Below are 113,729 nucleotides of genomic sequence, written 5' to 3' on the forward strand. Positions count from 1 at the left end.
CGCCCACGCCGCTGAAGAAAAGGCCCCTTCCGCCCAGCAGAACAAAATGAAGACCTGCAACGCCGATGCCAAGACCAAAGCGCTTGCAGGGGATGAGCGCAAAGCCTTTATGAAAGACTGCCTGAGCGCCAAACCCGCAGGGGCCGCTGCTGACGCAGGCACCACGCAGCAAAACAAGATGAAAACCTGCAATGCCGACGCCAAGACCAAGGCGCTTGCAGGCGATGCACGCAAGAAATTCATGAGCGAGTGCCTGAGCGCCAAATAGGCGCCTCGCACCGCTGCCAGGCCCGCCACCGTGCGGGCCTTTTTTATGCCCCGTCGGCCGGCACCAGACGTCGCCCAAACGCTTCGGCCGGCTCGGGCCGGGCAAACCAGTAGCCCTGCCCCTGCTCACAGCCCAGGGCGCGCAAGGCATCGCGGATGCGCTCTTCCTCAATCCCCTCGGCATGGGAGACCAGGTGCAGGCCCTTGGCCATTTGCACAATGGCGGCCACCATCGCATGCTGCGGCTCGCTGTCCAACATGCCTTTGACAAACGACTGGTCGATCTTGAGCTTGTGCACCGCAAAACGTTGCAGGTAGCCAAGGTTGGAGTAGCCGGTGCCAAAGTCGTCAATCGCAATCGACACCCCCAGCGCCTTGAGCCGCTGCAAAGACACCACAAACCGCTCGGTGTCCTCGATCAGCGTGGACTCGGTGATCTCCAGCTCCAGGCAACTGCCGGGCAGACCCGAGCGCTGCAGGGCGTCTTCCACAACCTGCTCCACATTGCCACGGCGAAACTGCACCGGCGACAAATTGACCGCCAGCACCAACGGCGCACCCGCCCGTTGCCACAGCGCCGCCTGCTGGCAGGCCTGGGCCAGCACCCACTCGCCCATTTCCACAATCACACCGGCTTTTTCGGCCGCTGCAATGAAGTGGCCGGGCATCAGCAGGCCCTGCTCCGGGTGCTGCCAGCGGATCAAGGCCTCGGCCCCTACCAACACGCCTGAGTGCAGGTCAAACACCGGCTGGTAATGCAGCACAAACTCCGCACGCGCCAGCGCAATACGCAGGTTGGCCACCAGTTGCAGGTTGTGTTGCAGGTCGGCCTGCATGGCGGCATCAAAAAAGCGAAAGGCATTGCGGCCTGACTCCTTGGCCCGGTACATGGCCACATCGGCCTGGCGCATCAGGGTCTCGTAGTCGCCACCGTCGTCGGGAAACAGCGCAATGCCAATCGAGCACGAGGTGGACACCTCGGTGTCCTTGAGCATGAAGGCCTCTTCCATGCGCAACAACACACTGGTGGCCACGCCCGACGCATCCTCGGCGCTGTTCACATCGCTCAAGCCGATCACAAACTCGTCGCCCCCATGGCGCGCCACGATGTCGGCCTTGCGCAGCGTCTGGTTCAGGCGCGTCGCCACCTGTTTGAGAAAGTCATCGCCCGCCGCGTGGCCCAACGAGTCGTTGATCACCTTGAAGTTGTCCAGGTCCACAAACAGCACCGCCACGCGGCGATGCTGGCGGCGCGCCACCGCAATGGCGCGCTCCAGCCGCTCACGGCCCAGGCTGCGGTTGGCCAGGCCGGTCAGACTGTCGTGTTGCGAGAGGTAGGTGAGTTGCGCCTGCGATTCGCGGTAACGCGTGATTTGCAATTGCAGGCTGGCCAGCGCTTTTTGCAGGTCGCTCAAGATCAGCCAAATGGCCAGCCCACTGACGACCAAAATCGTCAGCACATCCCGCAGCTGCTCGTAGGGCGGGCTCACATACCCCGTGCGGCGCCAGTGCAAGACTTCGGTCGCCAGCGTCAGAAACACCAGGTAGGCCACCATGCTCCCCAACAGCACAAAAAAGGCACGTGTGGATACCAGCAGGCCCGCCATGATGAGCAGCGCCGGGAAGGACAGCAGCGCCACGTCCTTGATGCCCTCGCTGACCCAGGTGAGCGCGCAGACCACGGAGGTCAAGGAGAAAAGGAAAAGCAGGTTTGCGGCATCGGTGCGGCCACGCTGGCTCAACCACAGGCACAGCAACATCAGGCCCATGCCGGGGAGCAACAGCCACACGATGGACCAATTGCGCTCCAACACATAACCCGTCGTGGCCACCAGCAGGCCTGCAAACACCAAGCCGGAGATTTGCCGCAAACGCCGGGCGCGTACACGCGCAATGGAGTCGGGGTCTTGTCCGGCGAGCTCTTTCATGGAAGCGGGGCTCCAAGCGTTGGCGTGGATTCATGCTAACGCAAAGCCCACCCCCCGTCACGCCTAAACGCCCAGCAGCACCCCGCCCAACACGGCCAGGCCGATCCAGTGGTTCTGGCGAAAGGCCTTGAAGCAGCCTTCGCGCCCGCGGTCGGCAATCAGCGTGCCGTGCCACACCACCTGGGCCCCGGCCACCGCCACGCCCAGCCACCAGGCCCAGGGCCGCGTGAGCGTGGACAGCACCAGCCAGGACCACAGGGCCAAGTAGACGACATAGAAACTGAGCACCGCCGGCACATCCCAACGCCCCAGCGTGATGGCCGAGGTTTTCATGCCGATCTTGAGGTCATCATCACGGTCCACCATGGCGTATTCGGTGTCGTAGGCCAGCACCCAAAACAAGTTCCCCACCAGCAACGCCCAGGCCAGCAGGGGCACTTCACCGGTAACGGCGGCAAAAGCCATGGGAATGCCAAAACTGAAGGCCACCCCCAGCACCGCCTGCGGCATAGAGACATAACGCTTGGCATAGGGATAGACCAGGGCCACGGCCAGCGCGGCAAACGACCAGGCAATCGTGGCGGCATTGGTGGTCAGCACCAGGGCAAACGCCGCCAGCGCCAGCGCGGCGCCAACCAGCAGCGCCTCGCGCGTGCCAATGCGTCCGCTGGTCACCGGGCGCTGCGCCGTGCGCTTGACGTGTTTGTCGAACTCCCGGTCGGCCACGTCGTTGACACAACAGCCCGCGCTGCGCATGAGGATGGTGCCCAGCGTGAACACCACGATGAGGTGCCAACCCGGGAAACCACCTGCCGCTAGCCACAGCGCGCTGAGCGTGGGCCACAGCAGCAGCAGCCAGCCCGCGGGGCGATTCCAGCGGATCAGATCTAGGTAAAGCGAGAGCTTGGCAGAGAACAGGGATGACACGATTTGCTATGAATCAAGGAGCTGCTTGCGCAATATCCATAAGGGCTAGAGGCCGATTTTGCTTAAAAATCAGGACAAGCGCGTGACGCCGGGCAGCTCGCAACCATAGACCGCATTGCGCAGCGCGGCGATGGCCTCGTACCGCGTGAAGCTGCGCCGCCACACCAGCACCACCCGGCGTGTGGGCGGAGGCAGGCTGCTGCCATCGGGTTTGTTGTCCTGCACCGGCAGGTACTTCACAAAGGGCTCTTCGCCCTTGCGTTTTTTGGGTTCCATGGCCTCTTTGGGCACACTCAGGCGCGGCACCAGGGTGATGCCCATGCCCGCGGCCACCATGTGTTTGATGGTCTCCAGCGACGAGCCTTCAAAACTCTTGCGAATGCCCTCAGCATCGCTGGAGAAACGCGCGAACTCGGGGCACACCTCCAGCACATGGTCGCGAAAGCAGTGGCCATTGCCCAGCAGCAGCATGGTTTCCTTTTTGAGTTCTGCCGTGGTCACATGGTCTTGGCCCGCCAGCGCATGGCTGGTCGGCACGGCGGCAAAAAACGGCTCGTCGTACAGCGGCGCCAGTGCCAGCCCGGTGTCGGGAAAAGGCTCGGCGAGGATGGCGCAGTCGATCTCGCCGGTGCGCAGCATTTCCAGCAGCTTGACGGTGAAGTTCTCCTGCAGCATCAGTGGCATCTGCGGGCTGTGGGTGATGACCTGGCGCACCAGGTCGGGCAACAGATACGGGGCGATGGTGTAAATCACGCCCAACTTGAGCGGCCCGGCCAGCGGGTCCTTGCCGCGTTTGGCAATGTCCTTGATGTTGGCGGCCTGCTCCAGCACGCTTTGCGCCTGGCGCACGATTTCTTCGCCCAGCGGCGTCACCGTCACCTCGTTGGCACTGCGCTCAAACAGTTTCACGTCCAGCTCTTCTTCGAGCTTCTTCACCGCCACCGACAGCGTGGGCTGCGAGACGTAGCAGGCATCCGCCGCCTTGCCAAAGTGCCGCTCGCGCGCCACGGCCACGATGTATTTGAGTTCGGTCAGGGTCATGCCGCTATTGTCCTCTCACCCGGCCCGTGGGTTCCACAATCACCAGCGCAATGCCACACACCAAAAGGCCGGCGCCCAGCCAGAAGGCCAGCTCGGGGGTTTCGGCAAACACCAGCCAGCCCAGCGTGGGGCTGAACAGCAGCAGCGAAAAGCTGCCCGCCTCCACCGCCGAGGCATCACCTGCGCGGTAGGCAAAAAAGTAGCTCAGGTAAATGCCGGCGGCGGCCACACCCACGACCGGCAGCAGCCACCACAGCGCCGGTGGCACGCTGGGCAGGCTGAAACCGGAAAACACGCCAAAGGTGAGCCAGCAGGCCACCTGGCTCCAGGTCAACACGGCGATGGGATGCTCCTGGCCCGAATACTTCTTGAGCACCACGCCCAGCATGGACTCCATCAGCGCACCGAACAGCGCCACCAGCGCCGCAGGGTGAAAGGCCTCCGCCCCGGGCTGCAGGATCACCAACACGCCGCCAAAGCCCACCGCAACCCCACTCCAGCGCAGCCAGTGGGGCTGCTCACCCAGCAGCCACACGCCCAGCGGCAGCATGAAGAGTGAACCCGTCATCAAGTAGGCACTGGCCTCGGCCAGCGGCAGATGCGACACCGCATAGGCCGCGCACCAGGCGGAGGTGACGATGAACCCCGCACGCAGCAGGTGGATGCGCGGCTGGCGTGTGACCACAATGCGCCCGCGCGTCCACGCCACCACCGGCGCCAGCATGGCCAGCACCACGGTGGCCTGCAGAAACAATACTTGTTTGGGAGGGATGCCCGTTGCCATCAGCCGCTTGTTGCAGGCGTCCAGCACGGCCCAGCAGGCCATGGCCAGCACCACCAGCAACACGCCACGCGTATTGCCGGCCAGCGCACGCCAGCGTGTTTGTAAATGTGACAGCATCCGCACCCTGAGAGAAAAGCGGGCCACTATACCCGCCCCTGGCCGCCGCCTCAGCGCGGCGAAATCTCGCCACTGCGCAGCTTGTCGCAGAGGATTTCCAGGCGCTCCTTCCAGGCACGGCGCACATCCGAGTGCGCACCTTTGAAGAGGCGAAAACTCTTGAGCTCCGGCTCGGCCTCAGACCAGTAGTCGTCACGCACCCCCACCTCCAGCTCGCCCGCCAGTGTGGAGACGGTGGCGCCCAGCAAGGTGGTGTGGATGGTGCGCCGGTCAGCGTGCAGGGTGATGTTCCCACGCGGGTCCAGGTCAATGAACCAGTCGATCTTGCCGTTTTCTGCGTAGCCCACCTCGCTGGTGCCGCTGAAGCCGGCCACCTGCCGCCAATGGGCAATCTGGGCTGCAGGCTCCAGGTCTTGCGCCACCGGCTGCTCGGCCGCTTTCTTGGCGCGGGCTTCCGCACGGGCCAGGGCCGCGGCCTCAGCCTCCACGCGCTGCTGGCGCAGCTGCACTTGCTGGGCCAGGTTGTGGTCCAGCTTGTCCACCCACATGCGGATCTGCCCGGCAAACTGGTGAAAGTTGGCCGCCACCGGCTCGGGCACCTGCTCCAGGCGCAGCAGGTGACGCTCGCCCCCCGGTTTCTCGGCCGCGGCAAACGCAGTCTCGTCCGACGCCCGGAACACCACGCTGCACTGCCCCGTGGGCTTGGCGGGTTGGCCGGGCTGGGCCTGCACGCTGCGTGTCACCTCGATCTGCAGGCCCGCGGCGGGCAGCGTGGCGGTGAGCGGCCCCTGCTGCTCCTGTGCGCCACCGCCCGCCAACGGCTCGCGGGTGTAATGGCCCTGCCGGGTCTGCACCTTCAGCTGCTGCGCGCTGCGCTGCACCTCCACGCTCCAGCCATGGGCCTCAAAACGCAGGCCGCCGGGGATGGGGCCGGAGCGGGTTTTCAGCACACGGGCCTGGTACTCCACATAGGCATAAAAGCCCAGTATCGCCAGCACCACCGGGGTCAGCAGACCCACAATCCACAGCCAGGGTTCGCTCATGGGTGGGGCTCAGGCAGGGCGCCGCAGCGCAGTGGAACAAGGGGTGATGGGCATGCCGGGGCTTTCTTCACAACGATATTTTGCTATTAATTCAGGAGCTGCTTGCGCATATTCCACGAGGGCCAGACCCCATTTTGACCACAAAACAGCCACTGCAACAGGCCCGTGGCCCCGGTCAGCGCAACAAGCCCTGGGCGTGGGCCTCGTAAATCGCCTCGGCCTTGGAGCTGACATTGAGCTTTTTGTAGATGCGGCGCACAAACGTGAGCACCGTGTAACGCGAGATGTGCATCAGCTGCGCGATCTCGTCGGCCGTGAAACCCTTGGTGATCAGCTCCAGCACCTGCTGCTCGCGCGCCGACAGGCTGGTCTTGCCCTCGCTGTCCTCGCTGCGCTCCTCGGGCACCGCAGGCTTGGCCTTCCAGAAGCGGGTCAACACATGGCGCGCAATCAGCGGGCTGATGGGGCTGCCACCACTGTGCAGGCTGCGAATTTCGGCCGCTAGGCGCGCCGGCTCCCGGTGTTTGAGCAGGTAGCCCGCGGCACCGGCCTCGATGGAGCGAATCACATGGGCCTCGTCGCCAAAGGTGGTGCTGACCATGGTGCCGCAGTCGGGCCACTGCGTGGCCGCCGCGCGAATCACGTCAATGCCCGAGCCATCGGGCAGGCCCAGGTCGACGATGAGGATGTCGGCCGCCGGGCCCTGCAGCAGCGCCAGCCCGGCCGCCTGCGTGCTGGCCGTGCCAGCCAGTTGCAGGTCCGGCTCTTCCTGCACGGTCTGCATCAGCGCCTGCAGGAAGTCCATATCGTCTTCCACAATCGCCACCCGGATCGGTTGGAGGGCGGCGCTCATAGCGGTGCGGGCCTCGAATCGGCAAACGGCGACTGCAGCGGCAGCCACAGCGTGGTCACCGCACCCTGGGGCGTGCTGCTCCAGCGCACCTGCGCGCCAATGGCATCCGCACGGCGGCGCTGGTTGGCCAGGCCCTTACCGCCGCTGCGCAGGGCCTGTTCGGGGTCAAAACCGGGGCCGTTGTCGGCAATGCGCACAAACACACCGCCCGCCTCCTGCCCGGTGGACACATGCACCTCGGTGGCATCGGTGTGTTTGAAGGTGTTGGTCAGCGTCTCTTGCAAGATGCGCAGCACATGCAGCGCCCGCCGCGGGTCCAGCCAGCCCAGCGGTGGCAGGTCCACCACGCCCCACTGCAGGGCAATGCCCGCCGTCTGCAGGCGTGGCCCCAGGCGGTAACGCAGCGTGGCCAGCAAGAGCAGCAGGTCGGCATCCACCGGCTCCATGGAGTCGATGGTGAGGTGCAGGTCGTCAATACAACCGCGCAGGATGTCGGCCACCGTTTCCTCGGTGACCTGGCCGCGCTCAATCGCCCGCAGCGCGCTGTGCAGCGAGGAGCCCAGCCCGTCGTGCATGTCCTGCATCAGGCGCTGGCGCTCGTGCGCCACGGTCTGCTTGTGCTCCACCTGGCGCAGGCGGCCATAACTCTCGGCCAGCTCGTCCTCACGCGCGCGCAGCTTCACCGCCAGCTCCTGGTTGGAGCGCTCCACCTGCAGCAGTGCATTCATGTAGTGGCGGTGCATCAGGTAACAAAAGACCACGAAGTTCAGCAAATTGGCGTAGGGCCCCAGGTACCAGCTCTCGGGGTCCAGAAAGTTGCTCTGGATGGCCCAGTCGTTGAGGCCAAACAGCGTGCTCACCGCCACGCCCAGCGACAGCAGCATGCCGTCCAGCGAGCGCCGCCACGACAGGCGGATGCCCACGCCCGACACCACCAGCCCCGCCAGCATGGCAAAGGGGTAGATCAGCGGTGTGATGAGGGGCGAGTTGGGCAACTGCCCCACACCCGGCAGCGTGGCGAAGGCCACGACCGCGCTGAACAGCAGCAGGGTGCGTGTGAGCCAGGCCTGGCGCTGGCCATGCAGCAGCATCTGCAAAAAGTGCACGGCGGTGATGAGCCAGAACAGCGCGTTGACCGTGAGCCAGGCAAACCAGTCGTCGGCCACCTGCACATCCACATAAAAGTGCAGGGCCCGCACAAACGACAGCGCGGCCAGCAGCGCAAACAGGCCGTAGCCCGAGACCCGCTTGCCCCGCACCCAAATGAAGAAGGCAAAAAACCCCACCGCCAGAAACGCGCCGCCGCTCATGGCCGGGGTGTGCAGCTGCAGCCATTGACGCGCCTCAAACCGCCACTTCAGCGCCGCACTCGGGCCCAGCCACACCGAGGCCAGCGCCGTGTAGCTGCCCGCGTCGTGCTGCATGCGCACCAGCACCTCGCGCGGCTGCGCGAGGCGCGGGCCCGCGTCCACCGCAATCAGCTGCGGCGCCCAGTACCACAGGGCCCCGTCCAGCTGCCACTGGTGCAAGCGCACACCATCCACATACACCGCCATGGGCCCATAGGCCTTGGTGCGCGCGGTGTAGAGCATGAGGGGTGCAGTGCCGGGCGCAAAGTCGGCCACCGGCAGACGGTACCAAGTGGTGCGCGTGGCATGGGTCTGGGCCAGGCCGGCCTGGCGCAGCAGGTCCGAGGTCTGGCCAAACGGCAGCGTGACAGGCTGCCAGCGGCCCGGCAGGGTGCGGCTATCCACCATCACAGGCGCAGGGGTGTCGTCGGACAGCTGCAGCACCTCGGCCGCGGTGAGCTGGATGGCACCGGCGTCCCGTGTCGCGTCGCGCTCCAGGCCCCAAACCAGCCAAACCAGGGCCAGCGCAGCGACGGCCCACCCCACCCGGGCCAGACCAGGAGGGCGTGCGAGCGAGCGGAACAGTGCGGGCATGCGGGGGTTGTACCAAAGCAAAAAGGCAGAAGGACGCGAGTATGTAGCACATACAGGGGACATACACCACCGCCCGGTCTTCCGACAATCCTGCACGTATCCCTTTCAAGGAGAAGATTGTGTTGTGGACCTGTAACCTGACCGCGCTGCTACGGCGCCAAACCCTGCTCAAGCCCCTGCTCGCACTGGCCGCCCTGGCCGTGTGTACCAGCGCGGTGCAGGCCCAAAACCAGCCCAGCATCTGGAGCCCGCAGACGCCCGAAACCGCACGGGCCGCCTTGCAGGACCAGCGCCTCATGGTGCTGGACCCCGCGTTCTACCTGAACAAGTACCCCGACCTGCTGAAGGCCTTTGGCGCCAACAACCTGGAAGCCGCCAAGCAACACTGGCTGAGCTACGGCATCAAGGAAGGCCGCCAGAGCAGTTTTGTCTTCAGCCTGCCGGCCTACCAGGCCCGCAACCCCGACATCCTGTGGGACCGCAACATCCGCAGCTACGAGGCGGTGCTGAACTACTACATCACCCAGGGCTACAAAGAGACCCGCGACACCACGCCGCTGGGCACACCCTTTGACATGCCTGTCGGTTTTGACCCCGATTTCTACCGCCAGTACTACCCCGACCTCGCCAAAGCCTTCGGCACCAACTTCGGTGCCCTGACACGGCATTGGCGGGAATACGGCAGCAAAGAAGGCCGACTGCCCAGCCGCAAGGCTTACGGCGAAGCCCTGGCCTTGGGCGTGGACCCGGAGTTCTACGCCAATCGCTACTCCGACTTGCGCAATGCGTTTCGCCTGAACGCGCTGGCGCTGGTGCAGCACTACCAAACGACCGGCCGCGGTGAAGGCCGCTTTGCCATGGCCGGGGTAGAAAACGCGTTTGAAGCAGGGCCCCCCAGCTCGGGCCACGGCCGCCAGTATTTGCGCAAGGGAGACTGGCTTTCCACCGATCAGTACCTGAAATCCGCCTCGCGGGCCTACATCGCCGTCCAGCAGGGCGACGCAAACTTCTGTGTCTACAAGGTGGGAAGTCCGCAGGACCCGACCTACCCCGGCCTGAACTGGTGCAGCCGCAACGCCCCTGCCCCCGCCGGCCAGTTCTTCACCATCTTTCAGGGTGACGGCAACCTCTGCACCTATGCCGGCACCGGCCCCGCCGACAACAAGGGCGGCGTCGTCTGCCCTTCAGGCCCGCGCAACGGCGACTTCTACCTGATCCTGCAGGACGACGGCAACCTCGTCATGTACCCCGGCAAGAACCCGGCCACCCGCAAGGGCGACGCCAACTGGAATGTGGGCTACTACAAAAACCCCCGCCAATCCCCCGGCCAGTGGATCACCAATGCCGCCAACACCGTGGCCAACGGTACCGTGATGGCGGCCAACACGGTGGCCAATGCGGCGGTCATTGCAGCCAACGCCACCGCCGGCGGCGTCACCAGCGCAGCCAATACGGTCGCAGGCGGAACCACCCAACTGGCCAACACCATTGCCAGCGGCACCGTGATGGCGGCCAACACCGTGGCCAGCACCACGGTGGATGTGGCCAACCAGACCGCCGCATTCGCCACGATGGTGATTGACATGATGCGTAACAACTGCAGCTCGTACGCCAAGTTCTTCCCCGATCCGCTCTCGATGGGCCTGTCCGAAATGGCGAAGGTCATCAATGACAGCCAAACCAGCGCCATCACCGGCCAGGTCAACGCCTGTGCCACGGAGTTCCGATCCGGCTTCTACTGCCAGATTCCCGAAGAGATGGTGAGTCTGGTGTCGGACGTCAAAGGCATGGGCCAAGTGCTCAAGCGTTCATCCGAGCAAGCGATCACCAAGGAATGCGCCGCCAGCTTTGTCCTCACAGCGCCCCCGATGTTCATGGTGCAAGCGCCCCTGGCCTGCGGTGCCATCAAGAGCATGGTGGAAGACAGCATCAAGATGACCACCTGCCTGATTGCGGCAGAAAAAGACGGTGTGCTGGGACAGTTGGTATCGAACTCCGGCGGCGGCGTCAGCACCGCCCAGGTCTGCCAGATGGCGGGCAAGGTCACCCTCAAACTCGCCAAGCGGGAGCTCACCAAGACGACCGGCACCGGCGACAACATGGCGGCCAAGGTTTGGAGCTTTTTCAACAAAAGTGCAACGGCCAACCAAGCGTCCGACCTCAGCTACAAACGGTTGATGGCCCTGGACGCCTGCAAGGGCCTCTAAGCCTGCACACCGCGCAGGGCGGGTGCCTCAGGCCACTTCAGGCCTTGAGGTACTCCGCCTTGCCGCCCAACCAGCGCGCCACATGTTTGTGGGCCAGGTGCGGGTAGCGGTCCAGCAGCATGGGTGCCTCGGCCCGCGCCCATTCCAGCAGCGCGGTATCGGTGGCCAGGTCGGCAAAACGCAGCATGGCCTCGCCGCTCTGGCGGGCGCCCAAAAATTCTCCAGGTCCCCGAATCTCCAGGTCGCGCCGCGCGATCTCAAAGCCGTCGTTGGTCTCGGCCATGGCGCGCAGCCGCTCACGCGCAGCCTCGCCCAACCTTGGCGCATCGCCAGTGGAATACAGCAGCACGCAGGCTGAGGCCGCTGCGCCGCGCCCCACGCGGCCACGCAGCTGGTGCAGCTGGCTGAGGCCAAAGCGCTCGGCATGTTCGATGACCATCAACGAGGCATTGGGCACGTCCACCCCCACCTCGATCACCGTGGTGCTGACCAGCACCGACATCAGCCCGGCGGTGAAGGCACCCATGACGGCCTTTTTGTCGTCCACATGCATACGCGAATGCAGCAGGCCGATGAGCACGGGCTGACCATCGGCGCGCGTGGCGCCCTGCAGCGCCTCGGCCAGGTCGGCATGGGTTTGCGTGGCGTTGGTCAGGTCCAGCGCCTCGCTCTCTTCGATGAGCGGGCACACCCAGTACACCTGCCGCCCCTCGGCAATCTGGCCGCGGATGCGCTCGACCACTTCGTCGCGCCGGTGGTCGTTCACCACCTTGGTGACGATGGGCGTGCGCCCGGGGGGCAACTCGTCCAGCGTAGACACATCCAGGTCCGCGTAGTAGCTCATGGCCAATGTTCTAGGAATCGGCGTCGCCGTCATCATGAGCATGTGCGGCTCCATGGTGTCGTGCTGCAGCTTGTTGCGCAGCGCCAGGCGTTGCGCCACGCCAAAGCGGTGCTGCTCGTCGATGATGGCCAGCGCCAAATTCTTGAACTTGACCTTGTCCTGGATGATGGCGTGCGTGCCCACCACCAGTTGGGCCTCGCCGCTCTCGATGAGCGCCAACATGGCGCGGCGCTCCTTGGTCTTTTGGGTGCCGGTGAGCCAGGCGGTGGTGATGCCCAGCGGCTCCAGCCAGCCCAGCAGCTTGCGAAAGTGCTGCTCGGCCAAAATTTCAGTGGGTGCCATCAGTGCGCACTGCCAGCCCGCATCCATGCAAATGGCGGCGGCCAGCGCGGCCACCACGGTTTTGCCAGCCCCCACATCGCCCTGCAGCAGGCGGTGCATGGGGATGGGGCGCGCCATGTCCTTGGCAATCTCGGCGCCCACACGCGCTTGGGCATTCGTCAGGCCAAACGGCAAGGCGGCCAGCAGCCGCGCATGCAGGGTGCCGCCTTCCACCGCCTGGAGCTGCGGCGCCTTGAGCGCAGCCCGCTCGCGCCGGCTTTGCAGCTGGCTGATCTGCTGGGCCAGCAGCTCCTCGGCCTTCAGGCGCTGCCAGGCCGGGTGGCTGTGGTCCATCAGCGTGTCCAGCGACACATCGGGCGTGGGGTGGTGCAAAAACGATAGCGCGTCGCGCAGTGTCCATAAGGGCTGGTGGCCAATTCCGTGCCTCAACACCTCCAGATCGCCGGGCGCAAAGGTGTCGGACAAATCGGAGCGCGCCAGGCCCGAGAGCACCGCCTTGCGCAGGTAGGGCTGGGGCAGGCCCGCCACTGTGGGGTAGATGGGCGTGAGCGCCGTGGGCAGGCTGCCTCCGGCGGCACGGAAGCTGGGGTGCAGCATGGTGCGGCCCAAAAAGCCGCCCTTGACCTCGCCGCGTACCCGGATGCGATTGCCCACGGCCAGCGCCTTTTGCTGCGAGCCATAGAAGCTGAAAAACCGCAGCGTGCAGGTGTCTGAGCCATCGTCCACCGTCACCACCAGTTGGCGGCGCGGGCGAAACGTCACCTCCTGGTGCGTCACCACGGCCTCAATCTGCGCCTGCTGGCCCTCGCGCACCTCGGTCAGTTGGACGATACGGGTCTCGTCCTCATAGCGCAGCGGCAGGTGCAGTGCCAGGTCGATATCCCGTTTCAGGCCCAATTTCTCCAGCGCTTTTTGCGCGGGGGATTTGGTGTCCCCTGCGCTGCCCGCCACGCCTTCCTTGGCGGCGTCATCGGTGCGGGGGGCAGGTTTCTTGGGCATGGGACAATTCTGCCCTGTCTTTTTCCCTTGGAACGGGCCCGTCCGGCCCTCAAGCACCATGCAAGCTCCCACTCCCGTCACGTTTCCCGGTACGGACCGTGCCTTCGCCCTGAGCGACTTTGATTTCGAACTCCCAGACGCCCTGATTGCCCAGCACCCCGCCGCCGAGCGTTCGGGTTCCCGCCTGCTGGACGGCACGGGCGCCACCTCGGTAGACCGCAGCTTCAAAGACCTGCCCAGCCTGCTGCGTGCGGGCGACCTCATGGTCTTCAATGACACCAAGGTCATCAACGCCCGCCTGTTTGGTGAGAAGGCCACCGGCGGCAAGGTGGAGCTGCTGATTGAGCGCGTGCTGGGCGGCAACCAGGTGGCAGCCCACATGCGCGTGAGCAAAAAGCCCGAGGTGGGCGCCACCATCCAGATGACCTGCGCCCCCGGCCGGGAAGACGGCCTCAGCGCCACGCTGCTGGGCCGCTGGCCCAACGTGGATGGCCCGATCTACCGCTTTGTGCTGAGCAACGACAAGGGCGACGACCCCTACACGCTGATGGAACGCCACGGCCATGTACCGCTGCCCCCCTACATCACCCACAGCGATTCGCCCGAAGACGTGCAGCGTTACCAGACCGTGTTTGCCAAACACCCCGGCGCCGTGGCGGCCCCCACCGCCGCCCTGCACTTTGACGACGGTGTGTTTGCGCAGCTGGACGCCATGGGCGTACAGCGGGCGAATGTGACGCTGCATGTGGGTGCGGGCACCTTCCAGCCGGTCAAGACCGAGAACCTGGCCGAGCACCAGATGCACAGCGAGTGGTACAACGTGCCGCCCGAAACCCAGGCCGCCATTGCCGCCTGCAAAGCGCGCGGCGGCCGCGTGGTGGCGGTGGGCACGACCAGCGTGCGCACGCTGGAGAGCTGGGCCCAAACCGGAATCGCCAGCGGCGACACCACCATCTTCATCACGCCGGGCTTTGACTTCAAACTGGTGGATGTGCTGGTGACCAACTTCCACCTGCCCAAGAGCAGCCTGATGATGTTGGTGAGTGCCTTCACCGGCTACGACCACGTGATGGGCCTGTACCGCGAGGCCATCTCCCGCGGCTACCGCTTCTTCAGTTATGGCGATGCCATGCTGCTGCAGCGGCAGACCGACTGATTACTTCAGGCCAGACAACACACCGAGGCGCAGCAACTGCGTTTCGCCGTTGGAGCCATCCACACCGTCGTTGTCGGTAATCGCAAAGGCCTGGCCGGCACTGTCCACGGCAAAACTCTCCACCTTGTCCAGCACATAACCGCGGGGCTTTTGCAGGTCGGGCACCAGGTTGCGCAACAGGCGCTTGGCCACCACAGGCACTTTGGCGTCGCCAGGGGCGGCAGGGGTCAGGCCTGCCACGGAGAAGGTGTGCAGCGTCTTGAGCGCCTGGTCGCCAAACTGGTTGTCGCGCTCGACCACGACAAAACGGTCCGGGCCCACCGCGGTAATTTCCGACAGGCCCACCCAGCCGCCCTCGGCTTTGGTGGCCTCCAGCGGGTAATGGAACACGCCCCAGGTTTTGGTGGCCGGGGTGTAGCGCAAGATCTTGGTGAAACCCTTGGGGTCATCTTTCCACTCGCGCTGCACGGCCAGCCACACCACTTCTTGGTCGCCGGTGCCGGTGCTGGTCACCCCCTCAAAGCCAAAACGGGTGGCGTGGCGTGCCAGTGCCTCGGGCAACTCAATTTCCTCTTGCACCTCGGCCTTGGCGTTCAGGCGCAGCAGCAGGTTGCGCAGGGGCGCTGGTTTTTTGTCTGGGTCGCCTTCAGAAGCCAGCCAGAAGCCACCATCGGCGCGCTGGCTTATGCCTTCACCGTCATAGCCCACGGGTTTTCCGTCTTTGCTCACCGCCATCGCGTTTGTGATCAAGGCGGGCGTGAAATTGGTATCAATCTGCAGGATGCGTGTGGTGGCGTACACGCTGTCGGTCACGGCAAACAGACGCCCGGCCTGTGTGCGGTCGGCCGTGGTGCCCGAGATGGCACCCCAGGGAATGGGCGGGCCAGCGGGTGAGTCGCTGGACATCAGCGTGGGGTAGGCGGGCGCCGCAGCACCTCGCTGGTAAATCATGACGCTGGAGCGGGCGGCGCCATCGTTTTCGCTGGCCACCACCAACAAGCCGCGCTGGGGTATGGCGGTCAGCCCTTCGGGGCCGCTGCCGGCGGGCAGCGATTGCAGGTGCTCAGGCGCCTGGCCCGCGCCCCGGTCGCGCCAGACGGTGACCAGCGAGGAGCGTTCTGAACCGACGAAGATCAAGGTGTCTTTGCCAAACACGCCGACCTCCACACCCTCGGGTTCGTTGCCCTTGGCGGCCGAGCGGCCTTCCGGGTAGTGGCCCAGGCGCATGGCCTCGTGGTCCAGAAAATTGCCGCTGTCCCACTCCACGTTGCCATCGGTGTTGAAGATAGAGATGCTGCGCGAGCCGCCCTTGTAGTCGCCCTCGTTGGCGGTCACAAAACGGGCGTTGTCCAGCCATGCCACGGCGTCGGGTTCGCGCAGCAGGCCTTGGGCCGATTCACTGGGGTTGATGATGCCGTCACGCTTGCGGTCAATGTCTTTCAGGTCCACGGTGCCGGCCGAGAAATGCTTGATCACCTGGCGCTTGGCCACGTCGATCAGCACGATGTGGTTGTTCTCCTGCAGGGTCACCACGGCAATGCCCTTGGCATTGACCTTGACCAACTCGGGTTCTGCGTCGTCCGGGGCGATGTCGGCCAAGCCGTTCAAGGCCACGGGGTAGGAACGGGTGCAATCGGGCATGCCGGCTGCACTCAAGGGGATGATGGTCAGATTGCCACCGGGCAGCTGCGGGATGGCACCTTTGTTGAGCTTTTCGTCGCGCTCGTTTTCCATCACGATGACAGCGTGGCGCGCGCCTTTGTCCAGCGCAATCGAATCCGGCTGGCCGAACAGCGGGCAGGTGCCCAGCGCCTTACGGCTGGCCAGGTCAAACACCGCAAGGTGCCCGGTGGGCTGCGCAAAGTCTTTGGTCGAATTGACCACCGCCAGCACCTTGCCCTGGGCGATGGCGACCGAGGTAGGTTCGCCTTCGACGGGCAAGAATCCGGCAGGCTTGGGCTGGGCCGGGTTGCGGATGTCAATCAGGCCAATGCCCATTTGTTCGCCGTCGGTATAGGCCAGCAGCATGCCGTCGGCGCTGACCGCCACAATTTCAGCCACCGATTTTTTACTGACATTGCGCCCAGCGGGCACATTGCGATGCGCCTCAAAGGTGGCCACACGGTTGAAGTAGGGGCCAGCGGCCGGGGCTTGCGCGGCAACGCCCGCACAGGCCAGCAAGGCCAAGGCGGACACGATCGGGGAGAAAGACGGCATGGAAGCTCTCATTCAAGGAAAAACAACGAAGTCAAACGGGGTGGCTGTGGTTTGCGCCAGCGGCGACGGTAGTGCCCGGGTATGACAAGGTTGTGACACGCCCATGACCAGGCGAGACTGCCCCGGCCGTGCAAGCATGGGTTTCTACCGAGGGATTGCCGCCCGAAAACGCTGCGTTTTCCGCTAAGGTGGTGGCATGGCGGAACTCCAAGACCTCATGCAACAGGCGCTCCCCACCCTGGCGCAATACCGCCGCCAACGCGCTGCCGCAGACCTGTACCAGCGCGCGCTGCCGGGCACCATTTTTTACGGCATCGCCCTGGCCATCACGGTCTGGGTGGGCGGCTACCTCCCACAACACGGCGGGGCCATGGCCCTGGCCTTTGCGCTGTACGGCGGGCTCTGGTACCTGCGCCGGGTGCACACCCCGCCGCCAGACCTGCAGGACACGCGGGCCGCCGACCGCTGGTGGTGGCGCCACTGGGTGCTGGTGGACGCAGGTTGCCTGGTGTGGTGCCTGTTCTTCCTGGCCGTGGGCCACCTGGAACAGGGTCCGAGCACCGCCTTTCTGGTGGCCGCCGTGTCCACCATTGCCTTCAGCTCGGCCGCCTGTGAAACCTATGCCCTGAACCGGCGCCAGGCCCTGTGGGTGGTGGTGGTGCTGCAGGTACCGGCGCTGCTGTACTTTGCGCTGGCCATCCCCGCCCTGTGGCCGGTGTGTACCGTACTGGCGGGGTACTTTGTGTACCAGCTCACCCACATCCGGCGCCGTGCGGGGGAGTACGACACCCAAATGGCCATGGAACACGCCCTGCTTACCAGCCGCAGCGAGGTGGAGCGCCTCTCGCGCCTGGACGCACTCACGGGCCTGGCCAACCGGCGCGAGTACGACAGCACCTTTCGCGCGCACTGGCGGCTGGCGGCGCGCCAGCAAGGCAAGCTGGCCCTGATGGTGGTGGACCTGGACCACTTCAAACGCATCAACGACACCTATGGCCACCTGGCCGGCGACACCGCCCTGCGGCATGTGGCGCAACTGATGGGTGAGCGTTTCAAACGCTCCAGCGACATGGTGGCCCGCATCGGGGGCGAAGAGTTTGCCGTGTTACTGCCCGACACCAGCGCCGAAGAGGCCATGCAACTGGCACAAACCTTGTGCCGCACCCTGGCGGGTACTCCGGTGCAGTGGGACGCACACCACATCCCGGTGACGGCCAGCATTGGGGTGGACTGCATGCGCTGGGATCTGGATCTGACGCCGCAGGCCAGCTTCAGCCGCATTGATTCGGCTTGCTACACCGCCAAGGCCAAGGGCCGCAACCGCGTAGTGCAGGCCTGACTAGGCGGCGGCATCGCCCTAGTCGGTTTAAGCCACCTGCCTATCCCCGCCTTGCTGGCGCAGCGCGTACAGCTTTTGCTCCAGCCGCTGCAGCGCGCTGGACCAACCGATGGCCGTACCCGAACGGGTTTCCAGCACCGCGCTGCAATGGAAGGACTGGGCATCGCCCTCCACCACAAAAGGCTGGCACAGCGCCGTCGCCCGCGCATAGGTGTCCGCCTGCCTCGTGGCCACGGCCAGCAGAAAGCGCCCGCGCCCCCAGGGCAGCACCAGTTCACCGTTCTCGGTGCCTCCGGCCAAGCGCTCCAGCAGGGTGGTTTGCACCTGCTCCATACGCTCCAGGTCGCCCTCGGCATCCAGCGCAGTCCACTGGTCCACTTCGAGCAGCACCAGGGTGTGCAGACGCTCGCCGCCCATGTCTTGCGCCAGGGCGGAGCGGCGCTGCAAAACCTGCCCGCCCGAATGCAGCAGAGCCGCCCGGCTGCGGTCCCAGTGCGCCAGCGCCTGGGTCAGGACGCGCACCAACCGCCCCACCTCGTCACCGGAACCAGGCGCCAAACGCAAAGCCTCACCCTTGGCCATAAACCCTTCCAGGCCATCGGCGGCGGCACGCAAGGGCGCAAACATGCGCCACAAGACGTAAATCACCAGCGCAGTGGCCAACAAGGTAGCCACCAGGGCCGCCAGCAACACGCCCAGGGGCGTCAACCAGTCTGGTCGCAGCGTGACCACAGCCACCAGGGTCAGCAGGGGAATGTGGGTGGCCACAAAAGCCACGGCAAAACTTTTGACGGCGATTGATTGGGTCCAACGCATGGTGTTTTCCTTTGTTTGCCATTATTCACGCCCTTGGCTTGGGCCCAGGGCTTCACGGACAATAGGACCCATGCTGAAATTTGAACTTTTGAACAACGACCCCGCCACGGACGATGGCGCCTACCTGGGCAGCCACGCGCGCCGCGGCCGCCTGACCTTGAACCACGGCGTGGTGGAAACCCCCATTTTTATGCCCGTGGGCACCTACGGCACCGTCAAGGGCGTGATGCCGCAGAGCCTGAAAGACATGAACGCCCAGATCATTCTGGGCAACACCTTCCACCTGTGGATGCGCCCCGGGCTGGACGTGGTGGAGAAGTTTGGCGGCCTGCACCAGTTTGAGAAGTGGGACAAACCCATCCTGACCGACTCCGGTGGCTTTCAGGTCTGGAGCCTGGGCGAGATGCGCAAGATTTCGGAAGAAGGCGTGAAGTTCGCGTCGCCCGTGAACGGCGACAAGCTGTTTCTGACACCCGAGATCAGCATGCAGATCCAGACCACGCTGAACTCCGACATCGTGATGCAGTTTGATGAGTGCACACCGTATTTGTCGGTAGAGACCAAAACCAAGGGCCAGATCACCACCGAGCGCGAAGCGCGCAGCTCCATGGAGCTGAGCCTGCGCTGGGCCAAGCGTTGTCAAGACGAGTTTGCCCGCCTGAACAACCCCAACGCGCTGTTTGGCATCGTGCAGGGTGGCATGTTCGAACACCTGCGTGACGAATCGTTGGCCGGACTGGAAGCGCTGGACTTTCCCGGCATCGCCGTGGGTGGCCTGAGCGTGGGTGAACCCAAGGAAGACATGATGCGCGTGCTCAAGCACATCGGCCCCAAGCTACCCAAGCACAAGCCGCACTACTTGATGGGGGTGGGCACGCCCGAAGACCTGATTGCCGGTGTGCAAAACGGCATCGACATGTTTGACTGCGTGATGCCCACGCGCAATGCGCGCAACGGCACGCTGTTCAGCCGCTACGGTGATTTGAAAATTCGCAACGCCCGCCACAAGAGCGACGAGCAGCCGCTGGACGTGACCTGCACCTGCTACGCCTGTGCGGGCACTGGCGGCGTGGCTTGGGCCGACGGCGGGCGTGAAGGCTTTAGCCGCGCCTACTTGCACCACCTGGACCGCTGCGGCGAGATGTTGGGCCCCATGCTGGCCAGCGTGCACAACCTGCATTACTACCTGAACCTGATGCAAGAGGTGCGCGACGCGCTGGACGTGGGCCGCTTTGGCGCCTTCATCCAGCAGTTCCACACCGACCGCGCGCGCGGCGTTTAACCGGCCGGGGCCGAAAATGCTCCTAATTCAGGAGCTATTCGCGCAGCATCCATAAGGGCTAGAGCCACATTTGGCTTAAAAAGTCTCCCAATCCTCATCGCCCCCGGCGGGCGTGACCTTGGTGCTGACCTTGGGGGCAGCCACGGCCAGAACAGGCGGTTTGGCCGCAGGCTTGGGTGAGGGCTTGGGTGCACTGGTGAGTTTGGCAGCACTGCGTACAGGCGCTGGCTTAAAAGCCAGCGCCGATGGAGCGCCCGGCGAGGAGGGTTTTCTGGCAGGTGCCTGTGGTGCATGGCTGGTGCCGTGGTCGGCCGCAGACAGCTTGAACACGGCCACCGTTTGCACCAGATCGCCCGCCTGGCTTTTGAGGCTGCTGGCCGCCGCCGCCATTTCCTCCACCAGCGCCGCGTTTTGCTGCGTGACCTGGTCCATCTGGGTGATGGCCTCACCCACCTGCGAAACACCGGCACTCTGCTCGCTGCTGGCGGCGCTGATCTCGCCCATGATGTCCGTCACGCGGCGGATGCTGTTCACCACTTCGGTCATGGTGACTCCGGCTTTGTCGACCAGCGCCGTACCTTGCTCCACACGCTCCACGCTGGCGCTGATGAGGGTCTTGATTTCCTTGGCCGCTTCGGCACTGCGCCCAGCCAGGCTGCGCACTTCGCTGGCCACCACCGCAAACCCCCGGCCTTGTTCACCCGCGCGGGCGGCCTCTACCGCCGCATTCAGCGCCAGGATGTTGGTCTGGAAGGCAATGCCGTCGATGACGCTGATGATGTCGCTGATCTTGCGGCTGGAGTCGTTGATCTCTTTCATGGTTTCGACCACTTGGCCCACCACTTCGCCCCCTTGTACTGCCACGGTGGACGCATTCACAGCCAGCTGATTAGCCTCGCGCGCGTTGTCGGCGTTCTGTTTCACGGCTGCGTTCAGCTCTTCCATGCTGGCTGCGGTTTCTTCCAGCGCGCTGGCCTGTTGTTCGGTGCGGGCCGAGAGGTCGTTATTGCCCTGCGCAATCTCCGAACTCGCATTGGCCACCGACTCGGAGCCACGCCGCACGGTCGACACCACCTTCACCAGGCTGTCACGCATGTGCATCAGCTGGGCCATCATGCTGTTGGTGTCGCCGGGCTTCAGGTCAATATGAACACTCAAGTCTCCATGGGCCACACTCTCTGCCAACTTGGCGGCCACATTGGGCTCGGTGCCCAACTGCGACGTGATGGAGTGGGTCACCCGCCAGCCAAGGAACACGGCCAGCAACACACACACCACGTTGACAGCAATCAGGGTGTTGCGCGCGGCCGTGTAATTGGCTTGGGCCTCTTCAAACTGGCTGCGGTTGTTCGCTTGCTGCAGCGCCATGTTTTCTTCCAGCGCCACTTGCCATTGGGTGTTGGCCGGGTTGACCGTCTTGAACAGCAGCTCAATCGCCTCGGCGGTTTTGCCTTCGTCGGACAGCGTCAGCACCTGCACATTCAGTGGCCTGGCTTTTTGCGCAGCATCGGCAATCGCGGCACGCAAGCGCTTACCTTCATCACTCGCCGGCATCTTCTGCAAATCGTCCCACGCCTTGTCGTATTGCTCGCGCGCGCTCTTGATCTTGGCGGTCTCGGCACTCTTGGCTGCGGGGTCCGAGAGCAGCATCACGCTGCGCACCACACGCGACACCACATGGACCGAGTTGGACATCTCGGTCGCCAGCCGAATCTTCACGTTGTTGTCCAGCTGCATGTCTTCCAGCTCGCCCTGGATAGCGGACAACCGATTGAGCGTAAATACAGCGGACAACAACATGGCCACTAGCACAAGGCCGAAGGCCCACGCCAGGCGCACGGCCACTGGCATCTGACTAAACTTCATGAACGTCTCCCAAGGAGGAAATAAGCAAGCGATATAGCGACCTTCATACTAGCCCAGCCAGTTCACAGCAAACTGACTAAAAGATAGGCTTTTGTCGCCTGGTCGGGCGCACCCGGCCCATCACGCCCTAGGCGTGCCCCACCAGCTTGAAGACAGCCACCGTGTCGACCAGGTCATCCGACTGCGCCTTCAGGCTGCTGGCCGATGCCGCCATCTGCTCCACCAGCGCGGCGTTTTGTTGCGTGGTTTGGTCCATCTGGGCAATGGCCTCACCCATCTGGGCCACACCTTCACTCTGCTCGCTGCTGGCCGCGCTGATCTCGCCCATGATGTCGGTCACCCGCCGGATGCTGCCCACCACTTCGGTCATGGTGGCACCCGCCTTGTCCACCAGGGCGGTGCCCTGCTCCACCCGCGTCACGCTGTCGTTGATAAGGGTTTTGATTTCTTTGGCGGCCTCGGCGCTGCGGCCGGCCAAAGAGCGTACTTCGCTGGCAACCACGGCAAAGCCGCGACCTTGCTCACCGGCACGGGCCGCCTCCACCGCCGCATTCAGCGCCAGGATGTTGGTCTGGAAGGCGATGCCATCAATCACGCTGATGATGTCGCCGATCTTGCGGGAGGCCTCGTTGATCCCCTTCATGGTTTCCACCACCTGACCCACCACTTCGCCACCTTGCACCGCCACGGTAGACGCGCTCATGGCCAGCTGGTTGGCCTGGCGGGCGTTTTCGGCGTTTTGTTTGACCGCCGAGTTGAGCTCCTCCATGCTGGCTGCGGTTTCTTCCAGCGCACTGGCCTGTTGCTCTGTGCGCGCACTCAGGTCGTGGTTGCCTTGGGCAATCTCGGCACTGGCGTTGGCCACGGCTTCGGAGCCATTGCGCACGCTGCCCACCACCTTGACCAGCCCCTCCTGCATGCTGCGCAGGGCACGGAACAGCTGGCCGGTTTCGTCACTGCTGTGGGTGTCAATACGCGACGTCAAATCGCCCGACGCGACGGTCTGCGCAATGCCCACCGCATTGGCAATCGGTCGGGTGATCTTTCGGGTCATGACGGCGGCCAGCCCTCCAGCGGCCAGCAGGGCCACCCCAATCGCCACCAGCATTTGCAGGCGCTGCTGTTGGCCTTGCGCCAAGGAGCTGGCCACCTCGCGTTCACTCATGCCGTGGATCTCCCGCTTGGCTTTTTCTACCGCGGCCACCAGGGCCACCAGCAGAGGGCGGCAGTCGGTCACGATTTGGCGAGACGCGGCATCCCGGTTGCCCGCCAACGCGTTTTTCACAATCTCGGTGGCCACCACAGCGTACTTCGCTTCGATCTTGTCGATCTCCTCTACTTCCTTCAGCAGAACAGCCGCGGGTGGCCCATCTGCCGCAAGCATGGTCTTGAGGGTCTTCATCGACCCGTTGATGCGCTCAAACGACACGTCAATGCTTTTCTTCTCGGTGGCAATGTCGCTGGCATCGTCCATCAGCACAATGTTGCGGGCCGCCACTGCCCGGGCATTGACCGCATCAAACAGGGTGACCAACAGCGCGTCCTCCTTGGCAATCACCGTCACCTGGTGTTCAAAGTTGCGCTGCGATACCGCCAGGTTGCCAATGCCCATGACAGACACCAGGACCACCAGCAAAGCCAGGATCAGGTAACTGACGATGAGCCGCGCCTTGATGGTTCCGAAAATGGATCCCCCAGCCATTGAATGCTCCATGGATGACTCCTTATGTCATGTTGTGCTGCTACTCCCACCCTCTATGGGGTTTTTCACTGTCGCCCAACGCGTCCTGGAACACGGAGAAAAAACAAATCGCTACGCTTCGAGCTTGAACGCAGCCACCGCCTGCACCAGCTCGCCGGCCTGGCTCTTGAGGCTGCTGGCCGCGGCCGCCATTTCCTCCACCAGTGCCGCGTTTTGCTGGGTGCTCTGGTCCATCTGGCCCACCGCTTCGCCCACCTGGGCAACACCCGCGCTTTGTTCGATGCTAGAGGCGCTGATCTCACCCATGATGTCAGTCACCCGCCGGATGCTGCCCACCACTTCGGTCATGGTGCTGCCGGCTTTGTCCACCAGGGCCGTACCCTGCTCCACACGGGTCACACTGTCGTTGATCAGGGTTTTGATTTCCTTGGCGGCCTCGGCGCTGCGGCCGGCCAGGCTGCGCACTTCAGACGCGACCACCGCAAAACCGCGGCCCTGCTCGCCCGCACGGGCGGCCTCCACCGCCGCATTCAGCGCCAGGATGTTGGTCTGGAAGGCAATGCCATCAATCACGCTGATGATGTCGCCGATCTTGCGGGAGGCCTCGTTGATCCCCTTCATGGTTTCCACCACCTGACCCACCACTTCGCCACCTTGCACCGCCACGGTAGACGCGCTCATGGCCAGCTGGTTGGCCTGGCGGGCGTTTTCGGCGTTTTGTTGCACCGTGGAGTTGAGTTCTTCCATGCTGGCTGCGGTTTCTTCCAGGGCGCTGGCCTGCTGCTCGGTACGTGCGCTGAGGTCGTTATTGCCCTGGGCAATTTCGGCACTGGCGGACGACACGCTTTGTGCGCCCTGCTGTACCAGGCGCACAATGCCGGCAAGATGGGTTTGCATGCGGCCCAGCGCTGCCATCAGGCGCTGCGTTTCCTCGTTACCCGCGGGGCGCACCGTGGCGGTCAGGTCCCCATCGGCCAAGCGGTCGGCCATGTCCACCGCCTGCACCAGGGGCGCCGAGAGCAGGCGCGCCAACCACAAGGAGATAACCACCAGCAGCGCCGCCGCAATGGCCAGGCCGGTGCCCACAATGATCTTGGCATTCACCGCCAGCCGGTGCACCTCGATGCTGAAGTGCTCCACACTTTGGGCCACCCCATCACTCTGCGCCTCCAGGGCCACCTCCAGGTCTTCAAACGCTTTCTGGAACTTGGGGATCTCCAGTTCGGCGGCCGCAAGGTCCTTGCGTGCCAGTGTCTGGATGGTGGCCGCCGATTCGGCATAGGCCTTGACCAGCGGGGCCGCCTTGGCGACCAGATCACGCACCTCGGGTGAAATAGGCAAGGCCTGTATGGCGGCAATGTTGGCGGTAAAGTTGTCGGCGTGCTCCTTGAGCCCCTTCTCGGCTTCGGCCATGCCCGCTGCGTTGTTCTTCTGCGCATTGAATAGCGTGAGCAGCACATCGCCGCGGATGGCGTCATGCATCATGTCCGCCTCCTGGCTCTTGCTGAGCGCCAGGCTGACGTTGATGGAAGCGTCAAAGGCATCGGACAGGCGGTTCGCGTTAAGCAAACCCGCACCGCCCACCAGCGCGGTCATGACCACACCCAACAAACCCAACCCCAAAACCTGATTTCTCAGCTTCATACGCACCTCCGTGCAGTGGCTCGCCTGTTGGAAATCCTGGTGCAGCTTACGCCAACTTGAAGGTTGCCACCACCCCCACCAAGTCTTGCGCCTGGCTCTTCAGGCTGCTGGCCGCCGCGGCCATTTCTTCCACCAGCGCGGCGTTTTGCTGCGTGGCTTGATCCATCTGCGTCACCGCTTCGCCTACCTGCGCCACACCGGCACTCTGCTCGCTGCTGGCCGCCGAGATTTCTCCCATGATGTCGGTCACCCGACGGATACTGCTCACCACTTCGGTCATGGTGGCACCGGCCTTGTCGACCAAGGCCGTACCTTGCTCCACGCGCTCCACGCTGGTGCTGATCAGGCTTTTGATTTCCTTGGCGGCTTCTGCGCTGCGTCCAGCCAGGCTACGCACCTCGGAGGCCACCACCGCAAAACCGCGGCCCTGCTCCCCGGCACGCGCGGCCTCTACCGCCGCGTTCAGTGCCAGGATGTTGGTCTGAAAAGCAATACCGTCGATGACGCTGATGATGTCGCTGATCTTGCGCGAAGCGTCATTGATGCCTTTCATGGTCTCGACCACCTGGCCCACCACCTCGCCCCCCTGCACGGCCACGGTGGACGCCGTCATGGCGAGCTGGTTGGCTTGGCGGGCGTTATCGGCATTCTGGCGGACGGTGGAGCCTAGCTCTTCCATGCTGGCGGCGGTTTCTTCCAGCGCACTGGCCTGTTGTTCGGTGCGCGCACTCAGGTCGTTATTGCCCTGGGCGATTTCAGCACTGGCGGTGGCTACCGATTCAGAACCACTGCGCACGTTGGACACCACCTGCACCAGGCTGTCCTGCATGGCCTTCAAGGACACCAGAAGCTGGCCGACCTCGTCTGTTCCGTGCGCAGGAATCGGCGCACTCAAATCCCCCGAGGACACGCGCCTGGCCACATCCGAGGCTTGTGCCAAGGGCCTGGTAATGGAGCCTGACAAGATCCAGGAAAAGAGAATACCCAAACCCACGCCGAGCACGCCCAGCGCGATGAGCAACTGGCGGCTGGTATTGCGCTGGGACTGGATGTTCTGGGCCACTGAATCCACCTCATCCCGCTGCTGCTTCTGCAGCGCTTCCATCTTGGCCATGTAGCCGGCCGCAGCGGGCACAAACTCTTTGTCCAACATGGCATTGGCTTCGTCCACCCGGCCGTCTTTCTTGAGCACCATGATGGCATCGCGCGATGACAAATAGAGTTTGCGCTGCTCGCCAATCTCCTTGAACAGTGCCTTCTCGGCATCCGTGTCCATCAGCCCCTCCAGCGCTTTTTGCAACTCACCGGACTGGCTGGTGGAGGCCTTGGCATCGGCCGCAAAAAACTCCACCAGCGAGGCGTCACTGCTACGCGCAATGGCCGTGGTCCGCGTCACACCAGCACGGATGTTGCGGTACCAATCGCCCACCATGCGCTCGGTTTTGATCGGGCTTTGGACCATCTCCTGGGTCGCGTCGGCCACGGCATTCAGCCGGGAAATACTCATGGCGATCACGGCAATCGACAGCAACAGAACCACGGCAAAGCCCAACCCAAGCCGCTTGGCCACGGAGAGATTCGATAGTGAACGCATACAACACCTCTTTTTGCACACGCTGCACGTCGCAGCGAAAACCAGTTCTCAAAACGTTTGCAATCAGTGTGGGTGCAAGCGCTGTACACACGTGCAAAACGCACCATCCAAGATCCTGCAAGTGATACGCCATGCGCAGAATTACTATTAATTCAATAGCATCTTACGCAATATCCATAAGTGCTAGAGGCCAATTTGGCTTAAAAAGTCTCCCAATCATCGTCCCCGCCCGCCGGTGTGACCCGGGTGCTGGTCTTGGGTGCCACTGCAGTTAACACGGGCGCGGCGGGTTTTGCCGCAGCAGGCCGGCTGGCCAGGGGTTTGGCGGCAGGCGCCTTGGCCACCGGGGCGGCATCGGCCCGGCGCTCTGGCCCCTTGAAGGCCAACGAAGGCTTGCTGCTGCGCACAGCCGTCTTGGCGGGAGCGGCCATAGGGGGAGCAGGCCGGCCGCTGCCTTGTTCGGCCGATAGCTTGAACACGGCCACGGTCTGCACCAGCTCGCCCGCCTGGCTCTTGAGGCTGCTGGCCGCCGCGGCCATTTCTTCTACCAGCGCCGCGTTCTGCTGGGTCACCTGGTCCATCTGCGTGATGGCCTCGCCCACCTGGTTGACACCGGCGCTCTGCTCGTGGCTGGCCGCACTGATCTCGGCCATGATGTCCGTCACGCGGCGGATGCTGGTTACCACCTCGGTCATGGTGCTGCCAGCCCGGTCCACCAGGGCCGTGCCCTGCTCCACCCGGCTGACGCTGTCGCCAATCAGGGTCTTGATCTCTTTGGCCGCCTCGGCGCTGCGCCCGGCCAGGCTGCGCACCTCGCTGGCCACCACCGCAAAACCGCGGCCCTGCTCGCCGGCCCGTGCGGCTTCCACCGCGGCGTTCAGCGCCAAGATGTTGGTCTGGAAGGCAATGCCGTCGATGACGCTGATGATGTCGGCAATCTTGCGCGAGCTGTCGTTGATGCCCTTCATGGTCTGAACCACCTGGCCCACCACTTCGCCGCCCTGCACCGCCACGGTGGATGCGTTCATGGCCAGCTGGTTGGCCTGGGAGGCGTTGTCGGCGTTCTGCTTCACGGCGGAGTTGAGTTCTTCCATGCTGGCGGCGGTTTCTTCCAGCGCGCTGGCCTGCTGCTCGGTACGGGCGCTCAGGTCGTTATTGCCCTGGGCAATCTCGGCACTGGCGTTGGCCACGGACTCGGAACCACTGCGCACCTTGGAGACCACGGCCACCAAGCTGTCCTGCATGGCTTTCATGGCCTGCAGCAGCTGGCCAATTTCATCGCGGCTGCTGCTGTGCACCTGCACCGTCAGGTTGCCCGTGGCCACATTGGCCGCCACATCCAGCGCCTCGGACAAAGGCTTGGTGATAGACCGCGTGATGTAGGTCGCAGCGATCAGCGCCAGGAGCACTGCCACCACCATCGCCACCGCCATCATGTTGCGACCGGCCACATACGCCTCGGCCGACGTCTTTGCCGCGGCCACAGAGCCGTCATGGTTCATCAGCACCAGCTTGTCCAAAATGTCGGAGGACCGCTCAAAGTTCTTTTTGGACTCGCCTTCCAGCAACTGGCGGGCGCCTTCGGCGTCATTGCGGCGGGAGAACTCCATCACTTCTTTGTGAATCTTCAAATAGGCCTCGCGTGCCGCGGCGAACTCGTCGTAGAGGCCTTGCTCCTCCTTGGTGCTAATCAGTTTTTCGTACTTGCTACGGCTTGTTTTGATACGCGCCTGAATGCTCTCCAAGTCCTTCTCGATGGTGGTCTTGGCCACGTCATCCGTGTTCAGGATGTGCTGCATCTCCGTCGCACGGTAGTCAGAAATCGCAGTGTTGAGCAAATTGACCTCTTCAACGCTGGGCAACCAGTTGTTGTCCACATCTGCGGCACTCGCGCGCATGGTCGCCATTTGCACCAGCGCGGCAGACACCACCAGCACCATGATGGCCACCAACAAGCCAAACCCGGCATACAGCCGGGTTGCAATTTTCAAGTTACCCATAAAAACACTCCTCTTTCATTGTCCATCTCAAACCTCTGCAGCCCCCGGATGGGGGGCTAAGCACTGGTAAACACCGTGAGCACCCCGGTGTAACCAAACAGCTGGTTGCGTGCAATTTCGCCCCCCGCAAAAAACCCCACCAGCGGCACATCGCCCAGCGCACGGCGCACGATCTGCAGCTCGGCACTGGGCCCGCCAAAGTGCGGGCCACCCCGGCCCGAGCAGCTCACATACACCGCGCCCGCAATCCGGCGCGCCGGGTGGGGCGCCGCCTCGGCCTCGCTTTGCTGCAGGGCAAAGGCGGTTTCCACCGTCAGCTCCTGCGGCTCCAGTTCTTCTCGCACCTCGGCGCAGATACGCACCAGGTCGGCCTGCGCGGCTTCGCGGTTGCGCTGGCAAAAGGCCAGATGGGCACCGGTCTGCACCTGGGCTGCAATGGCAATGCCGCGCCGGCCCGGGTCCAGGCCAATGATGTGGCGCACCGTCACGTCGCTGCCCAGGTTGCCGGTCTGACGCACCAGCGCGCTGTCGCCCGCCGCCCCCACGGTGGGGCTCTGCACCAGCCCCACCAGCGTGGCACGCACCACCTCCAGCGCTTCCTGCGGGTGCTCCAGGCTGATGCCCAGGTCGCGCAACATCACGTCCAGCGCGGGCTCGCCATCCAGCGTGATGACCACGTTGTGGTCGGCCTCGGTGACCACGCGCGCTTTGGACACCGGCTTGCAGCCCTGCGTGACACGCGACACCATGCCCACCCCTTCGCCAAAAGCCACGCCGCTCAGACCACCGTGCAACACACCACTGGCCGCGCCAAAGCCGCTCAGGTTGCCATCGGCCGCCACCGCAAACTGCACACTCTGCGTGCGGCTGCTGCAGAGGCCGCCAAACAGGTACCCGGTGTCGGTGCGGGCCGCCATTTCGTCAATCAGCTCCACCAGGTCGGGCGTCTCGCCATCGGCGTGCACCAGTGCCGTGTGGGCCTCAAACCCCAGGCCCAGCGGCGCAATGCCGGAGAACACGCGGTACTCGTGGCTGGGCAGCTCCAGCAGCATCACGGCCAGGGCGGGCTCGTCAAAATACTCCACGTTGTTGGCCGCAATGCCCACACCCACGGTGCCCGACCAGTCAGTGACCAGCGGCAGCTCGCCGCTAAGCATCTCCAGAATGTCTTTGGCGTGGGGCGCGTAGTGGTCGGTGATGTAGAGCAGCGCCAGCGTGGGCGCAGAGGCATACCCGTGCAAAGCCATCTGGGCGCGCAGCTGCGCCAGCACCAGGCCAGCCGCCATGGGCCACTGCGGGTGTGTGGCGTGCGCGTACGGAAACAGCTTCATGCGCCCAGCCCCGGTGGATGTGCCTGGCGCCTAACGGCCGGTGGATTTTTTGGTGGCGGTTTTGCGCGCGGCGGGGCGCTTGGCCACGGCTTTTTTGCCAGCAGCAGTAGCCGACTTGAGGGCTTCTTTGGCCAGGCCGGTGGCCATGTTTTTGGTCATGTCCACCGCGGTTTTGGTGGTGGCCTCTTTCATGGCGGTGGCCGCAATATTTTGGAACTGCTGGGTGAGCGAGCCCCACAGCTGCAGCGGATCCACCAGCCCCGGCACACCCGCTGCCTTGGCTGCAGCTTTGGTGTCACCTTTGCTGGCGCTGCTGGCCACGTCCGACAGTGTTTTGGCGGTGCTGGCGGCTTTTTCGGTCACGCTTTGCACGCCCGAGGCAATGGAGTCAGCCGCCTTGAGCTTGAGTGCATTGGTCACATCGCCCAGGTTGAAGTTCATGCCCTTGAGCGTGGCCAGGGTCATCTTCTGCACCTCCAGCGCCTGGATCGTGGCGCCCAAGGCGCGGGAGTTTTGCTCCAACCAGAAGTGCACGTTTTTGAGCTCTTCGATGCGCTTGTCCAGCTCCTCCACATTGAGCGTGGGGGCGACCCAGTTGGCCAGGTTGGGCATTTGCGGGATGTTCTGGCTGGCGCCTTTGGCCAGGTTTTGCAGAAAGTCAAAACCCGGCACGAACTTGCCAAAACCCGAGGTGTCTGAATCGCTCATGTGTGCTCCAAAGGCCTGGTGGTCAGGCGCTGGCGCACAGCTTACTCCAACGCGCGGGGGCTGACGAGGTGTTGCTCAGGACAAGGCGGCTTTCAGCCCCGGCAGGCGGGACAGGACCAGCCAGTCCAGCAGCAACACGGCCAGCAGCACACCACCCGCCAGCGGAAAGGCCAAGGCGGTGAGCAGCATGACCAGGGCACCGCCCTTCCACAGCGGGGCCTGCGCCGGCACACTGGGCGCCGCCAGGCGGCCGCTTCCTTCCGGGCGGCGCAGCCACCACATGACCACGCCACTCACACACAACAGCACAATGGCCAGGCAAAAGATGACGTTGGCCACGGCGCTCAGCCAGCCCAGGTCGCCCTGGTGCAGCGCAATACCCACAGCCATGGCTTTGGCCACCAGCGAGTAGTCGGCAAACGCCGCCTCGGCCAACACACGGCCGGTGTAGCGGTCTACGTGCACCGTGCGGTCCTGCGTGGGGTTGCGCAGGTCGCCGCTCATGGAGTCGGCCGACAGGGTGTAGACACCCTTGGCGTCTTGCGGCAGCTGGATGTGAAACTGACCGGTGTAGCCCAGGCGCAAGGCCAGGGCATTCAGACCATCCAGGTTCACCGGTTCACCCACCGCCACGCCGGGGGTGCCGGCTTGCGAGCCAGACTCCGGCAGCGGCGTTTGCTCCAGCCCCCAGGGCACCTCGTGCAGGCCCGCGGTGTTGAGCGCGGCGTGGGTCTGGGTGGAAGTGGGCACAGCGTCCCACTTGGCAGCCGGGAAGGTGCCCCAGGGTTGCACAAACTTGGCGCCCCAGAAGCCGGTCCAGGACATGCCGGTCAGCAAAAACAGCAACAGCACCACGCTCATCCAGAAGCCCACACTGCGGTGCACAGACTTCCACCACTTGCGCCCAGTCGCGCGCCAGTCGGGCACGATGGCATCCACCCAGCGCTCGGCATTGCGGGGCCAGAACAAATACAGGCCCGTGACCACCAACACGATGGCCAAACCGGCTGCCACTTCAATAAACCGCTCGCCGCCCTCGCCGAGCAGCAGGGTGCCGTGGATTTTTTCGGCCCAGGCGAACACGGTGTTCTCCTTGTCCACCTGCTTTACCACTTCGGCCGTGTACGGGTTCACCGCGACCGCCTGTGTGCTGTCCGCATGGTTCAGCACAAACCAGCTCGCCACATCGGGCGTCTTGGGGGCGATGTATTCCTTGAGCTGGGCGCCAGGCAGGTGCGCCAGCGCCGCCTGGGCCTGGGCCGTAACCGGCTGCACCTGGGCCTGCGGCGCCACATGCACGGTCATGCCCAAGCGCGACTGGAAGCCGGTAAAAAACACCATCACCAGGCCGGTGAGCGCCAACATCACCAGGAAGGGCACCACATACAGGCCCGCATAAAAGTGCCAGCGCCAGGCCATGGCATAAAAACGGGATGCACCGGGTTGGCGCGCGGGCGCAGGAGGGGTCATGGAAGTCATAACAATCTTTTAAAAATGGACACGCAGCGGCTCCGACAGTCGGGTCGGAGTCAGCCACAGACACCACCGCCAGCGGTGGAGAGAGATTCAGACAGGCTTAGGCGCGTGCAGGCGGGCCGCGGGGCGCGGCCGCCACAAAGAACGGCGTGGGGAAGACAAGCGCCTGCCAGACCGCCGGGGCTTGGTTCCCAGGCGGCACCCGCAAGAGCGGCGGCGTGTGGGGTGGCGGGGCGGCCCCGCTGTCGCTGGGTTGCAGGCACCATGGGCAATGCGAAAACCCTACGGTCGGGACAGGACTGGCTGGCGCATCCGCAGGGGCTGTGTCCGGGGCCAGGGTCAGCCATTGGGCGCCGTTGCTGGTGCAGACCTCCAGCCGGATGGGCCCCTCAATAGACCCGGCCGCCAGCGCATGGGAGGCGACAGGCGCCAGCGCCGCCAGCAGCCACACGCACAGCACCCACCACGCGGCCCAGGGGCGGCGGGGTGGACGCAGATGCGTGACGTGGTGCATGGCGCGCCGCTAAAAATTCAGTGTTTGTGGACGACCGGTGCGTCCTTTTTGTCCATGGCCATGCCCGCCGGGGCGGCTTGGGACACGGGCAGCTTCAGCTCGGTTTGACTCTGCTGGCCCTTGGCGTCCTTGAACACCAGCGTCAGCGCGATGGTGCTGTCTTTCTGCAGCGGCTGCTTCAGGTCCATCAGCATCACGTGGTAACCACCGGGTTTGAGCTCCACCGCCTTGCCCGCGGGCAAATCCAGTTGGGGCACGGCGCGCATTTTCATCACGTCGCCCTCCATCTTCATCTCGTGCACTTCGGTCACCCCGGCCACGGGGGAGGAGACCGAGACCAGCTTGGCACCGTCTTTGGCCGTCAGGGTCATGAAGGCGCCGCTGGCCTTCTGGCCCGGCACCGTGGCGCGGGCCCAGGCGTTTTTCACATCCACCGACTGCGCCCACACAGGAGCAGACAAGGCGGCCAGCAAGGCCAAAGCAGCAAAGGGCGTGGTTTTCATGGTCAGGTTCCTTTTTAGGGTCAAAAGTGGCATTAGCCCCCCTTAGATATTGCGCAAGCAGCTATGAATTAAATAGCAAACTACAGGGAGCAACGCGGCCACACGGTGGCCAGCGTGCACACCGGGCGCGCCTGCAGCAGGCGCACCTGGTGGCGGTATCAGGCGGTGTGGGGTGGGCCGCGTGCGGACGCGGGGGCCGCGGTGCGCCAGGTAACGGCCTGGGGCGCCAGGGCACGCAGCACCTCGCCCAAGGTCTGCAACGGCAAAGCAGCGGCCGTGCTGGCCGGCGGGGCACCGGCGGGCAGGCACATCACGCAGTCCAGCGTGTGGGCCAGCGCCATGGGTGCACTGCCACCCGCGTCGTCTTGCACGACGAGTTTGACGCTGCCGCCCGCGCTGCACACCAGCGACAGGGCCTGGGGATTCACCACCGGCGCGGCCACGGCGACGCCCATGGCCAAGACAAAACACGCCAACATCCAGCGGATGAGGGCGTGCGCTTGGCGCAGGGTTTGCAGGGGGGACATGCTGGCAATTATCGCGCACCGGCGAGCGCGATCCGCAGGTCCGAACTGCTATTCTCCGCAGCACCCTGAACCCAAGCGGCCCACAAGGCCGCCCCGCTGCCATGATGAATTACACCTTTGTCTCCGCCACCATCCTGCTGATCCTGATCACCGATCCGATTGGCAACATCCCCATCTTTGCCAACGCGCTCAAACACGTGGCGCCCGAGCGGCGCGCCAAGGTCATCCTGCGCGAGATCCTGATTGCGTTTGCACTGCTGCTCACCTTTATGTTTGTGGGCGAAAGCTTTTTGCGCGTGATGAACCTGAGTGAGTTGTCGCTGCAGATTGGCGGCGGTGTGATCCTGTTTTTGATTGCGCTGCGCATGGTGTTTCCGCCTGCAGCCACCACCGAAAGCGAAATCATGACCGAACCACTGATCGTGCCGCTGGCCGTGCCCGCGGTGGCCGGCCCCTCGGCGCTGGCCACGGTGTTGCTGCTGGTATCGCAGCAGCCGGACAAGCGCCTGGAGTGGATTGGTGCGCTGTGTGTGACCATGCTGGTCAGCGCCGTGGTGCTGGTGTCGGCCGAGCGCATCCAGCGCATCATTGGCGACCGCCTGGTGGTGGCCGCCGAGCGCCTGATGGGCCTGGTGCTGGTGTCGGTGGCGATTGAGATGATGCTGCGCGGGGTCAAAACCTTTGCCGTGCAGCTCTCAGCGGCCACTTAAGGCAGCAAGCCCAACCCCTGCGCATGGTGGCGCAGGTGGTCTTCCATGAAGGTGCTGATGAAGTAGTAGCCATGGTCGTAACCCGCGCGGCAGCGCAGCGTGAGCGGCTGGCCGGCCGCGGCGCAGGCTGCGGCAAAGAGATGCGGGTGCAGTTGCACTTCCAGAAACTTGTCCGCCAAGCCCTGGTCCACCAGAATGCCCTGCGCAAACAGCGGTGTGCTGCGCTGGCCCATCAGGGCCGAGGCGTCGTGCGCGGCCCAGGCCTCGCGGTCCTCGCCCAGGTAACCCGCAAACGCTTTATGGCCCCAAGGACATTGCGTAGGTGCGCAAATGGGCGCAAAGGCCGAGAGGCTCTTAAACCGCAGCGGGTGGCGCAGCGCCAGCGTCAGCGCGCCGTGGCCGCCCATGGAGTGGCCAAACAGGCCCAGGCGCTGCACGTCCACCGGCAGGCTCACGCCCACCAGCGGCAGCAGCTCGCGCAGCAGGTAGCTCTCCATGCGGTAGTGCGGGGCCCAGGCGGCTTGGGTCGCGTCCAGGTAAAAGCCTGCACCCACCCCAAAGTCCCAGGACTCGGCCTCACCTGCCACACCGGCGCCCCTCGGGCTGGTGTCCGGTGTTATCAGCGCCAGGCCCAGCTCTGCGGCCACGCGCTGCGCGCCGCCCTTGGCCATGAAGGTTTCCTCATTGCAGGTCAGGCCTGCCAGGTACATGACCGCCGGCACCGCACCCTGTAGGGCCTGCGGCGGCAGGAACACCGAGAAACGCATGGGCAAGCCGATAACGCTGGACGCGTGCTGGTAATAACGCTGCACGCCACCAAAACAGGCGTGTTCGCTGACGAGTTCAAGGGCGGAGGAGGACATCGGTTGCTACAAAAAGAGAAGCTGTTGGCGCACTAGCCATTTGGGCTAGAGGCCTTTTTTATCAAAAAATGACAACGCCGCGAATGGATTCGCCGCGCTTCATCAGGTCAAAGCCCTTGTTGATGTCTTCCAGCGGCATGGTGTGGGTGATCAGGCTGTCGATGTTGATCTTGCCTTCCATGTACCAGTCCACGATCTTGGGCACATCGGTGCGGCCGCGTGCGCCGCCAAAGGCCGAGCCTTCCCATTTGCGGCCGGTGACCAGCTGGAACGGGCGTGTGGAGATTTCGGCGCCGGCTTCCGCCACGCCAATGATGATGCTGCGGCCCCAACCCTTGTGTGTGCACTCCAGTGCCTGGCGCATGACCTTGGTGTTGCCGATGCACTCGAAGCTGTAGTCAGCGCCGCCATCGGTGAGCTGAACAATCGCATCGACGATGTTGCCACCCGCGGCCTCGATGTCCTTGGGGTTCAGAAAGTGCGTCATGCCGAATTGGCGTGCCATCGCTTCGCGTTCGGGGTTCAGGTCCACGCCGATGATCTTGTCGGCGCCCACCATCTTCAGGCCCTGGATCACGTTCAGGCCAATGCCGCCCAGGCCAAACACCACGGCGTTGGCACCGGCCTCCACCTTGGCGGTGAAGATCACGGCGCCAATGCCGGTGGTCACGCCGCAGCCGATGTAGCAAACCTTGTCGAATGGGGCATCTTCACGAATCTTGGCCAGGCTGATTTCGGGCGCCACGGTGTAGTTACTGAAAGTGCTGGTCCCCATGTAATGAAAGATGGGATCGCCGTTGAGGCTGAAGCGCGAGGTGGCATCGGGCATCAGGCCCTTGCCCTGCGTGCCGCGGATGAGCTGGCACAGGTTGGTCTTGCGCGAAAGGCAGAACTTGCAAGTGCGGCATTCGGGTGTGTAGAGGGGAATGACGTGGTCGCCCTTCTTGAGCGTGGTCACGCCGGGGCCCACGTCCACCACAATGCCTGCGCCTTCGTGGCCCAGGATGGCGGGGAAGATGCCTTCGGGGTCGGCGCCGCTGAGGGTGTAGTAGTCGGTGTGGCAGATGCCGGTGGCTTTGATTTCGACGAGCACTTCACCGAACTTGGGGCCTTGCAGGTCCACGGTTTCGATGGTCAGGGGTTGGCCTGCTTTCCAGGCGACGGCGGCACGTGTTTTCATTCGGAGGTCTCGGTAGAAGAATCGGGGGCACTCTCGGCAGAGGGCGCGAGGGCGGGGTCGGCAGCAACCGGTGCGGCAGTATCGCCAGAAACGGATGCCGCAGCAGCGCTGGGGGCTGTTCGGCCGCGGCTCTCGGGCGGCACCACTTCTTGCAGGATGGCGCCAAACACGCTCTGCCCGTCGCGGCCTTTCACCTCGATGCGGATGGTGTCGCCGTACTGCATGTACTCGGTGCTGGGCTGGCCGTCCTGGATGGTTTCCATCGCGCGCTTCTCGGCAATGCAGCTGTAGCCATTGGGCCAGTCGGTGCGGTTTTTGCGCGCCACACCCTTGTTGCTGATGGTGCCCGAGCCAATGATGGAGCCAGCCCGCACGCGACGGGTCTTGGCCAAGTGGGCAATCAGCTGGCCAAAGTGGAAGCTCATGTCGTTGCCGGCTTCGCACATGCCGACCTTGCGGCCATTCCAGGTGCACTGCACCGGGAGGTGCACGCGGCCGCGCGCCCAGGCATCGCCCAGCTCATCCGGCGTCACCGCCACCGGGCCAAAGGCGGTGGCCGGCTTGCTCTGCACAAAGCCAAAGCCCTTGGCCAGCTCGTCGGGAATCAGGTTGCGCAGCGTCACGTCGTTGGCCAGCACCAGCAGGCGCACGGCGTCGATGGCGCGGTCGCTGGGGCAGCCCAGGGGCACATCGCCCGTGATCACCGCCAGCTCCGCCTCAAAGTCCACGCCCCAGGCCAGGTTGGCGCACACGATGTCGGCCTGCGGGCCGGCCAGGTCGTCGCTGCCGCCCTGGTACATCAGCGGGTCGGTGGCAAAACTCTCGGGCACCTCGGCGCCACGGGCCTGGCGCACCAGCTCCACATGGTTCAGGTAGGCCGAGCCGTCGGCCCACTGGTAGGCGCGCGGCAGCGGCGCCAAACACTGGGCCGGGTCAAAGGGGAAGGCATGGCGCGCTCGGCCTTGGTTCAGCGTGACGTAGATATCTTCGAGCTGGGGCGCGAGGTAGTTCCAGTCGTCCAGCACCTGCTGCAGGCGGTTGGCAATGTGGGTGGCGTAGTGCGCCTGGCTCAGGTCGCGCGAGACGACCACCAGTTGCCCGTCGCGGGAGCCGTCTTGGTAGGTAGCGAGTTTCATGCGGGCATTTTCGCCGGGATTGGGCCGTACCCGGCCGTGCATTAAACTGAAACGACCCCAGCCCACGCGTTTGCCCCGCCCCATGCTTTTGACCATGCCCGCGCCCCTCTTCTCCCTCCCCCTGCCCAGCGTGGCACGGCACGGGCGAACACTGGTCGCGGTGGTGGGCACGGTGCTGCTGGCGCACTGGCTGGTGCTGGGCCAACCCCTCACGTGGACGGTGGACTGGGCACCGACCAGCCCCACGGCCCACAGTGCCGAAGAGGGCACCGCCCCCCCCGCACTGCAAACCCGCACCATCACCCCTAACCCGCCCGCACCCGCGGTGCTCGCGCCCCAGGCGGCGCCTACGCCTATGCCCGCGCAGGCTTTGCCGCCTGCACCCCGGCCAGCCCCAGGCCATGCACCCCGCTTGGCCCCGCTGCCTCCCTCCGAGCCCCCTGCCGCGGCCACCTTGCCCGACGCCCTGGCTTTGGCATCAAAACTGGCACCAGCCGTCGTGGATACTGCGCAAGCAGCTCCTAATACCGTAGCAATTGAGCCCCCTCCACCGCCCCCCAACGGGCCGCAAGGCAGCAAGAGCGGTGCGGTGGCCGTCACGACGCTGGCCGCCGGCACGGCCCAGGCCAGTGATGCCCCGCTGCGCCTGGCCTACCCCGAACCGGCCCGGCTGAAATACGAAGTGCGCGCCGAGGTAAAAGGCATCTCGCTGAGCCTGAACGGCGAATTGCTGTGGCAACACGATGGCAAGACCTACAACAGCCGGCTGGAGTTCAGCCACTTTTTGCTGGGCTCACGCATGCAGACCAGCAAGGGCGCACTGGGCCCGCATGGGCTGGAGCCGCTGCGTTTTGGTGACAAGGTGCGCAGCGAGGTGGCGGCCCACTTCGACCGCAGCGCCAACAAGGTCACCTTCAGCGCCAACACCCCCGATGTACCGCTGACCCCGGGCATGCAGGACCAACTCAGCGCAGTGTTGCAGCTCAGTGCCATGTTCGGCGGCGAACCGCAACGTTACCCGGCCGGCACCCAGATCCCGTTCGAGGCCATCGGGCCACGTTCGGTCGAATCCTGGACCATGGCGGTGGGCGGTACCGAGAAGCTGACGCTGCCTGGCGGCGAAGTGAGCGCTATCAAGCTGTCGCGCGGCGCAGCCGGGCCCCACAGCAACCGCGCCGAAATCTGGCTGGCGCCCAGCATGGGCTACCTGCCGGTGCGCATCCGCCTGACCGAAGCCAATGGGGATGTGGCGGATAAATTGTGGCGAAGCACGCAGGCGCCATAAACCCTGTTACTCTTGAAACTGCGAAGATGGTGTCCAAATACGGTCTATCTCTAGTTGGTAAACACAATGCACACCTTGTACGACTCTGAATCCTTCTCCGTCACCCACATGCTGGCCAACGGCGAGCCAGATGGTGTGCACCCCGAAAAAACCGAGCGTTACCCCCAGGGCGTGCCTATGCTGGCGCGCCACGGTTTCGAAATCGTGGACAAACGCTCGGGCAAAGAGGTCTACCTCGACGGCTCTTGGGCCGAGCTGTTCCAGCAGCACATCCAGGCCTGGCAGGTGAACACCCCGACCCAGGAAGAAGTGGAAGACACGCTGGACCAATACGCCGTGTTGGCACAAAACCCGGTCGTAGTGCACTAAACCCTTCCCGCGCAACGCGATCAGGGGCTCTTCGCAGCCCCTTGGTCTTTCCAGCACCCAGACACCGGCCCTGGCCGGGGAACTGCGACAATCTCGCCCCATGAGCCAGACTTACATCCTCACGTTTTCCTGCCCCGACCGCCTGGGTCTGGTGCACGCCGTTTCGGGCTTTTTGCTGGAACGCGGCGGCAACATCGAAGAAGCCGCCCAGTACAACGACCCAGACACCGGCCTGTTCTTCATGCGCGTGCAGTTCAGCTGCAGCCAGCTCAGCCATGCCGAGCTGCGCGCCCAGTTGGGCAGCTTTGCCGAGCCACTGCAGCTGCAGTGGAGCCTGCACGCCACGGCCCAGGCCATGCGCACCGTCATCATGGTCAGCAAGGAAGGCCATTGCCTCAACGACTTGTTGTTCCGCTGGAAAAGTGGCCTGCTGCCGCTGGACATCCGCGCCATCGTCTCCAACCACCGCGAGTTTTACCAGCTGGCGGCCAGCTACAACGTGCCGTTCCACCACATTCCGGTGACCGCAGCCACAAAAGCGCAGGCCGAAGCCAAGGCCTACGAGGTGATCGAGTCCGAAGGGGCCGAGCTGGTGGTGCTGGCGCGCTACATGCAGATCCTGAGCGATGACCTGTGCCGCAAGTTGTCAGGTCGCGCCATCAACATCCACCACAGCTTCTTGCCTAGCTTCAAGGGTGCCAAGCCCTACTACCAGGCGCATGACCGCGGCGTGAAGCTGATTGGCGCCACCGCCCACTACGTGACAGCCGACCTGGACGAAGGCCCGATCATCGAGCAGGACGTGGCCCGCGTGGACCACAGCAAAACCGTGGAAGACCTGACCACCCAGGGGCGTGACACCGAGAGCCAGGTGCTGGCCCGCGCGGTCAAGTGGCACAGCGAGCACCGGGTGCTGCTGAACGGCCACAAGACCGTGATCTTCAAGTAATTTTGATTCGCCGCCGGGCCGCGATGCAGCGCGGGGGCTACAGGTTAAAGCGGCCCACCAGCTGGTCCAGCGACTGGGCTTGCTCGTCCAGTGACTGCGCGGCTGCGGCAGCCTCTTCCACCAGCGCCGCGTTCTGCTGGGTGCTGTCGTCGAGCTGGGCTACGGCGCGGTTGATCTCTTCAATGCCGGCACTTTGCTGCAGCGAGGCACCCGAGATTTCCTCCATCACGGTGCTGACCTGCTGCACGCTCTGCGACATCTCGGCAATCGTCTGCCCCGCTTGTTGTGCCAGCTGCGCACCGTCCTTCACCTGCGAGGTCGAGGCCTCGATAAGTGCATTGATTTCACGCGCCGCCTTGGCACTGCGCTCGGCCAGCGAACGCACCTCGGAGGCGACCACCGCAAAGCCACGGCCCTGCTCGCCCGCGTGGGCCGCCTCGACTGCAGCGTTTAGCGCCAATATGTTGGTCTGGAAGGCAATGCCCTCGATCACACCAATATTGGCATGGATGGCCTGGGTGCTCTTGCTGATCTTGTCCATGGTGGCGACCACGCTGGCCACCACCTCACCGCCCTGCTGGGCAGAGCGTGTGGCCAAGCCGGAGAGCTGGGCGGCCTGGGTGGCGCTGTCGGCATAACGTTTCGCAATGGCGGCCATCTGCTCCACGTTGGTGGTAGTTTTTTCCAGCGAGGCAGATTGCTGCTCGGTGCGCTGCGACAGGTCCAGGTTGCCCATGGAGATTTCGCGCGAGGCATTGGCCACCTGCTTGGAGCTGCCGGCAATCTCGCGCATGGTGTCGGCCAACCTGCCCTGCATGTCGCGCAACGAGTACAGCAGGCTCTCCGTATCTTTGGGCTCCAGGCGAATCTGCATGGACAAATCGCCTTGCGCAATGCGGCTGGCAATGGATTTGGCATAGGCCGGCTCGCCACCGAGTTGGCGCACCAGGCGCCGCGTCACCCAGCCACTGATGACCAGTGACAGCACCAGCAACAGCACCATGATGCCCACCACCCAGGTTTGAGACGACTGGTAGATCTCGCCAGCGTGCACGATGGTAGCCTCGGCGGACTTGGAGCGCTGCTCCACCAGTGCATCCACAATTTTTTCGAGCTTGCGCGTGTCGTTGAGCAAGCGGGCATCTTCGGTGGGCACATCGGTGCTCATCTGCATCAGGTCCAGCGGCTGCTCTTTCACCAGCGTGATGTAGGCGCGCTGCCGTTTGGTCCAGTTGGCCATGGCCTCGACAAGCTGCTGGCTGGAGGCGCTGGTTTCTTCAGAATTGGACAGGCCCTTGATGACCTCCAGACGCTGACCAATGTGGGTGAGGCTGGTTTCAATGTCGCCACCCAGGGTGTTGCGCTCAGCGGCAGTGGTCGCAGTCAGCAGCTGGGTTTGGGCGCGGCTGGCCCGCAGAATCAGGCCGCGGGCCTGCTCGGCCGCCTGACCCGCAGCAAACTCTTGCTCATAAATGGCTTTGGTGGAGTCGTTGAGCCGCCCCATCTGGAACAGCGAAAACACGCCAATGACCACCGCTCCCACCAATACACAGGCAAAGGCCAGCCACAGACTGGCGCGGACAGACAGGGCATCGAGCGCGGCAACGCGCGGCAACGCCGTACGGCGGTAATCACTACCAGCCTCGTCGGCCCCAGGGGCATGCCCCTCTAGGGCGGGGGCAGAAGACAGGCCGGTGGCCAAGGTCAGCGCAGTCTCAGAAGACGAAGCTTGCATACCAAACACTCCAACAGTTTTGCAGTCTCCCTGCAATTCAGGATACTGGCTTTTCAGGGGTCTCGCCCATTTTTTCGCCCAGGCACACCGGCTTGCCCGCGGCCCAGGGGCCGTCAAACGCAAGGCGGTCGCGCCCAAAAAGCATCACGACGGTAGAACCAAGCAAGAAGCGTCCCATCTCCTCACCCTGCTTCAACACGACCGCATTGGCGTCGTAGTGCCACTCGGTAATCTGGGGCAGGCGCGGCGGATTGACCACCCCGTGCCACACCGTGGCCATGCTGCCCACCACCGTGGCACCCACCAGGGTCAGCACAAACGGGCCATGGGCGGAGTCAAACACACACACCACACGCTCGTTGCGCGCAAACAGACCAGGCACGCCACGCGCCGTGGTCGGGTTCACCGAGAACAGGTCGCCCGGCACATAGATCATGCGGCGCAGCACGCCATCGCACGGCATGTGGATGCGGTGGTAATCGCGCGGGCTCAGGTAGATGGTGGCAAAGCTGCCGTTGTCGAACTGCGCTGCCAGCTTGGCGTCGCCCCCCACCAGCGCGGTGGTGCTGTAGTGGTGGCCCTTGGCTTGGAAAATCTGGTCTTTGTGGATCGCGCCAAACTGGCTGATGGCACCATCCACCGGGCAGACAAAGGAGGCAGAGGCGAGTGGGCGCACACCTTCTTTGAGAGCACGGGTGAAAAAATCGTTGAACGTGGCGTAAGCAACGGGGTCCGGGTTGGCGGCCTCGGCCATATTGACCTGGTATTTGCCAATGAACCAACGGATCAGCGCGGTGGTGGCTTTGCCCCCACGGGCACCAGCCACCAGACCGCCAAACGCGGTAAGGGCTTTTTTGGGGAGCAGGTACTGTGGCAGTACGGCAAGGGTGTCAGACACAGGGGAACTCCCGAGGGGAAAAAGAGGGCCATTCTACTGACGGACCTCGGCCACAAATAGGCTTTGCTCTCGGGGAAAACACGGTGCATTTGCCGGTTTTCATGGCAAAGCGCCCAGTTCAGCGGGGACATTAGTTCGGCTGATGACAGGCGAACGACGCACCCCAAGGAGATCGGCCGCCTGAGCGGCGATGCGACCTGGCGGCGGGGCCGTGCCTTGCCACGCCATCGCCATGCGTGAAACGCTAGAAAAGGGGCGCCTTGGATCGATGCGAGCGCTACTTCACCCGCGCCCGGTGTCGCTCCGCTTTATGCAGCGTTGAGCAGGCCCATTTTGGCCGGGAGCAAGGCCTCGGCTCGGTGGGCAGCACCAAACTGGATGTCACCCATCAGCTGCCCGCCCTCTTGGATCACGACCTTGCCGTAACGGATCTTGCCGGTGACCCGCCCGGTGGAGTAGATCACCAACTTCTCGCGCACCGTCAAATTGCCGTTGAACTCGCCGTGGATCTCAGCATAGTCAATCTCTGCCGAGCCCTTGAAGGCGCCGATCTCGGTAATTTGCATCACGCGGGAGTCCATGGTCGCCTCCACCATGCCCTCGACCACCAGGGTGTCGCAATCAGTGATCTCCACTCCCTTGAGCTTGATATTGGGGCCCACGGTCAGCTTGCTGCCGCCCTCCTTGGTGGGGGCACCCGAAAGGGGGGCTGCTGCCGCGCTGCCGGCAGGCTTTGCAGGTGCGGGCGCTTGGGCTTGTACCGGGGCCGCCGATGCATGTCCGCCATCACTGGTGCCGGAGCCCGACAGTCCACTGGACTGGGCCGGACCAGGGCGGGTGTGGACCGGATCTGCGGGACGTTTGCCAAAAAACGGGGCTTGCATAGTCATCAGAATGCTTTCGAGTTGAAGAGAATTCATACTAGACCGAGCACCGTGTAGCAATCTTTGGCCAATTGCAACATCCCTGGTGCAAATGCCCCGAATTGTTGCAAGTGTCACAGGCGCCGGAACACGCAGATCCACGTCCGAGCAGCAGTCCCAACGCCCACTAGTGGCATCATTCCCCCATGAGCGCCTCCCGCATACCTCCTATCCAATGCCTGCTGACTTTTGAGGCGTTGGCACGGTTACGGTCGGTCACATTGGCAGCAGAAGAGTTGTTCGTGACGCCCAGCGCGGTGAGCCACCGGGTGCGGCAGCTGGAGCAGATCATTGGCACCAAGCTGTTTGGCCGGGCCGATTTTTCGCTGACCACCGAAGGCAGCGAGTACCTGGCCCATGTGCGCGAGGGCCTGGCCATCCTGCAGAAGTTTCCCAGTGCATCCGCCGCGCCCGGCAAGCGCAAGCTGCGCCTGGCGGTCACGCCCACGTTTTCGCGCTCCATCCTGATCCCGCGCCTGCGCCAGTTCACCGACGCCTACCCCGAGATCGACCTGACGTTGCAGGTGTCCATCCCCCTGCTGGACGTGGTGGCCGAGGACGCGGACCTGATGGTGCGCTTTGGCCCCGGCCGCTATGCCGACATGGAGCACACGCTCTTGATGAAGGACGAGGTGACGCCGCTGGCCTCCCCCGCCTTTGTGCGTGAGCACGGGCCGTTCGAGACACCGCAGGACCTGGCCAACATTCCCTTGTTGCGCAGCCCGCTGGAGCCCTGGCGCACCTGGTTTGCCGCCAACGGGCTGGACTGGCCCGAGCCGGTGGAGGGATCGCAATTCAACGACATTGGCCTGATGTGCGACGCCGCCGCCGCCGGCATGGGCGTGGGCCTGGTGCGCCTGAAACTCGGCGCGCCTTGGCTGGAGAATGGTTCATTGGTACGGCTGTATGACAACAACGTGCCCAGTCCCCACGCCCACTACCTGTGCTGGCGCACCGGCGCCATGGACCGCTGGGAAGTGGCGGCCTTTGCCGAGTGGTTGAAAAAAGCGGTGGGCTAGGCCCGCAATTTCTTCACGCCACGGTGCCCAGCTTTCCCCTAGAGTGCAGACTACGCCGCCCGAAAGCCCCGCCATGAACGCCTCTGCCTCCGCCAGCACCACCGATTTGCTATCAAAAACAGAGCTGCTTGCGCATATTCTGCGGGGGCTAGAACCCCATTTACCCAAGCATGCGCTGCTGTACCAGACCGAGGACACCACGCCTTACGAGTGCGACGGCCTGACCGCCTACCGCCAGCGCCCGCTGCTGGTAGCGCTGCCGGAGACCGAGGCGCAGGTGGCCGCCGTGCTCAAGGTCTGCCACGGCCTGAATGTGCCGGTGGTGGCGCGCGGTGCGGGCACCGGCCTGTCGGGCGGGGCCATGCCGCATGCGCTGGGCGTGACGCTGTCACTGGCCAAGTTCAACAAGATATTGAAGCTGGACAAACGCAGCCGTACGGCCGTGGTGCAGTGCGGCGTGCGCAACCTGGCCATTAGCGAGGCGGCAGCCCCACTGGGCCTGTACTACGCACCCGACCCCAGCAGCCAGATTGCCTGCACGATTGGCGGCAACGTGGCCGAGAACTCCGGCGGTGTGCACTGCCTGAAGTACGGTCTGACGCTGCACAACGTGCTCAAGGTGCGCGGCTTCACCATGGAGGGCGAACCCATCGAGTTTGGTGGCGACGCGCTGGACGCGCCGGGTTACGACCTGATGAGCGTGGTGGTGGGCAGCGAGGGCATGCTGGCCGTGACCACCGAAGTGACCGTAAAGCTGGTACCCAAGCCGCAACTAGCACGCTGCATCATGGCCAGCTTTGACGACCTGCGCAAAGCCGGCGACGCGGTGGCCGCCGTGATTGCGGCCGGCATCATCCCCGCCGGGCTGGAGATGATGGACAAACCCATGACCGCCGCGGTGGAAGACTTTGTGCACGCGGGCTACGACCTGAGCGCCGAGGCCATTCTGCTGTGCGAGAGCGATGGCACGCCCGAAGAGGTGGAAGAAGAAATTGGCCGCATGACCGAGGTGCTGCGCTCGGCTGGCGCCACCGGCATTGCGGTGAGCAACAGCGAGGCGGAACGCCTGCGTTTCTGGAGCGGGCGCAAGAACGCCTTCCCCGCCAGCGGCCGCATCAGCCCCGACTACATGTGTATGGACAGCACCATCCCCCGCGCGCGGCTGGCCGACATCCTGCTGGCGATTGCCGAGATGGAGAAGAAATACCAGCTGCGCTGTGCCAACGTGTTCCACGCGGGCGACGGCAATTTGCACCCACTGATCCTGTTCGATGCGAACGACGCCGACCAGCTGCGCCGCTGCGAACTGTTCGGCGCCGAAATTCTGGAAACCAGCGTGGCCATGGGCGGCACGGTGACGGGCGAACACGGCGTGGGTGTGGAAAAGCTCAACAGCATGTGTGTGCAATTCAGCGCCGAAGAAAACGCGCAGATGTTTGCGCTCAAGGCTGCGTTTGACCCCCAGGGCCTGCTGAACCCCGGCAAGGTGATTCCCACGCTGCAGCGCTGCGCTGAATACGGCCGCGAGCTGGTGCGCGGCGGCAAAGTCAAACACCCGGATCTGCCGCGGTTCTAGATTTCATGCAAGGCTTGCGCGGTTTGGCCTGGTTGCTCGCGCTGCAAAGCGCGGGGGAGCTGCTGGCGCGCGCGCTGCACCTGCCCTTTCCCGGCCCGGTGGTGGGCATGGTGCTCTTGCTCATCGCCCTGCGTTGGCCGCTGGTGCGCGAGCCCGTGGCCCAGTGCGCGGACTTTCTGTTGGCCCACCTCTCCCTACTGTTCATCCCGGTGGGTGTGGGCGTGATGACCCACCTGGCGCTGCTGAGCCAGTACGGCGGCCGCATGCTGCTGGTCCTGGTGCTGTCCACCTGGATTGGGCTGGCCGTGACCGCACTGGTGCTCTACCACCTGAGCCCTGCCGACGACAAAGATGCAGCCAGCGATGTCTGACTTTGTCGCACTCTGGGTCTACCTCTCGGCCACACCGCTCTTCGGCCTCACGGCAACGCTGGTGACCTATGTGCTCGCGCATGCGCTGTACCTGCGCGTGGGCCAGGCCGCCTGGGCCAACCCGGTGTTGTGGAGCGTGGTGGTGATTGCGGCGGTGCTACTAGCCACCGGCATGCCCTACCCCACCTACTTCTCGGGCGCGCAGTTCATCCACTTCCTCTTGGGGCCGGCCGTAGTGGCACTGGGCTGGCCGCCGTGGCAACGCCGCGCGCAGGTGCGGCAACGTTGGGGGCGCTTGTTGCTCGCGTCTTTGCTGGGTGGCGCGGCGGCCAGCGGGTCGGCCTTGGCATTGGGTTGGGCCGTGGGGCTGCCGGCCGATGTGGTGCTGTCGCTGGCGCCCAAGTCGGTTACCGCGCCGGTGGCCATGGGCATTGCGGACAAGATAGGCGGCATCCCTGCGCTATCGGCCGTGTTTGCGGTGCTCACAGGGCTGGCAGGCGCGCTCAGTGGCAAGATTTTGTTCAGCCTGCTGCGCCTGCCACACAACGGCAGCGGCTGGGCCGCACGCGGTTTTGCGCTGGGCACCGCATCCCACGGCATTGGCGCGGCGCGGGCGCTGCAGGTGAATGCGGATGCCGGGGCCTACGCGGGCTTGGCGCTGGGGCTGCAGGTGGTATTGGCATCGCTTCTGATGCCGCTGTTTTTCCGCTGAAACGGGTTCAGCAGAGGTGTTGGCTAAAAGCGCGAACTGAGCACGAAGTTGACCGCGCCAGATTGACCTACAAAGGCTTGGTACTGAAAAGTTTGGCCAAAAGCGGTGGTGTGCTCCGAGCGCCACTGGGCCATCATGCTTTTGCCATTCGGGTCGTAAGCCAGCGCCAGGGGGCTGCCAGAAAAAGACGTGATCGCCAGGCCCACCGTTTTGCGCGGCAATTCGCCGGGCCGCTCCACGCGGCTGTCAAAGGCCACCACATAGTCTTTCAGAGAGTTTTCCAGCTGCTTGCGCTGCCCATCGGCGCGCACCACCAATGCGCGGTCGGCGGCGCCCATGGGCGCCGATGGCTCGGGCGTAAGCGGCGCCAAGGCCTGAGCAAATACGCCGGAAGCAGCACCCAATACCAGCAGGAACACAAAAATTCGCATGCCCCATCTCCATGTGAATGGAAAACACTATGGCATGGCGCGTCGATGGCGAAAAGAGGAAAACCCAGGGTTTGCTGTAACAAATTGCAGATTTGCACAAAACACCAAGGCCGCGTTTTTCATCTTGACGCCCTGCGCCAAGCGGGTTTCAATGTTCAACAGCTTGTTATGCACAGGCTGTCTGTCTGCTAACTCACTTAGGGAGAATTTGGAATGATGAAATCCGCTCTGATCGCCGTAGTCGCCGCCACCGTGTTGGCCGGCTGCGCCAACCAACGCTTTAACGTGGCGGGTGACCTGCCGGCCATGCCAACGGCCAAGGCTGAAGACAGCCAAACCTTCTTCGTCAGCGGCATTGGCCAGATGAAGTCGGTCGACGCTGGCAAGGTGTGCGGCGGTGCCGACAAGGTCACAGGCGTCGCCGTAGAGCAGTCGGCCACCGATGTGCTGTTTGGCATGATTACCTTGGGCATTTACACCCCCCGCACCGCCCGGGTGTACTGCAAATAAACCAGTCTGCCGCCCAAGACCAAGCCCCTCGTTGAGGGGCTTTTTTATGGGCGACCGACACACACCGGTGCCGGGGCCGGTCTGGCAGTGGCTGGTGTAGCCCTCAGCTAGCGGGTGTCAATCCACGCTGAATCAGGCTCAGACAACGCCAAGATCCCAGATACGAAAGGTCAGGCCACTGTGGCTCGCGCCAGCATGCGGCTCACCGCGCGTGGGTCCATGCCGTACATGTCGGCAAAGACGTCCAGCGATTTGCCGCTGGCTTTGAAGGCCTGCAGCAGCGCCTCGGTCTTGGCGGCTCGGGCGTTGGCTTCTGCCATGGCTTCGTCGAGCACTGCGTTGGCGGCTTCGTCGCGGCTGCGCACCAGTTCGCTGTAGGCCAGGGGTGTCAGGCCCGAGGCCTCACAGGCCACCACGATGCGCTGCAGGAGCTTGGGGCGCAGGTCTTCCTTGCTGCGGGTCTGGCGGCGGCGGAAGACTTCCAGCAGGGCGTGGTGCACATGCTCGGGCGCCATCGCTTCTACGGGTTTGCCTTGCAGGTCATACCGGTCTTCGCCGGAGGCCACGGCCGTCAGGTAACGTGTGGACCGCGCGTGGTGGGACAGCGCCGCCTTGAGGCTGTCTTTTTCAAAAACATCAGGGTGGGCGTCCAGCAATTCCTGGAAAACGCCGCGCTTCATGGGCAGAAAAGTGGCGCCAAACATGTGGGGGTACAGCGCCGCCATTTGTTCCAACACCGGAAAAACATCGGGCTTGGACGCGCGCTTGGGGGCAGCCACGGGGGCCTCGGCGGCGAGCGTTTCGGGTGCGGTTGGCAAGGTAGCTGTCATGCAAAAACTTTAGTGAAGCGGAGAAAAGCCCTCGATCATGCCAGCACAAAGCCCCGCACGGGGTCCGCCGCACCGCGCTGCAGCCAATTGGTGGCTGCGTACTGCGTGCTGGCATCCGTCGCATGCAAGGTATAGGCATGCCGCGACACCGCCGAGCGATTCGGCGCGCTGTAGTGCGGCAGCAAGCCATGGAAGACCACTAGCGCCCCCGCCTTCACCTCCAAAGGAATCGCGTTCACATTGCTGGCGGGCCAGGGCGTGGCGTCCAGCTTCTTCATGGTGATGGCGTCGCCATGGCGCTCAAAACGTTCACGTAACACACCGCGTTGGCCGCGGTGGCCGCCGGGTTCGGTCCACAGGCAGCCGTTGTCCAGCGTGGCGTCTTCCAGCGCAAACCAGAAGGTGGTGACGCTGATGGGCGTGGTGTCAAAAAACGTGGCGTCCTGGTGCCAGCCCACCTCGCCGCCAATGCCGGGCTGCTTGAAGATGTACATGGACTGCCAGACCTGCGGCCGGGCCAGGCCCACATCAGCGGCAACCTCTGCTAGCGCGGCACCATGGCTGAAGGCTTCGAACACCGGGTCCTGGTCGTGCAGGGCGTGGCCGATCTTGTTGATGGACAGGGCCTTGGCCTGGCGCAACTCGCCATCTGCGCCAAACGCCTCTTCCTCAAAAAAGCAGCTGACGCGGTTGGCCGAATCCAGAAAGTAGCGGTCCACCTGGCGCACCTGGTCGTTGGTGGTGAAGATGGTCTTGCTCTCGTTGGGGTCAAAGGCCTCGACGATGGCCTCAGCCCGGGCGCGCACAGCGGCAATCTCTGCGGCGGACTTGAAGTTGGGCAGGATGAGGAAGCCGTCTTCCTGGTAGCGGGTTTTCTGTTCGGGTGTCAGCATGGGGCTATGCAAAGTTGGGCTGTGACGATAGCGTTTCAGTATAGACAGCCTTGGCCTAAACCACGGCAATTCGGATACGCTTGTCAGCAGGAGAAGATAACCCGTGAACCTTGCCCCCCTGATCCAGCTCACCCGTGGCGGTACGCCCGAATGCCTGCACTTTGGCGCCGTGGCCGTGGTTAACCGCGGCGGCCAGCTCAAGGCCTTTGCGGGCGACCCGCATTTGGTCACCTTCACCCGCTCCACGCTCAAGGCCCTGCAGGCCCTGCCCTTTGTGGAAGCTGGTGGCCCTGCGCAGTTTGGCTTTACCCAGGCCGAGAACGCACTGCTGTGCGCCAGCCACAACGGAGAGGCCATGCATGTGAACGGCGCCACCAGCATGTTGGCCAAGGCCGGCCACACCTACAAGACGCTGCGCTGCGGCTGCCATGTGCCGCTCTTGTTCAGCTACTTTGACAAGGGCGCACCAGAGGGACTGGAGGTCACCGAGGCGCACAACAACTGCAGCGGCAAACACGCGGGTTTTGTGGCCTATTGCGTGCAGCACGGCCTGCCGCTGGACGACTACACCGCCGCCGACCACCCGCTGCAGCAGGCCATTGCGCGTGATGTGGCGCGTGCCGTGGGCATGGACGTGCAGGACATGCCACGCGGCATTGACGGCTGCTCGGCACCCAACTTCGCCATGCCGATTTCCAATCTGGCGCGCGGCTACGCGCGCCTGGCCAGTGGCGCGCAAGACGTCGAGTTTGGCGCCAGCTTTGCGCTGCTGAGTGAAGCCATGACCGCCCACCCCGATATGGTGAGCGGCACCGGCCGCAACGACCTGGACTTCATGCGCGTGGGCCGGGGCGACTGGGTCAGCAAGGTGGGCGCGGACGGCGTGCAGGTGGTGGGCAGCAAAAGCCGCGGCGAGGCCTTTGCGCTCAAGATCATTGACGGCAACAAGCCCGCGCTGTTTGCCGCCAGCGTCGAGATCCTGGACCAGCTGGGCTGGCTGGACGATGCGCAACGCGCCGCGCTGCAGCCCTGGCGCGCGGCCGAGATTCGCAACGCGCGCGGCCTGCTGGTGGGCGAGCGCCTCCCTGTGTTCCAACTGGAAACCCCATGAACCACAAGATCAGCCTCATTGGCGCGCCCACCGACATTGGCGCGGGCACCCGCGGCGCCAGCATGGGGCCCGAGGCCTTACGCGTGGCCAACATCACCAGCGTGCTACAGGCCCACGGGCTGGAAGTGCTGGACAAGGGCAACCTCAGTGGCCCCAGCAACCCCTGGCTGCCACCGGTAAACGGCTACCGCCACCTGGCCGAAGTCACGGCCTGGAACCGCAGCCTGCACGACGCGGTGTATGCCGAGCTGCAGGACGGGCGCCTGCCCATCGTGCTGGGCGGGGACCATTGCCTGGGCATTGGGTCGATTAGCGCGGTGGCGCGCCACTGCCGCGAGATGGGCAAGAAGCTGCGCGTGCTGTGGCTGGACGCACATGCCGACTTCAACACCAACACCCTCACACCCAGCGGCAACATCCACGGCATGCCCGTGGCCTGCCTGTGCGGCTTTGGCCCGCAAGAACTGATCGAGATTGGCGGCCAGGTACCGGCCATTTCACCGAAGTGGGTGCGGCAAATTGGCATCCGCAGTGTGGACGAGGGCGAGAAGCGTTTTGTGCATGAGCAGGACCTGGAGGTCTTTGACATGCGCTACATCGACGAAATGGGCATGCGCGCCGCCATGGAGCTGGCGCTGGCGCTGACGGACGCCAACACGCACCTGCATGTGAGCTTTGACGTGGACTTTCTAGACCCCGACATTGCGCCCGGCGTGGGCACCACGGTGCGCGGCGGCCCCACCTACCGCGAAGCGCAGCTTTGCATGGAAATGATTGCCGACACCGGCCGCATGGCCAGCCTGGATGTGTTTGAGCTCAACCCCGCGCTGGACGAGCGCAACCGCACGGCCGAGGTGGCGGTGGACCTGATCGAGTCCCTTTTCGGCAAAAGCACCTTGATGCGCAAATAAGCGAACTCGCCCGACTCAGCCCCCCTGGGTCTTGAAGACGGACACGGTCTGCACCAGTTCATTGGCCTGGCCTTTGAGGCTGCTGGCCGCAGCGGCCATCTCTTCTACCAACGCCGCATTCTGCTGGGTCGCCTGGTCCATCTGCGCCACGGCATGGCCCACTTGGGCGACACCATCGCTCTGCGCCGAGCTGGCGGCGCTGATCTCGCCCATGATCTCTGTGACGCGGCGGATACTGTCCACCACCTCAGTCATGGTGGTGCCCGCCTGGTCCACCAGCGCAGTACCTTGCTCTACGCGCTGCACGCTGGCGCTGATGAGTTGTTTGATCTCTTTGGCTGCGTCAGCACTGCGCCCGGCCAAGGACCGCACCTCGGACGCCACCACCGCAAAACCACGGCCCTGCTCACCGGCCCGTGCCGCCTCTACCGCCGCGTTCAGCGCGAGGATGTTGGTTTGGAAGGCAATACCGTCAATCACGCTGATGATGTCGGCAATTTTGGCGGACGACTCGTTGATGCCCTTCATGGTCTGCACCACCTGGCCCACCACCTGGCCTCCGCGCACGGCCACACTGGAGGCATTTTGGGCCAGGGAGTTCGCCTGTTGCGCACCATCTACGTTCTGGCGCACGGTGTGGGCCAGCGCATCCATGCTGGCCGAGGTTTGCTGCAACGCACTGGCCTGCTGCTCGGTGCGGGCCGACAGGTCCTGGTTGCCATGGGCAATTTCGGAGCTGGCTGTGGCCACACTCTCGGCTCCCTGGCGCACCGCCTGCACCACCTGCATCAGCCCGCCACCAATCTGGTTCATCGCGCCGGTGAGCTGGCCAATCTCGTCACCGCTGCGCGACTGTAACTGCACCGTGAGGTCGCCTTGTGCAATACGTTGCGCGGCCTCGCTGGCCTGCGCCAAGGGGCGGCTCACCATATTGCGCAAGACCAGGTACACGGCTCCCGCGGTCAACAAGACCATGAAGACCCCCATGCCGGCGAACAGGTTGCGAAGGTGGCGCACTTCTGCGGTGTACTCGTCCACGTACGTGCCGCCAGCAATCACCCAATTCCAGTTCTTCAGGTAAGAGAACGCCACCACCTTGTCACGCGCCCGGGTTTCGCCCAGCTCCTGGTTGACCCAGGGGTAGCGGATCAGGCCGTTCTTTTGCTCCAACATGTCCTTGATGAATTCACGGCCATCGGGCGACTTGGTCTCCAGCAGGTTCTTGCCCTCCTCCGCAGGGTGGACGATGAGGGTGCCGTAACTCTTGCCGGGGCGCGCGTCCAGCACATAGAAGTAGCCGGTATCGCCGATCTTGAGGGCACGCAAGGTCGCCTTGAGGTTGACCAGGTATTCGGTAAAGTCCAGCCCCACAAAAGACAGGCCAACGACAGCGCCGCTGGCGTCCTTGATGGGGTCATACCGTGTCATGTACTGGCGGCCAAATAACGTGGCCAAGCCCACAAAACTGCCGCCCTCCAGCGTAGCCTTGTAACCCGGGTGGGCACGGTCCAACAGGGTGCCCACGGCGCGGTCACCCTTCTCGTTTTTGAGGGAGGTGGTGATGCGCACAAAGTCATCACCTGTTTTGGCAAACACGGTGGCCACGGCGCCGGTGCTGGCGGTGAATTTGTCCACCAGCTCAAACTGCAGATTCAAAGGCTTGCCGTCCAGCGCCAGGGTGGGGGTGGGCTTGCCAGCAATCTCGACGACCGTGGCGCTATCCAGCGTAAACACACCGGGCAGATTGCTCTGGAAGGCCTTGCCCAGGCCATTGGCGCGGCTGCGCAGGTCTTTGTCCGATTCGTCCACCAGATCAACCACCAGCTTGGTCTTGTCTGCCACCTCACGGTTGGCGCGCTCTTCAATCACCTTGCCCAGCGAATACCCGATGACGGTGATCAAAACCGCAAAGAATACGCCCACCAACACCAATACGCTGGCGGACACCTTTGCACCCACACCCCATGGGCTTCCACCCGATTGCACTGTTTTCATCGCGACATCCTTCTTGTTTGGCAACCGCCTTGCAGGCATTTATGTTGCATCGCCGCATTTTGCATGCAACTCACCTGCGCAACGTCGCAGCGTCCACATGGAACACCGCCACGGTTTGCACCAGGTCTTGCGCTTGGCTGCGCAGGCTGCCGGCTGCGGCGGCCATCTCTTCCACCAGCGCCGCATTCTGTTGGGTGGCCTGGTCCATCTGGGCCACGGCGTCGCGCACTTCAGCCACACCGGTTGCCTGCGCGGCGCTGGCCGCGCTGATCTCACCCACGATTTCGGTCACCCGGCGGATGCTGCCCACCACCTCGGTCATAGTCTCGCCCGCATGGTTAACCAGCGCGCTGCCCTGCTCCACCCGTTCCACACTCGCACTGATGAGTTGCTTGATTTCTTTGGCAGCCTCGGCACTGCGCCCGGCCAGGCTGCGCACCTCGCTGGCCACCACCGCAAAACCGCGGCCCTGCTCACCAGCACGCGCGGCTTCCACCGCCGCGTTCAGCGCCAGGATGTTGGTCTGGAAGGCAATGCCGTCGATGACGCTGATGATGTCGCTGATCTTGCGCGAGCTGTCGTTGATGCCTTGCATGGTCTGCACCACCTGGGCCACCACCTCGCCGCCTTTGGTGGCGGTATTGCTGGCGGCCATGGCCAGGGTGTTGGCCTCGCGTGCGTTGTCGGCCGATAGGCTGACCGCGCCGGTGAGCTGACTCATGCTGCTGGCGGTGCGCTGCAGGTTGGCGGCGGTCTGTTCGGTGCGGTTGCTCAGGTCCTGGTTGCCGCTGGCAATTTCGGAGCAGGCCACTTCAATGCTGGCAGAGCTGCTGCGCACCGCAGCAACCGCCACATCCATGCGGCCCAGTGTGGCTTTGAGCGCTTCGCCGCCCCGGGTGGTGGTGGTGGTGTCCTGCACGTTCAGAGAAATGCTGTCGTCCCGGTTGACGCGTGCCACCAGAATGCGCAGCTCGTCTCCCTCGCGCGCCGCCTTGGCCATGTTGATGGCCATGACCGCCTCCACGCCCGACTGGATCACCACATACAAGGCGTGGATGATGATGCGGCCAAAGTCGGGTTCGGTGATGCAGTACAGGCCAAAACCCGCCGCTTGCAGGCGGTCAAACGCAACATGGTGCACCGCAAACAACACGGCACCAAAGAGGATCACGCGCCAATCGCGGTAGACCAGAAACAGCGCGAGGGCCACAAAAACACCAAAGTGCATCTCGGACATGCCACGGCTGAGCTGGATGTGCAAGGCCACAAACGACACCAACACAAAGGTCAGCACAAACCGGCTGGCCGTGGTGTACCGCGCCAACCAAAACACCCCAAAGGCGATGGCCAGCAACACCACCGTGGCCGTAACGGCCACGCCCGAGTCGACAAAATTCAGCCCCAGGGCAATGCTGACCAGCGCAGACAGGCTGATGTAGCTCAGCAGGACGCGGTCGCCCAGCATGGCCAAAGTCTCCGTGCTGGAGGTTGGTTTTTTCTGTGTCATAACGAATCCAACGGGTTGGTGGCAGGATGGGTGGGCGGAAAAACGACCAAACCCAGCCCACTGTATTGCGCCGAAGCGCAAGAACCTTGTGCAAAAGATGGCTTTTCACGCCCTATTTCAGTGCTGCCCCACCCCGCCGTCCAGAGGGCAAGTCACCATGGCGGCGGGCCCTGCTTTGGGATAGAGTCGAGAGGATGAATGGGCGCTTGCCCATGTTGACCCAGAGCAGGCCCGGTGCCGTGACCCAAGACCCACCCCCATCACTCACGCCTACCGAAGCACCCACCACCACGCTGGAGAGTCTGCACCTGCCCCACCGTTTTAGGGCCTGGAGCGGGTCACAGTTTGAAGACGACAGCGACAACCTCTGGAAGCTGGCGCTGGAAGGCTCTGGTGCCGGCGCCTGGGACTGGAACCTGCTCACCGGGGAGCAAATCCACTCCCAACGCTGGCAGCAAATGCTGGGCTACGAGGCCGGAGAAATTGCCGACGCCAACCACGAATTTGTGAACCGCGTACACCCGGACGACCTGCCCCGCGTGAGCGCCACCTTCACCGACTACCTGCAGGGCCGCAGCCCGAGTTACGCCGTGGACCTGCGCCTGCGCTGCAAGGACGGCAGCTGGAAGTGGATCCACACGCGTGGCACCATCGTCAGCCGCAACGCCCAGGGCCAGCCCCTTCGCATGATTGGTACCCACACCGACATCTCGGACCGCAAAACTTCAGAGACTGCCTTGCGCGACAGCGAGGAGCGCTGGAAGCTGGCGCTGGAGAGCACCGGCGACGGCGTGTGGGACTGGCACATCACCAGTGGGCGCGAGTTTTTCTCTAAACGCCTGGTGGAGATGTACGGCTTTACCGAAGCCGAGCTGGCCGACCGGCCTGAGGAGCTGGACCAACGCACCCACCCGGACGATGTGGAGGCCATGCAGCGCGACCGCCAGGCGCACTTTGACGGACTGACCCCGACCTACTCCAACGAGCACCGCGTGCAGTGCAAGGACGGCCGCTGGAAATGGGTGCACACGCGCGGCATGGTCATCAGCCGCGATGCGCAGGGCAGGCCCACCCGGATGATCGGCACGCACACCGACATCACCGACCGCAAAAACGCCGAAGCGCTGGTGCGCCAGCACGCCTACTTCGACCCTCTGACCGGCCTGCCCAACCGCCGCATGCTGCGTGACCGGCTGGAGCAGGAGATCAAACGCAGCCGGCGCGACGGCCTGCAACTCGCCATCCTGTTCATTGACCTGGACCACTTCAAGGAAGTGAACGACACCCTGGGCCACGACAACGGCGACCTGCTGCTGGTGGAGGCGGCCCGCCGCCTGCGCCAGTGTGTGCGCGAGTGCGACACGGTGGCCCGCATGGGCGGCGACGAATTCACCGTGCTGCTGACCGAATTGACTCCGGGCACCGGGCTGGAGGGCCTGCTGCACAAGTTGCTGCAGACCATGGCCCAGGTGTTTCAGCTCGGGCAAGAGCAGGTGTTTGTCTCGGCCAGCGTGGGCGTAACGCTCTATCCGGCAGACGGCACCGAGGTGGAGGCGCTGTACAAACATGCCGACCAGGCCCTGTATGTGGCCAAGGGGGCGGGGCGCAACCGCTTCAGCTTTTTCACCCCGGCGCTGCAAGAGGCTGCGCTCACACGCGCCCGGCTCACCAACGATATGCGCCACGCCATTGGCCTGCAGCAGCTGCAGCTGCTCTACCAGCCGATTGTGGAACTGGCCAGCGGCGCCGTGCACAAGGCCGAGGCGCTGCTGCGCTGGCAACACCCCGAGCGTGGCCTGATCAGCCCGGCCGCCTTCATCCCCATCGCGGAAACCAGCGGCCTGATTGTGGCCATGGGTGACTGGGTATTTGAGCAGGCGGCGCAACAGGTGCAGGTTTGGCGCCACAGCCTGAACCCCGCGTTCCAGATCAGCATCAACACCTCGCCTGTCCAGTTCCAGCACACCCATCCACCCGAAACCAACTGGGTGCGGCGCTTGGCCGCCATGGGCCTGCCCGGCGACAGCCTGTCCATCGAAATTACCGAAGGCGTGCTGCTGGATAGCACCACCGGCGTGACCGCCAAACTGCTGGAGTGGCGCGACGCGGGCATCCAGGTGGCGCTGGACGACTTTGGCACCGGCTACTCCTCCCTGTCGTACCTGCAAAAGTTTGACATCGATTTCATCAAGATCGACCAGTCCTTTGTGCGTGACCTGCACCCCGAGTCCACCAACTTCACGCTGTGCAAGGCCATGGTGGCCATGGCCCATGCGCTGGGCCTGCAGGTAGTGGCCGAAGGGGTGGAGACCGCCGAGCAGCGCGACCTGCTGCTGCAGGCCGGCTGCGACTACGCACAGGGCTACTGGTTTGCCCGGCCCATGCCCGCCGAGGCGCTGGCCGCCTGGGTGGCGGCACGGGCCTAGCCCGCCGCTCCCTCTAGTGCATGCTGGCCAGCAGCGCCGCGTTGCCGCCCGCGGCCGTGGTGTTCACCGTCACCGTTTGCTCCGCGCAGAAGCGGTACAGGTAGTGCGGGCCGCCGGCCTTGGGGCCGGTGCCGCTCAGACCTTCGCCACCAAAGGGCTGCACGCCCACCACGGCGCCAATCATGTTGCGGTTGATGTAGATGTTGCCCACATGGGCGGCAGCGGCCAGCGCCTGGGCCCGGCTGTCGATGCGGGTCTGGATGCCCAGCGTCAGGCCATAACCCAGCGCGTTGATCTGGGCAATCACGTCTTCGGGGTTACCGTCCCAACGCACCACCTGCAACACGGGGCCGAAGATTTCGGCCTTCACATGGGCAATCTGGCCCACCTCAAAGGCGTGCGGGGCAATCAGATTTGCTATCGTATTAGTAGCCGCTTGCGCAGATTCTGCGTGCACCAGAAGCACTTTTGACTCTTTTTTCAGGCGTTGAATGTGGCGCTGAATGTTGTCAAACGCCTCGCGGTCAATCACCGGCCCCAGGTCAGTGGCTAGGTAGGCGGGGTTGCCAGCCACCAGCAGTTCGGCCGCGCCCTGCAGCATTTCGATCACGCCGTCGGCAATGGCACTGTGCACCACCAGCAGGCGCAGCGCGGAGCAGCGCTGGCCAGCGGAGCGGAAGGCGCTTTGCACCACGGCGTCCACCACCTGCTCGGGCAGCGCGCTGCTGTCCACCAGCATGGCGTTGATACCGCCGGTCTCGGCAATCAGCGGAACGATGGGGCCGTCCTTGGCGGCCAGCGCGCGCTGGATGATCTTGGCCACCTGGGTGGAGCCGGTGAACACCACACCCGCCACGCCCGGCTGGGCCACCAGGGCGGCGCCCACAGTCTCGCCCGCGCCGTGCAGCAGCTGCAGGGCATCGGCCGGCACGCCCGCCGCCACCATCAGGTCCACCGCGGCTTGAGCTACGCCGGGGGTTTGTTCGGCCGGCTTGGCCAGCACGGTGTTGCCCGTGGCCAGGGCCGCGGCCACCTGGCCCATGAAGATGGCCAGCGGGAAGTTCCAGGGGCTGATGCAGACCCAGACACCGCGCGCAGTGAGGCGCAAGGTGTTGGTCTCACCGGTCACGCCGTACTGGTAGCTCGCTTGCGCATTCGCCACTACAGGACACGGACACGCAATGGGTTGCATGATGCGCTGCGCCTCGTCGGCGTAGTAGCGCAAGAAGTCCACCGCCTCGCGCACCTCGCTCACCGCGTCGCCCCAGGTCTTGAAGGCTTCTTTCACCAGCAGCGCGCAGAACTGCGGCATGGCGGCCTGCAGTGCATCGGCCGCGCGGCGCAGCACCATGGCGCGTTCCTCCACCGGCAACTTGCTCCACTTTTGATAGCTGCTGGCGCAAGCGGCATAAGCACTGGGGATGGTTTTGACATCACACTCGGGCACGGCGGGTACCGGTGTGGCATTCAGCGCAGCCAGCAGCGGGTCGCGCATGGCGGGTACGGTCAGGTCCAGGCCGGTGCTGTTGGCACGGGCACCTGTGTGGCTACCAAACAGCGCGGCCGGCAGCGGCAGGCTGGGCTCGGGCTCCAGGCGCAGCGGCGAGATCAGCAGTTCCTGCATGCCCACGGACTCATCGGCCAGCTGGTGCACAAAGCTGGAGTTGGCACCGTTCTCCAGCAGGCGGCGCACCAGGTAGGCCAGCAAGTCGCGGTGCGCGCCCACCGGGGCGTAGATGCGGCAGCTGATGAGGGGGTTTTTCAGCACCTCGCGGTACACGCCTTCGCCCATGCCGTGCAGGCGTTGCAATTCAAAGGCAGCGCCAGTCCGTGCTCCCATTTGCAAAATGGCCGCGATGGTGGCCGCGTTGTGCGTGGCGAACTGCGGGAAGATGGCGTCCGGCACGGCCAAGAGGGCGCGCGCGCAGGCCAGGTAGGACACGTCGGTGTGGTGCTTGTGGGTGAACACCGGGTAGTGCGACAGACCCAGCTCCTGCGCGCGTTTGATTTCAGCGTCCCAGTACGCGCCTTTGACCAAGCGGCACATGAGCTTGACCTGGTGCTTGCGCGCCAGCGCGGTGACGTGCTCAATCAGTTCGAGCGCACGCGTCTGGTAGGCCTGCATGGCCAGGCCCAGGCCGGTCCACTGCGGGCAATGCGCGGCCACACGCACCAGCAGGGCGTCGAGCACCTCCAGCGACAGCTCCAGCCGGTCCACCTCTTCGGCGTCGATGGTCAGGTTGATGTTGGCTGTGGCCGCGGCCATGCACAAGGTCCACACGCGTGGCACCAGCACACACTGCACCTGGTCGCGGTGCGCGTCTTCGTAACGCGGAAACAGGGCGCTGAGCTTGATGGAAATACCGTCATTTTTTGCCAAAGCCCCCGTCTTATTTGCGCGAGCAGCTATGAATTCAATAGCGTCCGCATAACTCTTGAGGTAGCGCAGCGCGTCTGCGTCGGTACGGGCGCCCTCGCCCAGCATGTCGTAGCTGAAACACACATTGGCTTTTTTGCGGGAGGCGTCGGCCTCTTTCATGGCCTCGGGCATGGTCTGGCCCAGCACAAACTGGCGACCCAGCAGTTGCACCGCACGCAGCGTGGCGACCACCACGGTGCGCGCACCCAGCTTGGCCATGATGCCGGGCGTGTGTTCGGCGTCCGGCAAAAAGTGTTTGGACAGCGCAATGGCCGTGCTCGACAGGCGCGACAGCACCTTGTCGCCACTGGCCTCAAAGTCAGCACGGCCCAGCTGGTCGGTGGTGAGCGCAATGGCGGTCTCGGCGTCGGGCACGCGCAGCAGGGCTTCGGCCAGGCGCATCAGGGCCAGGCCCTCGGCGCTGGAAATGGGGTATTCCTTGAGCAGGCTCTCCATGGCCCAGAACGGCGGCGGATTGTCGCGCACGGCCTGTACCCAGGGGGCGGCCACGCGAGCGGCATCGGCCCAGTCCAGCGCCGCCGCGAGCGACTGCAGGCGGTGCGAGACGATTTCGCCCTCTGGGCGGTACGGGGTGGGCAGGCGGGATGGGGTGACACTCTGGGACATACAAACTCCGACAATGGGTGGAACTTGTGCGTATTTTTATGGGTTTAATGCAAAATTAATCACTATATTTGTCTTCATATATAGATTTAAATCCTCCCTTGTTGCTTGCAATATTGGCTCGCCCAAAGCGCCAGCTATTGATGGAGGTCAAATTTGCGCCAAGAATGCAGCGCAGAATGCGCCTCAGGAGTTCCGTGCATGCCCAAGATCTGTTTGTTTGCTGTGGGGGAGCGCCGCTGGCTGACGGTGCTGGCCGTGTTGGCTAGCCTGCTGGGGGTGGCCGGGGCCGCACGGGCCGACCATCCGCGCGAAGTGCGCATGGGTGTGTACGCAAACGAACCCAAAATCTTCCTGAGTGGCGGACAACAGCCGTCCGGCATTTTTGGCGAACTGGCGCTGGAAATGGCCCGGCAGCACAACTGGACGCTGGTACCCGTGCCGTGCGAATGGAAGGCCTGCCTGGCGGGCCTGCAAGACGGCAGTATCGACCTGATGCCGGACGTTGCGTTCACACCCGAGCGGGCCAACCTCTTTGACTTCCACGCCACCCCGGCGCTGCTCAGTTGGTCACAAATCTACGCCCGCCCGGATACGCCCATCCGTTCAGCACTGGACCTCAAAGACCGGCGCATTGCGGTGCTGCAAGGTTCTGTGCAGCAAGAATACCTGCGCAATCTGATGGCCGGTTTTGGTGTGCAGGCCGAACTGGTGCCTGCGGAAAACCTGCAAGAGGCATTCAATCTGGCGTCCCGTGGCGAGGTGGATGCCGCTGTGGCCAACCGCTTTTTTGGCGACTTGCAGGCGCCCCGTTTCAAGCTCGTGTCCACGCCGGTGTTGTTCCAGCCCTCGCAGCTGTTTTTTGCCACTGGCAAAGGGAAAAACGCGGACCTGATTGCTGCCATCGAGTCCAGCTTGAAAACTTGGCAAGCCCAGCCCGATTCGCACTACTTTCAGGTGCTCAAACACTGGATGGAGGCGCCCCCGCGGCTCTTGGTACCTACGCTGATTTGGTGGGCGCTGGGTGGCTTGGGTGGGGTCTTGGTGCTGGCCTTGGGCGCCTGGTGGTTCTTGCGGCGCGAAGTTGCCGAAAAAACCCGCAGCCTGCGCGCCAGCGAAGACCGGCTTAACACCATTCTCGACAGCGTGGATGCCTATATCTACATCAAGGACACCGCGCTGCGTTACCAATATGCCAACCGCAAGGTCTGCGAGTTGTTTGGCGCCCAACCCGAACAGGTGGTGGGGCAGACGGACGCCCGTTACTTCGATGACCACACGGTCGCCAAGCTGCGGATCAACGATCTGCGCGTGGTGGAACATGGTGAGCGGGTCGAGGAAGAAGAGACCAACCGCAATGCGCTTGGAGGTCCGGAGCACACCTACCTCTCGGTCAAGCTGCCGCTGCACCGGCCCGATGGCTCCATTTACGCCTTGTGCGGCATCTCCACCGACATCTCCAAGCAAAAGCAGACTGAACGCGCCATTCACCAACTCGCGTTTTACGACCCGCTCACCCAACTACCCAACCGGCGCCTGCTGATGGAGCGCCTGCAGCAGGCCTTGGCCGCACAACAGCGCAACCAGGCGTGTGGCGCCTTGATGTTCATTGATGTGGACAACTTCAAGGACCTCAACGACACCCTGGGCCACAGCATTGGAGACTTGTTGCTGGGCGAAATTGCGGCCCGCCTATCCGCCTGCACGCGGGCGCAGGATACCCTGGCACGCCAGGGTGGCGACGAGTTTGTGGCCATGGTGCAGGGCCTGGGCCCCACGCTCAACGACGCAGTGGTGCACACGCAGCACCTGGCCGAAAAAATCCTGCGCAAACTCAGCGAGCCTTACCTCCTCGACGGCCACGGCTACCAGACCTCGGTCAGCATCGGCATCGCCATGTTTGGCGGCCCAGACTCTGACCAGGACGAGCTGCTCAAACAAGCCGACCTGGCCATGTACCAGGCCAAAGCCGATGGGCGTAACACGGTGCGCTTCTTCAACCCGCAGATGCAGGCGCAGGTAACAGCGCGCACGGCGCTGGAGACCGACCTGCACCGCGCGCTGGAGGCCCGGCAGTTCCTGCTGTACTACCAAACACAGGTAGACCAACAGGGGCAGACCGTTGGCGTGGAAGCCCTGGTGCGTTGGCAACATCCGGTACGGGGCCTGGTGTCCCCGGCAGAATTTATCCCGGTGGCCGAAAGCTCCGGGCTGATTCTTGCCTTGGGTCACTGGATTCTGGAAACCGCCTGCACCCAGCTGGTGCGTTGGGCGGCACATGAGAACACCGCGGGCTTGTCCATTGCCGTCAACCTCAGCGCACGCCAGTTTCGCCAGAGTGACTTTGTGGCCCAGGTGCAGTCTGTTTTGCAGACCACCGGCGCCAACCCGCAACGCCTGGAACTGGAGCTGACAGAAAGCCAGCTGATTGACGACCTGGGCGGCGTGGTGCAAAAAATGGACGCGCTCAAGGCGCTGGGCGTACGTATTGCGCTGGACGACTTTGGTACCGGTTATTCCTCACTCAATGTGCTCAAGCGCCTGCCACTGGACCAGCTCAAGATCGACCAATCGTTCGTACACGACCTGCTGCTGGATCACTCCAGCGCCAGCATCGTGCGCGCCATCGTCACCCTGGGCGACAGCCTGCAGCTGCAGGTGATTGCCGAGGGCGTGGAAACCACCGAACAACGCGACGCCCTCGTGGCGCTGGGTTGCACCTACTTCCAGGGCTATCTGTTTGGCCGCCCGGCCCCCATGCAATGACATAGGGTTGGGGCTCTGTGGTGCTAACAAGACGCAACGTCGTGTTTTGTAAACAAACTTGCCTGCAGATTGCGTACAAAACACCCCTCTGGCTATGATTGACTAAATTAACCTCACTGATTAAAGGTTTATGAGCAATAACACGTTGGCCGGCGAAGCCGGATTTGGCTCTTTTTTCCGTTACCACGGCTGGCTTTCACCGGGCGTTCGCCTGTTTCGACGGCTGAATTTTCCGGCCAAGGCGGCCTGGATTGCGGTGATGTTCTTGATCCCGCTCACCATCATGCTGGGCTACCTTTGGAAGGCCAGCAACGACCAGGTGGATTTCGCCCGCTCGGAGCTGCTTGGTGTGGCCTACGTCCAGCCTTTGCATGACTTGATCCACGTCGCCCAAGGGCGCCGTCTGGCCGCCATGGAGGGGGCTGCAGACTTGAGCACTTGGAAAATCAAGGTGACAGATGCGTTCTCCAAGGTGGCCGCACAAGAGAAAACCCTGGGCCAAACGCTCCAAACCGGTGAGGCCTACGCCGCCGTGGAAAAAACTCACCAGGAATTGCTGAACGCACCTGCGGACAGCAACCCCATGGCGACATTCGATGCCCACAGCAATTTCATTGAACAGTTGTTGCAACTGGGCGTCGTCGTGTCGGACACGTCCCAGCTGGCCCTGGATCCCGAACTCGACACCTACCACCTGATGAGTTATGCGGTGCTGTACGGCCCACGGCAGACAGAAAACGTTTCCAAGCTCACCGCCATGGGAAAGTTGGTCTTGAAAGCCGGAAACAAGACAGCAGCCCAAAACGATGCATTGGCCCAATTTGCAGGCCTGCTGGCCTTTATTGATGAAATCGTCGAAAACGATTACCTCAAAGCAGTGGCCGTGGAGGGACTCAAAAATCCGGATGCCAAGTACGGCATGGACCAAAACGACACGCTCTACGACGCGTTTGGCAAGGCGCTGAAGACCATGGTGCTTGGAGATAAAGTGGAGGGAGATCCCACCCAACTGGAACAGATGGGGACTGCATCGGCGGGCGCGGAGTACGCCCTGAACACGAAGCTGATGGAACGCCTAAAGTTCCGCCTGGACGAGCGTATCGGGCAACTACAAGCCCAATTCGTCCAGCAATTGGTGATCGCAGTCGTTTTTGTGGCACTTGCGTTTTACATGCTGCTGGCCTTTTACAAAGTGATGATGGGTGGGCTGCGCGAAGTGACCGGGCACCTGGAGCAGATCAGCAAGGGCAACCTGATTACCGCCCCTACCCCGTGGGGCAAAGACGAAGCGGCCCACCTGATGATCACCCTGCGGGACATGGAAGCCAGTCTGCGTGTCATCGTGCGGAACACGCTGGATGGCGCGGGCAATGTCAACACCGCCAGCGAGGAAATTGCCTCCGCGTCGCAGGACCTGTCCCGCCGCACCGAAGCCAGTGCGGCCGCCCTGGAGCAAACCGCAGCCACCATGACGCAAATTTCAGAGACCGTGCAACGCACCTCAGAAACTGTCTCGGGCGCCGCCGATATTGTTCGCGCCAACGCCCGGTCTGCAAAACGTGGCGGCGAAGTCATCGCCCAGGTTCAGAGCACCATGCAGGGCATCAATACTTCATCCAACAAGATTTCAGACATCATTAGCGTGATTGACGGCATTGCCTTCCAAACCAACATCCTGGCCCTGAATGCTGCAGTGGAAGCAGCACGGGCGGGCGAGCAGGGCCGTGGTTTCGCCGTTGTGGCCAGCGAAGTACGGTCATTGGCCGGCCGCAGTGCTGAAGCGGCCAAAGAAATCAAGGGGCTCATCAACGCCAGCATTGAGCAGGTGGAAAGAGGCACACAAGTGGTTGGCGAGGCAGGAACCGCCATTGCAGATATCGTGGGCAATGCGGCCCGGATTGACAACCTAATGACCGAAATTGCAAACGCCACCAAGGAACAGTCACTCGGCGTGAGCCAGGTTGGAGCCGCGGTGCATGACCTGGACCAGAACACACAACAAAACGCAGCCCTGGTGGAGGAAACCGCTGCAGCAGCCACCGCGCTATCGGAGCAAGCAGAGCGACTGGCACAGGAAGTGTCATTTTTCAAACTCAAGTAAGACACACACTGTGAGTGACAGCACTGAACTCGACCGTATTGACCTGCGCATTCTGGCCAGCCTGCAGGCGGATGGGCGCCTTTCCAACCTCAAGCTGGCAGAAACCGTGGGGCTGTCACCTACCGCCGTGCTGGCACGCGTGCAGCGGCTCACCAAGGACGGTTACATCCTGGGCTACGAGGCCCGACTCAACCCGCTCAAACTGGGCGCGGGGATGATGGTGTTTGTCGAAGTACTGCTGGACAAGACCACGCCCAACATGTTTGACGCCTTCAAGGCTGCGGTGCAGGTGTACCCCGAAATCATGGAGTGCCACATGGTGGCAGGGGGGTTTGACTATTTGCTCAAGACCCGCATGGCCGACATGGCGGCCTATCGGCAGTTTGCCGGTACGGTGTTGTGGCAATTACCCGGCGTGCGCGAAACCCGCACGTATGCGGTGATGGAAGAGGTGAAAAACAGCACTCACCTGCCGCTGGGCTGACGGACTTTGCAAACGGTCTTGTGGCGCTCACAATCGTCCTCTCATTGGCCCACCGGAGACTGCCATGCACCGCACCCTTCTTGCCTGCACCACCATGCTGCTTACCGCCGTCGCCAGCGCCCAGACGGTAAAACCGGGCCTGTGGGAAATCACCAACCAGATGCAGGGGGCCGCCGGCAGCAAGGTGGATGCGGCTATGGCGCAGATGCAGAAACAAATGGCTGCGATGTCGCCCGAGCAACGCAAGATGATGGAAGACATGATGGCCAAGAAGGGGCTGCAGATGGGCACCGCACCTGGTGGTGGTGTGGCCGTGAAGGTCTGCATTACCCCCGAGATGGCCGCTCGCAACGACGTGGCGCCCCGCCAGCAGGGTGGCTGCACCCACACGGCCAGCCCCCGCACGGGCAACACGCAGAAGTTCAGCTACGCGTGTACCCAACCCTCTAGCCGCGGCGAGGGCGAAGTCACCTACACCAGCACCGAGGCCTACACCATGGCCATGAAGACCGTGACCACCCTCAAGGGCAAGGAAGAAACCATGGACATGCGGGCCAGCGGCAAGTGGCTGGGCAGCGACTGCGGCAGCGTGAAGCCCTTGGAGGGGGCCAAGGGCTGAACCGGCCTGTAGGCAGTAGCGGGGAAAGTAGAGAAGGCAACTCATCTCAAGTTGTAACAATGTGTCAGGGTTTACCCTAAGTAATAGACAATAGCGTGATGATCAATCGTCGCCAATTCTCTTTCGCTGCCGGTGCAGCGGGCCTGGCCGGGTTTCCGGCTGTGCACGCCCAGTCCGACAAAATCATCCTCGGCCAGTCGGCCGCCTTTACCGGGCCTGCGGCCCAGCTGGGTATCCAGTTCCATGCAGGTGCCAAGCTCTACTTTGACCAGCTCAACGCCCAGGGCGGCGTAGCCGGGCGCAGCGTAGAAATCCGCAAGCTAGACGATGGCTACGAACCCGAGCGCTGCGCAGAAAACACAAAAAAACTGCTGGAAGATGACGTGCTCGCGCTATTTGGCTACATCGGCACACCCACCAGCCTGGCCGCCCTGCCCCTGGCCACCAAGGCCAAGGTGCCCTTTGTGGCACCGTTCACCGGGGCCATGGGCTTGCGCACGCCCATGAACCGTTATGCCTTCCACGTCCGTGCGTCCTACAACGACGAAACCGCGCTGATCGTCAAGCAACTGCACCACGTGGGTTTGACCAAGGTCGCAGTCTTTTACCAAAACGACGCCTACGGCAAAGCCGGCCTGGACGGCGTAACGTTGGCACTGGCGGCCTTGAACCTCAAGCCGGTGGCCGTGGCCACGGTAGAGCGCAACTCCGTGGACGTAGCCAAGGCGGTGGAAACCATCAATGCGGCCGCGCCCGAAGCGGTGGTGCAAATCAGTGCCTACAAGTCATGCGCGGCCTACGTCCGTGCGGCGCGCAAGGCGGGTTATGGCGGCGGCCTGTACAACGTGTCCTTTGTGGGCACCCAAGCCTTGGCCGACGAGTTGGGCAAAGAGGGCGCCGGTGTGGTGGTCTCGCAGGTCGTGCCATCGCCGTACACAGGCAGCAAACCGATCTCCCGCGAATTTGCCGAAGCGGTGCGCAAGACCAACGGTGGCGTACACGCCAACTTCTCCAGCATGGAGGGCTATATTGCTGCCCGCGTGTTGGCGGAAGGCCTGCGCCGCTCCGGCGCCAAGGGGGGTGCCGAGGGCCTGATCAGCGCCATGGAAAGCATTAATGGCCAGCCTTTTGGCGGCTTCAATGTGAACTTCTCGCGCAATGAGCATGTGGCCTCGAACTTTGTCGAGCTGTCCATGCTGACCGGCGACGGGCGCGTGCGCACCTAAATCGCGGCAGGGTAGCTGCGCGTCCCAAAGATCGCACTACCCACCCGCACCTGCGTGCTGCCGCTGGCCACGGCAGCGTCCACATCGGCGCTCATGCCCATGGACAAGGTGTCCAGCACCAGCCCCGCGGCATTTAAGGCATCAAAAAGGCCTCTAGCCCTTGTAAATACTGCGCAAGCAGCTACCAAATCAGGAGCGGGCTCAGGGATACACATGAGCCCGCGCAAGCGCAGGCGCGGCAGCTGGGCCACCGCCCTGGCCAATGCCAGGGCCTCGGCGGGCACCACACCCGATTTGGTGGGGCCGCCATCCACATTCACCTGCACACACACTTGCAAAGGCGGCAAGTGCGCCGGGCGCTGCTCGCTCAGGCGCTGGGCAATCTTCAGGCGGTCGACCGTGTGCGCCCACTGGAAGTGCGCGGCCACCAGCCGGGTCTTGTTGCTCTGGATCGGGCCGATGCAGTGCCATTCGATGGGTAGAGCTGCCAGCGCGGTGATTTTTTCCACGGCTTCCTGGATGTAATTCTCGCCAAACGCACGCTGGCCGGCGTCAAACGCCTGCTGCACTGCATCGGGGCCAAAGGTCTTGGAAACCGCCAGCAGCTGCACTGCGTCCACCGGCCGTCCGGCCGCCGTGCACGCCTGGGCAATGCGGGTGCGCACCGCGTGGAGATTGTCTGCAATCATCGTCATAATCTGCCAAGCGTACCAAACCCTTCCCAGCCCATCTCAGCGAAAGAGGATTCCGTGGACATTACCCAGCTGCTGGCGTTCAGCGTCAAAAACAAGGCTTCTGACTTGCACCTCTCTGCCGGTCTTCCCCCCATGATCCGGGTGCACGGCGATGTGCGACGCATCAACGTGGAGCCGCTGGACCACAAGCAGGTGCACGCCATGGTGTACGACATCATGAACGACACGCAGCGCAAGATGTACGAGGAGTTTCTGGAGATCGACTTCTCGTTCGAGATCGATGGCCTGGCCCGCTTCCGCGTCAACGCCTTCAACCACAACCGCGGCGCGGGTGCAGTGTTCCGAACCATTCCAAGCAAAATCCTCTCGCTGGAGCAGCTCAACGCCCCCAAGATTTTTGCCGACCTGGCGCTCAAGCCCCGGGGCATGGTGCTGGTAACCGGCCCCACAGGCTCGGGCAAGTCCACCACGCTGGCGGCCATGGTCAACTACCTGAATGAAACCGAGTTTGGCCACATCCTGACGGTGGAAGACCCGATTGAGTTTGTGCATGAGTCCAAGAAATGCCTGGTCAACCAGCGCGAGGTGGGCCCGCACACGCTGAGCTTTGCCGCCGCACTGCGCTCTGCACTGCGCGAAGACCCGGACTGCATCTTGGTTGGCGAAATGCGCGATCTGGAAACCATCCGCCTGGCCATGACGGCCGCAGAAACCGGACACCTGGTGTTCGGCACCCTGCACACGTCCAGCGCCGCCAAAACCATCGACCGGATCATTGACGTGTTCCCGGCGGACGAAAAAGAAATGGTGCGGGCCATGTTGTCCGAGTCGCTGCAAGCGGTGATCTCGCAGACCTTGTGCAAAACCAAGGATGGCCAGGGCCGCGTGGCCGCCCACGAGATCATGCTGGGCACCAGCGCGATCCGCAACCTGATCCGCGAGGCCAAGGTGGCGCAGATGTACTCCTCCATCCAGACCGGCAATAGCGTGGGCATGCAAACGCTGGACCAGAACCTGACCGACCTGGTAAAGCGCAACATCATCAGCCCCGCAGAAGCCCGCGGCAAAGCCAAAATCCCAGAGAACTTCCCGGGGTAGCTGTGGAACACCCCCCGGCTTGCTCACTGCGTGTAGCCGCTTTCCCCCTTGCAGGGGGCAATGCCAGCGGCCCGGCACAGCCGGATCCGCGGCATTTCTGGTCTATGGGAACCTCGCGTTCCTCTGCGTCGACTTAAAGAAAGGTAGGTGTTCTTATGGAACGCGATCAGGCAACAAAATTTATCAACGACTTGCTCAAGCTGATGGTCAGCCGCAATGGCAGCGACTTGTTCATCACCGCCGAGTTTCCGCCCGCCATCAAGGTGGACGGCAAGATCACCAAGGTCTCGCCCCAACCGCTGAACTCAGCCCACACCATGGCGCTGGCACGCTCCATCATGAACGACAAGCAGGTGGCCGAGTTTGAGCGCACCAAGGAGAGCAACTTTGCCATTGCTCCCGCGGGCATTGGCCGCTTCCGCGCCAACGCGTTTATCCAGCAGGGCAAGGTCGGGCTGGTGCTGCGGGTGATTCCACAGGTGTTGCCCACCATCGACGGACTGGGCGTGCCCCAGGTACTCAAGGAAGTGGTGATGTCCAAACGCGGGCTGACCATCATGGTTGGTGCTACGGGCTCGGGCAAGTCGACCACGCTGGCAGCCATGGTGGACTGGCGCAACGAAAAATCCTTTGGCCATATCATCACCATTGAAGACCCGGTGGAGTTTGTGCATGCGCACAAAAACTGCGTGGTGACGCAACGCGAAGTGGGACTGGACACCGACAGCTGGGAAGCGGCACTGAAAAACACGCTGCGCCAGGCGCCCGATGTGATTTTGATGGGTGAGATCCGTGACCGCGAGACCATGGAACATGCCGTGGCTTTTGCCGAAACCGGCCACCTGTGCCTGGCCACCCTGCACGCCAACAGCGCCAACCAGGCGTTGGACCGCATCATCAACTTCTTCCCCGAAGAGCGGCGCAGCCAGCTGCTGATGGACCTGTCGCTGAACCTCAAGGCTCTGGTTTCGCAGCGCCTGATTCCCAAGCAGGACGGCAAGGGCCGCGTCGCTGCCGTGGAGATCATGATCAACTCACCGCTGATCTCTGACCTGATCTTCAAGGGCGAAGTGTCCGAGGTAAAAGAGATCATGAAAAAGAGCCGCCAGGCCGGCATGCAGACCTTCGACCAGGCGCTGTTTGACCTTTACGAAGGCAACGCCATCACCTACGAAGATGCGCTACGCAACGCCGATTCGCTGAACGACCTGCGCCTGCAAATCAAGCTCAACAGTGCACGCGGCAAGTCCACCGACCTGTCCGCCGGTACCGAGAATTTCGCGATCATGTGAGACCTTGGGGTCAGACCACTCGCGAAAGCGATGTGCTCTGACCCCAACTGATTAACACTCCCCCATGCCCAACATCAACGACAAAACCTACGAACCCTCACCCGCTTACTCCGTCGCCTTTCTGGGCCTGGGCGTCATGGGCTACCCCATGGCCGGGCACCTGGCCCGCGCCGGCCACCAGGTCACGGTGTACAACCGGACCGCTACGAAATCTATAGCTTGGTGCGCAGAATTTTCGGGGGCTAGCAGCCAATTGGGCATCCATGCCCACGCAGCCACACCACACCAGGCAGTGCAGCAGGCCGACATCGTGTTTTGCTGCGTAGGCAATGACGCGGATTTGCGCAGCGTGACCCTGGGGGCCGACGGTGCCTTTGCCGGCATGAAGCCAGGCGCCATTTTTGTGGACCACACCACAGCGTCTGCCGATATCGCGCGCGAACTCAGCGCGGCAGCGGCGACCAAAGGCTTGCAGTTCATCGACGCGCCGGTGTCCGGCGGCCAGGCCGGTGCACAAAACGGCCTGCTGACCGTGATGTGTGGGGGTGATGCCAATGCATTTGAAACCGTCAAACCGGTGGCCATGGCGTTCTCACGCGCCTTCACGCTGCTGGGTGACAGCGGCGCCGGTCAACTCGCCAAGATGGTGAACCAGATTTGTATTGCCGGGCTGGTGCAAGGTCTGAGTGAAGCGATTGCCTTTGGCCAAAAAGCAGGACTGGACATGAACCAGGTGCTGGACGTGATTGGCAAGGGTGCGGCGCAGAGCTGGCAGATGGACAACCGTGGCAAGACCATGGTGGCCGACAAGTTTGACTTCGGTTTTGCGGTGGACTGGATGCGCAAAGACCTGGGCCTGGTGCTGGACGAGGCCAAACGCAACGGTGCCCGCTTGCCGGTGACGGCGCTCGTAGACCAGTTTTATGCCGATGTTCAACAAATGGGCGGCCAGCGCTGGGACACCAGCAGCCTCATCAAGCGCTTGAAATAAGGTCCCCACGCTCCGCCGCTATGCGGGTCGCTGCCCCAAAACAAAAACGGCCCTGAGTGGGTCGTTTTTTTATTTCTTGGTGTCTGCCGGAGGCGGTGGCTGCAAACGGGCCAGCTCGTCTTCGGAAATGATGTCCAAAATCCGTACCACACGCTGCACGCCCGACGTGGAGCTGATGACTTCGGTGGCACGTTTGGCCTCCCGCTCGGTCACACGGCCCATCACATAGGTAGTGCCACGTTCGGTCACAATTTTGAATGCGTTGGCAAACAAGTCTTTGGCATCCACCAAAGCGGCCTTCACACGGCCGGTGACCAGAGAATCCGACGAACGCTGGGTCAAACTGGCATTGCCCATGACGCCCAGCTCGTTCACGATGTTGCGCACATTGTCCACACGCGACACGATCTGCTCGACCAGTTGTTTGTCTTGCGCAGTGGGCACTTCACCCGTCAACAGCACTTGGCGGTTGTAGCTGGTCACATTCACATGCACACGGTCACCGAGGTTCTCACGAATGCGGCTTGCAGCGCGTTGTTCAATGCCTTCGTCTTCCACCACCGAGCCGGAGGTGCGGCGGTCAGTGGCAACCAGCATGCCCCCTACGGCGCCCCCAACCAACAGAGGAAAACACGCGGTCAGGCTTGCCAGAGATCCGGCCAAAGCCGCCACCAGGGTTAGACGTTTCAATTTTGAATTCATGGGTTGGTTTCCTGTTCGCCCAGCAGTTGGGCATCAACGGCGTCACAAATGCAATGCAACGCCAAAATATGGACTTCTTGAATACGTGCCGTGCGCTCGTGCGGCACACAGATATGCACATCGGTGTCTCGCAGCACCTGGGCCATTTTGCCGCCCCCGCGCCCCGTCAGCCCCACCACCACCATTTCACGCGCATGGGCCGCCTCAATGGCAGCCAGCACGTTGGCGGAATTGCCGCTGGTGGAGATCGCCAGCAACACGTCGCCCGGGGCCCCGAGTGCGCGCACCTGGCGCGAGAAGATCACGTTGAAGTCGTAATCGTTGGCAATGGCCGTGATGATGGAGGTGTCGGTGGTCAGTGCGATGGCACCCAGCTCCGGGCGTTCACGCTCAAAACGACCGACAAACTCGGCCGCAAAATGTTGCGCATCGGCGGCGGAACCACCGTTGCCGCAGGCCAGCACCTTGCCACCGCTGGTGACACAGGCCAACATGGCTTGCACAGCATCCGCAATGGGCTTGCTCAAGCCTTGCGCCGACTGGTATTTCAGGTCGGCACTGTCAATGAAATGTTGTTGAATACGTTGCTCAAGCATGGGCGGGATGATACCGCGGCACCCAAATCCCCATGGGGCCCGGCGTCTTGAGATGTATCAGGATGCGTCAAACGCCGCTTGCAGCCATTCGACCTGTTCCCCGTCCAGCACCACCACGTCGAAACGGCAGGGCGGCAGCCGTGACAAACGCAACAGGTAGTGCTGTGCCGCAAACACAATGCGGCGCTGCTTGACCGCGCCCACACTGGCGGCACCACCGCCATGGCTGCTGGAGGCCCGTTTGCGCACCTCGACAAACACCAGCGTGCCATCGGGTGCGCGCATGATCAGGTCGATTTCGCCACCACCCCGTCCGGGGGTTCGATAATTGCGGGTGACCAGCACCAACCCCTGCCTTTGCAAATAACGCAGAGCGGCATCTTCTCCCGCGTCCCCCAGCTGTTTGGTGGTGGCGCTTCGTGCTGGTCGTGTTGGAAAGAACCCCATATGAGTGCGTCTTTTATCTCTGCCCTGTCCGCTGCCAAAGAGGCCGCCGGTGCGCAGCATTATCCGCAGGGCGCGTTGTACCTGGTAGCCACCCCCATTGGCAACCTGGCCGACATCAGCCTGCGCGCGCTGCATGTGCTGGCGCTGGCCGACACCATTGCCTGCGAAGACACACGCCATACCCAGCAAATGCTGCGCGCCTACGGCATCGACAAATCCTCCGGCCAGCTGCTGGCCGTGCACCAGCACAACGAGGCCCAGGCGGCGGAAGGGGTGGTGGCACGCCTGCGCCAAGACCAGCGTGTGGCCTATGTGAGCGATGCCGGCACACCCGGTATTAGCGACCCCGGCGCGCGACTGGTGACCCAGGTGCGCGCCGCCGGCCTGCGCAGCATTCCCCTGCCCGGCGCCAGCAGTGTGACCACGGCCTTGTGCGCGGCAGGTTTGGCCGAAGGTGGTGATGGCCACAGCGGTTTTGTGTTCCGGGGGTTTCTGTCCTCCAAGGCCACTGAGCGTGCCCATGAAGTGCAGCTCCTGGCGGAAGAACGCCGCGCCGTCGTGTTGCTGGAAGCGCCCCACCGCATTGAGGCGTTGGCCCTGGCGCTAGCGCCGCTGGACACGCGCCTGGTGACCATCGGTCGTGAACTGACCAAGCAATTTGAAGACATTGCCACGGTGGCGGCCAACGATTTCACCGCCTGGTTGGCGGCCGATGCAAACCGGCTGCGCGGGGAATTTGCGCTGGTAATTCACCCTGCCCCTGCAAGTGCCGCCCAGGCGCCAGACGACCGGGTGCTCAAGCTGCTGTTGGAAGAACTACCACTGAAAACGGCCGTCAAGCTGGCCGCTGACATCACGGGCGAGGCACGCAACGCGCTCTACGAGCGGGCCCTGGCCCTGAAGCAGGGCTAAAAAGCGTTAGGCCTGCTGCCAGGCCTGCACGTAGGCGCGGCCGCGGGTCAGCACATCGGCCGCGGACGTACCGGGCGCAAACAGCTGGCTGCCAATACCAAAGCCGGTAGCCCCGGCCTTTTTCCAAGGGCCCATGCTTTCAGGCGTGATTCCACCCACGGGCCACAAGTCGGTACCGGCGGGCAGCACCGACTTCAGCGCCTTGATGCCGCCATGGCCCACCATATCGGCAGGGAACAGCTTGAGTGCATGGGCGCCCGCTTGCAGGGCCGCAAAGGCTTCGGTAGGCGTGGCCACACCGGGCGCGGTCAGCATGCCCAGTTCCACCGCGCGGCGGATCACGGCCACATCGCAGTTGGGTGACACCATGAGGCGGCCACCGGCAGCGTGCACGGCCTCCACGTCCGCCACGGTCAGCATGGTGCCGCCCCCCACAATCGCGTCGGCCGGCAGGGTACGGGCCAGCGTGGCAATACATTCCAGCGCGCCGGGGCGGTTCAGCGGCACTTCCAGCGTGCGAAACCCGCTCGCGACCAAGGCCTCGCCCACGGCCTGTGCCTCGGCGGGCAACAGCCCGCGCAAGATGGCCACCAAAGGGGTGCGGCGCGCACGCGCCAGCAGTTCCAGCGAATCGCTCATAGGGGTTTCCAGTTCTGTTGGATGTGGTGGACAGCCGCCACAAAGGCAGCCTTGGCATCGAGGATGTCAAACGACAGGCCCAGGTGTTGGGCCGCGGTTTGGTAGTGGGCCGCCAACTGCGGCGAGCCCAGCAGCTTGAACGTACCCTGGGGGCCCGTGCCCGCATGGCCCTGCAGCACGTCTTTGAGTTCGGTGCCAATCAACAGGCCGCTCAGGTACGCGGTGGTGCTGGAGGCAGGCATGTCCTTGCAGACCACACGCGCCCGGACGCTGAAAATCTGGTGGCTCAGCGCATGGTGGCCTGCGGCCTTCACGCCATCGGCAAAGGCGGTCTTGTCCCACACGCGAATCGCGCCACCAGCCGCCGCGGCCACGGTGCCATGTTTGCTGAGCAAGTCGAACAATTCACCGGTCATATAGGTGCGCAGTTGCACCACGCGACCTTCGTATAACTCCACCCATTTGCTGTGGGTGCCGGGCAGCACAAACCAGCCACTGCGGTGGCCCAGGGCCCAGGCGCCCAGCAGCTGGGTTTCTTCCCCGCGCATTACATCGGGTACGCCCTGCGCATTGCGCACGCGGTAGCCCGGAATGATGATGGCTGACACGCCGGGCGCCGCATCGGGCACCCGCATGGCATGGGCGGCCAGGTCTTGCACCGGCACACTGCTGTCGACATAGGGCACCTCGTGCCAGCCCAGCGCGCTGCCCACCATGCCGGCCAGCACTACGCCCGTGCCTTGCACGTCCAGCGCCTGCAAGCCGGCATCCAGCGCGGCGGGAAAGCGGTCTTTGCAGGCCAGGGCGCCGTCGGAATCGGAGATTTCACGCGTGAGCAGGCCATCGCCCGTGATGGCATAGGCGCGGCGGTGGGTGGTACCCCAGTCCACACCGACAATCGACACAGCAGGGTTGGCGACCATATTTTTGGAATTCACAGTAGATGTTCAGGCAAATTTAAACATATGATGATTAAACCCGATTTTGTCGCAAAACACCTTCGCCCTGCCCCATGAAGCCCTCCGTACCCCCTAACCACGCCACCTATGCCGGGCGCAACCTGCATGGCCAGGTGGTGAACGAGTTGGGGCGCCGGGTGGTCGGCGGCATCTATGCGGCCGGTGCCTTGCTGCCAAACGAGGACCAGCTCTGCGCCGAACTGGCGGTCAGCCGCACTGCGCTACGCGAGGCCATCAAGGTGCTGGCGGCCAAAGGCCTGCTGGAGCCGCGCCCGCGCATTGGCACGCGCGTGCGCCCCACCGAACAATGGAACCTGCTGGACCCCGACATCCTGGCCTGGCGCTGCGCCACGGGTGCGGATGCCGAGTTTTTGCAGCACCTGACCGAGCTGCGCGAAATCATCGAGCCCTCGGCGGCCGCCCTAGCCGCCACCAGCCATAAGCCTGAGCAGCTGGCCGACATTGCGCGCGCGCTGGACGCCATGCAGGCAGCCCACCACATTAGCGAATGGGTGCAGGCCGACCTGGCCTTCCACACCGCCGTGCTCAAGGCCACCAACAACCCGCTGCTCATGCCACTGGCCGCCATCATCGGCAGCGCATTGGAGTCGCTGCTGGCCGTGAGCGCCCGCACCTCCGAGAACTTCAAACAGGCCCTGCCCGACCACCAAAAGGTGTTTGAAGCCATCCAGGCGCGTGACGCCCAGAGTGCGCTGCACCGGATGGCGGGCCTGCTGTCAGACACCCGATCGCTGATGAAACGGGCGGTGATTCCACCGTCCGGGTGATTTTTTCCGGATGCAGTTTATTTGTATGATGATTTAAACATTCCCATTACAATTTGCCGGCAACTCTCCACCCTCCTATGCAAACCCCTTCCCTTTCCACCTTTGCCAAGTACCCCAGCTTGGCCGGGCGCACGGTCTTTGTCACCGGTGGCAGCTCCGGCATTGGCGCAGACATCGTGATCGCTTACGCCCGCCAAGGCGCCCAAGTCGCCTTCACGGGCCGCAACGCCGAATCGGCCGCGCAGGTCATCGAAGCCGCGTCCGCGTTCGGACCCACGCCACTGTTTTTGCAGAGTGATGCGGCCGATGTGGCGGCACTGAAGGCCGCCATTGCCACCACCGCGGAGCGCTTTGGCGACATTAGCGTGCTGGTGAACAACGTGGCCAATGACCAGCGCCACGACCTGGCCGATGTGACTCCTGACGACTTTGACTGGCGTGTGGCCATCAATCTGCGCCCTGCCTTCTTTGCAGCGCAGTCCGTGGTGGAGGGCATGAAACGCCTGGGCGGTGGTTCCATCGTCAACCTGGGCTCCATCAGCTGGATGATCAAGGGCGCGGGCTACCCCGTGTACGCCACCTGCAAGTCGGCTACCGTGGGCCTGTCCCGCAGCCTGGCACGTGACCTGGGCAAGCTCAATATCCGCGTGAACACCCTGTCACCCGGCTGGATCATGACCGAGAAACAACTCACCATGTGGGTGGACGAGGCCGGTGAAAAAGCCATGGACGAGAACCAGTGCCTACCCGGCCGCATTGTGGGCAGCGACGTGGCCAATATGGCCCTGTTCCTGTCGGCCGACGACAGCCGCATGGTAACGGCGCAAGACTTTGTGGTGGACGCCGGATGGACCTGAACATGCCCCCCATTCGCACCGTCTGGCCTGCGGAACTGCTGCTGGGCGAGGGCCCGCTGTGGCACGCCGCCAGCGACCGTTTCTTCTTCGTTGACATCCACGGCAAGGCCCTGCACGCTTGGACACCGGCCACGGACACGCGCCAAAGCTGGGCCATGCCCGAGCGCATTTGCTGGCTGGTACCGCGCGCCGATGGCGATGGTTTCATGGCCGGCCTGCAGTCGGGCTTTGTGCGCCTTTGGCTGGAGCCGGAGCTGCGCATCGAACCCATGGGCACGCCCCACCCCGGTGAACCACTGGTGCGCCTGAACGACGGCAAGGCCGATTGCCATGGCCGCATCTGGGCCGGCTCCATGCGCAACGACGAACCTGGTTTGCGCCAGGGCCGCCTGGCCCAGCTCGCACCGTCGGGGGAAATCAGCGTGGTCGAAAGCGGCATCTACATCGCCAACGGCCCGGCCATCGCACACGACGGTAGTTGGATGCTGCACACCGACTCGTTCCTGGATACCGTCTACCGCTACGACCTGTCGCCCCAAGGCGTGCTGTCCGGCAAGACGGTGTGGAACAAGTTTGGCGGTGAAGAGGGCACGCCGGATGGCATGACGCTGGACCGCGATGGCAATGTGTGGGTGGCGTTTTGGGGTGGCAGCTGCATACGGCAGTTCGCACCGCAAGGCACCTTGCTGCGCACCATCCCTCTGCCCGCGCCGCAGATCACCAGCATGGCCTTTGGTGGCAAAAACCTGGACCTGCTGCTGGTCACCAGCGCCCGTGTGGGCCTGGACGGTGCCACGCTGGAGCGTTATCCGCTGGCCGGTAGCATTTTTGTCTTGGAGCCCGGCGTGCAAGGCGTCTTGCCCTGCACCTTTGGTTAGGTCGTCGCTTACTCGCCGGCGCGCAAGCGTCTACGGCTGTCGCGCGCGTTGGGCAACCAACCGCGCCACAGCCAGCGAGCCAAGAGCAACAAGCCACGAATCCATTCGTCAATGGCGTAAGCCATCCAGATGCCAGGCAGGCCAAACAGACGGCCCAGCCAGAACGACCCCACGCCCAGCACCAACACCAGCGAGGCCACGCTGGAGGCCGCGGGGTAAATCGCGTCGCCCGTCGCCCGCAGGGCCCCGTTCAAGATCAGGTTGAATACGCGCCCGGTTTCCAAGACCAATGAAATCCACAACAGAGTCTGGGCGGCCTGAATCACCGCCGGGTCTTTGGTAAACATGCGCATCAGCCAAGGGGCGCCCAGCGCAGCCAGCAGTGCCAGCGACCCCGAGGCCAGCAGCCCATTGCGCACCGCCTTGCGCACCAGGCCGTTGGCCACACGCAAGTCGCCCGCGCCCACCAGCCGGCCCACCATGATCTCGCAGGCCCACCCAATAGCCATGCTGGTCAGCAGCACATACTTGAGCAGTTGCAGGGTGTAAGAGTGGGTGGCCAGTGCCGTCACACCCAAGCGAGCCGTGGCCGCCACCGACACCATGAAGGCGCCGCGGTACGCTACCTCGACTCCAGCGCCGGGCAAGCCCACGCGCAGCACCGGCCCCAGGTCTTTCCAGCTCGCCGCCCACCAATCGCGCCCTTGCGGCACCAGATGCATGCGGATGCGCCAGAACCACAAATGCATCACCAGCCCCAGTGCGCGGCTGACCAGCATGGCAATTGCGTAGCCCTCCAATCCCATGCCGTCCCACTCGCCCCAGCCGCGCATCAACACGGCGGCCAACAGCAAGTGACTGCTGTGCATGACGATCATGACCTTGAGGGAGTCGCGCGAGAAAAGATGGGCACGTAGCACGGAGGCCATGCTCAGGTTGTAGGCCTCCAGCATCAGTGCAGGCGCAAACCACTGCAAAAACGGTGCGGCCAGTGCCACGATCGCCTCGGGCGCATTGAGCCAGTCCAGCACCAGATCATTGCCTGCCACTACCGTACAGACCACCAGAACACCCGCCCAGGTGCTGGCCCCCAGGGCCAGCAAGGCAGCCCGCCGCGAGGCGGCATGCTGCCCACCGCCCAGGTACTGGGTCACCACCACGCCCAGGCCAATCGCCAGCACACGGAACACCACAAACAGGGTTTCCAGAATCTGGTTCACCAAGCCAAACGCGCCGGCAGCGGCATCCGAGGTCTGCGAGGCCAACCACAAGCCCCCCATGGCCACACTCATGCCCAGTAAAAACTCGCCCAGCAAGGGGCCGGCAATGGTGTTGAGACGCGGGCGAGTGACGGGAGGCATCAGGGGAATTTCAGGGGGGAGCGGCACGGTCCAAATGGTGCCAGCCCCTGAGCGTACAGCTTAACCCAGTTGGTAGTAAGCCCCACCCCACGGTGCTAGCTGCAGCGTGTTGCCTGCGCGGGGTGCATCGGCCAGGCCACTGCCTGCCAGCACCGTGGACGCGGCGTAGGTCGCAGGGATCTCCCACTGCACAGCGGTGTCGCTGAAGTTGAATACACACAGCACCTGCTGGCCTTCAAAGGCACGCACAAAAGCCAGCACCTGCGGGTGCGCCGGCAACACGGTGAGCGTGCCGCTGACCAATGCTGGCTGGTTTTTGCGCCAGCGCAGCAGTCCATGGTAGAAGTTAAGCAGCGAGCCCGCATCTCGCTCCTGCACATCGACCGCCAGCGCGCGGTGCGGCTCGATCACCGGCAACCAAGGGGCCACCGGTTTGGCTGCACTGGAGAAGCCCAGATCGGCCGAGTCCTTGGACCATGGGTGGGCCGTGCGGCAACCGTCGCGACCCTTGAACTCGGGCCACATGGTGATGCCGTAGGGGTCTTGCAGATCTTCGAACGCAATGTCGGCTTCGGGCAGGCCCAGCTCGTCACCCTGGTAAATGCAGGGCGAGCCACGTAGGCTCATTTGCAGGGCAGCGCCCAGGCGCAAGAGCTCTGGGTGGGCAGCCTGCGTGCCCTGGCCCCAGCGGCTGGCCACACGCACCACATCGTGGTTGGACAGTGCCCAGCAGGGCCAGCCCCCGGGTGCCACTTCTTCAAAACGCTGCACAAAACCGCGGAAGTGCGCTGCGCTGTGGGCGGTGCCTAGCAGGTCAAAGCAATACGCCATGTGCAGTTTGTCGCCGCCACTGGTGTACTCGGCCACGCGGGCCAGGCCGTCGTCGTCACCAATTTCACCGACCATGGTGGTGTTGGGGTACTGGTCCAGCAGCGCGCGCAGGCGACGCAAGAAGGCCAGGTTTTCGGGCTGGCTCTTGTCATGTTGGTGCCACTGCCAACCATAGGGGTTCACAGCATTGACAGCAGGGTCTTCCCCATCAGGGCGGCCACGCGCAGGATTGCTGCGCAACTGGGCGTCGTGGAAATAGAAGTTGGCCGTATCCAGGCGGTAACCATCTACGCCCAGGTCCAGCCAGAACTTCACCGTGTCCAGCAAAGCGTTCTGCACCTCAGGGCTGTGGAAATTCAAGTCCGGCTGGCTGGTCAGGAAGTTGTGCATGTAGTACTGGCAGCGGCGCGTGTCCCACTGCCATGCGCTACCGCCAAAGATGGAGAGCCAGTTGTTGGGCGGCGTGCCGTCGCTCTTGGCGTCGGCCCACACGTACCAGTCGGCCTTGGGGTTGGTAAGGCTGGAGCGGCTCTCCACAAACCAGGGGTGCTGGTCGGAGCTGTGCGAGAGCACCTGATCAATCATGACCTTCAGGCCCAGTGCATGGGCACGGTCCACCAGCTTGCGGAAATCGGCCACGGTGCCAAACATCGGGTCCACATCGCAGTAGTCGCTGACGTCGTAACCAAAGTCCTTCATCGGGCTCTTGAAGAAGGGCGAGAGCCAGATGCCGTCGGCCCCCAGTGCGGCCACGTAGTCCAGCTTGGCGGTGATGCCGTCCAGATCCCCAATGCCGTCGCCATTGCTGTCGGCAAAACTGCGGGGGTAAATTTGGTAGATGACGCCGCCGCGCCACCAGTTGTCATTCGATGCTTTGGTCATACAGAAAACGAAAAGTGAAGAAGATTATTTGACAGAACCGGACAGCAAACCGCGCACAAAAAATCGCTGCAGCGAGAAGAACACCGCCACCGGCACGGCAATGGACACAAAGGCGCTGGCGGTCAGGATTTCCCAGCTTTCGCCGCGCGAACCCAACAGATCGTTGAGCTTGATGGTCAGCACGATCTGGTCGGGCGCCTTGCCCAGGAAAACCAGGGCGATCAAAAAGTCATTCCACACCCAGAGGAACTGGAAGATGGCAAAGCTGGCCAGCGCGGGAATCGACAGCGGCAGCACGATGCCTATGAAAATCTGGAAGTGCGAAGCCCCGTCCATGCGCGCGCTCTCGATGATGTCGCGGGGGAGCGAGGCGATGTAGTTGCGCAGCAGATAGATGGCCAGTGGCAAGCCAAAGGCCGAATGCGCCAGCCACACCCCCAGGTATGACTTGGACTCCATGCCAAAGGTTTCGCCCAATTGGTTGTACAGGCGCAGCAGCGGAATCAACGACATCTGCAGCGGCACCACCAGCAGGCCCACCACCACCACAAACAACCACTTGCGCCCTGGAAACTCCATCCAGCTGAACGCGTACGCCGCAAAGGCCGCAATCAGGATGGGAATGAAAGTGGCGGGGATCGTGACCTTGAAGGTGTTGAGAAAGGCCTGGCCCACGCCTTCGGAGGCCACCACCTTTTCGTAGTTCTGCGTCAGAAACACGGGGGGAGACTCGGCCACGTAGAACACCCGAATGCCACGGTCCTTGTCGTACGGCGCATTGAGCTCCAAGCGGTAGGCCCCATCGGCCGCCACGGTTAGCGTGCCGTCGGGTTTGCCGTCTTCTTCGTCAAACACCTGACCATCCCCCACCTCGGCCACGGTGCCCACGGCAAACTCTTTGGGGTTGGACGACTTGAGCGAAAACTGCTTGATGCGCACGGCCGATTGCTCGCCCAGGAGCCGTCCCTGGATGACGGTCTTGTCGCCATCCTGCACCGCGCTTTGGCCACCACCGGTGCGGCGCATGTCGGCACGGGTTTGAGTGGACAGCGAGGTCCACCAGCCGCTGGACACCAGTTGCTGCTTGTCGCGAAAGCTGGAGACGAACAGGCCGAAGGTGGGCAGCACCCACACCAGCACGATAGCCAGCAGCAAAGCCTGGGCGGCCAGCGATGGCAGGCTGAAGTATTTTTTCATCGTTGTGCCTCCTCGGTACGGAACCGGCGGATGTTGAATGCCATGACGGGAATGACGGCGAACATGAGCACCATGGCCAGCGTGGAGCTGCGCCCGTAATCACCACCGCCGCGGAACATCCAGTCGTACATCAGGTTGGCCAACACGCTGGTGTCCCACTGGCCACCGGTCATGGCCATCACGATGTCAAACACCTTGAGCACGGTGATGGTGATGGTGGTCCACACCACCAGCACGGTGGACATGACCTGCGGCACCATGATTTCAAAGAAGATCTGCAATTCGCTGGCACCATCGATGCGCGCCGCTTCAATCGTTTCGTGTGGCACACCGCGCAGCGCGGCAGACAAAATGACCATGGCAAAACCGGTCTGGATCCAGATCAGGATGGCCATGAGGAAGAAGTTGTTCCAGAACGGCACCGTGACCCAGGCCTGGGGCTCAAAACCCATGCCCATCACCATGGCGTTCAAGATACCAATCTGCTCGGCATCGGGGCCACGGAAGTCGTAGACAAACTTCCAGATCACACTAGCCCCCACAAAACTGATGGCCATGGGCATGAACACCATGGACTTGGCAAAACCGCCCCACCAGACGCGGTCAGCCAACACCGCCACGATCAGACCCAGTGCGGTAGCCGCCGCCGGCACCACCAGCAGCCACATGAAGTTGTTGCGGATGGTGATCAAAAAATTCTGGTCGACCAACACCCATTGGTAATTGGCCCAACCGACAAACTGCTCACCCGTCGCGTCGAAGAAGCTCAGGCGAAAGGTTTCGAACAGCGGGTAGAGCAGGTACATGCCCAGCAGAAACAGCGCCGGTGCCAGGAACAACCAGGGCCGCACGCTGGCGCGAACCCGCTCGCGCCCACTCTTGCTGCCAATGGGCAGGTGGACAATTTTGTCGAGCAAGAAATTGGAGCCGGCAAAGTACAGCAGGCAAAACGCAATGCTGACCACCACCGCAGTCAGGGTCTGGAGGATTTGATCGGTCATGGGACGCGCTCTGGTACGTTGCGTGAAGAAGAGTTCGACAGGGATTCAAAAGGGCCGGCAGCCCGCAAGCCGCCGGCCGGAAGACGCGCACCACTGCGCGGTCAGAGGAGATACTTACTTGATAGCGTCCCAGCTCTTCTGGATTTCGTCTGCCACGGCTTGGGCCGACTGACCACCAGAGTAGTTGACCATGCCCTTCCAGAAGCTGCCCGCACCCACGGCGCCAGGCATCAGGTCGGAACCGTCAAAGCGGAAGGTCGTGGCGTTTTGCAAAATCTCGCCCTGCTTCTTCAGCGACGCAGTCTTGTACTTGGCCAGGTCTACACCCTTGTGCGGGGTCAGGAAGCCGCCTTCGGCCATCCAGATTTCATGCGACTGGGGATGCTGCAGGTACTCCATGAAGGCACGGGCGCCCTTGCTGTCCTTGGTGATGGTCAGGATGGTGCCGCCGCCCAGAACCGGGTTGCCCAGCTTCTTGCTGGCAAAGGACGGGAAGTAGAAGAAGTCGGCTTCGTCGGCCTTGCCGTCAGGGAAGAAGGCGGGAATGAAGGAAGCTTGACGGTGCATGTAGCACTTGGGAGGCGAACCGAACAGACCCTTGGGGCTGTCCTTGAAGCTCACGGTGGCCACGGCCTTGGCGCCGCCGTCCACATAGGCGTCGTTCTTGGCAAACCAGCCGTAGGCCTCAATGGCTTCCACCACTCGTTTGTCGTTGAACTTGACTTTGTTGCTGACCCAGCCGTCGTACACCTCGGGGGTCTGGGTGCGCAACATCATGTCCTCCACCCAGTCGGTGGCGGGCCAGCCGGTGGCAGCGTCCGAGCCCAGGCCGATACACCAGGGCTTGCCGCCGTCAGCGGCAATTTTCTTGGTCAGGGCCTGCAGGTCTTCCATGGACTTGGGTACTTTGTAGCCCTTTTCCTTGAAGTTCTCAGGCAGGTACCAGACCAGGCTCTTCACGTTCACGTTGTAGAACATGCCGTAGAACTCTTTTTTGCCAGCCTTGTTGGCGTAGGTGCCCAGGTCGGCCCAGGAGCTGCCAGCGGCGTAGTTCTTCTTCACCCACTCTTGTGCCTTGGGGCCCAGGGGTTTCAGGCCGTCGATGGCGGCCATGTTGGCGGCCAGACCCGGCTGGGGGAACACCGAGATGTTGGACGGCGAGCCGGCCTTGATGTCGATCACGATTTGCTGCTCGGAGCTTTGCGAACAGGAATGTTTCACGGTTGCGCCGGTGGCTTTCTCAAAATTGGCCACCACCTTTTTGAACATGCCTTCTTCGGCACCGGTCCAAGGGCAAGTCACGGTGATGACTTCACCCTTCAGGTCCGGGCCCTTGTAGTCTGCAGCCAGTGCCGGATTTACCAGCGCGCCCAATGCCAAAGCCGAAGCCCCGGCGATCATGGATTTCTTGAACATCGTCTCTCTCCTCTTGTTGTGCCGCGGCCCATCCGCAACACGTAAAAAAATGAATCCCTCAGCGCGTCAGTCGACGCGTTTGCCTTCGGCGTTGAAGCGGTACAGGTGCTCGGGCACAAAGCCCAGCTCAATCGGCTTGCCGGGCTCCAGCCCCAGCGTGCCATCCATACGCGCGGTGATGTCGCCAAACGCCCCGGCGCTGACATAGGCAAAGGTCTCGTTGCCCAGTTGTTCGGAATGTTTGAGCGTGCCCTGGATGGGGCCGCCGGCTTGCACCTTGAGGTGCTCCGGGCGCAAACCAATCGTGGCCACGTTGTGCCGGGCCGCAATGTCGCCGCCCAAAAAGTTCATTTGGGGGGAGCCAATAAACCCCGCCACAAACATGCTGGCGGGCTTGTTGTACAGCTCCAGCGGACGGCCGACCTGCTCGACCCGACCTTTGTTGAGCACCACAATCTTGTCGGCCAATGTCATGGCCTCGACCTGGTCGTGGGTCACATAGACCATGGTGGCACCCAGGCGGCGGTGCAGCGTGGCCAGCTCCACGCGCATCTTGGTGCGCAGGGCAGCATCCAGGTTGGACAGCGGCTCGTCAAACAAAAACACCTTGGGGTCGCGCACGATGGCCCGGCCAATCGCTACGCGCTGGCGCTGGCCGCCTGACAGGGCTTTGGGCAAGCGGTCCAGGTACTCGGTGAGCTGCAGGATCTCGGAGGCTTCGCGCACGCGGCGCTCAATCTCGGCCTTGGGCGTCTTGGCTATCTTGAGGGCGAAAGCCATGTTGTCGTAGACGGTCTTGTGCGGGTACAGCGCGTAACTCTGGAACACCATGGCCACGCCGCGTTCGGACGGGCCAAGCTCGTTGACACGTACGCCGCCGATGTTGAGGTCGCCGCCGGAAATCTCTTCCAGGCCCGCAATCATGCGCAACAAGGTGGTTTTGCCACAGCCGGACGGCCCCACAAACACGGTGAACTCACCGGGTTCGATGTCCAGATCGATGCCATGGATGACATCGGCCTTGCCGTAGTTTTTGACGATTCCGCGCAAACGGACATCGGACTGACTCATATGCATGCTCCTGACGGTTGGACAGCGGTGCCTCCGCTACGACCCAAAATGTAACCAGATTACACGCCACACAACTCAGGGAAAACCCTCAAAAATCAGCTTCAAAAGCAAATTTCAAAACCGATTTTGTCCAATGGAGATAAAAAACCAGACATGCATCATTTTTGGGCACCTCAGGTAATGCGGTTACAGAAAGGTTACAGCGGCAAGGCCCAAGCCAGCAGCTCGGCCAGGCGGCACACCACCCACTGCGCCTCGGCCGGCGTGACCACCGCTGCCTCGCCCAGCAGCCCCTGGTGGACACGCGACAACACGTCCGACTCGGTGATTCCGAGGCTGAACTCCATGTCGCGTGCGGTGGTGGTGAGCAGGTTGGCCAGGTCTTCGCACAGCTCGTAGCGCTGCACCACCTCTGGCCAGGGTGTGTGCAGGCGGTTGCGCCGGGTGTCGGTGTACAGGGCCAGAAAACTCTGCGGAATCTCGATCTGGTAGTCATCCGACATGGGATAGCCCCTTATTTACATGCCAAACAGGGCTCTAGCCCCCGTGGATATTGCGCGAGCAGCTACTAAATGAATAGCATTTATGCCAAGGGTGGCAGCAGTCCCGCCGCGCGCAGCTTGTCTTTTTTGCTGGGGCGGTGGCCCTTGATGCCGCCACCCAGCGTGGCCACCGGCGCGGTGGCCGCGGGCGCAAAACCCGTCACCTGCTCGCGTGCAATGCTGATGCGGTGGCGCTTTTCGATCAGGCGGAAGTGCGCCTCCATGTCGGCCGTGACAAAACTCACCGCCAGGCCGCTGGCGCCGGCGCGTGCGGTGCGGCCGATGCGGTGGGTGTAGTCAGTGGCAGAGCGCGGCAGGTCAAAGTTCACCACCACCGGCAGATCGCTGATGTCGATGCCACGTGCCGCCACATCGGTGGCCACCACCACCCCAATGGCCGAGGCCTTGAAGTCCATCAGCACCTGGGTGCGTTTGCCCTGGCTCAACTGGGCGTGGAAGGGCTCGGCCAGCAGGCCGGCGCGGCGCAGTTTGTCAGCCACCATCTCGGCGGCATATTTGGTGGCCACAAACACCAGCACCCGGCTCCAGCCCTGCTCGGCAATCAGGTGGCGCAGCAGCTGGGTGCGCTGGCTGGCATCCACCTGGATGGCACGCTGGGCAATGTCGGGCTGCTCGCCCTCCTCGGCCACCACATTCACCTCCACCGGGCTGTGCAGGCTGGCCTGTGCCATGGCGCGCACCGCGGCCGGAAAGGTGGCCGAGTACAGCAGGCTCTGGTGGCGTGCGGGCAGCAGGCTGCGAATGCGGTCCAGCTCCTGCGCGAAACCCAGGTCCAGCAGGCGGTCGGCCTCGTCCAGCACCAGGGTCTGCACCCCGCCCAGGTTCAACGCGCGGTGGTCCACCACGTCGAGCAAACGGCCCGGCGTGGCCACCACGATGTCGGTGCCGCCGCGCAGGCCCATGAGCTGCGGGTTGATGGAGACGCCACCAAACAGCACCGTCACCCGGGCCGCCTGGCCCGCGTGTTGGGCCAGGGTGCGCAATGTGTCGCCGACCTGGGTGGCCAGCTCACGTGTGGGCACCACCACCAGCGCGGTGGCCTGGCGGGGCTTGTGTGGTGTGCGGCTGGCCAGTTGCGCCAACAGCACCATGGCGTAGGCGGCGGTTTTGCCAGAGCCGGTTTGTGCACAGGCCAGCACGTCTTGCCCGCCCAGGGCCACGGGCACGGTTTGGGCTTGCACGGGCGTGGGCAAGACAAAGCCCTGCAGCACCATGGCGTGCGCCAGTGCGGGGGAAATACCGAGGTCGGAAAAGGGCATGGGGTGGGGAAGGTAAAGGGGAAAACCGGCAAGGCGGGCCCTGCAGCAAACCGGGCCGGCAACCCGAATCCGTCCGCTGCGTGCGGGTGTGCGGTGCATTTTAGGTTGCCTGCGCCTGCGCGCGCTTAAAAAACACGGCGCCCTACAACAGCGGGCGCAACTCGCGCGCCGCGTCCAGCAGCACCGGCAGCAGCTCGCTCTGCAGAGCCTGTGGCGTCCAGCGGTGCGGTGCGGCCACCACATTGAGTGCGGCCACCGTATTTCCCTGTGCATTGCGCAGCGGCACCGCCAGGGCCAGTACGCCCAGTTCGTGTTCTTCGCTGGCCAGGTAGAAGTCTTGCCGCCGCGCCGCGTCAATGCTCTGGCGCAGGGCCTTGGTGTCGGTCACGGTGTGGGCGGTCAGGCGCCGCAGGGGCTGCGCCTTGATCCAGGCGGCAAGCTGCGGCTTGGGCAGGGCCGCCAGCAGCAGGCGCCCGGTGGAGGTGGCGTGTGCGGGCAGGCGCGCCCCCAGGTGCAGACCATAGGCCAGCACCTGGGCCTTGCCCGAGGGTGAGCTGCGCCAGTCGTTGCCACTGCGGGCCACGATCACCACCTCATGCCCGTCCAGCACCACGGCCGAAAACGACTCCTGCGTTTGCGCCGCCAGCCGGTTCAGCGTGGGCTGCAGCACCCGCGGCATACGCGCCGAGGCCAGGTAGCTGCCCGAAAAACGCAACACCTTGCTGGACAGCCAGTAATAACTGCCATCGGTTTCAAGGTAGCCCAGATAAGCCAGCGTGAGCAGGTGGCGGCGGGCGGCGGCACGTGTGATGCCAGCACGCTGGGCCGCCAGCGTGGCGTTGAGGCGCTGGCGTTCGGTGTCAAAACTCTCTAGCACGGCCAAACCTTTGGCCATGCCGGCTATCAGGTCGGCCTTGGCAATGCCGGGGTGCGGGTCGCTCGGAATCATGGTGGGCTTTCAAACGATGTTGCGCGATTATCGCGCAAGCACTCCAATCACCGCGCAATGGGCGCATGTGCGGTTGGCGCAAACCAGGGGGCAGACCTAAGCTAAGTCCATTCCCTCCACTGAGAAGTTTTTATGCGTACACAAGTAGCCATCATCGGTGCCGGCCCCTCAGGATTGTTGCTGGGCCAGCTCTTGCACAAGGCCGGCATTGACGCCGTCATCCTGGAGCGCCAAAGCGGCGACTACGTGCTCTCGCGCATCCGCGCCGGTGTGCTGGAACAGGTGACCACCGACCTGCTGGACGAGGCCGGTGTGGGCGCACGTATGCACGCCGAAGGCCTGGTGCACAGCGGTTTTGACTTGTTGTTCCAGGAGACGCGCCACCACATCAACCTGCAAGCCCTCACCGGCGGCAAACAGGTCATGGTCTACGGCCAGACCGAAGTCACGCGCGACCTGATGGCCGCACGCGCAGCGGCAGGCCTGCCCACCATCTACGAAGCGAGCAAAGTCACGGTGCACGACTTTGATGGCGCGCAACCATACGTCCTGTATGAGAAAGACGGCCAGCAGCAGCGCCTGGACTGCGACTTCATCGCCGGCTGCGACGGCTTCCACGGTGTGTGCCGCGCCAGCGTGCCCGCCGGCGCCATCACCGAGTACGAGAAGGTCTATCCCTTTGGCTGGCTGGGCCTGCTGGCCGACACGCCCCCGGTGCACCACGAACTGATTTACGCCAACAGCAGCCGCGGTTTTGCGCTGTGTTCGCAGCGCAGCGCCACACGCAGCCGTTATTACCTGCAGGTGCCGCTGACCGACAAGGCGGAGGCTTGGTCCGACGAGGCCTTCTGGCAAGAGCTGCGCATGCGCCTGGACCCCGAGGCGCGCGAAACGCTGGTGACCGGCCCGTCGCTGGAGAAAAGTATTGCACCGCTGCGCAGCTTTGTGACCGAACCCATGCGTTTTGGCCGTATGTTCCTGGCCGGCGATGCAGCCCACATCGTGCCGCCCACCGGTGCCAAGGGCCTGAACCTGGCCGCCACCGACGTGAAGTACCTGTCCATGGCCTTCATCGAGTACTACCTGGAACGCTCCAGCGCCGGGGTGGACCACTACTCGCAACGCTGCCTGCAACGCATCTGGAAAGGGGAGCGTTTTTCGTGGTGGTTCACCAGCCTCATGCACCGCTTTCCCGACGAGGGTGCGATCGGACAAAAGCTGCAGGAGGCAGAACTGGCCTACCTGGTGCAATCGCAGGCGGCATCGACCGTGTTGGCCGAGAACTATGTGGGCTTGCCACTGTGAGGGGGATGGTGCGGCTGGCGGGGATCGAACCCACGACCCTTGGCTTCGGAGGCCAATACTCTATCCACTGAGCTACAGCCGCGTCCAGAAGAGTGGGCATTGTAGGTGTTTTCACAGAGGGTGCCCGTTATAATCCCGAGCTGTTTCGAAGCCCCCGACATTTTTGAGGATACCCATGAGCGACAACAGCCACGCCACTGCGCACGATGAGGCCCACACTGGTCCCATCAAGACTCCCAAGCAATTGCTGCTGGCGGCTTTTTTCTCTTTTGTGATCCCCATCTTCGTGATCATTGGTTTGGTGTACTACGTGACGTCGGACAACAAACCGGCTGCGGGCACCGTGAACATGGAGAAGTCCACCGCCGAACGCCTGCAGAAAGTCGGCATGGTCGAAATCCGCGATGCCAACCGCGAAATGAAAACCGGCGAGCAGGTCTTCACGGCCCAGTGCGCGGCCTGCCACGGCGCAGGTTTGGCCGGCGCCCCCAAGTTTGGTGATGCAGGTGCCTGGGGTGCCCGTATCAAGACCGGTTTTGATGCCTTGCTGAACTCCGCCCTCAAGGGCAAGGGTGCCATGGGTGCCCAAGGCGGCGGTGACCTGGACGACTTTGAAATTGCACGCGCCGTGGTCTACATGGTCAACGGCAGCGGCGGCAAGTTTGCGGAACCCAAAAAGGCGGCTGCGCCCGAAGCGGCCAAATAAGCCCACCACCCACGGCAGACACAACGTCTGCCCCCCGTGGATATTGCGCAAACAGCTATTGATTAGATAGCAAATGGGTTTGCGCCTGTGGGCTCAGGGCGTACCCAAACCGCTGCGGCAGGTCGACCCGGCGCACCGCGTCCAGCGGCCACAGGCCCTGCTCCAGCACCTGTGCCGCACGCCCGGTGTCCTGCGTATGGACCAGGCCCACACCCAGGTCGGTGACGAGGTAGAGCCAACCGTCTTCGTCCAGCAGCGCCTCTTGCACCTGCACCGTCGCGCCCGTGTGGGCTGCCACCGCACCATCGTCGGCCACACGCCAGACCCAGGGCGTGGCCTCCAGTTCCACAAACACACGCTGCGGGCCGTTCTGAAAAAACCAGCGCCCGCTGGCGTCGGCCGCGTAGTTGCGCTGGATGAAGTCGATCAGTTTCTCGTGCTGCAGGCGGCTGCCCTTGGCGCCGGGGCGGCCACTGGCAAACGCGCCCTGCGCCTGGGCCGCATCGTCGCGCATGAACCATTGGCCACGTGCGTCCAACCCGAGCCAGCCATAACAGTCCGGCACGTTGGGCCACTTGGCCATGGCTTGTTTGACGATATCGTCCATGCGTACCCTTCAAGCCAAGTGCCGGGCCAGCCAGCCGCCCACGGCATCGGGCATGGTGCGGACATGGCCCGGCACCGGCCCGTGCGGAAAACCCACATGGCCGCCATGCGCGGGCTGCCACAGGGTCACGTGTGCGCCCACCTCGCCCTGCGAGGGCAGGCACCAGGCGGGTACAAAGGGGTCGTTGCGTGCGTTGACCACCAGCGCTGGCACGCGGATGGCGGCCAGGTGTGGTTTGGCCGACGCGCGGGCCCAGTAGTCCTCGGTGCTTTTGAAGCCATGCAGCGGCGCAGTGAAGATATTGTCGAACTCGTACAGGTCACGCGCGGCCTTGAGCGCCGCACCGTCGAACAGGCCCGGGTGCTGCTCTAGCTTGCGCAGCGCCTTAGGCACCATGGTGTTGAGGAACATGCGCGTGTAAACCAGCCGGTTGAAGCCACGGCCAATCGCGTAACCACCCGCAGCCAGGTCGATGGGCGAACACACGGCCGCCACCCCCTGCACCACCTGCGCAGCGCTGTCGCCCATCTCCTGCGCCCAGCGCAGCAGGGCATTGCCCCCCAGCGACACCCCTACCGCAATGATGGTGCCACGGTGCTTCGCGCGGAACTGCTGCAGTATCCAGCCGATCTCGGCAAAGTCGCCCGAGTGGTAGGCACGCGGTGCGTGGTTCAGCTCGCCGCTGCAACCACGGAAATGGGGTACGGCGTAGGCCATGCCGCGAGTGTGGGCAAAGTCGGCAAAGGCTTCGGCATAGTGGCTGCGGGAGCTGCCTTCCAGGCCGTGGAACAGCACCAGCAAGGGGCGCTCCTCCTTGAGCGACGTCGACGGCGGCGGAGCGTGGGGGCTAGTCAGCCAGTCCACGTCCACAAAATCCGCGTCAGGCGTAGCCCAGCGTTCGCGCCGGTACTGTGGGTGCGGGCCGAACACGCGGCGCGAGTACAACGCCGGCCAGATGGTCTGCAGGTTGCCACCGGGCAACCAGCGGGGCGCTACATAATTCATAGCTGCTTGCGAAGATTCCACGCGGGCTAGTGGCACTTTTTGCTTCAATGCAGCACCTGGGGCGTCTGCTGGGTGTGGGCCACATCTTCGGCCGTGCCGGGGCTGGCGTGGTGCACCACCAGGCGCCAGCCTTGCGGGGTCTTGTGGTACACGTTGGTGGCCAACACATGGGCCTTGGCCGGGCCTTCGGGGGTCATCACCTCCACCCGCTCCAGCACATGGTGCACCGCGCTGGCCAGCGAGTCGACGCGCCGAATTTGCTCGGCCTGCACATGCACCGCACCGCCGTGCGCAAACAGCGCATCAAACGCGGCGCGGATGGCGCCCATGCCCACCACACGCGGGCCGCCGGGGTGGATGCAGGCAATCTCGTCCTCATCGGCCCAGCAGGCCATGAGCTTTTCGATGTCGCCGGTCTGCAGCGCCTCGTAAAACGCGGCTTCGACTTCGTCGGGGGTGCCGCCCAAGGCGGCATGCAGTGTGGCTTTGTGTCGGGGCATGGCGCAATTCTCTCCCAACTCAGGGGGCGAGCCAGGCGCGTACGGTCTCTTGCACCGTGGCCTCGCGGGTGCGGCGCGCCAGTTCGGGTGGGGCAATGTGCACACCGGGCGGCATGGCACGCAAGGCCTCATCCACCAGCGCAGCCAGGTCTGCCGCGCGCGGCGGCATTTCGTTGCTGGGCACCATGTAGGCAAAGATGGACAGCATGCGGTGGGCCAGCCACTCCAGCACATTGGCATGTGGGGGCGCCTGGGGCGTGACGGCGGGGCGCACCAGCAGCAGGCGCTGAAAACCCATGCTGGCCACGGCGTGTTCGTCCAGGTTGGCCAAGCCCGCTTTCAGGGCCTGCGGCAGGCGGCCCTGTTCATGCGGCACCACCACGGCCAGGGTGTGCACACCACAACGCAGCATCCAGGCGGCCAGTGCGGGCAACTGCGCGGGTTGTGGCGTCCACAAGGCGCGCTCACGGTCGTTGTACAGATTGGGCGCGTCAAACACGATGACGCCCACCGTGGCGGGCTGCAGTGGCCAGGCGCTGGGGTCGTCCGAGGGCACACGGACCATTTCGACCCGGTCCAGCGCAGGGGTCATGTCCTCCTGCGCCAGCACCCGCAGCTGGCGGTAGTGGTGGCCGCCGACCAGGCGCCGCAGCACCTCGGCCCCCAGCGTGCCTGCGGCTCCCGCGATCAACGCCACGGGCAGGGGTGCTGGGGGCGCGGGGCCGCGCTGGGCGGCTTGCAGGGCGTTGAGTAGGGTCATGGTGGTGCAGGTGGGTGGCGCTCTATATAGTACGGGCTGTTGCATTAGCAGGAGGTTCCCATGCGTTTGTCTTCTTTTCGGCCCTGGGCGTGGTTGGTGGCGGCTTTGACCACTGCGCTGTTGAGCGGTTGTGGCTACAACGACTTTCAGCGCCTGGACGAGCAAACCAAGGCCGCGTGGAGCGAGGTGCTGAACCAGTACCAGCGCCGTGCCGACCTGGTGCCCAACATCGTGGCCACCGTCAAAGGCGAGGCCGCGTTTGAGCAGGAGACGCTGACCAAGGTGATTGAGGCGCGGGCCAAGGCCACATCGATCCAGGTGACACCGGAGACGCTGAACAACCCCGAGGCGTTTTCCAAGTTCCAGGCCGCACAAGGCGAGTTGGGCAGTGCGTTAAGCCGCCTGATGGTGGTCAGCGAGCAGTACCCCAACCTGAAAGCCAACCAAGGCTTTAGCGACCTGCGGGTGCAGCTCGAAGGCACCGAAAACCGCATCACCGTGGCGCGCAACCGCTACATCCAGGCGGTGCAGGAGTACAACGTGCTGGCGCGCAGCTTCCCCAGCAACCTGACGGCCATGGTGTTTAGCTACGCACCCAAACCTGCGTTTGCGGTGCAGAACGAAGCGGCCATCAGTGCACCACCGGTGGTGGACTTCAATAAGAAGTAAGCCCGCATGCACTTGTTGCTTCGTTGGCGCCAGGGCTGGGTGCTGTGGCTGGTTGGGTTCTTCGCCTTGGCGGTATGCGCGTCTGTCTTGCACGCGCAAGACCTTCAACCCGTCCCCGCGCTGAGCAGCCATGTCATCGACACCACAGCCACGCTGAGCACCGCGCAGCAGCAGGCGCTGGACAGCAAACTGGTGGCCTTTGAAGCGGCCACCGGCGCCCAGGTGGTGTTGCTGATGGTGCCGACCACGGCCCCCGAAGACATAACCAGCTACGCCAACCGCGTGGGAAACAGTTGGAAGATTGGCCGCAAGGACGTAGGCGACGGCCTGATCCTGCTGATCGCCAAAAACGACCGCAAACTACGCATCGAAGTGGCCAAGACGCTGGAAGGTGCCATCCCCGACCTGATGGCCAAACGCGTGATTGACCAGGCCATTGCGCCCCGCCTGAAAGAAGGCGACTTTGCCGGGGGCATTGACGCCGGGCTGGAGCAAATCATGGGGCTGATCCGCGGCGAGGCCTTGCCGGAGCCACAAGCAGCCCACACCGGGTCACAAGCCGGCTTCCAGTGGATGGACTTGGCGGTGTTTTTGTTTTTTGCGGTGGCGGTGGGTGGCAGCATGGTGCGCCGCGTGCTGGGCACCAAACTGGGGTCACTGGTCACTGGCGGCATCGCCGGTGGCTTGGTGTTGTTTGTCACCAGCAGCATGCTTTTGGCGGGCCTGGCTGCCGTGGTCGCCCTTATTTTTACCTTGTTAAGCAGCCTCAACAAATACGGCTCCAACCGACATAACACGGCCTGGGGTGGCACAAGCTCCGGTGGTGGTTGGAGTTCGGGGTCCGGCGGCGGGGGATTCAGTTCGGGCGGTGGCGGCAATTTTGGAGGCGGTGGTGCCTCGGGAGGCTGGTGATGTTGTCTCGTTTGCAGCGCCTTTTTAAACACCGCTGGATGGAAGACGCTGACCGCGTGTTGTCTGCCGATGTGCTGCAGCGCCTGCAAGCCCGTGTTGTCGCCAGCGAGGCACAGCACAGTGGAGAAATCCGCATCTGCGTGGAGGCTGGCTTGCCCAACAGCTACCTGCTGCGCCCCGACAACACCCCCACCCTCTTGCGCCAGCGCGCGCTGGCCCAGTTTGGCCGCCTGCGCGTATGGGACACCGAAGACAACAATGGTGTGTTGATTTACCTGTGCCTGGCCGAGCGCGCCATCGAGCTGGTGGCCGACCGTGGCGTGGACCGTGTGGTACCCACGGACCAATGGCAAGGCGTGGTGCAGCAGCTGGCGACAGCGCTGCGTGCGGGCCAGTACGAACAGGGCTTGGCCCAGTCCATCGACGCGATGTGCGCCGTGCTGACGCAACATTTCGCACTCCAGCCTGGGCAGCACAACCCCAACGAACTGCCGGACGCCCCCGTCCTGTCATAAGCCGGCCCAGAAACGACAAAACCGCCCGAAGGCGGTTGTGTCAGGGCAAGCGCAGGGCGCTTTATTTCTTGCGCAGGAACTTGCGTGCTGCCGTGATCTCGGCCGCCATCATGGCGATCTCAGACTGGATCTTCGCAATGTCGATCTCGTTCTTGGCGTTTTTCAACGCCTCTTCGGCCGCGGCCTTGGCTGCGTTGGCTTTCTCTTCGTCCAGGTCCTTGCCGCGGATGGCCGTGTCAGACAACACGGTCACGCAGTGGGGCTGTACTTCCAGAATTCCACCGGCCACGAACACAAACTCTTCGCTGCCATCGGCCTTTTCAATGCGCACCGAGCCAGGCTTGATGCGCGTGATCAGGGGCGTGTGGCGGGGCTTGATGCCCAGCTCGCCAGCCTCACCGGGAAGCGCCACGAAGACGGCTTCACCGGAGAAGATGGACTCTTCTGCACTGACCACATCAACATGAATAGTGTTCATCTTTTTCCTAATCAGTTGGGGACAGAGCTAAAGATCTGTCCCACAAAGTCATCAGACTTTCTTGGCTTTTTCGAAGGCTTCGTCGATGGTGCCGACCATGTAGAACGCTTGCTCTGGCAGGTGATCACATTCGCCGCCAACAATCATCTTGAAGCCACGGATGGTTTCAGACAAAGGAACGTACTTGCCGGGAGAACCGGTGAACACTTCAGCGACGTGGAACGGCTGGCTCAGGAAACGCTGGATCTTGCGGGCACGTGCCACAGCCAGTTTGTCTTCTGGGGCCAAGTCATCCATACCCATGATGGCGATGATGTCGCGCAGTTCGCGGTAACGCTGCAGCGTGCCTTGCACCGCACGGGCGGTGTTGTAGTGGTCATCACCCACCACCAGCGGGTCCAGCTGACGGCTGGTGGAGTCCAGAGGATCCACCGCAGGGTAGATACCCAGCGAAGCGATGTCACGGGACAGCACCACGGTGGAATCCAAGTGAGCGAAGGTGGTAGCAGGCGAAGGATCGGTCAAGTCATCGGCGGGGACGTACACGGCCTGGATGGACGTGATGGAACCAACCTTGGTCGACGTAATACGCTCTTGCAGACGGCCCATTTCTTCGGCCAGCGTAGGCTGGTAACCCACGGCGGAAGGCATACGGCCCAACAGCGCGGACACTTCGGTACCGGCCAATGTGTAGCGGTAGATGTTGTCCACGAAGAACAACACGTCTTTGCCTTCGTCACGGAAGGATTCCGCAATGGTCAGACCGGTCAGGGCCACGCGCAGACGGTTGCCTGGGGGTTCGTTCATCTGACCGTACACCATCGCCACTTTGGACTCGGGCAGGTCTTCGAGGTTCACCACGCCGGAATCGGCCATCTCGTGGTAGAAGTCGTTACCTTCACGGGTACGCTCACCCACCCCAGCGAACACGGACAAGCCGCTGTGCGCCTTGGCGATGTTGTTGATGAGTTCCATCATGTTCACGGTCTTGCCCACACCGGCACCACCGAACAGACCCACCTTGCCGCCCTTGGCGAACGGGCAGACCAAGTCAATCACCTTGATGCCGGTTTCCAGCAGTTCTTGCGAAGGGCTCAGTTCGTCGTACGAAGGGGCCTTGCGGTGAATAGACGCAGTGTGCTCTTGGCTCACGGGACCACGTTCGTCGATGGGCGCACCCAACACGTCCATGATGCGACCCAGCGTGGCTTTGCCCACGGGCACAGTGATCTGTGCGCCGGTGTTGTACACCACCAGACCGCGACGCAGGCCGTCAGACGAACCCAGCGCAATGGTACGCACCACGCCGTCGCCTAGCTGCTGCTGCACTTCGAGAGTCAGCGGAGAGCCTTCCATCTTGAGCGCGTCGTACACACGGGGCATGCGGTCACGTGGAAATTCCACGTCCACCACGGCGCCGATACATTGAACAATTTTTCCTTGGGCTTGCATTTTTCGCTCCAATAATTTTGAATTCGCTTAGCCGCTGATGGCAGCTGCACCGGACACGATTTCAGACAGCTCTTTGGTAATTGCAGCCTGACGGGTCTTGTTGTAAACGAGCTTGAGCTCGGCAATGACGTTACCGGCATTGTCTGTGGCGGCCTTCATGGCCACCATGCGTGCAGCGTGTTCAGACGCCATGTTTTCGGCCAACGCCTGGAACACCAGAGCCTCTACATAACGCACGAGCAACTCGTCGATGACGGTTTGCGCGTCCGGCTCGTAGATGTAATCCCAAGCGTGGCTGCCACCATCGGCCTTACTGTCGGCTGCCATTTGGTCCGCAGACAGTGGCAGCAATTGCTCAACCACCGGGTCCTGCTTCATGGTGCTGACAAACTTGTTGTAGCAGACATGCACCGCACTGATCTCACCCGCCACATACGCGTCGATCAACACCTTGACAGGCCCAATGAGCTTGTCGAGGTGAGGACGGTCGCCCAGGTGGGTGACGTGGGAAACGACTTGCGCGCCCACACGGTTCAAGAAGCCCAGACCCTTGCTACCGATGGCAACCGCCTTTGCGGTCTTGCCGGCAGCCTGCGTATCACGCAGTTTGCCGGTGACCTGGCGCAGCAGGTTGGTATTGAGACCGCCACACAGGCCCTTGTCCGTGGTCACCACAATCAGACCCACCGCTTTCGCGTCGTTGGTCTTCATGAAGCTGTGCACGTACTCAGGGTTGGCCTGTCCCAGATTCGTCGCAATGTCCCGGATCTTCGTGCTGTAAGGCCGGGCAGCGCGCATACGCTCCTGCGCCTTGCGCATCTTGGAGACCGAGATCATTTCCATGGCCTTGGTGATCTTCTTGGTGTTTTCCACCGATTTGATCTTGGTGCGTAGTTCCTTACCTGCTGCCATCAATGGCTCCTTGTGATCAGGTGGAAATCAAGCAAAGGTTTTCTTGAACGCGGCCACAGCAGCAGTCAATTCAGCCTCGGCATCCTTGTCCAGTGCCTTGGTGTCTTCCACCTTGGCCAACAGGGCTGCGTGCTTGTCCTTGAGGTAGGCATGAAGGCCGTGCTCGAAAGCCAGGATCTTCTTGACTTCCACGTCGTCCATGAAGCCCTTGTTCACTGCGAACAGCGAGGCGCTCATGATGCTGATGGACTGGGGGCTGTACTGCTTTTGCTTGAGCAACTCGGTCACGCGGGCACCGCGGTCCAGCTGCTTGCGGGTGGCTTCGTCCAGGTCGGAAGCGAACTGCGCGAACGCAGCCAGTTCACGGTACTGGGCCAAGTCGTTGCGGATACCGCCGGACTGGCCCTTGACCACTTTGGTCTGCGCAGCAGAACCCACGCGGGACACCGAGATACCAGCGTTAATCGCAGGACGAACGCCAGCGTTGAACAACGAGGTTTCCAGGAAGATCTGGCCGTCAGTGATCGAGATCACGTTGGTAGGCACGAACGCGGACACGTCACCGGCTTGGGTTTCAATGATAGGCAGAGCGGTCAAAGAACCGGTCTTGCCCTTCACGGCGCCCTTGGTGAAGGCTTCCACGTACTCGGCGTTCACGCGGGCTGCGCGTTCCAGCAGACGGCTGTGGAGATAAAACACGTCGCCGGGGTAGGCTTCGCGACCGGGTGGACGGCGCAGCAGCAGGGACACTTGGCGGTAGGCCACGGCTTGTTTGGACAGGTCGTCATACACGATCAGGGCGTCTTCGCCGCGGTCGCGGAAGTACTCACCCATGGTGCAACCGGAGTACGCAGACACGTACTGCATGGCAGCCGATTCAGAGGCGGAAGCAGCCACCACAATGGTGTATTCCATGGCGCCAGCTTGTTCCAGCGCGCGCACCACGTTTTTGATCGAAGAAGCCTTTTGGCCGATCGCAACGTAGACGCAGGTCATGTTCTGACCCTTCTGGTTGATGATGGCGTCGATGGCCACGGCGGTTTTGCCGGTCTGGCGGTCGCCAATGATCAATTCGCGCTGGCCGCGGCCGACGGGAACCATGGAGTCGATGGACTTCAGGCCGGTCTGCATGGGCTGATCCACGGATTTACGGGCGATCACACCAGGTGCCACCTTTTCAATCACGTCGGTCATTTTAGCGTTGATGGGGCCTTTGCCGTCGATGGGCTGACCCAGGGCGTTGACCACGCGGCCTTTGAGCTCGGGGCCCACGGGCACTTCCAGAATGCGGCCGGTGCACTTGACCGTGTCGCCTTCGGAGATGTGCTCGTACTCACCCAAGATCACGGAACCGACCGAGTCACGCTCAAGGTTCAGTGCCAGACCATAGGTGGGCAGGCCGTCGGAGCCAGCGGGGAATTCCAGCATTTCGCCTTGCATCACGTCAGACAGACCGTGGATGCGGCAGATACCGTCCGTCACCGACACCACGGTGCCTTGGTTACGGATGTCAGTGCTGGCGGACAGGCCGTCGATACGGCTCTTGATCAATTCAGAAATTTCTGCGGGATTGAGTTGCATGACTCTTTCCTTCTTTCTTTAGTTGGGCTTCACAACAAGGGGCTTGCGCCTCAAGCAGTGAGAGCCACTTTCATTTGTTCCAGACGGGCCTTGACGGAGGTGTCAAGCACTTCGTCACCCACCACCACGCGAATACCGCCGATCAGATCGGCGTCGAGCGCAACGGACACATTGAGCTTGCGGCCAAAACGCTTTTCGAGCGAAGCAGCCACATCCTTCAGCGCTTGCGCGTCAATCGGAAAGGCGCTGTACACCACAGCATCAGAGAGTCCACTTTGCGCATTTTTCAGCGCGCGGAACTGGGCTGCAATTTCAGGCAGGGCTTCCAGGCGGCCGTTGTCAATCACGGTGCGCAGAAAGTTCTTGCCTTGCTCCGACAGCGCAGCCTTGATCACGCCAGTAACCAAGTCGTAGACCTGGGCTTGGGTGATTTGGGGGTTGCTGGCAAACTGCTGCAATTGGCCGTCTTGGGCAATTGCAGCCAGCTCGTCCAGCCACCCGGCTGCACCGTTCAAGTCCGCTTTGGCGGCCTGGAACAGGGCTTCGGCGTAAGGCCTGGCAATGGTGGCAAGTTCAGCCATGGTCTTCCCTTACAGCTCAGTCTTCAGACGAGACAGCAAGTCGGCATGCACACCGGCATTGACTTCCTTGCGCAGGATCTGCTCAGCACCTTTGACGGCGAGGGCGGCGACCTGTTCGCGCAATGCTTCACGGGCCTTCACGGACTGCTGCTCGGCTTCTGCCTTGGCAGCCGCAATGATGCGGTTGCCTTCTTCGGTTGCGCGGGCCTTGGCTTCTTCCACAATGGCCTGTCCACGACGCTCGGCATCAGCCAAGCGACCTGCGGTTTCATTCTTGGAAGTAGCCAGTTCGGCTTCCACGCGCTTGTTGGCAGACGCCAGTTCGGCCTTGGCCTTGTCGGCGGCGGCAAGGCCGTCGGCGATCTTCTGTGCCCGCTCGTCCAGCGCTTTCGTGATCGGGGGCCACACGAATTTCATCGTGAACCACACCAGGATCGCAAAAACGATAGCCTGCAGGAACAGGGTTGCGTTGATGTTCACGGTTTGATTCCTTCTCTAACGTGAAGGGCCGTTGATTACTTCAGAACGAAGGGGTTGGCGAATGCGAACAGCAGAGCGATAGCAACACCGATCAGGAACGCAGCGTCAATCAGACCGGCCAAGATGAACATCTTGGTTTGCAGTTCGTTCATCAGCTCGGGTTGACGTGCAGAAGATTCGAGGAACTTGCCACCCATCAGCGCGATGCCGATGGAAGCGCCGATAGCGCCCAGACCAACGATGATGCCGCAAGCCAATGCCACGAGGCCGAGAATGTTTTCCATGAGAAGCTCCTAAAAGTTAGTGGAAAAAGAAAAACGAAAACAAAAAACGAAACAGTTACATCAATGTGCGTCGTGCGCTTGACCGGTGTAGATCAGCGTCAACATCATAAAGATGAAGGCTTGCAAAGTGATCACCAGAATGTGGAACAGGGTCCACACGGTTCCGGCGATGACATGGCCAACAGCCAAGCCAACACCTGTTGCGGACAGTGCCCAGCCCCCGCCCATCAGAGCGATCAACATAAACACCAACTCACCTGCAAACATATTGCCAAACAACCGCATGCCGTGGGAGACGGTCTTGGCAAGGTATTCAATCATCTGCATCAGGAAGTTCACAGGGTACAGGGCCCAGTGGTCACCAAACGGTGCAGCAATCAGTTCATGCGCCCAGCCGCCCAAACCTTTGATCTTGATGCTGTAGAACACACAGATCAACAGCACCGAGCAAGACAGGCCCAAGGTGGTGGAAAGGTCAGCAGTCGGCACTACACGCATGTAGTCTTTGAAACCCATGGCAGGGCCGGCGGTGTGCCAGATCTGTGGAATCAGGTCCACAGGCAACATGTCCATGGCGTTCATCAGGAAAATCCAGACAAACACGGTCAGTGCCAAGGGGGAAATCAGCTTGCGGCTCTTGGCGTTGTGGATCACACCCTTGGCCTGGTTTTCCACCATCTCGGACAAAATTTCCACGGCAGCCTGGAAGCGGCCGGGCACGCCGGAGGTGGCTTTGCGTGCGGCGCTCCACAGCACAAAACAACCAATCACACCCAAAATCACCGAGAACAGCACCGAGTCAAAATTGAACAGGCTGAAATCAACAATACTGGTTTGCTTCACGCTCTGGAAGGAAAAATCCTTCTGCAGGTGTTGCAAGTGGTGCTGGATGTATTCACCAGCGGAGGGGGCATGTGTTCCAGTGTTTTCTACAGACATAGGTCACCAAATATCAATTCGAACCGTTGAGACTTCGGCGTCGCGAGTGCAACCACGCGGCCACCCAATACACCTTCATCGTCACCACAAAGCCGGCCACCAGGGCCAACCAGCTGAGCGGCGAGACCACCTTGGGTGCCGCCAACAACATGGCAACCGTCAAGGCAACTTTCACCGACTCCCAAATCACAAACCCCAGCATGGCTGCTCCAGGCTGAGCCACTGCACGCTGACGCTGCAGCCCCCGCACCATCAGTGCCGCGGGGAAAACCACCGCCAGGGCGCCGTAGGCTGCAGAAATGCCTGCCACTTTGCCAGCCCATACACCCGCAACCAGGGCCAACACCACGCCAGCGACCAATTGCCACACAATGACCCACCAGGGGGAAATTGCGGGATGGGCGCTGCGCCACTGCCGGGCTTCTTCTGCCGTCATGGGCTTGAACTCTGCATCAAAGACCCCATCTGGGTTCTCTGCGTCAGTGGGCGAATAAGGCTGAGGCGCGATTGTCATGAATGAAAATTACGCTCAGGTTACTGCCGGTGTTCAATGCACAGCCTACGATTATACGTAGAAACCCGGCACTGCCTAGCACTTCCCGCTTTGGGTGCACGCCTTGGCTACCCCACAGCGATAATTGGAGGCAGCATTCCCTCTCCAGAAGACAACCGTATGACCACCCCCACCCCGCCGGCTGAATCGCTGATCGAGTACCCCTCACAGTTCCCCATCAAGGTCATGGGCCACAAGGTGGATGGACTGGTGCACGCAATCTCGGTGATTGCCAAACAGTTCGACCCGGCGTTTGACGCCTCCACCATCGAACTGCGTGAAAGCAAAGGTGGCAACTACCTGGGCGTGACCATCACCATCACCGCCACCAGCCGCGAACAGCTCGACGAGCTGTACCGCACGCTGAGCACCCACCCGATGGTGAAAGTCGTGCTGTAAACCGTGGAGATAGACCGCGCCACCCTGGGCCGCGTGGACTACCTGCCCACGTATGCGGCCATGCAGGCATTTACCAATGAAAGAGCCGTTGGGCCCTCGTCCACTGCGCGTGACCAGCTATGGATTTGTGAGCACCCGCCAGTCTTCACCCAGGGCCTGGCGGGCAAGTCGGAACACATCTTTAACCCTGCAGACATTCCCGTGGTGGCCACCAACCGCGGCGGCCAGGTGACCTACCACGGCCCTGGCCAGGTGGTCGGCTATCCGCTGATCGACCTCAAACGCGCGGGCTACTTCGTCAAGGAATACGTCTACCGTATCGAAGAGGCCGTCATTAAAACCTTGGCGCACTTCGGCGTGACGGGTCACCGCGTGGCCGGTGCACCCGGCATCTACGTGCGGCTGGACGACCCAACGGGCCACACCCCATTGGCCCAGCGGCCCCAGAACGGTGCAGTTGGCAACGCCGACCCCGATTTCACCGGGCTGGGCAAGATTGCCGCCCTGGGCATCAAGGTCAGCCGCAATTGCACCTACCACGGTGTGGCGCTGAATGTGGCCATGGACCTTGAACCCTTCTCGCGTATCAACCCCTGCGGCTACGCCCGGCTGCAAACTGTGGACCTTTCTACAATCGGGGTCTCTGTTGGCTGGGCTGATGCCGCCGACGTGTTGGGCCACAAGCTCGCAACCTACCTGGCGCCCTGACCGCGCCCCCGCCCCATGAGCCATAGCGAAGACACCACCCTCCAAACTCCGGCCAACGCTACTGTGCGTGACGTGCAGTCGCTGGACACCTACAAGGCCACCGACAAACAAAAGGCTGCGGCCAAGCTGTCGCGCATTCCGGTCAAGGTGGTGCAGGGCGAAGTGCTCAAAAAGCCGGACTGGATTCGCGTCAAAGCCGGCAGCCCCAGCACCCGCTTCTACGAAATCAAGGACGTGCTGCGCGCCAACAAGCTGGTGACGGTGTGTGAAGAAGCCAGTTGCCCCAACATCGGCGAATGTTTTGGCAAGGGCACGGCCACCTTCATGATCATGGGTGACAAGTGCACACGCCGCTGCCCGTTTTGCGACGTGGGCCACGGCCGTCCCGACCCGCTGGACGTGAACGAGCCCGACAACCTGGCCAAGACCATTGCCCAGCTCAAGCTCAACTACGTGGTCATCACCAGCGTGGACCGGGATGATTTGCGCGACGGCGGCGCCGGCCACTTTGTGGAATGCATCCGCAAGACGCGCGAACTCTCGCCCAAGACCCAGATCGAGGTGCTGGTGCCCGACTTCCGGGGCCGCGACGATCGTGCACTGGAAATCCTGAAGGCCGCACCGCCTGACGTGATGAACCACAACCTGGAAACCATCCCCCGCCTCTACAAGGAAGCGCGCCCGGGATCGGACTACCAGTTCAGCCTGAACCTGCTGAAGAAGTTCAAGGCCCTGTTCCCCGATGTACCCACCAAGAGCGGCCTGATGGTGGGCCTGGGCGAGACCGACGAAGAGATTCTGGACACCATGCGCGACATGCGCGCCCACAACATCGAGATGCTGACCATCGGCCAGTACCTCGCGCCCAGCACCAGCCACCTGCCGGTTCGACGTTATGTGCACCCCGACACCTTCAAGATGTTCGAGGAAGAGGCCTACAAGATGGGCTTCAAACACGCCGCCGTGGGCGCCATGGTCCGCTCCAGCTACCACGCTGATGTGCAAGCCGGCCACGCAATGAATACCCCAGCGGCCTGAACACGCAAATTGCTATCAATTAAGTAGCTGCTAGCGCACATCTGATGTGGGCTAGCAGCTATTTTTGCGTCAAGGCTTGGCGTAGCCGCCCTCGACCCACGCCGACGCACTGGCTCGGTTCAGCTTGAACCCTGGCGAGACCCGCACCTGCGCCAGCAAGTCATCCCCCGCATCCCGGGCACTGAGCATCGCGCTCGGGTTGTCTTCGTCCGGTTCAATGTCCAGAAACACCGTGACCCGCCCTTGGGCAGCCCCGACCTCGATACTTTGATGCAGGCTGGCATGTAATTGTTGCTCGCTGCGGCGCACAAACTCCCGGGCGGTTTTCACCAGCGTCAGGAAAGCACTCTGGTCCAGCGGCTTGGGGTTCTTTTTGTCGCGCCCCATGGTCCAGGGGCCCACCAGTGCCGGCTCGGAGGCGCCATCGGCCGTCATCGCCACCGCCCAGCCATCGTCGTCTTCATTCTTCACCACGCGGGCCGTCCAGCCGTCGCTGATCCACAGGCGCGGCTCCTGGGTTTTCATGTCGGATTCGTTCAAGTTCATGGCGTGGAGTATGCAGTGATACGGACTTGCGCTTTGCGCAGCACACCCACGATGGTGCACCGCCGCAATGCGCCATTTTGGACACGCGCACGACAAAAGTGCGATGTCGGATTTGGACAAATGCCCGTCTTTCAAGCGCAAGGTTTTATTGACCTGAAGCAAAACAATAGCGCCAAGACAGTTTCCCTGGACCACCACACACTCCATGCGCGGCCAACACTACTCCCTCTGGAGCCTGCTCAAGCACGGTTTCAAAAACCACACCACCTGGGAACCCGCTTGGGAACGGGTGGCCTTGAAGCCTGCGTATGACGTGGTCATCGTAGGCGGCGGCGGGCATGGCCTGGCGACGGCCTACTACCTCGCCAAGAACCATCCCGGCATTGGCAAAATCGCCGTGCTGGAAAAAGGCTACCTGGGCGGCGGCAACACGGCCCGCAACACCACCATCGTGCGCTCCAACTACCTGTGGGACGAATCCGCAGCCATCTACGAGCATTCGCTGAAGCTGTGGGAAAGCCTGACCGAAGACCTGAACTTCAACGTCATGTTCAGCCAGCGCGGTGTGTTCAACCTGGGCCACACCCTGCAAGACATGCGCGACATCGAACGCCGCGTGAACGCCAACGCGCTGCAGGGCATTGACGCCCATGTGCTCAATGCCAAAGAAGTGCAGGAGAAAATTCCCCAGCTTGACTGCAGCGCCAGCCGCCGATACCCCGTGCTGGGCGCCAGCTGGCAACCCCGCGCCGGCGTGGCCCACCACGATGCCGTGGCCCGCGGCTTTGCCCGCGCCGCCAGCCGCCTGGGTGTGGACCTGATTGAAGGCTGCGAAGTCAGCGGCATGGACATCGAGGCCGGCCAGATCCGCGGCCTGCAAACCAACCTGGGTTATGTGAAGGCAGGTCGCGTGGGCTGCGTGGCCGCAGGCCACTCCTCAGTGCTGGCCAAGATGGCCGGGCTGCGCATGCCGCTGGAGAGCCACCCGCTGCAAGCCTTTGTGTCCGAATCCATGCAGCGCGTGATTGACACCGTCATCATGTCCAACGCCGTGCACGGCTACCTGAGCCAGTCCGACAAGGGTGAGCTGGTCATCGGCGCCGGCATCGACAGCTACCTGGGTTACGGCCAGCGCGGCAGCCCGCACATCATCGAGCACACCGCGGCGGCCATCATTGAAATGTTCCCCCAGTTCTCCCGCGTGCGCATGAACCGCCAGTGGGGCGGCATCGTGGACGTCACGCCCGACGCCTGCCCGATCATTTCGACCACTGCAGTGCAAGGCCTGTTCTTCAACTGCGGCTGGGGCACCGGTGGCTTCAAGGCCACACCCGGCTCCGGCCATGTGTTCGCCGACATGCTGGCCCAGGGTGAGGCCAATGCGCTCTCCAAAGCCTTCTCGGTGGACCGCTTCCACACCGGCCACCTCATTGACGAACACGGCGCAGCCGGCGTTGCCCACTAATCCTCAGGACCACCATGTTTCTAATGCATTGCCCCCACTGCGGCGAATTGCGGGACGAAGAAGAGTTCAGCTACGCCGGTGAAGCCTATATCCCCCGCCCCGCCCAACCCGAAGCGGTGGACGACACCACCTGGGGCGACTACGTGTTCTTCCGCAAAAACCCCAAAGGCTGGTTCTGGGAGCAGTGGCAACACACGGCCGCCTGCCGCAAGGTGCTGGCCGTCAAGCGCAACACCGCCACCTACGAAATTGCTGGCACCTGGACCCTGGCCGAGGCCAAGCCCCTGTACTTGGCCGACCTGGAACGCGAGGTGAAGGCATGAGCGGCACCCGCGTCTCCCTGGCTGGCACGCGCATCGACGCCGCGCAGACCCTCCGCTTCAGCTTCAACGGCCGCGACTACACCGGCCACCCCGGCGACACCCTCGCATCCGCCCTGCTCGCCAACGGCGTGCGCCGCATGGCGCGCAGCTTCAAGTACGGCCGGCCCCGTGGCATCATCGGTGCCGGCGCCGAAGAGCCCAACGCCCTGGTGCAACTGGGCACCGGCGCCCTCACCGTGCCCAACATCAAGGCCACCCAGGCCGAGCTGTACGACGGGCTGGTGGCCAACCCCACCTCGGGCTGGCCCTCGCTGGACTTCGACCTGAAATCGGTGCTGGGCCAGGGCTCGCGTTTTATGCCCGCCGGCTTTTACAGCAAAACCTTCAAGTGGCCCCGTAAGCTCTGGCCGCTGTATGAAACCGTGATCCGCAAGTTCGCAGGCTTCGGCAGCGCACCGACCGAGGCCGACCCTGAACGCTACGACCACCTGCACCACCATGTGGATGTGCTGGTGGTGGGTGGCGGTGCCTGCGGCCTGCTCGCCGCCTTGCAAGCCGGTCAGGCCGGACTCAAAACCCTGCTGCTCGATGAGCAAAATGAACTGGGCGGCTGGCTGCTGTCTGACACCACCGCACAGATTGACGGACGCAACAGCGAAGCCTATATCCGCTCGGTGCAGGCCGCGTTGCAGGACATGCCGCATGTGACGGTACTGACCCGCACCACCGCATTTGGTATGTACGAACAAAACCTGGTGCAGGCCGTGGAACTGGTGCAAGACCATCTGGCCCCCACGCAGCGCAATGCGGACATGCCCCGCCACCGGTTGCACAAGATCCGCGCCCACCACGTGGTGCTGGCCACCGGCGCCATCGAGCGCCCCTTGGTGTTCGGCAACAACGACTTGCCCGGCGTGATGACGGTGTCCGCCGGCCAAACCTTCCTGCAACGCTACGGCGTGTTGGTGGGCAAAAGCATCGTGCTGTGCGGCACCAGCGACCTGGTGCATGACGCGGCGGAACTGCTGGCCAGCGCCGGTGCCAAGGTCACGGTGGCCGACGTGCGCCATGGCGCCAAGGCCCGCAGCCCGCGCTACACCGTGATGGCCGGTTACGGCATTGCCGAAGCCTTGGGCCGCGGCGAAGTAGCCCGCGTGCGCCTGGTGCCCCTGCATGCCGAGCGCGACGAAGCCACCGGCCCCGGCACCACGCTGGTCTGCGATGCCGTGCTCAGCTCTGGTGGCCTCTCGCCCACGGTGCATCTGTTCTGCCACGACGGCGGCCGCCCCGTGTGGGACGAATCCGTAGCCGCCTTTGTGGTGCCGCGCACCGGCCGCAAAGGTGTAGCCTGTGTGGGTGCTGTTACCGGCACCTTCGAGTTGGCCGAGGCCTTGGCCCAAACCACCCAGGCCATGCAAAGTGTGCTGGCCACACTGGGCAAGCCCGCCACCTTGACCGTACCTGCCTGTCCCAGCCCCCTGCGCATGGCGGCCCGCCCCATGTTCCGCCTGCCCGATGGCAAGGCAGAAGGCGCCGGCGCCAAGGCCTTTGTGGACTACCAGAACGACGTCAGCGCAGCCGACATTGAACTGGCCGTGCGCGAGAACTACCACTCCATCGAACACGTCAAGCGCTACACCGCGCTGGGCTTTGGTACCGACCAGGGCAAGCTCTCCAACGTGAACGGTTTTGTCATCACGGCACGCGCGCTCAAGCGTCCTGTGTCCGAGGTCGGCACTACCACCTACCGCCCCGCCTACACCCCCGTAAGCTTGGGTGCCCTGGCCGGCACCATGCGCGAAGAGTGTTTTGACCCCAGTCGCTATACCGCCATCCATGCATCACACGTGGCGCGCCAGGCTGCCCTGGAGCCCGTGGGCCAATGGCTGCGCCCCTGGTACTTCCCCAAGCCCGGCGAAGACATGCACGCCGCGGTCAACCGCGAATGCCTGGCCGCCCGCAACGGCGTGGCGGTGATGGATGCCTCCACCCTGGGCAAGATCCAGATCGACGGGCCGGATGCACGCGAATTTCTGAACCGCATCTATTCCAACGCCTGGAGCCAGCTGGCCGTGGGCAAATGCCGTTACGGCCTGATGCTGGATGAAAACGGCATGGTGATGGACGACGGCGTGACCGCCTGCATCGAACAAAACCAGTTCTACATGACCACCACCACGGGCGGTGCCGCCCGCGTGCTGAACTGGCTGGAGCGCTGGCACCAGACCGAATGGCCAGACCTCAAGGTGTGGATGACTTCGGTCACCGACCACTGGTCCACCGTGGCCCTGGTGGGGCCCAAGGCCCGCGCCGTGCTGGCCAAGCTGTGCCCGGACATCGACCTGTCGCCCGAGAACTTCAAGTTCATGGACTGGCGTGCTGGCACGGTCTGTGGTCTGCCCGCCCGCGTGTTCCGCATCAGCTTCTCCGGCGAAGTGTCTTACGAGCTGAACGTCGAGTCCGGCTACGGCCAGGCCCTGTGGGAGGCCGTGATGGCCGCGGGTGCCGAGTTCGACATCACCCCCTACGGCACCGAGACCATGCACGTGCTGCGCGCCGAGAAGGGTTTCATCATCGTGGGCCAGGACACCGATGGCTCCATGAGCCCGCTGGACCTGGACATGGCCTGGGCCGTGGGCATGAAGAAGCCCTTCAGTTTCCTGGGCAAGCGCTCGCTGGCGCGCAGCGACACAGCGCGTGCCGGGCGCAAACAACTGGTCGGCCTGCTGCCGGAGGACCCCAGCGCCGTCCTGATCGAGGGCGCACAAATCATGGAAAGCGCCGTGGTGCAGCCCGGTGCCAACAACCGGATGCTGGGCCATGTGACCTCCAGCTACTACAGCGCCTTCCTGGGCCGCTCCATCGCCATGGCGGTGGTGGCCGGTGGGCTGGAGCGCAAAGACCAGACCCTCCACGTGCACGCCCACGGCAAGGTCACCCCGGTCAAGGTGTCGGGCAGCGTATTTGTGGATGTGAAAGGTGATCGCCAAAATGTCTAAGCCCACCCTGCAATCCCCGCTGCACGCCTTCGGGCTCGATGCGCAGGCGGTGCCCCCTTCGGCCTTGAACCGCGTGGTCTTCAGTGAGCTGCCCCACCTGGGCTACATCGTGTTGCGCGGCAAAGCCGATGACAGCGCGTTCATGCAGGGCGTGGCCTCCGTACTCGGCCACAGCCTGCCGGTGCAGCCACGCCAGGTGCTGCAGGTCGCCGCGGGGGCGGTGCTCTGGCTATCGCCCGACGAGTGGCTGTTGGTCTGCCCCCGCAGCCAGCGCGACGCCGTGTTGGCCGCACTGACAGTAGCGCTGAAAGGCCTGTTCGCCCAGGTGGTGGACAACAGCGGTGGCTTTACCACGCTGCGCCTGGCAGGCCGCGAGCACCTGGCCTTGCTGCGCCAGCTCGGCCCGTACGACTTTGAAAGCCAGGCTGTCGGCACGCTGGCCAGCACCGTGATGTCCAAGACCTCGGTCACCGTGGTGCGCACCGATGCCACCGGCGTGCTGTTGGTGTTCCGCCGCAGCTTTGCGGACTACCTGTGGCGCCTGATCGAGCGCACGGCCAAGCCCTACCACCCCTGCATCGCCACGCCGGCCGCGGTGGCCGATCCGGTGTTCACCCCCCTGCTTACCGCATAAGAACGAGACACACCCATGAACCACTTTTTCTCCACCGGTGTGGCAGAGGCAGACCCTGCCGTCTCCGCCGCCATGGACCACGAACTGCAACGCCAGCGTGACCAGATCGAACTCATCGCCTCCGAGAACATCGTTTCCCAGGCCGTGCTCGAAGCCCAAGGCTCGGTGCTTACCAACAAATACGCCGAGGGTTACCCCGGCAAACGTTACTACGGTGGCTGTGAGCATGTCGATGTGGTGGAGACCCTGGCCATTGAGCGCCTGTGCAAACTGTTCGGCTCGGAATTTGCCAATGTGCAACCCCATTCGGGCGCACAAGCCAACACCGCCGTGATGCTGGCCCTGCTGCAGCCCGGCGACACCGTGCTGGGCATGGCCCTGTCCGCTGGCGGCCACCTGACCCATGGTGCCAAACCGGCCCTCTCCGGCAAATGGTTCAAGGCCGTGCAGTACGGCGTGCGCCGTGAAGACTCGCTGATCGACTACGACGAAGTCGAAGCCCTGGCGGTCGAACACAAACCCAAACTCATCATCGCCGGCTTCTCGGCCTACCCCCGCACCATCGACTGGGCCCGTTTCCGCGCGATTGCCGACAAGGTGGGCGCGCTGCTCATGGTGGACATGGCCCACGTGGCCGGTCTGGTCGCCACCGGCGTCTACCCCAGCCCGGTGCCCCATGCCCATGTCACCACCTCCACCACCCACAAAACCCTGCGCGGGCCGCGCGGCGGTGTGATCCTGACCAATGTCGCCGAGATCGCCAAGAAGATCAATTCCGCCGTATTCCCCGGCGCCCAGGGTGGCCCGCTGATGCATGTGATTGCCGCCAAGGCCGTGGCCTTTGGCGAGGCGCTGCAACCCAGCTTCAAGGCCTACACGCAACAAGTCGTGGCCAACGCCAAGGCCCTGGGCGCAGTACTCAAAGCCGGTGGCCTGGACCTGGTGACCGGCGGTACCGACAACCACCTGCTGCTGGTCGATCTGCGTCCCCTGGGCCTGAAGGGCAACACCACCGAAGTGGCACTGGAACGTGCCGGCATCACCTGCAACAAAAACGGTATTCCGTTTGACGACGAAAAGCCCACCGTCACCTCCGGCATCCGCGTCGGCACCGCTGCGGGTACTACGCGTGGTTTCGGCGTGGCCGAGTTTGAAGAAGTCGGCCGGCTGATGCTGGAAGTTTTCAACAGCCTGAAAACCAAGCCCGAAGGCGACGCCGCCCTGGAGGCCTCGGTCTATGCCCGCGTCAAAGCGCTGACGGCCCGTTTCCCTCTGTACGCATAAAGGACACACACCATGAGCAATCTGCACCAAGACTCCATCGTCATCGATGGCCTCATCATTGCCAAGCTGGACCGCAGTGTCTTTGAGGACATGAAAAAAGGCGGCCTGGCCGCCGCCAACTGCACCGTCTCCGTGTGGGAGGACTTTCCAAAGACGGTCGA

Annotated in this window: 105 protein-coding genes and 1 tRNA gene (2 of these 106 running past the window's edge); 43 read left to right on the forward strand and 63 right to left on the reverse strand. The window is 63.2% G+C overall.

Annotated elements, in window-relative coordinates:
• Nucleotides 1–268, forward strand: partial view of a PsiF family protein gene (locus C5F53_RS11855; RefSeq protein WP_105261588.1) — the 3' portion only. 53 nt of this gene lie to the left of the window's left edge; 268 of the gene's 321 nt are visible here — the last part of the coding sequence; its start codon lies off the left edge, out of view; its stop codon occupies nt 266–268.
• Nucleotides 269–311: 43 nt separating this feature from the next.
• Here C5F53_RS11855 and C5F53_RS11860 read toward each other — a convergent pair whose 3' ends face one another.
• The 7 genes from C5F53_RS11860 to C5F53_RS11890 form a co-directional block, all read right to left on the reverse strand.
• On the reverse strand, nt 312–2,195 hold the full coding sequence (locus tag C5F53_RS11860) for a bifunctional diguanylate cyclase/phosphodiesterase (protein ID WP_105261589.1): 1,884 nt from the start codon (nt 2,193–2,195) through the stop codon (nt 312–314).
• A gap of 63 nt (nt 2,196–2,258) precedes the next feature.
• Nucleotides 2,259–3,113: a 4-hydroxybenzoate octaprenyltransferase gene (gene ubiA / locus C5F53_RS11865; RefSeq protein WP_105261925.1), complete on the reverse strand. Its 855-nt coding sequence runs from the start codon at nt 3,111–3,113 to the stop codon at nt 2,259–2,261.
• A 78-nt stretch (nt 3,114–3,191) separates the two neighbouring features.
• The gene (locus C5F53_RS11870; protein WP_105261590.1) at nt 3,192–4,163 is read right to left on the reverse strand and encodes a LysR substrate-binding domain-containing protein; all 972 of its coding nucleotides are present in this window, start codon (nt 4,161–4,163) and stop codon (nt 3,192–3,194) included.
• Between the two features lie 4 nt (nt 4,164–4,167).
• Nucleotides 4,168–5,064, reverse strand: a complete 897-nt coding sequence (locus C5F53_RS11875) for a DMT family transporter (RefSeq protein WP_105261591.1) — start codon at nt 5,062–5,064, stop codon at nt 4,168–4,170.
• Nucleotides 5,065–5,114: 50 nt separating this feature from the next.
• Nucleotides 5,115–6,107, reverse strand: a complete 993-nt coding sequence (locus C5F53_RS11880; protein WP_105261592.1) for a hypothetical protein — start codon at nt 6,105–6,107, stop codon at nt 5,115–5,117.
• 175 nt (nt 6,108–6,282) lie between these two features.
• Nucleotides 6,283–6,960 carry a response regulator transcription factor gene (locus tag C5F53_RS11885; protein WP_105261593.1) on the reverse strand — a complete coding sequence of 226 codons (678 nt, stop codon included), beginning with the start codon at nt 6,958–6,960 and terminating at the stop codon, nt 6,283–6,285.
• Complete coding sequence (locus C5F53_RS11890) at nt 6,957–8,903, reverse strand: sensor histidine kinase (protein WP_105261594.1); 1,947 nt, start codon at nt 8,901–8,903, stop codon at nt 6,957–6,959. The genes C5F53_RS11885 and C5F53_RS11890 overlap by 4 nt, the downstream gene beginning before the upstream one ends.
• A 119-nt stretch (nt 8,904–9,022) precedes the next feature.
• On the opposite strand from C5F53_RS11890, the gene C5F53_RS11895 reads away from it, so the two are divergent.
• Complete coding sequence (locus tag C5F53_RS11895) at nt 9,023–11,110, forward strand: hypothetical protein (protein ID WP_146097347.1); 2,088 nt, start codon at nt 9,023–9,025, stop codon at nt 11,108–11,110.
• Nucleotides 11,111–11,147: 37 nt separating this feature from the next.
• Here the strand turns inward: C5F53_RS11895 and recG are convergent, their stop codons facing one another.
• A complete protein-coding gene (recG, locus tag C5F53_RS11900) occupies nt 11,148–13,295 on the reverse strand; it encodes an ATP-dependent DNA helicase RecG (protein WP_105261596.1) in 2,148 nt (715 codons plus the stop codon).
• Between the two features lie 58 nt (nt 13,296–13,353).
• Here recG and queA point away from each other — a divergent pair, with 58 nt between their 5' ends.
• Complete coding sequence (gene queA / locus C5F53_RS11905) at nt 13,354–14,451, forward strand: tRNA preQ1(34) S-adenosylmethionine ribosyltransferase-isomerase QueA (protein WP_105261597.1); 1,098 nt, start codon at nt 13,354–13,356, stop codon at nt 14,449–14,451.
• Here queA and C5F53_RS11910 read toward each other — a convergent pair whose 3' ends face one another.
• Nucleotides 14,452–16,668 carry an esterase-like activity of phytase family protein gene (locus C5F53_RS11910; protein ID WP_105261598.1) on the reverse strand — a complete coding sequence of 739 codons (2,217 nt, stop codon included), beginning with the start codon at nt 16,666–16,668 and terminating at the stop codon, nt 14,452–14,454. It lies immediately after the preceding gene.
• A gap of 196 nt (nt 16,669–16,864) precedes the next feature.
• Here C5F53_RS11910 and C5F53_RS11920 point away from each other — a divergent pair, with 196 nt between their 5' ends.
• Nucleotides 16,865–18,007 (forward strand): GGDEF domain-containing protein, encoded by a 1,143-nt coding sequence (locus tag C5F53_RS11920; protein WP_146097348.1) that lies wholly within the window; start codon nt 16,865–16,867, stop codon nt 18,005–18,007.
• A gap of 27 nt (nt 18,008–18,034) precedes the next feature.
• On the opposite strand, the gene C5F53_RS11925 is transcribed toward C5F53_RS11920, so the two are convergent.
• The gene (locus tag C5F53_RS11925; RefSeq protein ID WP_105261601.1) at nt 18,035–18,823 is read right to left on the reverse strand and encodes a hypothetical protein; all 789 of its coding nucleotides are present in this window, start codon (nt 18,821–18,823) and stop codon (nt 18,035–18,037) included.
• A gap of 70 nt (nt 18,824–18,893) precedes the next feature.
• On the opposite strand from C5F53_RS11925, the gene tgt reads away from it, so the two are divergent.
• Nucleotides 18,894–20,105 carry a tRNA guanosine(34) transglycosylase Tgt gene (tgt, locus tag C5F53_RS11930; RefSeq protein WP_105261602.1) on the forward strand — a complete coding sequence of 404 codons (1,212 nt, stop codon included), beginning with the start codon at nt 18,894–18,896 and terminating at the stop codon, nt 20,103–20,105.
• A gap of 75 nt (nt 20,106–20,180) precedes the next feature.
• Here tgt and C5F53_RS20680 read toward each other — a convergent pair whose 3' ends face one another.
• The 11 genes from C5F53_RS20680 to C5F53_RS11985 form a co-directional block, all read right to left on the reverse strand.
• The gene (locus C5F53_RS20680; RefSeq protein WP_105261603.1) at nt 20,181–21,971 is read right to left on the reverse strand and encodes a methyl-accepting chemotaxis protein; all 1,791 of its coding nucleotides are present in this window, start codon (nt 21,969–21,971) and stop codon (nt 20,181–20,183) included.
• Nucleotides 21,972–22,098: 127 nt separating this feature from the next.
• Nucleotides 22,099–23,673, reverse strand: coding sequence for a methyl-accepting chemotaxis protein (locus C5F53_RS11940; protein WP_146097349.1), 1,575 nt, complete (start codon nt 23,671–23,673; stop codon nt 22,099–22,101).
• A gap of 111 nt (nt 23,674–23,784) precedes the next feature.
• On the reverse strand, nt 23,785–25,317 hold the full coding sequence (locus C5F53_RS20685; protein ID WP_201740840.1) for a methyl-accepting chemotaxis protein: 1,533 nt from the start codon (nt 25,315–25,317) through the stop codon (nt 23,785–23,787).
• 46 nt (nt 25,318–25,363) lie between these two features.
• Entirely contained in the window at nt 25,364–26,911 is a 1,548-nt protein-coding gene (locus C5F53_RS11950; protein WP_105261605.1) for a methyl-accepting chemotaxis protein, read from the reverse strand.
• 200 nt (nt 26,912–27,111) lie between these two features.
• Nucleotides 27,112–28,911: a methyl-accepting chemotaxis protein gene (locus C5F53_RS20690; RefSeq protein WP_105261606.1), complete on the reverse strand. Its 1,800-nt coding sequence runs from the start codon at nt 28,909–28,911 to the stop codon at nt 27,112–27,114.
• A gap of 56 nt (nt 28,912–28,967) precedes the next feature.
• Entirely contained in the window at nt 28,968–30,242 is a 1,275-nt protein-coding gene (locus C5F53_RS11960) for an FIST N-terminal domain-containing protein (RefSeq protein WP_105261607.1), read from the reverse strand.
• Between the two features lie 30 nt (nt 30,243–30,272).
• Entirely contained in the window at nt 30,273–30,950 is a 678-nt protein-coding gene (locus C5F53_RS11965; RefSeq protein WP_105261608.1) for a PhaM family polyhydroxyalkanoate granule multifunctional regulatory protein, read from the reverse strand.
• Between the two features lie 75 nt (nt 30,951–31,025).
• Nucleotides 31,026–32,429 (reverse strand): PepSY domain-containing protein, encoded by a 1,404-nt coding sequence (locus tag C5F53_RS11970; protein ID WP_105261609.1) that lies wholly within the window; start codon nt 32,427–32,429, stop codon nt 31,026–31,028.
• Between the two features lie 97 nt (nt 32,430–32,526).
• Nucleotides 32,527–32,940, reverse strand: a complete 414-nt coding sequence (locus C5F53_RS11975; protein ID WP_105261610.1) for a DUF2946 domain-containing protein — start codon at nt 32,938–32,940, stop codon at nt 32,527–32,529.
• 17 nt (nt 32,941–32,957) lie between these two features.
• Nucleotides 32,958–33,443 carry a copper chaperone PCu(A)C gene (locus tag C5F53_RS11980; RefSeq protein ID WP_105261611.1) on the reverse strand — a complete coding sequence of 162 codons (486 nt, stop codon included), beginning with the start codon at nt 33,441–33,443 and terminating at the stop codon, nt 32,958–32,960.
• A 158-nt stretch (nt 33,444–33,601) separates the two neighbouring features.
• The gene (locus tag C5F53_RS11985; RefSeq protein WP_105261612.1) at nt 33,602–33,970 is read right to left on the reverse strand and encodes a DUF2946 family protein; all 369 of its coding nucleotides are present in this window, start codon (nt 33,968–33,970) and stop codon (nt 33,602–33,604) included.
• A gap of 104 nt (nt 33,971–34,074) precedes the next feature.
• Between C5F53_RS11985 and C5F53_RS11990 the strand changes: the two genes are divergently transcribed.
• On the forward strand, nt 34,075–34,680 hold the full coding sequence (locus C5F53_RS11990; RefSeq protein WP_105261927.1) for a MarC family protein: 606 nt from the start codon (nt 34,075–34,077) through the stop codon (nt 34,678–34,680).
• Here C5F53_RS11990 and fghA read toward each other — a convergent pair.
• The 3 genes from fghA to C5F53_RS12005 all read right to left on the reverse strand — a co-directional run bounded on the left by fghA (nt 34,677) and on the right by C5F53_RS12005 (nt 37,859).
• Nucleotides 34,677–35,543: an S-formylglutathione hydrolase gene (fghA, locus tag C5F53_RS11995; protein ID WP_105261613.1), complete on the reverse strand. Its 867-nt coding sequence runs from the start codon at nt 35,541–35,543 to the stop codon at nt 34,677–34,679. The two genes, C5F53_RS11990 and fghA, sit on opposite strands and share 4 nt — an antisense overlap.
• Nucleotides 35,544–35,604: 61 nt before the next feature.
• A complete protein-coding gene (locus tag C5F53_RS12000; protein WP_105261614.1) occupies nt 35,605–36,723 on the reverse strand; it encodes an S-(hydroxymethyl)glutathione dehydrogenase/class III alcohol dehydrogenase in 1,119 nt (372 codons plus the stop codon).
• Complete coding sequence (locus tag C5F53_RS12005) at nt 36,720–37,859, reverse strand: fumarylacetoacetate hydrolase family protein (protein ID WP_105261928.1); 1,140 nt, start codon at nt 37,857–37,859, stop codon at nt 36,720–36,722. The genes C5F53_RS12000 and C5F53_RS12005 overlap by 4 nt, the downstream gene beginning before the upstream one ends.
• Nucleotides 37,860–37,953: 94 nt before the next feature.
• Between C5F53_RS12005 and C5F53_RS12010 the strand changes: the two genes are divergently transcribed.
• From C5F53_RS12010 to purU, 3 genes are all read left to right on the forward strand, one after another.
• Entirely contained in the window at nt 37,954–39,144 is a 1,191-nt protein-coding gene (locus tag C5F53_RS12010; RefSeq protein ID WP_146097350.1) for a DUF3108 domain-containing protein, read from the forward strand.
• A 66-nt stretch (nt 39,145–39,210) separates the two neighbouring features.
• Nucleotides 39,211–39,513 (forward strand): DUF3567 domain-containing protein, encoded by a 303-nt coding sequence (locus tag C5F53_RS12015; protein ID WP_105261616.1) that lies wholly within the window; start codon nt 39,211–39,213, stop codon nt 39,511–39,513.
• Between the two features lie 100 nt (nt 39,514–39,613).
• Nucleotides 39,614–40,462 carry a formyltetrahydrofolate deformylase gene (gene purU, locus C5F53_RS12020; RefSeq protein WP_105261617.1) on the forward strand — a complete coding sequence of 283 codons (849 nt, stop codon included), beginning with the start codon at nt 39,614–39,616 and terminating at the stop codon, nt 40,460–40,462.
• A gap of 37 nt (nt 40,463–40,499) precedes the next feature.
• On the opposite strand, the gene C5F53_RS12025 is transcribed toward purU, so the two are convergent.
• From C5F53_RS12025 to C5F53_RS12035, 3 genes are all read right to left on the reverse strand, one after another.
• A complete protein-coding gene (locus C5F53_RS12025; protein ID WP_105261618.1) occupies nt 40,500–42,197 on the reverse strand; it encodes a methyl-accepting chemotaxis protein in 1,698 nt (565 codons plus the stop codon).
• A 37-nt stretch (nt 42,198–42,234) separates the two neighbouring features.
• Nucleotides 42,235–43,095, reverse strand: a complete 861-nt coding sequence (asd, locus tag C5F53_RS12030; RefSeq protein ID WP_105261619.1) for an archaetidylserine decarboxylase — start codon at nt 43,093–43,095, stop codon at nt 42,235–42,237.
• A 308-nt stretch (nt 43,096–43,403) separates the two neighbouring features.
• Nucleotides 43,404–43,985 carry a polymer-forming cytoskeletal protein gene (locus tag C5F53_RS12035; RefSeq protein ID WP_105261620.1) on the reverse strand — a complete coding sequence of 194 codons (582 nt, stop codon included), beginning with the start codon at nt 43,983–43,985 and terminating at the stop codon, nt 43,404–43,406.
• Between the two features lie 179 nt (nt 43,986–44,164).
• On the opposite strand from C5F53_RS12035, the gene C5F53_RS12040 reads away from it, so the two are divergent.
• The 4 genes from C5F53_RS12040 to C5F53_RS12055 all read left to right on the forward strand — a co-directional run bounded on the left by C5F53_RS12040 (nt 44,165) and on the right by C5F53_RS12055 (nt 47,696).
• The gene (locus tag C5F53_RS12040) at nt 44,165–45,037 is read left to right on the forward strand and encodes a LysR substrate-binding domain-containing protein (protein ID WP_105261621.1); all 873 of its coding nucleotides are present in this window, start codon (nt 44,165–44,167) and stop codon (nt 45,035–45,037) included.
• Between the two features lie 73 nt (nt 45,038–45,110).
• Nucleotides 45,111–46,613: an FAD-linked oxidase C-terminal domain-containing protein gene (locus C5F53_RS12045; RefSeq protein WP_105261929.1), complete on the forward strand. Its 1,503-nt coding sequence runs from the start codon at nt 45,111–45,113 to the stop codon at nt 46,611–46,613.
• Nucleotides 46,614–46,618: 5 nt separating this feature from the next.
• A complete protein-coding gene (locus C5F53_RS12050) occupies nt 46,619–46,984 on the forward strand; it encodes a CidA/LrgA family protein (protein ID WP_105261622.1) in 366 nt (121 codons plus the stop codon).
• Nucleotides 46,977–47,696, forward strand: a complete 720-nt coding sequence (locus C5F53_RS12055) for an LrgB family protein (RefSeq protein WP_105261623.1) — start codon at nt 46,977–46,979, stop codon at nt 47,694–47,696. Before C5F53_RS12050 ends, C5F53_RS12055 begins: the two co-directional genes overlap by 8 nt.
• A gap of 23 nt (nt 47,697–47,719) precedes the next feature.
• On the opposite strand, the gene C5F53_RS12060 is transcribed toward C5F53_RS12055, so the two are convergent.
• Nucleotides 47,720–48,127, reverse strand: coding sequence for a hypothetical protein (locus C5F53_RS12060; protein WP_105261624.1), 408 nt, complete (start codon nt 48,125–48,127; stop codon nt 47,720–47,722).
• Nucleotides 48,128–48,340: 213 nt separating this feature from the next.
• Between C5F53_RS12060 and C5F53_RS12065 the strand changes: the two genes are divergently transcribed.
• Nucleotides 48,341–48,637 carry a Bor family protein gene (locus C5F53_RS12065; RefSeq protein ID WP_236635355.1) on the forward strand — a complete coding sequence of 99 codons (297 nt, stop codon included), beginning with the start codon at nt 48,341–48,343 and terminating at the stop codon, nt 48,635–48,637.
• A gap of 170 nt (nt 48,638–48,807) precedes the next feature.
• Here the strand turns inward: C5F53_RS12065 and C5F53_RS12070 are convergent, their stop codons facing one another.
• Nucleotides 48,808–49,467, reverse strand: coding sequence for a ProQ/FINO family protein (locus tag C5F53_RS12070; RefSeq protein WP_105261625.1), 660 nt, complete (start codon nt 49,465–49,467; stop codon nt 48,808–48,810).
• A 35-nt stretch (nt 49,468–49,502) separates the two neighbouring features.
• On the reverse strand, nt 49,503–50,360 hold the full coding sequence (locus tag C5F53_RS12075; protein ID WP_105261626.1) for a phytanoyl-CoA dioxygenase family protein: 858 nt from the start codon (nt 50,358–50,360) through the stop codon (nt 49,503–49,505).
• Nucleotides 50,361–50,463: 103 nt separating this feature from the next.
• Between C5F53_RS12075 and C5F53_RS12080 the strand changes: the two genes are divergently transcribed.
• Together C5F53_RS12080 and rocF are read left to right on the forward strand one after the other, a co-directional pair.
• Nucleotides 50,464–51,471, forward strand: coding sequence for an asparaginase (locus tag C5F53_RS12080; protein WP_105261627.1), 1,008 nt, complete (start codon nt 50,464–50,466; stop codon nt 51,469–51,471).
• Nucleotides 51,468–52,382, forward strand: coding sequence for an arginase (rocF, locus tag C5F53_RS12085; protein ID WP_105261628.1), 915 nt, complete (start codon nt 51,468–51,470; stop codon nt 52,380–52,382). Before C5F53_RS12080 ends, rocF begins: the two co-directional genes overlap by 4 nt.
• Before the next feature lie 15 nt (nt 52,383–52,397).
• Here the strand turns inward: rocF and C5F53_RS20695 are convergent, their stop codons facing one another.
• Together C5F53_RS20695 and C5F53_RS20700 are read right to left on the reverse strand one after the other, a co-directional pair.
• Complete coding sequence (locus tag C5F53_RS20695) at nt 52,398–54,377, reverse strand: methyl-accepting chemotaxis protein (protein ID WP_105261629.1); 1,980 nt, start codon at nt 54,375–54,377, stop codon at nt 52,398–52,400.
• Between the two features lie 70 nt (nt 54,378–54,447).
• Nucleotides 54,448–55,884, reverse strand: a complete 1,437-nt coding sequence (locus C5F53_RS20700; RefSeq protein ID WP_304590031.1) for a methyl-accepting chemotaxis protein — start codon at nt 55,882–55,884, stop codon at nt 54,448–54,450.
• Between the two features lie 212 nt (nt 55,885–56,096).
• Here C5F53_RS20700 and C5F53_RS12100 point away from each other — a divergent pair, with 212 nt between their 5' ends.
• On the forward strand, nt 56,097–58,310 hold the full coding sequence (locus C5F53_RS12100) for a bifunctional diguanylate cyclase/phosphodiesterase (RefSeq protein ID WP_161499926.1): 2,214 nt from the start codon (nt 56,097–56,099) through the stop codon (nt 58,308–58,310).
• 13 nt (nt 58,311–58,323) lie between these two features.
• On the opposite strand, the gene C5F53_RS12105 is transcribed toward C5F53_RS12100, so the two are convergent.
• Nucleotides 58,324–61,356, reverse strand: a complete 3,033-nt coding sequence (locus C5F53_RS12105; RefSeq protein ID WP_105261631.1) for an L-glutamate gamma-semialdehyde dehydrogenase — start codon at nt 61,354–61,356, stop codon at nt 58,324–58,326.
• Between the two features lie 198 nt (nt 61,357–61,554).
• Here C5F53_RS12105 and C5F53_RS12110 point away from each other — a divergent pair, with 198 nt between their 5' ends.
• From C5F53_RS12110 to C5F53_RS12130, 5 genes are all read left to right on the forward strand, one after another.
• Entirely contained in the window at nt 61,555–64,119 is a 2,565-nt protein-coding gene (locus C5F53_RS12110) for an EAL domain-containing protein (RefSeq protein ID WP_105261632.1), read from the forward strand.
• A gap of 130 nt (nt 64,120–64,249) precedes the next feature.
• A complete protein-coding gene (locus C5F53_RS20555; protein ID WP_105261633.1) occupies nt 64,250–66,220 on the forward strand; it encodes a methyl-accepting chemotaxis protein in 1,971 nt (656 codons plus the stop codon).
• 10 nt (nt 66,221–66,230) lie between these two features.
• Entirely contained in the window at nt 66,231–66,704 is a 474-nt protein-coding gene (locus C5F53_RS12120) for an Lrp/AsnC ligand binding domain-containing protein (protein WP_236635356.1), read from the forward strand.
• Nucleotides 66,705–66,768: 64 nt separating this feature from the next.
• Complete coding sequence (locus C5F53_RS12125) at nt 66,769–67,323, forward strand: DUF3617 domain-containing protein (RefSeq protein ID WP_105261635.1); 555 nt, start codon at nt 66,769–66,771, stop codon at nt 67,321–67,323.
• Nucleotides 67,324–67,421: 98 nt separating this feature from the next.
• The gene (locus C5F53_RS12130) at nt 67,422–68,549 is read left to right on the forward strand and encodes an ABC transporter substrate-binding protein (RefSeq protein WP_105261636.1); all 1,128 of its coding nucleotides are present in this window, start codon (nt 67,422–67,424) and stop codon (nt 68,547–68,549) included.
• On the opposite strand, the gene C5F53_RS12135 is transcribed toward C5F53_RS12130, so the two are convergent.
• Nucleotides 68,546–69,244 carry a YggS family pyridoxal phosphate-dependent enzyme gene (locus C5F53_RS12135; protein WP_105261637.1) on the reverse strand — a complete coding sequence of 233 codons (699 nt, stop codon included), beginning with the start codon at nt 69,242–69,244 and terminating at the stop codon, nt 68,546–68,548. The two genes, C5F53_RS12130 and C5F53_RS12135, sit on opposite strands and share 4 nt — an antisense overlap.
• Nucleotides 69,245–69,298: 54 nt before the next feature.
• Between C5F53_RS12135 and C5F53_RS12140 the strand changes: the two genes are divergently transcribed.
• The 3 genes from C5F53_RS12140 to C5F53_RS12150 all read left to right on the forward strand — a co-directional run bounded on the left by C5F53_RS12140 (nt 69,299) and on the right by C5F53_RS12150 (nt 72,625).
• Nucleotides 69,299–70,342, forward strand: a complete 1,044-nt coding sequence (locus tag C5F53_RS12140; RefSeq protein ID WP_105261638.1) for a type IV pilus twitching motility protein PilT — start codon at nt 69,299–69,301, stop codon at nt 70,340–70,342.
• 155 nt (nt 70,343–70,497) lie between these two features.
• Entirely contained in the window at nt 70,498–71,634 is a 1,137-nt protein-coding gene (locus tag C5F53_RS12145) for a PilT/PilU family type 4a pilus ATPase (protein WP_105261639.1), read from the forward strand.
• Between the two features lie 64 nt (nt 71,635–71,698).
• On the forward strand, nt 71,699–72,625 hold the full coding sequence (locus C5F53_RS12150) for an NAD(P)-dependent oxidoreductase (RefSeq protein WP_105261640.1): 927 nt from the start codon (nt 71,699–71,701) through the stop codon (nt 72,623–72,625).
• 69 nt (nt 72,626–72,694) lie between these two features.
• Here the strand turns inward: C5F53_RS12150 and C5F53_RS12155 are convergent, their stop codons facing one another.
• Genes C5F53_RS12155 through C5F53_RS12165 form a run of 3 tightly spaced genes read right to left on the reverse strand, consistent with a single transcriptional unit; the run spans nt 72,695 to nt 74,370 of the window.
• Complete coding sequence (locus C5F53_RS12155; RefSeq protein WP_105261641.1) at nt 72,695–73,327, reverse strand: BON domain-containing protein; 633 nt, start codon at nt 73,325–73,327, stop codon at nt 72,695–72,697.
• A complete protein-coding gene (locus tag C5F53_RS12160) occupies nt 73,324–73,923 on the reverse strand; it encodes a phosphoheptose isomerase (protein ID WP_105261642.1) in 600 nt (199 codons plus the stop codon). The genes C5F53_RS12155 and C5F53_RS12160 overlap by 4 nt, the downstream gene beginning before the upstream one ends.
• 57 nt (nt 73,924–73,980) lie before the next feature.
• Nucleotides 73,981–74,370 carry a YraN family protein gene (locus C5F53_RS12165; RefSeq protein ID WP_105261643.1) on the reverse strand — a complete coding sequence of 130 codons (390 nt, stop codon included), beginning with the start codon at nt 74,368–74,370 and terminating at the stop codon, nt 73,981–73,983.
• Here C5F53_RS12165 and rsmI point away from each other — a divergent pair, their 5' ends adjacent.
• Entirely contained in the window at nt 74,371–75,282 is a 912-nt protein-coding gene (gene rsmI, locus C5F53_RS12170) for a 16S rRNA (cytidine(1402)-2'-O)-methyltransferase (RefSeq protein ID WP_105261644.1), read from the forward strand. It begins immediately after the preceding gene.
• A gap of 6 nt (nt 75,283–75,288) precedes the next feature.
• Here the strand turns inward: rsmI and C5F53_RS12175 are convergent, their stop codons facing one another.
• Together C5F53_RS12175 and C5F53_RS12180 are read right to left on the reverse strand one after the other, a co-directional pair.
• Entirely contained in the window at nt 75,289–75,921 is a 633-nt protein-coding gene (locus C5F53_RS12175; protein WP_105261645.1) for a 2-dehydro-3-deoxy-6-phosphogalactonate aldolase, read from the reverse strand.
• Nucleotides 75,918–76,859 (reverse strand): 2-dehydro-3-deoxygalactonokinase, encoded by a 942-nt coding sequence (locus tag C5F53_RS12180; protein WP_146097351.1) that lies wholly within the window; start codon nt 76,857–76,859, stop codon nt 75,918–75,920. The genes C5F53_RS12175 and C5F53_RS12180 overlap by 4 nt, the downstream gene beginning before the upstream one ends.
• Nucleotides 76,860–76,933: 74 nt before the next feature.
• Between C5F53_RS12180 and C5F53_RS12185 the strand changes: the two genes are divergently transcribed.
• From C5F53_RS12185 to C5F53_RS12195, 3 genes are all read left to right on the forward strand, one after another.
• Nucleotides 76,934–77,668, forward strand: coding sequence for a FadR/GntR family transcriptional regulator (locus tag C5F53_RS12185; protein ID WP_105261647.1), 735 nt, complete (start codon nt 76,934–76,936; stop codon nt 77,666–77,668).
• A gap of 77 nt (nt 77,669–77,745) precedes the next feature.
• Nucleotides 77,746–78,525: an SDR family NAD(P)-dependent oxidoreductase gene (locus tag C5F53_RS12190; protein WP_105261648.1), complete on the forward strand. Its 780-nt coding sequence runs from the start codon at nt 77,746–77,748 to the stop codon at nt 78,523–78,525.
• A gap of 2 nt (nt 78,526–78,527) precedes the next feature.
• Nucleotides 78,528–79,403, forward strand: a complete 876-nt coding sequence (locus tag C5F53_RS12195; protein ID WP_161499927.1) for an SMP-30/gluconolactonase/LRE family protein — start codon at nt 78,528–78,530, stop codon at nt 79,401–79,403.
• A gap of 8 nt (nt 79,404–79,411) precedes the next feature.
• Here the strand turns inward: C5F53_RS12195 and C5F53_RS12200 are convergent, their stop codons facing one another.
• The 9 genes from C5F53_RS12200 to C5F53_RS12240 all read right to left on the reverse strand — a co-directional run bounded on the left by C5F53_RS12200 (nt 79,412) and on the right by C5F53_RS12240 (nt 89,933).
• The gene (locus C5F53_RS12200) at nt 79,412–80,764 is read right to left on the reverse strand and encodes an MATE family efflux transporter (protein WP_105261650.1); all 1,353 of its coding nucleotides are present in this window, start codon (nt 80,762–80,764) and stop codon (nt 79,412–79,414) included.
• A gap of 60 nt (nt 80,765–80,824) precedes the next feature.
• On the reverse strand, nt 80,825–82,477 hold the full coding sequence (locus C5F53_RS12205) for an alpha-glucosidase family protein (RefSeq protein WP_105261651.1): 1,653 nt from the start codon (nt 82,475–82,477) through the stop codon (nt 80,825–80,827).
• Between the two features lie 24 nt (nt 82,478–82,501).
• Entirely contained in the window at nt 82,502–83,674 is a 1,173-nt protein-coding gene (locus C5F53_RS12210) for a carbohydrate ABC transporter permease (RefSeq protein WP_105261652.1), read from the reverse strand.
• Complete coding sequence (locus tag C5F53_RS12215) at nt 83,671–84,675, reverse strand: carbohydrate ABC transporter permease (protein ID WP_105261653.1); 1,005 nt, start codon at nt 84,673–84,675, stop codon at nt 83,671–83,673. Before C5F53_RS12215 ends, C5F53_RS12210 begins: the two co-directional genes overlap by 4 nt.
• Nucleotides 84,676–84,789: 114 nt before the next feature.
• A complete protein-coding gene (locus C5F53_RS12220; RefSeq protein ID WP_105261654.1) occupies nt 84,790–86,091 on the reverse strand; it encodes an ABC transporter substrate-binding protein in 1,302 nt (433 codons plus the stop codon).
• A gap of 66 nt (nt 86,092–86,157) precedes the next feature.
• The gene (locus C5F53_RS12225; protein WP_105261655.1) at nt 86,158–87,162 is read right to left on the reverse strand and encodes an ABC transporter ATP-binding protein; all 1,005 of its coding nucleotides are present in this window, start codon (nt 87,160–87,162) and stop codon (nt 86,158–86,160) included.
• A 197-nt stretch (nt 87,163–87,359) separates the two neighbouring features.
• A complete protein-coding gene (locus C5F53_RS12230) occupies nt 87,360–87,665 on the reverse strand; it encodes an ATPase with chaperone activity (protein WP_105261656.1) in 306 nt (101 codons plus the stop codon).
• Nucleotides 87,666–87,745: 80 nt separating this feature from the next.
• On the reverse strand, nt 87,746–88,984 hold the full coding sequence (locus C5F53_RS12235) for a DEAD/DEAH box helicase (RefSeq protein ID WP_105261657.1): 1,239 nt from the start codon (nt 88,982–88,984) through the stop codon (nt 87,746–87,748).
• A gap of 142 nt (nt 88,985–89,126) precedes the next feature.
• Entirely contained in the window at nt 89,127–89,933 is an 807-nt protein-coding gene (locus C5F53_RS12240; RefSeq protein WP_105261658.1) for an IclR family transcriptional regulator C-terminal domain-containing protein, read from the reverse strand.
• A 132-nt stretch (nt 89,934–90,065) separates the two neighbouring features.
• On the opposite strand from C5F53_RS12240, the gene pobA reads away from it, so the two are divergent.
• A complete protein-coding gene (gene pobA, locus C5F53_RS12245) occupies nt 90,066–91,238 on the forward strand; it encodes a 4-hydroxybenzoate 3-monooxygenase (RefSeq protein ID WP_105261659.1) in 1,173 nt (390 codons plus the stop codon).
• 6 nt (nt 91,239–91,244) lie between these two features.
• Here the strand turns inward: pobA and C5F53_RS12250 are convergent.
• Nucleotides 91,245–91,320: transfer RNA gene (locus C5F53_RS12250), tRNA-Arg, on the reverse strand.
• A 93-nt stretch (nt 91,321–91,413) separates the two neighbouring features.
• Here C5F53_RS12250 and C5F53_RS12255 point away from each other — a divergent pair.
• Entirely contained in the window at nt 91,414–91,944 is a 531-nt protein-coding gene (locus tag C5F53_RS12255; RefSeq protein ID WP_105261660.1) for a cytochrome c5 family protein, read from the forward strand.
• 55 nt (nt 91,945–91,999) lie between these two features.
• Here the strand turns inward: C5F53_RS12255 and C5F53_RS12260 are convergent, their stop codons facing one another.
• The 4 genes from C5F53_RS12260 to C5F53_RS12275 are packed head-to-tail and all read right to left on the reverse strand — an operon-like array spanning nt 92,000 to nt 94,816.
• Nucleotides 92,000–92,551, reverse strand: a complete 552-nt coding sequence (locus tag C5F53_RS12260; protein ID WP_105261661.1) for a DUF2946 family protein — start codon at nt 92,549–92,551, stop codon at nt 92,000–92,002.
• A 9-nt stretch (nt 92,552–92,560) separates the two neighbouring features.
• Entirely contained in the window at nt 92,561–93,556 is a 996-nt protein-coding gene (locus C5F53_RS12265; protein ID WP_105261662.1) for a YheT family hydrolase, read from the reverse strand.
• A gap of 44 nt (nt 93,557–93,600) precedes the next feature.
• Nucleotides 93,601–94,056 carry a nuclear transport factor 2 family protein gene (locus C5F53_RS12270; RefSeq protein ID WP_105261663.1) on the reverse strand — a complete coding sequence of 152 codons (456 nt, stop codon included), beginning with the start codon at nt 94,054–94,056 and terminating at the stop codon, nt 93,601–93,603.
• Nucleotides 94,057–94,075: 19 nt separating this feature from the next.
• Nucleotides 94,076–94,816 carry a hypothetical protein gene (locus C5F53_RS12275; RefSeq protein WP_236635357.1) on the reverse strand — a complete coding sequence of 247 codons (741 nt, stop codon included), beginning with the start codon at nt 94,814–94,816 and terminating at the stop codon, nt 94,076–94,078.
• Between the two features lie 60 nt (nt 94,817–94,876).
• Between C5F53_RS12275 and C5F53_RS12280 the strand changes: the two genes are divergently transcribed.
• From C5F53_RS12280 to C5F53_RS12290, 3 genes are read left to right on the forward strand one after another with little or no spacing between them, the layout of a single operon-like run.
• Entirely contained in the window at nt 94,877–95,485 is a 609-nt protein-coding gene (locus C5F53_RS12280) for a LemA family protein (protein WP_105261665.1), read from the forward strand.
• A 6-nt stretch (nt 95,486–95,491) separates the two neighbouring features.
• Complete coding sequence (locus C5F53_RS12285; protein WP_105261666.1) at nt 95,492–96,397, forward strand: YgcG family protein; 906 nt, start codon at nt 95,492–95,494, stop codon at nt 96,395–96,397.
• Complete coding sequence (locus tag C5F53_RS12290; protein ID WP_105261667.1) at nt 96,397–96,912, forward strand: TPM domain-containing protein; 516 nt, start codon at nt 96,397–96,399, stop codon at nt 96,910–96,912. Before C5F53_RS12285 ends, C5F53_RS12290 begins: the two co-directional genes overlap by 1 nt.
• A gap of 61 nt (nt 96,913–96,973) precedes the next feature.
• Here the strand turns inward: C5F53_RS12290 and C5F53_RS12295 are convergent, their stop codons facing one another.
• The 9 genes from C5F53_RS12295 to C5F53_RS12335 are packed head-to-tail and all read right to left on the reverse strand — an operon-like array spanning nt 96,974 to nt 104,055.
• Nucleotides 96,974–97,390 carry a F0F1 ATP synthase subunit epsilon gene (locus C5F53_RS12295; RefSeq protein WP_105261668.1) on the reverse strand — a complete coding sequence of 139 codons (417 nt, stop codon included), beginning with the start codon at nt 97,388–97,390 and terminating at the stop codon, nt 96,974–96,976.
• Between the two features lie 51 nt (nt 97,391–97,441).
• Nucleotides 97,442–98,842 (reverse strand): F0F1 ATP synthase subunit beta, encoded by a 1,401-nt coding sequence (atpD, locus tag C5F53_RS12300; RefSeq protein ID WP_105261669.1) that lies wholly within the window; start codon nt 98,840–98,842, stop codon nt 97,442–97,444.
• Nucleotides 98,843–98,869: 27 nt separating this feature from the next.
• A complete protein-coding gene (atpG, locus tag C5F53_RS12305) occupies nt 98,870–99,754 on the reverse strand; it encodes a F0F1 ATP synthase subunit gamma (protein ID WP_105261670.1) in 885 nt (294 codons plus the stop codon).
• A gap of 27 nt (nt 99,755–99,781) precedes the next feature.
• Nucleotides 99,782–101,335, reverse strand: coding sequence for a F0F1 ATP synthase subunit alpha (gene atpA / locus C5F53_RS12310; RefSeq protein ID WP_105261671.1), 1,554 nt, complete (start codon nt 101,333–101,335; stop codon nt 99,782–99,784).
• A gap of 50 nt (nt 101,336–101,385) precedes the next feature.
• Entirely contained in the window at nt 101,386–101,916 is a 531-nt protein-coding gene (locus C5F53_RS12315) for a F0F1 ATP synthase subunit delta (protein WP_105261672.1), read from the reverse strand.
• A 9-nt stretch (nt 101,917–101,925) separates the two neighbouring features.
• Nucleotides 101,926–102,396 (reverse strand): F0F1 ATP synthase subunit B, encoded by a 471-nt coding sequence (locus tag C5F53_RS12320; RefSeq protein ID WP_105261673.1) that lies wholly within the window; start codon nt 102,394–102,396, stop codon nt 101,926–101,928.
• A 35-nt stretch (nt 102,397–102,431) separates the two neighbouring features.
• Entirely contained in the window at nt 102,432–102,680 is a 249-nt protein-coding gene (gene atpE, locus C5F53_RS12325; protein ID WP_105261674.1) for a F0F1 ATP synthase subunit C, read from the reverse strand.
• A 60-nt stretch (nt 102,681–102,740) separates the two neighbouring features.
• Nucleotides 102,741–103,619: a F0F1 ATP synthase subunit A gene (gene atpB, locus C5F53_RS12330; RefSeq protein WP_105261675.1), complete on the reverse strand. Its 879-nt coding sequence runs from the start codon at nt 103,617–103,619 to the stop codon at nt 102,741–102,743.
• Nucleotides 103,620–103,632: 13 nt separating this feature from the next.
• A complete protein-coding gene (locus tag C5F53_RS12335; RefSeq protein WP_236635358.1) occupies nt 103,633–104,055 on the reverse strand; it encodes an ATP synthase subunit I in 423 nt (140 codons plus the stop codon).
• A 237-nt stretch (nt 104,056–104,292) separates the two neighbouring features.
• On the opposite strand from C5F53_RS12335, the gene C5F53_RS12340 reads away from it, so the two are divergent.
• Genes C5F53_RS12340 through lipA form a run of 3 tightly spaced genes read left to right on the forward strand, consistent with a single transcriptional unit; the run spans nt 104,293 to nt 106,317 of the window.
• A complete protein-coding gene (locus tag C5F53_RS12340) occupies nt 104,293–104,571 on the forward strand; it encodes a YbeD family protein (RefSeq protein WP_105261677.1) in 279 nt (92 codons plus the stop codon).
• Between the two features lie 60 nt (nt 104,572–104,631).
• Nucleotides 104,632–105,279 carry a lipoyl(octanoyl) transferase LipB gene (lipB, locus tag C5F53_RS12345; protein WP_236635370.1) on the forward strand — a complete coding sequence of 216 codons (648 nt, stop codon included), beginning with the start codon at nt 104,632–104,634 and terminating at the stop codon, nt 105,277–105,279.
• 15 nt (nt 105,280–105,294) lie between these two features.
• Complete coding sequence (gene lipA, locus C5F53_RS12350; protein WP_201740841.1) at nt 105,295–106,317, forward strand: lipoyl synthase; 1,023 nt, start codon at nt 105,295–105,297, stop codon at nt 106,315–106,317.
• Between the two features lie 69 nt (nt 106,318–106,386).
• Here the strand turns inward: lipA and C5F53_RS12355 are convergent, their stop codons facing one another.
• Nucleotides 106,387–106,863, reverse strand: a complete 477-nt coding sequence (locus C5F53_RS12355; protein WP_105261678.1) for a hypothetical protein — start codon at nt 106,861–106,863, stop codon at nt 106,387–106,389.
• A gap of 205 nt (nt 106,864–107,068) precedes the next feature.
• On the opposite strand from C5F53_RS12355, the gene C5F53_RS12360 reads away from it, so the two are divergent.
• The 6 genes in view from C5F53_RS12360 to C5F53_RS12385 are tightly spaced (at most 15 nt apart) and all read left to right on the forward strand, a layout consistent with a single transcriptional unit that may run on beyond the window.
• Entirely contained in the window at nt 107,069–108,328 is a 1,260-nt protein-coding gene (locus C5F53_RS12360) for a sarcosine oxidase subunit beta family protein (protein ID WP_105261679.1), read from the forward strand.
• 14 nt (nt 108,329–108,342) lie between these two features.
• Nucleotides 108,343–108,651 (forward strand): sarcosine oxidase subunit delta, encoded by a 309-nt coding sequence (locus C5F53_RS12365; RefSeq protein ID WP_105261680.1) that lies wholly within the window; start codon nt 108,343–108,345, stop codon nt 108,649–108,651.
• Complete coding sequence (locus tag C5F53_RS12370) at nt 108,648–111,650, forward strand: sarcosine oxidase subunit alpha family protein (protein ID WP_105261681.1); 3,003 nt, start codon at nt 108,648–108,650, stop codon at nt 111,648–111,650. The genes C5F53_RS12365 and C5F53_RS12370 overlap by 4 nt, the downstream gene beginning before the upstream one ends.
• On the forward strand, nt 111,643–112,284 hold the full coding sequence (locus tag C5F53_RS12375; RefSeq protein ID WP_105261682.1) for a sarcosine oxidase subunit gamma: 642 nt from the start codon (nt 111,643–111,645) through the stop codon (nt 112,282–112,284). The genes C5F53_RS12370 and C5F53_RS12375 overlap by 8 nt, the downstream gene beginning before the upstream one ends.
• Nucleotides 112,285–112,299: 15 nt before the next feature.
• Nucleotides 112,300–113,568 (forward strand): serine hydroxymethyltransferase, encoded by a 1,269-nt coding sequence (glyA, locus tag C5F53_RS12380; RefSeq protein WP_105261683.1) that lies wholly within the window; start codon nt 112,300–112,302, stop codon nt 113,566–113,568.
• A gap of 12 nt (nt 113,569–113,580) precedes the next feature.
• Nucleotides 113,581–113,729 carry the 5' portion of a dipeptidase gene (locus tag C5F53_RS12385; RefSeq protein WP_105261684.1) on the forward strand. 823 nt of this gene lie beyond the right edge of the window, so the window shows 149 of its 972 coding nt (coding positions 1–149); the start codon lies at nt 113,581–113,583; its stop codon lies off the right edge, out of view.

It is taken from the genome of Rhodoferax sp. TS-BS-61-7 (assembly GCF_002943465.1).
Classification (GTDB): Bacteria; Pseudomonadota; Gammaproteobacteria; order Burkholderiales; family Burkholderiaceae_C; genus Allorhodoferax.

Bases quoted from the DNA above. Each gene is read 5' to 3' on its own strand.
- C5F53_RS11860 (WP_105261589.1), bottom strand. From the start codon at position 2,195: ATGAAAGAGCTCGCCGGACAAGACCCCGACTCCATTGCGCGTGTACGC.
- C5F53_RS11870 (WP_105261590.1), bottom strand. From the start codon at position 4,163: ATGACCCTGACCGAACTCAAATACATCGTGGCCGTGGCGCGCGAGCGG.
- C5F53_RS11875 (WP_105261591.1), bottom strand. From the start codon at position 5,064: ATGCTGTCACATTTACAAACACGCTGGCGTGCGCTGGCCGGCAATACG.
- C5F53_RS11880 (WP_105261592.1), bottom strand. From the start codon at position 6,107: ATGAGCGAACCCTGGCTGTGGATTGTGGGTCTGCTGACCCCGGTGGTG.
- C5F53_RS11885 (WP_105261593.1), bottom strand. From the start codon at position 6,960: ATGAGCGCCGCCCTCCAACCGATCCGGGTGGCGATTGTGGAAGACGAT.
- C5F53_RS11890 (WP_105261594.1), bottom strand. From the start codon at position 8,903: ATGCCCGCACTGTTCCGCTCGCTCGCACGCCCTCCTGGTCTGGCCCGG.
- recG (WP_105261596.1), bottom strand. From the start codon at position 13,295: ATGCCCAAGAAACCTGCCCCCCGCACCGATGACGCCGCCAAGGAAGGC.
- queA (WP_105261597.1), top strand. From the start codon at position 13,354: ATGCAAGCTCCCACTCCCGTCACGTTTCCCGGTACGGACCGTGCCTTC.
- C5F53_RS11910 (WP_105261598.1), bottom strand. From the start codon at position 16,668: ATGCCGTCTTTCTCCCCGATCGTGTCCGCCTTGGCCTTGCTGGCCTGT.
- C5F53_RS11920 (WP_146097348.1), top strand. From the start codon at position 16,865: ATGGCGGAACTCCAAGACCTCATGCAACAGGCGCTCCCCACCCTGGCG.
- C5F53_RS11925 (WP_105261601.1), bottom strand. From the start codon at position 18,823: ATGCGTTGGACCCAATCAATCGCCGTCAAAAGTTTTGCCGTGGCTTTT.
- tgt (WP_105261602.1), top strand. From the start codon at position 18,894: ATGCTGAAATTTGAACTTTTGAACAACGACCCCGCCACGGACGATGGC.
- C5F53_RS20680 (WP_105261603.1), bottom strand. From the start codon at position 21,971: ATGAAGTTTAGTCAGATGCCAGTGGCCGTGCGCCTGGCGTGGGCCTTC.
- C5F53_RS11940 (WP_146097349.1), bottom strand. From the start codon at position 23,673: ATGGCTGGGGGATCCATTTTCGGAACCATCAAGGCGCGGCTCATCGTC.
- C5F53_RS20685 (WP_201740840.1), bottom strand. From the start codon at position 25,317: ATGAAGCTGAGAAATCAGGTTTTGGGGTTGGGTTTGTTGGGTGTGGTC.
- C5F53_RS11950 (WP_105261605.1), bottom strand. From the start codon at position 26,911: ATGCGTTCACTATCGAATCTCTCCGTGGCCAAGCGGCTTGGGTTGGGC.
- C5F53_RS20690 (WP_105261606.1), bottom strand. From the start codon at position 28,911: ATGGGTAACTTGAAAATTGCAACCCGGCTGTATGCCGGGTTTGGCTTG.
- C5F53_RS11960 (WP_105261607.1), bottom strand. From the start codon at position 30,242: ATGAAGCTGTTTCCGTACGCGCACGCCACACACCCGCAGTGGCCCATG.
- C5F53_RS11965 (WP_105261608.1), bottom strand. From the start codon at position 30,950: ATGAGCGATTCAGACACCTCGGGTTTTGGCAAGTTCGTGCCGGGTTTT.
- C5F53_RS11970 (WP_105261609.1), bottom strand. From the start codon at position 32,429: ATGACTTCCATGACCCCTCCTGCGCCCGCGCGCCAACCCGGTGCATCC.
- C5F53_RS11975 (WP_105261610.1), bottom strand. From the start codon at position 32,940: ATGCACCACGTCACGCATCTGCGTCCACCCCGCCGCCCCTGGGCCGCG.
- C5F53_RS11980 (WP_105261611.1), bottom strand. From the start codon at position 33,443: ATGAAAACCACGCCCTTTGCTGCTTTGGCCTTGCTGGCCGCCTTGTCT.
- C5F53_RS11985 (WP_105261612.1), bottom strand. From the start codon at position 33,970: ATGTCCCCCCTGCAAACCCTGCGCCAAGCGCACGCCCTCATCCGCTGG.
- C5F53_RS11990 (WP_105261927.1), top strand. From the start codon at position 34,075: ATGAATTACACCTTTGTCTCCGCCACCATCCTGCTGATCCTGATCACC.
- fghA (WP_105261613.1), bottom strand. From the start codon at position 35,543: ATGTCCTCCTCCGCCCTTGAACTCGTCAGCGAACACGCCTGTTTTGGT.
- C5F53_RS12000 (WP_105261614.1), bottom strand. From the start codon at position 36,723: ATGAAAACACGTGCCGCCGTCGCCTGGAAAGCAGGCCAACCCCTGACC.
- C5F53_RS12005 (WP_105261928.1), bottom strand. From the start codon at position 37,859: ATGAAACTCGCTACCTACCAAGACGGCTCCCGCGACGGGCAACTGGTG.
- C5F53_RS12010 (WP_146097350.1), top strand. From the start codon at position 37,954: ATGCCCGCGCCCCTCTTCTCCCTCCCCCTGCCCAGCGTGGCACGGCAC.
- C5F53_RS12015 (WP_105261616.1), top strand. From the start codon at position 39,211: ATGCACACCTTGTACGACTCTGAATCCTTCTCCGTCACCCACATGCTG.
- purU (WP_105261617.1), top strand. From the start codon at position 39,614: ATGAGCCAGACTTACATCCTCACGTTTTCCTGCCCCGACCGCCTGGGT.
- C5F53_RS12025 (WP_105261618.1), bottom strand. From the start codon at position 42,197: ATGCAAGCTTCGTCTTCTGAGACTGCGCTGACCTTGGCCACCGGCCTG.
- C5F53_RS12035 (WP_105261620.1), bottom strand. From the start codon at position 43,985: ATGACTATGCAAGCCCCGTTTTTTGGCAAACGTCCCGCAGATCCGGTC.
- C5F53_RS12040 (WP_105261621.1), top strand. From the start codon at position 44,165: ATGAGCGCCTCCCGCATACCTCCTATCCAATGCCTGCTGACTTTTGAG.
- C5F53_RS12045 (WP_105261929.1), top strand. From the start codon at position 45,111: ATGAACGCCTCTGCCTCCGCCAGCACCACCGATTTGCTATCAAAAACA.
- C5F53_RS12050 (WP_105261622.1), top strand. From the start codon at position 46,619: ATGCAAGGCTTGCGCGGTTTGGCCTGGTTGCTCGCGCTGCAAAGCGCG.
- C5F53_RS12055 (WP_105261623.1), top strand. From the start codon at position 46,977: ATGTCTGACTTTGTCGCACTCTGGGTCTACCTCTCGGCCACACCGCTC.
- C5F53_RS12060 (WP_105261624.1), bottom strand. From the start codon at position 48,127: ATGCGAATTTTTGTGTTCCTGCTGGTATTGGGTGCTGCTTCCGGCGTA.
- C5F53_RS12065 (WP_236635355.1), top strand. From the start codon at position 48,341: ATGATGAAATCCGCTCTGATCGCCGTAGTCGCCGCCACCGTGTTGGCC.
- C5F53_RS12070 (WP_105261625.1), bottom strand. From the start codon at position 49,467: ATGACAGCTACCTTGCCAACCGCACCCGAAACGCTCGCCGCCGAGGCC.
- C5F53_RS12075 (WP_105261626.1), bottom strand. From the start codon at position 50,360: ATGCTGACACCCGAACAGAAAACCCGCTACCAGGAAGACGGCTTCCTC.
- rocF (WP_105261628.1), top strand. From the start codon at position 51,468: ATGAACCACAAGATCAGCCTCATTGGCGCGCCCACCGACATTGGCGCG.
- C5F53_RS20695 (WP_105261629.1), bottom strand. From the start codon at position 54,377: ATGAAAACAGTGCAATCGGGTGGAAGCCCATGGGGTGTGGGTGCAAAG.
- C5F53_RS20700 (WP_304590031.1), bottom strand. From the start codon at position 55,884: ATGACACAGAAAAAACCAACCTCCAGCACGGAGACTTTGGCCATGCTG.
- C5F53_RS12100 (WP_161499926.1), top strand. From the start codon at position 56,097: ATGTTGACCCAGAGCAGGCCCGGTGCCGTGACCCAAGACCCACCCCCA.
- C5F53_RS12105 (WP_105261631.1), bottom strand. From the start codon at position 61,356: ATGTCCCAGAGTGTCACCCCATCCCGCCTGCCCACCCCGTACCGCCCA.
- C5F53_RS12110 (WP_105261632.1), top strand. From the start codon at position 61,555: ATGCCCAAGATCTGTTTGTTTGCTGTGGGGGAGCGCCGCTGGCTGACG.
- C5F53_RS20555 (WP_105261633.1), top strand. From the start codon at position 64,250: ATGAGCAATAACACGTTGGCCGGCGAAGCCGGATTTGGCTCTTTTTTC.
- C5F53_RS12125 (WP_105261635.1), top strand. From the start codon at position 66,769: ATGCACCGCACCCTTCTTGCCTGCACCACCATGCTGCTTACCGCCGTC.
- C5F53_RS12130 (WP_105261636.1), top strand. From the start codon at position 67,422: ATGATCAATCGTCGCCAATTCTCTTTCGCTGCCGGTGCAGCGGGCCTG.
- C5F53_RS12135 (WP_105261637.1), bottom strand. From the start codon at position 69,244: ATGACGATGATTGCAGACAATCTCCACGCGGTGCGCACCCGCATTGCC.
- C5F53_RS12145 (WP_105261639.1), top strand. From the start codon at position 70,498: ATGGAACGCGATCAGGCAACAAAATTTATCAACGACTTGCTCAAGCTG.
- C5F53_RS12150 (WP_105261640.1), top strand. From the start codon at position 71,699: ATGCCCAACATCAACGACAAAACCTACGAACCCTCACCCGCTTACTCC.
- C5F53_RS12155 (WP_105261641.1), bottom strand. From the start codon at position 73,327: ATGAATTCAAAATTGAAACGTCTAACCCTGGTGGCGGCTTTGGCCGGA.
- C5F53_RS12160 (WP_105261642.1), bottom strand. From the start codon at position 73,923: ATGCTTGAGCAACGTATTCAACAACATTTCATTGACAGTGCCGACCTG.
- C5F53_RS12165 (WP_105261643.1), bottom strand. From the start codon at position 74,370: ATGGGGTTCTTTCCAACACGACCAGCACGAAGCGCCACCACCAAACAG.
- rsmI (WP_105261644.1), top strand. From the start codon at position 74,371: ATGAGTGCGTCTTTTATCTCTGCCCTGTCCGCTGCCAAAGAGGCCGCC.
- C5F53_RS12175 (WP_105261645.1), bottom strand. From the start codon at position 75,921: ATGAGCGATTCGCTGGAACTGCTGGCGCGTGCGCGCCGCACCCCTTTG.
- C5F53_RS12185 (WP_105261647.1), top strand. From the start codon at position 76,934: ATGAAGCCCTCCGTACCCCCTAACCACGCCACCTATGCCGGGCGCAAC.
- C5F53_RS12190 (WP_105261648.1), top strand. From the start codon at position 77,746: ATGCAAACCCCTTCCCTTTCCACCTTTGCCAAGTACCCCAGCTTGGCC.
- C5F53_RS12195 (WP_161499927.1), top strand. From the start codon at position 78,528: ATGCCCCCCATTCGCACCGTCTGGCCTGCGGAACTGCTGCTGGGCGAG.
- C5F53_RS12200 (WP_105261650.1), bottom strand. From the start codon at position 80,764: ATGCCTCCCGTCACTCGCCCGCGTCTCAACACCATTGCCGGCCCCTTG.
- C5F53_RS12205 (WP_105261651.1), bottom strand. From the start codon at position 82,477: ATGACCAAAGCATCGAATGACAACTGGTGGCGCGGCGGCGTCATCTAC.
- C5F53_RS12210 (WP_105261652.1), bottom strand. From the start codon at position 83,674: ATGAAAAAATACTTCAGCCTGCCATCGCTGGCCGCCCAGGCTTTGCTG.
- C5F53_RS12215 (WP_105261653.1), bottom strand. From the start codon at position 84,675: ATGACCGATCAAATCCTCCAGACCCTGACTGCGGTGGTGGTCAGCATT.
- C5F53_RS12220 (WP_105261654.1), bottom strand. From the start codon at position 86,091: ATGTTCAAGAAATCCATGATCGCCGGGGCTTCGGCTTTGGCATTGGGC.
- C5F53_RS12225 (WP_105261655.1), bottom strand. From the start codon at position 87,162: ATGAGTCAGTCCGATGTCCGTTTGCGCGGAATCGTCAAAAACTACGGC.
- C5F53_RS12230 (WP_105261656.1), bottom strand. From the start codon at position 87,665: ATGTCGGATGACTACCAGATCGAGATTCCGCAGAGTTTTCTGGCCCTG.
- C5F53_RS12235 (WP_105261657.1), bottom strand. From the start codon at position 88,984: ATGCCCTTTTCCGACCTCGGTATTTCCCCCGCACTGGCGCACGCCATG.
- C5F53_RS12240 (WP_105261658.1), bottom strand. From the start codon at position 89,933: ATGATTCCGAGCGACCCGCACCCCGGCATTGCCAAGGCCGACCTGATA.
- pobA (WP_105261659.1), top strand. From the start codon at position 90,066: ATGCGTACACAAGTAGCCATCATCGGTGCCGGCCCCTCAGGATTGTTG.
- C5F53_RS12255 (WP_105261660.1), top strand. From the start codon at position 91,414: ATGAGCGACAACAGCCACGCCACTGCGCACGATGAGGCCCACACTGGT.
- C5F53_RS12260 (WP_105261661.1), bottom strand. From the start codon at position 92,551: ATGGACGATATCGTCAAACAAGCCATGGCCAAGTGGCCCAACGTGCCG.
- C5F53_RS12265 (WP_105261662.1), bottom strand. From the start codon at position 93,556: ATGAATTATGTAGCGCCCCGCTGGTTGCCCGGTGGCAACCTGCAGACC.
- C5F53_RS12270 (WP_105261663.1), bottom strand. From the start codon at position 94,056: ATGCCCCGACACAAAGCCACACTGCATGCCGCCTTGGGCGGCACCCCC.
- C5F53_RS12275 (WP_236635357.1), bottom strand. From the start codon at position 94,816: ATGACCCTACTCAACGCCCTGCAAGCCGCCCAGCGCGGCCCCGCGCCC.
- C5F53_RS12280 (WP_105261665.1), top strand. From the start codon at position 94,877: ATGCGTTTGTCTTCTTTTCGGCCCTGGGCGTGGTTGGTGGCGGCTTTG.
- C5F53_RS12285 (WP_105261666.1), top strand. From the start codon at position 95,492: ATGCACTTGTTGCTTCGTTGGCGCCAGGGCTGGGTGCTGTGGCTGGTT.
- C5F53_RS12290 (WP_105261667.1), top strand. From the start codon at position 96,397: ATGTTGTCTCGTTTGCAGCGCCTTTTTAAACACCGCTGGATGGAAGAC.
- C5F53_RS12295 (WP_105261668.1), bottom strand. From the start codon at position 97,390: ATGAACACTATTCATGTTGATGTGGTCAGTGCAGAAGAGTCCATCTTC.
- atpD (WP_105261669.1), bottom strand. From the start codon at position 98,842: ATGCAAGCCCAAGGAAAAATTGTTCAATGTATCGGCGCCGTGGTGGAC.
- atpG (WP_105261670.1), bottom strand. From the start codon at position 99,754: ATGGCAGCAGGTAAGGAACTACGCACCAAGATCAAATCGGTGGAAAAC.
- atpA (WP_105261671.1), bottom strand. From the start codon at position 101,335: ATGCAACTCAATCCCGCAGAAATTTCTGAATTGATCAAGAGCCGTATC.
- C5F53_RS12315 (WP_105261672.1), bottom strand. From the start codon at position 101,916: ATGGCTGAACTTGCCACCATTGCCAGGCCTTACGCCGAAGCCCTGTTC.
- atpE (WP_105261674.1), bottom strand. From the start codon at position 102,680: ATGGAAAACATTCTCGGCCTCGTGGCATTGGCTTGCGGCATCATCGTT.
- atpB (WP_105261675.1), bottom strand. From the start codon at position 103,619: ATGTCTGTAGAAAACACTGGAACACATGCCCCCTCCGCTGGTGAATAC.
- C5F53_RS12335 (WP_236635358.1), bottom strand. From the start codon at position 104,055: ATGACGGCAGAAGAAGCCCGGCAGTGGCGCAGCGCCCATCCCGCAATT.
- C5F53_RS12340 (WP_105261677.1), top strand. From the start codon at position 104,293: ATGACCACCCCCACCCCGCCGGCTGAATCGCTGATCGAGTACCCCTCA.
- lipB (WP_236635370.1), top strand. From the start codon at position 104,632: ATGCAGGCATTTACCAATGAAAGAGCCGTTGGGCCCTCGTCCACTGCG.
- lipA (WP_201740841.1), top strand. From the start codon at position 105,295: ATGAGCCATAGCGAAGACACCACCCTCCAAACTCCGGCCAACGCTACT.
- C5F53_RS12355 (WP_105261678.1), bottom strand. From the start codon at position 106,863: ATGAACTTGAACGAATCCGACATGAAAACCCAGGAGCCGCGCCTGTGG.
- C5F53_RS12360 (WP_105261679.1), top strand. From the start codon at position 107,069: ATGCGCGGCCAACACTACTCCCTCTGGAGCCTGCTCAAGCACGGTTTC.
- C5F53_RS12365 (WP_105261680.1), top strand. From the start codon at position 108,343: ATGTTTCTAATGCATTGCCCCCACTGCGGCGAATTGCGGGACGAAGAA.
- C5F53_RS12370 (WP_105261681.1), top strand. From the start codon at position 108,648: ATGAGCGGCACCCGCGTCTCCCTGGCTGGCACGCGCATCGACGCCGCG.
- C5F53_RS12375 (WP_105261682.1), top strand. From the start codon at position 111,643: ATGTCTAAGCCCACCCTGCAATCCCCGCTGCACGCCTTCGGGCTCGAT.
- glyA (WP_105261683.1), top strand. From the start codon at position 112,300: ATGAACCACTTTTTCTCCACCGGTGTGGCAGAGGCAGACCCTGCCGTC.